Annotated in this window: 86 protein-coding genes, 1 rRNA gene, 1 other RNA gene and 6 pseudogenes (2 of these 94 running past the window's edge); 53 read left to right on the forward strand and 41 right to left on the reverse strand. The window is 65.5% G+C overall.

The features are described from left to right. A 16S ribosomal RNA gene (locus FLG15_RS20645) occupies positions 1–212 on the reverse strand (it extends 1,335 nt beyond the left edge of the window). A 746-nt stretch (positions 213–958) separates the two neighbouring features. On the opposite strand from FLG15_RS20645, the gene FLG15_RS20650 reads away from it, so the two are divergent. Next, complete coding sequence (locus tag FLG15_RS20650; protein ID WP_057678980.1) at positions 959–2,140, forward strand: benzoate/H(+) symporter BenE family transporter; 1,182 nt, start codon at positions 959–961, stop codon at positions 2,138–2,140. Between the two features lie 74 nt (positions 2,141–2,214). Here the strand turns inward: FLG15_RS20650 and bphP are convergent, their stop codons facing one another. The 6 genes and pseudogenes from bphP to FLG15_RS20690 all read right to left on the reverse strand — a co-directional run bounded on the left by bphP (position 2,215) and on the right by FLG15_RS20690 (position 9,634). Then, a complete protein-coding gene (gene bphP, locus FLG15_RS20655; RefSeq protein ID WP_057678979.1) occupies positions 2,215–4,119 on the reverse strand; it encodes a bacteriophytochrome BphP in 1,905 nt (634 codons plus the stop codon). Then, positions 4,116–4,709 carry a biliverdin-producing heme oxygenase gene (locus FLG15_RS20660; RefSeq protein ID WP_057678978.1) on the reverse strand — a complete coding sequence of 198 codons (594 nt, stop codon included), beginning with the start codon at positions 4,707–4,709 and terminating at the stop codon, positions 4,116–4,118. Before FLG15_RS20660 ends, bphP begins: the two co-directional genes overlap by 4 nt. Positions 4,710–4,808: 99 nt before the next feature. Beyond that, positions 4,809–6,075 (reverse strand): annotated as a pseudogene (locus FLG15_RS20665) (TCR/Tet family MFS transporter). Positions 6,076–6,481: 406 nt separating this feature from the next. After that, positions 6,482–8,644 (reverse strand): lytic murein transglycosylase, encoded by a 2,163-nt coding sequence (locus FLG15_RS20680; protein ID WP_150147253.1) that lies wholly within the window; start codon positions 8,642–8,644, stop codon positions 6,482–6,484. A gap of 176 nt (positions 8,645–8,820) precedes the next feature. After that, positions 8,821–9,027 carry a hypothetical protein gene (locus tag FLG15_RS20685; RefSeq protein ID WP_057680167.1) on the reverse strand — a complete coding sequence of 69 codons (207 nt, stop codon included), beginning with the start codon at positions 9,025–9,027 and terminating at the stop codon, positions 8,821–8,823. A gap of 216 nt (positions 9,028–9,243) precedes the next feature. Beyond that, positions 9,244–9,634 (reverse strand): annotated as a pseudogene (locus FLG15_RS20690) (YchJ family protein). A 307-nt stretch (positions 9,635–9,941) separates the two neighbouring features. Between FLG15_RS20690 and FLG15_RS20695 the strand changes: the two are divergent. Next, positions 9,942–10,724 (forward strand): sulfite exporter TauE/SafE family protein, encoded by a 783-nt coding sequence (locus tag FLG15_RS20695; RefSeq protein WP_204243825.1) that lies wholly within the window; start codon positions 9,942–9,944, stop codon positions 10,722–10,724. 74 nt (positions 10,725–10,798) lie between these two features. On the opposite strand, the gene FLG15_RS20700 is transcribed toward FLG15_RS20695, so the two are convergent. From FLG15_RS20700 to folE, 5 genes are all read right to left on the reverse strand, one after another. Beyond that, complete coding sequence (locus FLG15_RS20700) at positions 10,799–14,830, reverse strand: SbcC/MukB-like Walker B domain-containing protein (RefSeq protein ID WP_150147256.1); 4,032 nt, start codon at positions 14,828–14,830, stop codon at positions 10,799–10,801. A gap of 294 nt (positions 14,831–15,124) precedes the next feature. Continuing rightward, entirely contained in the window at positions 15,125–15,556 is a 432-nt protein-coding gene (locus tag FLG15_RS23635; protein WP_209228203.1) for a hypothetical protein, read from the reverse strand. Positions 15,557–15,660: 104 nt separating this feature from the next. Continuing rightward, on the reverse strand, positions 15,661–16,362 hold the full coding sequence (locus FLG15_RS20705) for a DUF4194 domain-containing protein (RefSeq protein WP_057687132.1): 702 nt from the start codon (positions 16,360–16,362) through the stop codon (positions 15,661–15,663). Beyond that, on the reverse strand, positions 16,349–17,818 hold the full coding sequence (locus FLG15_RS20710; RefSeq protein WP_057678992.1) for a DUF3375 domain-containing protein: 1,470 nt from the start codon (positions 17,816–17,818) through the stop codon (positions 16,349–16,351). Before FLG15_RS20710 ends, FLG15_RS20705 begins: the two co-directional genes overlap by 14 nt. Before the next feature lie 19 nt (positions 17,819–17,837). Beyond that, positions 17,838–18,440 carry a GTP cyclohydrolase I FolE gene (gene folE / locus FLG15_RS20715; RefSeq protein ID WP_017158364.1) on the reverse strand — a complete coding sequence of 201 codons (603 nt, stop codon included), beginning with the start codon at positions 18,438–18,440 and terminating at the stop codon, positions 17,838–17,840. Between the two features lie 130 nt (positions 18,441–18,570). Here folE and FLG15_RS20720 point away from each other — a divergent pair, with 130 nt between their 5' ends. The 5 genes from FLG15_RS20720 to FLG15_RS20740 all read left to right on the forward strand — a co-directional run bounded on the left by FLG15_RS20720 (position 18,571) and on the right by FLG15_RS20740 (position 24,015). After that, positions 18,571–19,023: a MarR family winged helix-turn-helix transcriptional regulator gene (locus tag FLG15_RS20720; RefSeq protein ID WP_039574946.1), complete on the forward strand. Its 453-nt coding sequence runs from the start codon at positions 18,571–18,573 to the stop codon at positions 19,021–19,023. 87 nt (positions 19,024–19,110) lie between these two features. Next, a complete protein-coding gene (locus FLG15_RS20725) occupies positions 19,111–19,329 on the forward strand; it encodes a DUF1656 domain-containing protein (protein ID WP_016850515.1) in 219 nt (72 codons plus the stop codon). Then, complete coding sequence (locus tag FLG15_RS20730) at positions 19,326–20,249, forward strand: efflux RND transporter periplasmic adaptor subunit (protein ID WP_057678991.1); 924 nt, start codon at positions 19,326–19,328, stop codon at positions 20,247–20,249. Before FLG15_RS20725 ends, FLG15_RS20730 begins: the two co-directional genes overlap by 4 nt. Continuing rightward, positions 20,246–21,706 (forward strand): efflux transporter outer membrane subunit, encoded by a 1,461-nt coding sequence (locus FLG15_RS20735; protein WP_057678990.1) that lies wholly within the window; start codon positions 20,246–20,248, stop codon positions 21,704–21,706. Before FLG15_RS20730 ends, FLG15_RS20735 begins: the two co-directional genes overlap by 4 nt. Continuing rightward, on the forward strand, positions 21,703–24,015 hold the full coding sequence (locus FLG15_RS20740; protein ID WP_150147259.1) for an FUSC family protein: 2,313 nt from the start codon (positions 21,703–21,705) through the stop codon (positions 24,013–24,015). Before FLG15_RS20735 ends, FLG15_RS20740 begins: the two co-directional genes overlap by 4 nt. Positions 24,016–24,292: 277 nt before the next feature. Here FLG15_RS20740 and FLG15_RS20745 read toward each other — a convergent pair whose 3' ends face one another. The 3 genes from FLG15_RS20745 to FLG15_RS20755 form a co-directional block, all read right to left on the reverse strand. Beyond that, the gene (locus FLG15_RS20745; RefSeq protein WP_150147262.1) at positions 24,293–25,654 is read right to left on the reverse strand and encodes an MFS transporter; all 1,362 of its coding nucleotides are present in this window, start codon (positions 25,652–25,654) and stop codon (positions 24,293–24,295) included. Between the two features lie 113 nt (positions 25,655–25,767). Then, on the reverse strand, positions 25,768–26,316 hold the full coding sequence (locus FLG15_RS20750) for a YdeI/OmpD-associated family protein (protein WP_057678995.1): 549 nt from the start codon (positions 26,314–26,316) through the stop codon (positions 25,768–25,770). 117 nt (positions 26,317–26,433) lie between these two features. Further along, positions 26,434–27,336 carry a LysR family transcriptional regulator gene (locus FLG15_RS20755; RefSeq protein ID WP_057678988.1) on the reverse strand — a complete coding sequence of 301 codons (903 nt, stop codon included), beginning with the start codon at positions 27,334–27,336 and terminating at the stop codon, positions 26,434–26,436. Between the two features lie 100 nt (positions 27,337–27,436). On the opposite strand from FLG15_RS20755, the gene FLG15_RS20760 reads away from it, so the two are divergent. The 3 genes from FLG15_RS20760 (at position 27,437) to FLG15_RS20770 (ending at position 30,372) form a co-directional block, all read left to right on the forward strand. After that, entirely contained in the window at positions 27,437–28,270 is an 834-nt protein-coding gene (locus FLG15_RS20760) for an SDR family oxidoreductase (protein ID WP_057678987.1), read from the forward strand. 164 nt (positions 28,271–28,434) lie between these two features. Beyond that, positions 28,435–28,983, forward strand: coding sequence for an RNA 2'-phosphotransferase (locus FLG15_RS20765; protein ID WP_057678986.1), 549 nt, complete (start codon positions 28,435–28,437; stop codon positions 28,981–28,983). A gap of 123 nt (positions 28,984–29,106) precedes the next feature. Beyond that, the gene (locus FLG15_RS20770) at positions 29,107–30,372 is read left to right on the forward strand and encodes a phospholipase D-like domain-containing protein (protein ID WP_057678985.1); all 1,266 of its coding nucleotides are present in this window, start codon (positions 29,107–29,109) and stop codon (positions 30,370–30,372) included. 22 nt (positions 30,373–30,394) lie between these two features. Here FLG15_RS20770 and FLG15_RS20775 read toward each other — a convergent pair whose 3' ends face one another. Then, complete coding sequence (locus FLG15_RS20775; RefSeq protein ID WP_041019583.1) at positions 30,395–30,922, reverse strand: CcdC protein domain-containing protein; 528 nt, start codon at positions 30,920–30,922, stop codon at positions 30,395–30,397. Positions 30,923–31,192: 270 nt separating this feature from the next. Between FLG15_RS20775 and FLG15_RS20780 the strand changes: the two genes are divergently transcribed. Continuing rightward, a complete protein-coding gene (locus tag FLG15_RS20780) occupies positions 31,193–31,399 on the forward strand; it encodes a hypothetical protein (protein WP_029820588.1) in 207 nt (68 codons plus the stop codon). Further along, positions 31,386–32,492: a type II toxin-antitoxin system RelE/ParE family toxin gene (locus FLG15_RS20785; protein ID WP_017159727.1), complete on the forward strand. Its 1,107-nt coding sequence runs from the start codon at positions 31,386–31,388 to the stop codon at positions 32,490–32,492. Before FLG15_RS20780 ends, FLG15_RS20785 begins: the two co-directional genes overlap by 14 nt. A gap of 160 nt (positions 32,493–32,652) precedes the next feature. Here FLG15_RS20785 and FLG15_RS20790 read toward each other — a convergent pair whose 3' ends face one another. After that, positions 32,653–33,213 carry a hypothetical protein gene (locus FLG15_RS20790; protein WP_237377040.1) on the reverse strand — a complete coding sequence of 187 codons (561 nt, stop codon included), beginning with the start codon at positions 33,211–33,213 and terminating at the stop codon, positions 32,653–32,655. A gap of 571 nt (positions 33,214–33,784) precedes the next feature. On the opposite strand from FLG15_RS20790, the gene FLG15_RS23640 reads away from it, so the two are divergent. Both FLG15_RS23640 and FLG15_RS20795 read left to right on the forward strand, forming a co-directional pair. Continuing rightward, positions 33,785–34,306: an XVIPCD domain-containing protein gene (locus FLG15_RS23640; protein WP_342343586.1), complete on the forward strand. Its 522-nt coding sequence runs from the start codon at positions 33,785–33,787 to the stop codon at positions 34,304–34,306. Positions 34,307–34,474: 168 nt separating this feature from the next. Continuing rightward, positions 34,475–36,082, forward strand: a complete 1,608-nt coding sequence (locus FLG15_RS20795; RefSeq protein ID WP_057678984.1) for an alpha/beta hydrolase — start codon at positions 34,475–34,477, stop codon at positions 36,080–36,082. A gap of 103 nt (positions 36,083–36,185) precedes the next feature. Here FLG15_RS20795 and FLG15_RS20800 read toward each other — a convergent pair whose 3' ends face one another. After that, entirely contained in the window at positions 36,186–36,584 is a 399-nt protein-coding gene (locus FLG15_RS20800) for an antitoxin Xre/MbcA/ParS toxin-binding domain-containing protein (protein WP_017154772.1), read from the reverse strand. A 317-nt stretch (positions 36,585–36,901) separates the two neighbouring features. Between FLG15_RS20800 and FLG15_RS20805 the strand changes: the two genes are divergently transcribed. After that, positions 36,902–37,333, forward strand: coding sequence for a hypothetical protein (locus FLG15_RS20805; RefSeq protein WP_170922289.1), 432 nt, complete (start codon positions 36,902–36,904; stop codon positions 37,331–37,333). 17 nt (positions 37,334–37,350) lie between these two features. On the opposite strand, the gene FLG15_RS20810 is transcribed toward FLG15_RS20805, so the two are convergent. Further along, entirely contained in the window at positions 37,351–38,043 is a 693-nt protein-coding gene (locus FLG15_RS20810) for a DUF2306 domain-containing protein (protein ID WP_057678993.1), read from the reverse strand. Between the two features lie 30 nt (positions 38,044–38,073). Beyond that, positions 38,074–39,150: an RluA family pseudouridine synthase gene (locus FLG15_RS20815; RefSeq protein ID WP_209228200.1), complete on the reverse strand. Its 1,077-nt coding sequence runs from the start codon at positions 39,148–39,150 to the stop codon at positions 38,074–38,076. 204 nt (positions 39,151–39,354) lie between these two features. On the opposite strand from FLG15_RS20815, the gene FLG15_RS20820 reads away from it, so the two are divergent. The 5 genes from FLG15_RS20820 (at position 39,355) to FLG15_RS20840 (ending at position 46,721) form a co-directional block, all read left to right on the forward strand. Then, positions 39,355–40,905, forward strand: coding sequence for a choice-of-anchor Q domain-containing protein (locus tag FLG15_RS20820; RefSeq protein WP_209228201.1), 1,551 nt, complete (start codon positions 39,355–39,357; stop codon positions 40,903–40,905). 491 nt (positions 40,906–41,396) lie between these two features. Beyond that, positions 41,397–42,233, forward strand: a complete 837-nt coding sequence (locus FLG15_RS20825) for a restriction endonuclease (protein WP_150147271.1) — start codon at positions 41,397–41,399, stop codon at positions 42,231–42,233. A gap of 243 nt (positions 42,234–42,476) precedes the next feature. Then, positions 42,477–43,564 (forward strand): IS3-like element ISXcd1 family transposase gene (locus FLG15_RS20830; RefSeq protein WP_223842567.1). Its coding sequence is split into 2 segments (ribosomal slippage): positions 42,477–42,729 and positions 42,729–43,564, totalling 1,089 coding nucleotides; the frame shifts between segments, so codons are not numbered across the junction. 509 nt (positions 43,565–44,073) lie between these two features. Next, positions 44,074–45,051 (forward strand): DUF4380 domain-containing protein, encoded by a 978-nt coding sequence (locus FLG15_RS20835; RefSeq protein WP_057679971.1) that lies wholly within the window; start codon positions 44,074–44,076, stop codon positions 45,049–45,051. 68 nt (positions 45,052–45,119) lie between these two features. Further along, positions 45,120–46,721, forward strand: coding sequence for an OpgD/OpgG family glucan biosynthesis protein (locus tag FLG15_RS20840; RefSeq protein WP_150147274.1), 1,602 nt, complete (start codon positions 45,120–45,122; stop codon positions 46,719–46,721). A gap of 162 nt (positions 46,722–46,883) precedes the next feature. Here FLG15_RS20840 and FLG15_RS20845 read toward each other — a convergent pair whose 3' ends face one another. Further along, positions 46,884–48,128 carry a GAF domain-containing sensor histidine kinase gene (locus FLG15_RS20845; RefSeq protein WP_057679972.1) on the reverse strand — a complete coding sequence of 415 codons (1,245 nt, stop codon included), beginning with the start codon at positions 48,126–48,128 and terminating at the stop codon, positions 46,884–46,886. Positions 48,129–48,554: 426 nt separating this feature from the next. Next, positions 48,555–49,184, reverse strand: coding sequence for a thymidine kinase (locus FLG15_RS20850; RefSeq protein ID WP_017155167.1), 630 nt, complete (start codon positions 49,182–49,184; stop codon positions 48,555–48,557). A 208-nt stretch (positions 49,185–49,392) separates the two neighbouring features. On the opposite strand from FLG15_RS20850, the gene rep reads away from it, so the two are divergent. From rep to FLG15_RS20865, 3 genes are all read left to right on the forward strand, one after another. After that, complete coding sequence (gene rep / locus FLG15_RS20855) at positions 49,393–51,369, forward strand: DNA helicase Rep (RefSeq protein WP_007971162.1); 1,977 nt, start codon at positions 49,393–49,395, stop codon at positions 51,367–51,369. A gap of 562 nt (positions 51,370–51,931) precedes the next feature. Next, on the forward strand, positions 51,932–52,468 hold the full coding sequence (locus FLG15_RS20860) for a GNAT family N-acetyltransferase (RefSeq protein ID WP_150147277.1): 537 nt from the start codon (positions 51,932–51,934) through the stop codon (positions 52,466–52,468). A gap of 51 nt (positions 52,469–52,519) precedes the next feature. After that, positions 52,520–53,554, forward strand: coding sequence for a DUF4272 domain-containing protein (locus tag FLG15_RS20865; RefSeq protein WP_057679973.1), 1,035 nt, complete (start codon positions 52,520–52,522; stop codon positions 53,552–53,554). A gap of 106 nt (positions 53,555–53,660) precedes the next feature. On the opposite strand, the gene FLG15_RS20870 is transcribed toward FLG15_RS20865, so the two are convergent. The 4 genes from FLG15_RS20870 to FLG15_RS20885 are packed head-to-tail and all read right to left on the reverse strand — an operon-like array spanning position 53,661 to position 59,584. Continuing rightward, positions 53,661–56,216, reverse strand: coding sequence for a bpX6 domain-containing protein (locus tag FLG15_RS20870; RefSeq protein WP_150147280.1), 2,556 nt, complete (start codon positions 56,214–56,216; stop codon positions 53,661–53,663). Beyond that, positions 56,209–58,056, reverse strand: coding sequence for a hypothetical protein (locus FLG15_RS20875; RefSeq protein ID WP_057687122.1), 1,848 nt, complete (start codon positions 58,054–58,056; stop codon positions 56,209–56,211). Before FLG15_RS20875 ends, FLG15_RS20870 begins: the two co-directional genes overlap by 8 nt. Further along, positions 58,053–58,466: a bpX5 domain-containing protein gene (locus FLG15_RS20880; protein ID WP_039569919.1), complete on the reverse strand. Its 414-nt coding sequence runs from the start codon at positions 58,464–58,466 to the stop codon at positions 58,053–58,055. The genes FLG15_RS20875 and FLG15_RS20880 overlap by 4 nt, the downstream gene beginning before the upstream one ends. Further along, positions 58,463–59,584, reverse strand: a complete 1,122-nt coding sequence (locus tag FLG15_RS20885) for an AAA family ATPase (RefSeq protein WP_150147283.1) — start codon at positions 59,582–59,584, stop codon at positions 58,463–58,465. Before FLG15_RS20885 ends, FLG15_RS20880 begins: the two co-directional genes overlap by 4 nt. Before the next feature lie 142 nt (positions 59,585–59,726). On the opposite strand from FLG15_RS20885, the gene FLG15_RS20890 reads away from it, so the two are divergent. Genes FLG15_RS20890 through FLG15_RS20910 form a run of 5 tightly spaced genes read left to right on the forward strand, consistent with a single transcriptional unit; the run spans position 59,727 to position 64,804 of the window. Then, positions 59,727–60,638, forward strand: coding sequence for an STM4015 family protein (locus FLG15_RS20890; RefSeq protein ID WP_057679830.1), 912 nt, complete (start codon positions 59,727–59,729; stop codon positions 60,636–60,638). A gap of 19 nt (positions 60,639–60,657) precedes the next feature. Continuing rightward, entirely contained in the window at positions 60,658–61,776 is a 1,119-nt protein-coding gene (locus tag FLG15_RS20895; RefSeq protein WP_057679833.1) for an STM4014 family protein, read from the forward strand. Next, positions 61,769–62,587: an STM4013/SEN3800 family hydrolase gene (locus FLG15_RS20900; RefSeq protein WP_204243824.1), complete on the forward strand. Its 819-nt coding sequence runs from the start codon at positions 61,769–61,771 to the stop codon at positions 62,585–62,587. The genes FLG15_RS20895 and FLG15_RS20900 overlap by 8 nt, the downstream gene beginning before the upstream one ends. After that, positions 62,584–63,945 (forward strand): STM4012 family radical SAM protein, encoded by a 1,362-nt coding sequence (locus FLG15_RS20905; RefSeq protein WP_057679828.1) that lies wholly within the window; start codon positions 62,584–62,586, stop codon positions 63,943–63,945. The genes FLG15_RS20900 and FLG15_RS20905 overlap by 4 nt, the downstream gene beginning before the upstream one ends. A 7-nt stretch (positions 63,946–63,952) precedes the next feature. Then, positions 63,953–64,804 carry an STM4011 family radical SAM protein gene (locus tag FLG15_RS20910; RefSeq protein WP_150147286.1) on the forward strand — a complete coding sequence of 284 codons (852 nt, stop codon included), beginning with the start codon at positions 63,953–63,955 and terminating at the stop codon, positions 64,802–64,804. Between the two features lie 163 nt (positions 64,805–64,967). Here the strand turns inward: FLG15_RS20910 and FLG15_RS20915 are convergent, their stop codons facing one another. Beyond that, positions 64,968–65,624, reverse strand: a complete 657-nt coding sequence (locus tag FLG15_RS20915) for a YceH family protein (protein ID WP_057679826.1) — start codon at positions 65,622–65,624, stop codon at positions 64,968–64,970. Between the two features lie 349 nt (positions 65,625–65,973). On the opposite strand from FLG15_RS20915, the gene FLG15_RS20920 reads away from it, so the two are divergent. Together FLG15_RS20920 and pyrF are read left to right on the forward strand one after the other, a co-directional pair. Then, positions 65,974–66,939: a 5'-nucleotidase, lipoprotein e(P4) family gene (locus FLG15_RS20920; RefSeq protein WP_057679825.1), complete on the forward strand. Its 966-nt coding sequence runs from the start codon at positions 65,974–65,976 to the stop codon at positions 66,937–66,939. Beyond that, on the forward strand, positions 66,936–67,685 hold the full coding sequence (gene pyrF, locus FLG15_RS20925) for an orotidine-5'-phosphate decarboxylase (protein WP_057679824.1): 750 nt from the start codon (positions 66,936–66,938) through the stop codon (positions 67,683–67,685). The genes FLG15_RS20920 and pyrF overlap by 4 nt, the downstream gene beginning before the upstream one ends. 41 nt (positions 67,686–67,726) lie before the next feature. On the opposite strand, the gene FLG15_RS20930 is transcribed toward pyrF, so the two are convergent. Continuing rightward, a complete protein-coding gene (locus FLG15_RS20930) occupies positions 67,727–67,927 on the reverse strand; it encodes a hypothetical protein (protein ID WP_139790920.1) in 201 nt (66 codons plus the stop codon). Here FLG15_RS20930 and FLG15_RS20935 point away from each other — a divergent pair. Beyond that, complete coding sequence (locus FLG15_RS20935) at positions 67,926–68,522, forward strand: hypothetical protein (RefSeq protein ID WP_150147288.1); 597 nt, start codon at positions 67,926–67,928, stop codon at positions 68,520–68,522. The genes FLG15_RS20930 and FLG15_RS20935 overlap by 2 nt on opposite strands. 559 nt (positions 68,523–69,081) lie before the next feature. Here the strand turns inward: FLG15_RS20935 and FLG15_RS20940 are convergent. The 4 genes from FLG15_RS20940 to FLG15_RS20955 all read right to left on the reverse strand — a co-directional run bounded on the left by FLG15_RS20940 (position 69,082) and on the right by FLG15_RS20955 (position 78,326). Continuing rightward, on the reverse strand, positions 69,082–70,683 hold the full coding sequence (locus FLG15_RS20940; protein WP_057679780.1) for a tryptophan halogenase family protein: 1,602 nt from the start codon (positions 70,681–70,683) through the stop codon (positions 69,082–69,084). Between the two features lie 23 nt (positions 70,684–70,706). After that, positions 70,707–73,742, reverse strand: coding sequence for a TonB-dependent receptor domain-containing protein (locus FLG15_RS20945; RefSeq protein ID WP_150147290.1), 3,036 nt, complete (start codon positions 73,740–73,742; stop codon positions 70,707–70,709). 325 nt (positions 73,743–74,067) lie between these two features. After that, the gene (locus FLG15_RS20950) at positions 74,068–77,106 is read right to left on the reverse strand and encodes a TonB-dependent receptor (RefSeq protein WP_057679778.1); all 3,039 of its coding nucleotides are present in this window, start codon (positions 77,104–77,106) and stop codon (positions 74,068–74,070) included. 167 nt (positions 77,107–77,273) lie between these two features. Continuing rightward, positions 77,274–78,326: a LacI family DNA-binding transcriptional regulator gene (locus FLG15_RS20955; protein ID WP_057679777.1), complete on the reverse strand. Its 1,053-nt coding sequence runs from the start codon at positions 78,324–78,326 to the stop codon at positions 77,274–77,276. Between the two features lie 410 nt (positions 78,327–78,736). Between FLG15_RS20955 and FLG15_RS20965 the strand changes: the two genes are divergently transcribed. Together FLG15_RS20965 and plsB are read left to right on the forward strand one after the other, a co-directional pair. Next, entirely contained in the window at positions 78,737–79,708 is a 972-nt protein-coding gene (locus tag FLG15_RS20965) for a hypothetical protein (RefSeq protein WP_057687072.1), read from the forward strand. Beyond that, on the forward strand, positions 79,708–82,377 hold the full coding sequence (plsB, locus tag FLG15_RS20970) for a glycerol-3-phosphate 1-O-acyltransferase PlsB (RefSeq protein WP_150147292.1): 2,670 nt from the start codon (positions 79,708–79,710) through the stop codon (positions 82,375–82,377). Before FLG15_RS20965 ends, plsB begins: the two co-directional genes overlap by 1 nt. 4 nt (positions 82,378–82,381) lie before the next feature. Here the strand turns inward: plsB and FLG15_RS20975 are convergent. Continuing rightward, positions 82,382–82,455, reverse strand: a non-coding RNA gene (locus FLG15_RS20975) — sX9 sRNA. Positions 82,456–82,714: 259 nt separating this feature from the next. Between FLG15_RS20975 and FLG15_RS20980 the strand changes: the two genes are divergently transcribed. Further along, the gene (locus tag FLG15_RS20980) at positions 82,715–83,695 is read left to right on the forward strand and encodes a zinc-binding dehydrogenase (RefSeq protein WP_150147295.1); all 981 of its coding nucleotides are present in this window, start codon (positions 82,715–82,717) and stop codon (positions 83,693–83,695) included. Between the two features lie 408 nt (positions 83,696–84,103). Here the strand turns inward: FLG15_RS20980 and FLG15_RS20985 are convergent, their stop codons facing one another. Further along, entirely contained in the window at positions 84,104–84,307 is a 204-nt protein-coding gene (locus FLG15_RS20985) for a YdcH family protein (protein WP_019300484.1), read from the reverse strand. Between the two features lie 152 nt (positions 84,308–84,459). Here FLG15_RS20985 and FLG15_RS20990 point away from each other — a divergent pair, with 152 nt between their 5' ends. The 3 genes from FLG15_RS20990 (at position 84,460) to FLG15_RS21000 (ending at position 86,799) form a co-directional block, all read left to right on the forward strand. Beyond that, positions 84,460–85,032, forward strand: coding sequence for a hypothetical protein (locus tag FLG15_RS20990; protein ID WP_057678857.1), 573 nt, complete (start codon positions 84,460–84,462; stop codon positions 85,030–85,032). A 73-nt stretch (positions 85,033–85,105) separates the two neighbouring features. Further along, positions 85,106–86,179 carry a DUF262 domain-containing protein gene (locus FLG15_RS23645; RefSeq protein WP_240476557.1) on the forward strand — a complete coding sequence of 358 codons (1,074 nt, stop codon included), beginning with the start codon at positions 85,106–85,108 and terminating at the stop codon, positions 86,177–86,179. A gap of 56 nt (positions 86,180–86,235) precedes the next feature. Continuing rightward, the gene (locus FLG15_RS21000; protein ID WP_244665544.1) at positions 86,236–86,799 is read left to right on the forward strand and encodes an MAE_28990/MAE_18760 family HEPN-like nuclease; all 564 of its coding nucleotides are present in this window, start codon (positions 86,236–86,238) and stop codon (positions 86,797–86,799) included. 133 nt (positions 86,800–86,932) lie between these two features. Here FLG15_RS21000 and FLG15_RS23650 read toward each other — a convergent pair whose 3' ends face one another. The 3 genes from FLG15_RS23650 to FLG15_RS21020 all read right to left on the reverse strand — a co-directional run bounded on the left by FLG15_RS23650 (position 86,933) and on the right by FLG15_RS21020 (position 89,791). After that, positions 86,933–88,744, reverse strand: coding sequence for an XVIPCD domain-containing protein (locus FLG15_RS23650; protein WP_244665543.1), 1,812 nt, complete (start codon positions 88,742–88,744; stop codon positions 86,933–86,935). A gap of 5 nt (positions 88,745–88,749) precedes the next feature. Beyond that, the gene (locus tag FLG15_RS21015) at positions 88,750–89,370 is read right to left on the reverse strand and encodes a hypothetical protein (RefSeq protein WP_342343704.1); all 621 of its coding nucleotides are present in this window, start codon (positions 89,368–89,370) and stop codon (positions 88,750–88,752) included. Positions 89,371–89,548: 178 nt separating this feature from the next. Beyond that, positions 89,549–89,791: an XAC0095 family protein gene (locus FLG15_RS21020; RefSeq protein WP_057678619.1), complete on the reverse strand. Its 243-nt coding sequence runs from the start codon at positions 89,789–89,791 to the stop codon at positions 89,549–89,551. A gap of 519 nt (positions 89,792–90,310) precedes the next feature. Between FLG15_RS21020 and FLG15_RS21025 the strand changes: the two genes are divergently transcribed. Then, on the forward strand, positions 90,311–90,664 hold the full coding sequence (locus FLG15_RS21025) for a ribonuclease E inhibitor RraB (protein ID WP_150147301.1): 354 nt from the start codon (positions 90,311–90,313) through the stop codon (positions 90,662–90,664). A gap of 58 nt (positions 90,665–90,722) precedes the next feature. Here FLG15_RS21025 and FLG15_RS21030 read toward each other — a convergent pair. The 4 genes and pseudogenes from FLG15_RS21030 to FLG15_RS21045 form a co-directional block, all read right to left on the reverse strand. Continuing rightward, positions 90,723–91,256: pseudogene (locus tag FLG15_RS21030) on the reverse strand (lipocalin family protein). 347 nt (positions 91,257–91,603) lie between these two features. Next, the gene (locus FLG15_RS21035) at positions 91,604–92,638 is read right to left on the reverse strand and encodes a glycoside hydrolase family 43 protein (protein WP_022560408.1); all 1,035 of its coding nucleotides are present in this window, start codon (positions 92,636–92,638) and stop codon (positions 91,604–91,606) included. 32 nt (positions 92,639–92,670) lie between these two features. Beyond that, positions 92,671–94,158 (reverse strand): MFS transporter, encoded by a 1,488-nt coding sequence (locus FLG15_RS21040; protein WP_022560407.1) that lies wholly within the window; start codon positions 94,156–94,158, stop codon positions 92,671–92,673. 98 nt (positions 94,159–94,256) lie between these two features. Further along, positions 94,257–97,190: a TonB-dependent receptor gene (locus FLG15_RS21045; protein ID WP_150147304.1), complete on the reverse strand. Its 2,934-nt coding sequence runs from the start codon at positions 97,188–97,190 to the stop codon at positions 94,257–94,259. Positions 97,191–97,654: 464 nt separating this feature from the next. On the opposite strand from FLG15_RS21045, the gene FLG15_RS21050 reads away from it, so the two are divergent. The 15 genes and pseudogenes from FLG15_RS21050 to FLG15_RS21115 form a co-directional block, all read left to right on the forward strand. Continuing rightward, positions 97,655–98,968, forward strand: coding sequence for an MFS transporter (locus FLG15_RS21050; RefSeq protein WP_017155201.1), 1,314 nt, complete (start codon positions 97,655–97,657; stop codon positions 98,966–98,968). A gap of 9 nt (positions 98,969–98,977) precedes the next feature. Beyond that, on the forward strand, positions 98,978–99,970 hold the full coding sequence (locus FLG15_RS21055) for an endo-1,4-beta-xylanase (RefSeq protein ID WP_150147310.1): 993 nt from the start codon (positions 98,978–98,980) through the stop codon (positions 99,968–99,970). A gap of 62 nt (positions 99,971–100,032) precedes the next feature. Then, a pseudogene (locus FLG15_RS21060) lies at positions 100,033–100,315 on the forward strand (MFS transporter); the annotation flags it as partial. Between the two features lie 133 nt (positions 100,316–100,448). Next, a complete protein-coding gene (locus FLG15_RS21065; protein WP_080949008.1) occupies positions 100,449–101,429 on the forward strand; it encodes an endo-1,4-beta-xylanase in 981 nt (326 codons plus the stop codon). Between the two features lie 40 nt (positions 101,430–101,469). After that, complete coding sequence (gene uxaC, locus FLG15_RS21070; RefSeq protein ID WP_150147313.1) at positions 101,470–102,888, forward strand: glucuronate isomerase; 1,419 nt, start codon at positions 101,470–101,472, stop codon at positions 102,886–102,888. An 84-nt stretch (positions 102,889–102,972) separates the two neighbouring features. Next, on the forward strand, positions 102,973–105,744 hold the full coding sequence (gene galB, locus FLG15_RS21075) for a beta-galactosidase GalB (protein WP_209034376.1): 2,772 nt from the start codon (positions 102,973–102,975) through the stop codon (positions 105,742–105,744). A 47-nt stretch (positions 105,745–105,791) separates the two neighbouring features. Further along, positions 105,792–106,976 carry an endo-1,4-beta-xylanase gene (locus FLG15_RS21080; protein WP_057678611.1) on the forward strand — a complete coding sequence of 395 codons (1,185 nt, stop codon included), beginning with the start codon at positions 105,792–105,794 and terminating at the stop codon, positions 106,974–106,976. Positions 106,977–107,187: 211 nt separating this feature from the next. Next, on the forward strand, positions 107,188–108,225 hold the full coding sequence (locus FLG15_RS21085) for an SMP-30/gluconolactonase/LRE family protein (protein ID WP_057678610.1): 1,038 nt from the start codon (positions 107,188–107,190) through the stop codon (positions 108,223–108,225). 524 nt (positions 108,226–108,749) lie between these two features. After that, complete coding sequence (locus FLG15_RS21090) at positions 108,750–109,196, forward strand: DUF2147 domain-containing protein (RefSeq protein WP_057678609.1); 447 nt, start codon at positions 108,750–108,752, stop codon at positions 109,194–109,196. Between the two features lie 80 nt (positions 109,197–109,276). Continuing rightward, positions 109,277–109,900, forward strand: a pseudogene (locus FLG15_RS23655) (TorF family putative porin); the annotation flags it as partial. Beyond that, positions 109,889–111,373 (forward strand): annotated as a pseudogene (locus FLG15_RS21095) (xylulokinase); the annotation flags it as partial. The pseudogenes FLG15_RS23655 and FLG15_RS21095, both read left to right, overlap by 12 nt. Next, positions 111,360–112,040, forward strand: coding sequence for a class II aldolase/adducin family protein (locus FLG15_RS21100; RefSeq protein WP_057678608.1), 681 nt, complete (start codon positions 111,360–111,362; stop codon positions 112,038–112,040). The pseudogene FLG15_RS21095 and the gene FLG15_RS21100, both read left to right, overlap by 14 nt. Before the next feature lie 11 nt (positions 112,041–112,051). Then, entirely contained in the window at positions 112,052–113,509 is a 1,458-nt protein-coding gene (locus FLG15_RS21105; protein WP_017159660.1) for an aspartate aminotransferase family protein, read from the forward strand. Positions 113,510–113,513: 4 nt separating this feature from the next. Continuing rightward, positions 113,514–114,155, forward strand: a complete 642-nt coding sequence (locus FLG15_RS21110) for a hypothetical protein (RefSeq protein ID WP_057678607.1) — start codon at positions 113,514–113,516, stop codon at positions 114,153–114,155. 78 nt (positions 114,156–114,233) lie between these two features. Continuing rightward, on the forward strand, positions 114,234–115,343 hold the 5' portion of the coding sequence (locus FLG15_RS21115) for an MFS transporter (RefSeq protein ID WP_057687108.1). The gene runs 33 nt beyond the window's last position; 1,110 of the gene's 1,143 nt are visible here — the first part of the coding sequence; the start codon lies at positions 114,234–114,236; its stop codon lies beyond the right edge, outside the window.

The raw sequence follows: 115,343 nt of genomic DNA on the forward strand, positions 1-115,343 counted from the left end.
GAAGGTCCTCCGCTTTCACCCGTAGGTCGTATGCGGTATTAGCGTAAGTTTCCCTACGTTATCCCCCACGAAAGAGTAGATTCCGATGTATTCCTCACCCGTCCGCCACTCGCCACCCATAAGAGCAAGCTCTTACTGTGCTGCCGTTCGACTTGCATGTGTTAGGCCTGCCGCCAGCGTTCACTCTGAGCCAGGATCAAACTCTTCACTTAAAATTACATGCCCGAAGGCAAATACTTTAGCTGCAGAAGTCCAACCACTGGCAACTTATCGCTTGCAAAGCAATTAATATGTTGCTTGATTAAACGTCTGCAAGATGGACAATCATCCTTCCTGCAGGCGTCCGCACAAATTACCTGCGCACACTGTCAAAGAACTTGGGGAGTGGCCTCAGCGCCGTTCCCGTCAGCTTCGTCGTTTCCGTCGAAGCGAGCCGCCCATTATAGCGGACTTTTTCTTGCCGTCAACACCTCATTTCGAGGTGGCTGACGCTGCTTCGCTTCGACCCGAAGGTTTTCTGCGAAGCGAGCCGGCCATATTAGCAGGCTTTTCATCCTCGTCAACCCCTCGTGAAGAGGAAGTTGCCGCCGCTGCACTTCAATCTGCCGAAGCGTCTTTCCGTATAGCGAGCCGCCCATCATAGCCGGCTTTTTCGTTTCGTCAACACCTTGTGATGTTTCCGATTCGCCTCGTTCTTAGTGCGATGCTTCGAGAAGCGCCGCCGTCCTGAGCGAGGCCGCGCAGTTTATCGAGACCACGCAGAAGTGCAAGCACTTTTTGACACTGGCATGACATCGACTCCGATCCACGCAGATACCGCGCGCGATTGCGCACTCCAGCCGCATCCCCCACGCACGCGGGCTGCAAGCTCACTGATCGACACCCAAAGGCGTAACGCTGCGGTATCGATCGCGGGTTGGCTCGATGAAAATGCATGTACCAGACACAGAGCGCCCTCATGCCCGCTTCCCGCAATCTGCTTCGCGATCTCTCCCTGCCTGCAATTGCTGCCGGTTTTGTCACCGTGCTGGTGGGGTTCGCTAGTTCTGCGGTGATCGTGTTCGAGGCGGCACGCCACCTGGGCGCCGACCAGGCGCAGATGGCGTCGTGGATGTGGGCGCTGGGCATCGGCATGGGGGTGACGTGTATCGGCTTGTCGCTGCGCTACCGCGTGCCGGTGGTCACGGCCTGGTCCACGCCGGGCGCGGCGATGCTGATCGGCAGTGCGGCCGGAGTGCCGTTAGGCGAGGCGGTCGGTGCGTTCGTGGTGGCCGCGGTATTGGGGATGGTGGCCGGGTTTTCGGGATTATTCGAACGGGCGATCCGGCGGATTCCGATTTCGCTTGCTTCCGGGATGCTGGCCGGCGTGCTGTTGCGCTTCGGCCTGGACCTCTTTGTGGCGATGCAGAGCCAGGTGCTGCTGGCGCTGGCGATGTTGGCGACCTATCTGGGCGGGCGGCGCTGGTTTGCGCGCTATGCGGTGATTGCGACCTTGTTGGTGGGTATTGCGATCGCTGCCGGCGGGGGGCTCCTGCGGTTGCAGGCCGTGCAGCTGCAACTGGCCCATCCGGTGCTGGTGATGCCGTCGCTATCGTGGGCGGCGCTGTTCGGCCTGGCGATTCCATTGTTCGTGGTGACCATGGCCTCGCAAAACGTGCCGGGCGTGGCGGTGATCCGGGCGTCCGGCTATGCAGTGCCGATCTCACCGACGGTCGGCTGGATCGGTGCGGTCAATACGGTGCTGGCGCCGTTCGGCGGCTTTGCGTTGAATCTGGCGGCGATTACTGCGGCGATCTGCATGGGTCGCGAAGCGCATGAAGATCCGGCGCGGCGCTACACCGCTGCGGTCAGCGCGGGTGTGTTCTACGTGGTGGTCGGGTTGTTCGGTGCGACCGTGGCCGCGGTGTTCGCGGCCTTCCCGCGTGAACTGGTGATGGCCATTGCCGGGATCGCGCTGCTAGGTACGATCGGCAATAGCCTGGCGGCGGCATTGCGCGAGGACAGCGAACACGAAGCGGCGTTGATCACCTTCCTGGTCACCGCCTCCGGGCTGACGCTGGGCGGGATCGGCGCGGCGTTCTGGGGCCTGGTGGCCGGAACGGTCACATTGCTGGCCTTGCGGACGACAGCAGCGCCCTAGCACGCCTGCACGCGGATGGAGCAAGCGGTGCGGCAGGCGCATGGGCTGGCCGCATGCCGGTGATCGCAGCGTTCTTACTCCGGGTCGCGCAACTGCAGCAGCCAGTGCGCAGTGACGCCGCTGGGGCTGGGCAAGGGTTCGAGATGGAACTGGCGATACACCGGTGCACCATCGCGGGTGCGCAGCGGCAAGGTGACGTAGGCGGCGCGCCCCAGGCGCAGCGCCTCTTCGAGCAGTTCGACCTTGCTGCGGGCGGCATCGTCGGCCAGCAGGGCGAGGATGTCGCAACCGATCAAGTCGGCCACTTCGGTCTGGCTGAGTTCGGCGAACGCCGGGTTGACGAACATCAGCCGGTGCGCAGCGGTGTTGGCGCCACGCTCGATGATGGCCACTCCGTCGCGCAGCCGTGACAGCGAGGCTTCGAGCAGGGTGAAATCCTGCTGGAAGCGCTTGCGTTCCATCAGTTCGATCAGCACGCGCAGGCTGCGCGCCGATTCCAGATGCAGCGCCGACCAGCGCCGTGCGCGACCGCGCACGGTCTGCTGCCACAGATCGAAACTCTTGCGTGGCGACAGCCGCGAATTGGGGATGTCCTGCAGCTTGGCCAGCTGCGGGTTGCCGGCCCATTTGACTTGCTGCACCTGCTCGCGGCGCGTCCACAACAGGGCGCTGCGCGATTGCGGCATCAGCGGCACGAAGATGAAACCGGCTGCCAGCGGCGCGAGGTCGGCCAGCTCGGGAAACACCTCGCCGATGGCGTCCACATGCAGGGCGCCGACCGCATCCTCGCGCAGGGCGTCGTGGTGCTCGGATTCGATGTGTTCGCGGATGCGGCGCAACGCCTCTGCATCCGGCACGCTGCCATGACGGCTGATTTCGTTGCCGTGGAAGATTGCCACGCCATCGGCATCGACCACGTCCATCAGGTCCGGGGCCATGTCGGCGAGCATGTCGACGGTCAGGTGCTCGGCGTCGTTGAAGTCGGTGATCAGTTTTTCGCGGATGGTGAGCAGCACCGACTCCAGCCGCGCCCGCCCCACTGCCTGCAGCGCGCCGATGCGCCCGGCCAGCGCGCGGGTGACCGCATCGGTGGCATCGCGCATGGCATGGCTGGTGAAGTGCGGGCTGTAGTGGTGACAGGAAATCAGCCCCCATAGCGCATCGTTGACCACGATCGAGGACACCAGGGTGGCGCTGACGCCCATGTTGGCCAGGTATTCCAGATGCACCGGCGAGACGCTGCGCAGGCTGACATCGCTCAGATCCACCGGCGTGCCCAGGCGCGGATGCAAGGTGGGCTGAATCGGCGACGGCTGGTAGCGCACATCGGCGATCTGGCGTACGCGGTTGCGCAGGTACAGCGCGCGTGCCTGCGCGGGGATGTCGCTGGCCGGGTAATGCAGGCCCAGATAGGCCTCCAGTTCGGGCTGGCGCGCTTCGGCGATGACATCGCCATTCCACTCTTCGTCGAAGCGATACACCATCACCCGGTCGAAGCCGATCATGCTGCGCAGGCCCTTGGCCGCGCGCACGGCCGCTTCGTCGATGCCCGCATCGCGCTCGATGCTGCGCAACAGCGGCAGCGCTTCGCGCAGGGTGACATCCATCAGGCGCGCGTCGCGCGGCTCGATTTCGATCAGCCACTGCTCCGGATACAGATGCCAGGCGGCGACCCAGGGATGATCGGTCGGCGCGCTGCGCTGCGGGAAGCGCACATCGGCGTGCAGCAGGTGCTGCGGTTGATCGTCTACTGCAAATGGTTGCGCGTCGGGCAGTTCCAGCACCTGGGTGTACGGCATGCCCAGCAAGGCATCCATCGGCACGCCGAGCAGGTCGGCGGCGGTGCTGCTGGCCTGCACGATGCGGCCATCGGCCGGTTCGATCACCAGCAACACGCCGTAGGGCTGGATCAGGCCGGGAATATGGATCGGTTCCCGCGCGCAGACATCCATATCCAGAGGTTGAGTGGGCTGATTCACGGCTGTGGCTCCGCTGCGAGGCAAGCATGGAAGTGGGCGAACATGGCCTGCGCGCCGTCGATGGCGGCGTCGCGTGCGGATGGGGTGGCCAGGCGTCGGTCCAGCGCTGCCTGGAAGCGGCGCCAGCCGGCCGGGTCGTCGTCGGCCATCTCGAAATAGCGCAGGGCGCCGGCCAGCGCGGGCTGCTGTTTGCGCAAGCTGCGAGCGATCACCCGTCCACCGAGCTGCGAGCCTTCGATGACGTACAACATGCCCCAGCGCGCGGCATCCTCGGCACTGGCGGGCAGTGCGACCGGCAGATCCGGTTGCTGGCCAAGCGCGTGCAGGTCATCGCGCAGTGCCGGCACGCGACGGCGGTACTGCCAGCCGTTGCCGACCAGGGTGGTCAGCCAGTTGCCGTACTGTGTTTCGAAGCCGGCCAGCAAGGCGTGGTGGCGGCGCAGGATCTGCGCATAGGCCGCCGAATCGACCTGCCCCTGCGCTAACGCCTGCATCAGCGGCACCGCTTCGACCAGGCGATGGGCATCCTGGGTGGCATGGCGCAGCGCGAGCGCAGCCGATGGCGGAACTGCCAGGACGTCGGAAACCATAGGGGCTCAAGGCGGTGCCGCGGCACGAAGGACACCAGCCTAGCAGTGCCTGCGCAAATCGGAAAAAGCAGACGCGAGCGCAAGCTGAATAGGTTGGCTTCACGGCTGCGCCGCGGGTGCGGTGCCGGCGCCGCGCGCCGCCCGTTTCCAGGCCATGCCCCAGCCTGCGGCCAGCAGCACAGCGGCCAGCAACCACGGCGCGCCCGGCAGATGCAGCGGCGCACCGCTGCCGATGAACCAGGCGAAGACATTGGCGAACAGCAATGGGCCGGCGATGCCGGCCAGGCTGACCAGACCGGTGAGCGCGCCCTGCACGCGACCTTGCGCGTCGGCGCCGACCTCACGGGTGATCAGGGCCTGCGCGGACGGGGCGGCGATGGCCCACAACGCACTGATCGGCACACCGACCAGGAAGGCAGTGCCGCTGTCGGCCAGCCCATAGATGATGAAGCCGATCACCCCGCAGCCCAGCCCCAGCAACAACGCGCGGCGTTCGCCGAGCCGGCGCACCAGGCGGCCGACCAGCAACGCGTTGACGATGATGTTGCAGACACCGACACCGGCCAGTACCCAGCTCACTTCGCGCGGGCCCCAGTGGTACTGGTAGCCGGCGAACAGTACGAAAGTGCTGGGATAGACGTAGTGCGCCAGGTTGGCCAGGAACACCACCGACGCCAGGCCGAACACCTGTGGGTAGCGGCGCAGCAGTTTGAGCGCGCCCAGCGGATTGGCGTGCGACCAGTCCAGCCGCGCGGTGCGGCGTTCGGCGGGCAGCGATTCGGGCAGCACGAACCAGCCATACAGCACGTTCAACAGGGCAAGCCCGGCGGCAAACCAGAACGGCCAACGCAACCCGATGCTGCCCAGCCAACCGCCGATCAACGGGCCGGCAACAAAGCCGATGCCGAAGGCAGCACCAAGCATCCCGAATGCGCCGGCGCGTTTGTCCGGTGGGGTGACATCGGCGATGTAGGCATTGGCGGTGGAGAAGCTGGCCGAGCACACGCCGGAGATGATCCGCGCCAGCAGCAGCATCGGCAGGCTGTGGGCCGATCGCCATCAGGACGAAGTCCAGGCCCAGGCCCAGGCACGAGAGCAGGATCACCGGGCGGCGACCGAAGCGGTCGGAGAGCGCGCCCTGCAACGGCGAGCAGACGAACTGGATGGCAGCGAACAGGAAGCCGAACCAGCCGATCCAGCCGGCAGCCACCACGTAGTCGCCACCGGTGAAGTGGCGCACCAGATCCGGAAGTACCGGAATGATCACCCCGAAGGACAGCACGTCGATCAGGACGGTGATGAAGATGAAGATCAGCGCGGCGCGGCGGCGCCCCGGGACGGGAGCGGAATCGGGAGAGAGGGACATCGCGCGGCCCGGGGTGGTGAGGCCGGCAGTGTAGCGGCACAGGGAGGGCAGCTACCGGCGGTGCATTGGTTGCGCTGCGTGGCCCCGCGCAGCCTGGCCTCTGGTTCGCAGTGCCTGGCATGGCTGCCGGCCCTCATCCGCCCTTCGGGCACCTTCTCCCGCAGGCGGGAGAAGGCAGCGCGGTGGCGTGGGTGGCGTGGCTGGTGCCGGTGATCGGTTACTCGACGCTGATGGTCTGGGTCAGGGTGTGACTGGCGCCGGGAGCGACCTCGGTGACGTTCGGGTACGCAGTGCCTGGCCTGGTCGCCGGCCCTCATCCGCCCTTCGGGCACCTTCTCCCGCAGGCGGGAGAAGGCAGCGCGGTGGCGTGGCTGGCGTGGGTGGCGTGGCTGGTGCCGGCGATCGGTTACTCGACGCTGATGGTCTGGGTCAGGGTGTGGCTGGCGCCGGGAGCCAGTTCGATGACGTCCGGGCCGGCGTTGGCCGCTTCCAGGCAGACATAGTCGCGCCAGCCCTCGCCCACGTCGGCCATCTTCTTGCCGGCCTCTTCGCCCGGGTTCCAGGCCACCAGCGAGCGGCTGCCTTCGGTGGCGATGACGATGCGGCGGCCGAGCACCGGGTCGGTGAGCGTGTAGCGGCCACCGGCGTCGATGTAGATGCGGTCGCTACGGCCAGGATCGCGTGGGTCGCGCAGGCTCCAGTCGCCTTGCTGGCGGTGGGCGGTGGCGTAGTTCTCGTATTTATCCAGATAGTCCAGGCCGTCCAGGCCCTGCACGCTGACCTTGAGCGCGTCGCCGACGCGGAAGTAGTTATGCAGCGCCTGGGTGAAGCGCACCGGAGCGGCACTGGTGTTTTCGGTGATCAGGCGTTGCTCCAGCGTGCGGCCGATGCGCAGCGTCATGCGCAGGCGCAGCGCCAGGTCGTCGAAACGCGGCGGAGTGAGCGTGAGTACCACGGTGCCGTCGTCTTCGCGGCGGCTTTCGGTGAGTTGCCAGGCCACCGTGCGCACGAAGCCGTGGGCGGGGACGTCGCCGGTCTGGTCCTGGCGGCCGAAATACGGCCAGCACACCGGCGCGCCGCCGCGGATCGGGGTGGGCGGCTGCTTGGCGATGGGCGAGAGCCACATCACGTCCTGTCCGCCCTTGGGCACGAACGAGAGCAGCTGGCCACCGAACAGGCTGATGGCGGCGGTGGAGAACGGCGTTTCGATCAGCAGCGACGGAAACCCGTGGAAATCGCCTGTGGTCAGGCCGGTGGTGTCGGACATGGGGGATGCCTTGTGGACGCTGGGGGATTGGGCGAAGGCCGGGTATGCGGCCGGCAGCTTGAACGCGGTGGCGCGGATGGCGGCGGCGCCGGCCACCGGCGGGGCGGCGCGCAGCGCGGTGAGGATGCGTTGGCCGGGGCGGCCGTCGGCCGGTTGCAGGCCCAGGCGGGTCTGCTCGACCTGGATGGCGCGGCGAGTGGCGCTGCCGACCATGCCGTCGGCCTCGCCGATCGGGTAGCCACGGGCGAGCAGCAACTGCTGCAGCTCGCGCCGTTCGGGCCGGCCCAGGCCGGGGTCGTCGGTAGGCCAGGCCGCGATCAGGCCGGGGCCGCCACTTAGGCGGTCGGCGAGCAGGGCAATGGACAGCGCGTAACTTTCGGCGGCGTTGTAGGCGTAGATCGCGTCGTAATTGCGGAACACCAGGAACGCCGGGCCGGTGGCACCGGCCGGCAGCAGCAAGGCGGCCGGCGTTTCTGCCGGCAGTCCGGTCGGTGCCAGCGGTTTGCCGTCGGTGCCGAGCAGGCCGGCGCGTTGCCAGGCCTGTAGCGGTTGGCGGCGGGTGCGCCCGGCCTTGCTGGCGTCGAAGCCGCGCGGCAGGGTGACTTCCATGCCCCACGGACGGGCACGTTCCCAGCCGGCCTTGACCAGATAGTTGGCGGTGGAGGCCAGTGCATCGGGGATGCTGGTCACCAGATCGCGGCGGCCGTCGCCGTCGCCATCCACGGCGATGCGGGCGTAGGTCGAAGGCATGAACTGGGTTTGCCCGAACGCGCCGGCCCAGGAGCCGGTGAGTCCGTCCGCGGACAGATCGCCTTGCTGCAGCAGGCTGAGCAAGGCGAGCAATTCGCCGCGAAAGAACGGCTGGCGGCGGCCGGCGCACGACAGCGTGGCCAGCGACACCAGCAGCGGGCGCTTGCCGGTGACGCGGCCGTAATCGCTCTCCACGCCCCACACCGCCACGATGGTGGCCGGGTCCACGCCGGTTTGTTCGGACAGGCGGCCGAGCAGTTCGCGGTGGGTGACCAGCATGGCCTGGCCATCGGTGACGCGCTGGCTGTCGACCAGGCTGGCCAGGTAATCCCAGATGGGCGTGGTGAATTCGGGCTGCGCGTCCAGCAGTGGCAGGACGCTGGGATCGGGCGCCAGCCCGGCGGTGAAGCGCTGAAAGCTGGCAGCGTCCACGCCCTTGGCAGCGGCCTGGGTCTGCAGGCCGGCCAGGCAACGGTCGAAGGCCGGATCGGCACAGGCTGCCAGCGGCAGCAGCCCCAACACGAGCGGCAATGCGCGCCGGGACAGCGTCATGGCGCGATGGCCGGCGGGTGGGCAGAGGTCATGCAGTGGGATGCTCCTGCGCGGCAAGTCGAGCCGCCGAGCATAGCCAACCTGGATGGTGGCAGGCGTGCAGGATGGCGATAGGTGAGGCGTTCCGGGGTGGTCGGCGGCTCGATGCGAGCGATGGTGCCGCCGGCCCGACTGGCTCAGCTGCCCTCGCCGGTAATTCCGGTCAACATCGACAGGGTCGGCGCGGAGGGGGCGTTTTCGGTCACTCGGCGGGTGCGCGCGTGGCGCGGCGCGTCGTGGCGCGGGCCGAAGCGAATCAGTGCGGTCGCCACGCACGCCGGCAGCACGACCGCGAACACGACCGCCGCCAGAATCGCCCATTGCCAGAGATTGAAGGTTGCCATGATCCAAGTCCCCCGCGGCGGAGTTCGCCTGCGCGGCAAGCTTCGGCGATCGGCTGCGAACGCGGCGTCGACAAATGGCGGGTCTGGATGCCGTTCGTCGGGCTGAACCGGGCTTCAGGGCTGCGCGTTGGGATGCGGACGAGTCGGTTGGCTGCGCGGGTGTGAAGACGTGGTTGGGGTTGCTTGGGCTGCGGTAGCGACTGGCCCGGGTCGTGCTCAGCGCGCGTCGAGGTAGTACCAGTGGCCGGCTTCGCGCACGAAACGGCTGTGTTCGGTCATGCGCACCGCGCTGCCGCCACCGATGCGATAGCGCGCCAGGAAGACCACCTCGGCCGTCTCGGGGCCGGTCTCGAGGGTGCGCTGCACAGTTCAGGCCAAGCCAGGTGGTGCGCCCGCCTTCGTCCAGCGACAGCGCGGCCGGGCGCGTGGACGGGTGCCAGCTGGCCAGCAGGTACGCAGCATCGCGGCGCACGTAGGCGCTGTAGCGGGCGCGCATCAGGGTCTCAGCGTCAGGCGCGGCGGCGCCGGCGTGGTAAGGGCCACAGCACTGCGCGTAGTTGGCGGGGCGGCCGCAGGGACAGGGGTCGGTGGGTGTGGAGGTTGGCATGCGGGGATTGTGGGGGATGGGATTGGGGATTGGGGCGTTGTTTAGCAGCCTCTTATCGAACAACACGAGGCTTCGCCCCCTACCCTCACCCATCTCCCGCACGGAGAGGGGCTTTGGATGCCGTGACCTGATGTTGCACGGTCTCCATTGCGTATGCGTGGGTGACACGGGGCAGGCATCGGCTCGCTACTGCTGATGCTGATACTGCAACTGCCGACGCGGCTACACCTGCCGCGATTCCGTTGGCTTTTACTGCGGCGCGCGACCTCGGTGCACTCGCTATGCTGTGGCCCCTATTGTGCGGAGCGTGGCCTTGCTGGAATTGATTCCCACCGAATTGCCGTGGCTGCTGTGCATTGCCTTCGTGGCCGGGTTGGTGGATGCGGCGGTCGGTGGTGGCGGATTGATCCAGCTGCCTGGCCTGTTTGCGACACTGCCGCAGCAGGCGCCATCGCTGATTCTGGGCACCAACAAGTTCAGCGCAATGTTCGGCACCGCTGCGTCGGCGTGGCGATACGCGCGCACGGTGCGCTTTCCGTGGCGGCCGGTGCTGTATGCCACCGCGGCGGCGTTTACGTTTTCGTTCCTGGGCGCGACCGCCGTCAGCCTGATGCCCAGGCAGGCGGTGCGGCCGCTGATTCTGGTGCTGCTGATCGCGATGCTGATCTACACGCTGATCAAGAAGGACTTCGGCGCGCTGCATCGGCCACGTCGGATCGGCCGGCGCGAACTGGCCACCGCGTTGGCGATGGGAGCGGCGATCGGCTTCTACGACGGGTTCTTCGGCCCGGGGACGGGCAGCTTTCTGATCTTCCTGTTCATTCGCTTTTTCGGGCTGGATTTCCTGCGCGCCTCGGCGGCGGCAAAAGTCGTCAACCTGGCCACCAACCTTGCGGCGTTGTCGTTCTTCTTGCCCAGTGGACAGGTGATGCTGGCGATCGGCCTGCCGATGGCGGCGGCAAACGTGGCCGGCGCGGTGGCCGGCACAAGGATGGCGTTACGCGGCGGCACGCCATTGATCCGCAAATTGTTCCTGGTGCTGGTGATCGTGCTGATCGGCAAGATGGGCTGGGATCTGCTGCAGCAGTAATCGCAACGTGCTGGCGATGCGAGATGCTCGATGGGCGACGCCACCGCGCAGATGGCGTCGCCCGTGCCCGATGGTCAGCGCTTGCCGCGCGACTGCGCCGTGCCTGGCTTGGCGCCGCGCGTTTTGGCCGGTGAAGCAGTCGTCGCCGCGCGCTTGGAGCTTGTCTTGCCGGCACCGCGTACTGGCTGCCCGGTCGATGCAGCTGTTGCACGTGGCTTGGCTGCGGCAGTTTTCACCGCCGCAGAGGCGGTGGCGCCCTTCCCGGATGTGGCGCTGGATGCGTTTGTGGCCGCAATCGGCTTGCCCGGTGTTTTCGAAGACCGAGTGGTCTTGCCGACGCTGGACCTGGATGCAGCTGCCGAAGGCACCGCCGACGCACCCGATGCGCGTTTGTCGGATGCCGCCTTGCTAGCCAAAGCTGGAGTGCGCAAAGTCGATTTCTTGGTCTGCATTGCTTGCGACTGTGCCGCAGCGCGCGTGGAAGATGCGGTCTTGGCGGTCTTGGCGTTCCTGTTCTGCTTGTTCGCCGTCGCGACTGCCGGCGTGCGCTGACCGGTCTGCGTTTCCGGCGCCGCGGACAAGGTCTCATCGGTGGCAGGCGATGCCGTGGGCACTGCGGCGCCGTCAATTGCCATGCCATCTGCGCTGACAGCGCCCTGCACTCCTGCAGGCTCGCCCGCAGCCTCGATCGACGGCGCAGCATCAACGGCATCGGCAACTGCCGGCTCATCGCCACGCGCGCGCTCGGGCAGCTTCAATCGCTGTGCCTGCTCGTCGTATTCGATCAGCAACACGCCGGAGTTGTGGCGGCCGCTGATTTCGACAAAGCACGCGCCGCCGATGAAGGGCTCCAAGGTCATCACCGACTTCAACGGCGTGGCCACCACCATCTGGAAGCCGAAGTTCTCGAAGATATTCATCGCAAGCGCAGTGAATTCGTTGTCGGCCTTGTCGAAGGCTTCATCCAGCACCACCGCGCAGTAGCGCGGCAGTTCGCCGTCTTCGCCGCCGAGCTGGTAACGCAACGCGGCCGCCAGGCAGGTGGTTGCCAGCTTCTGGCGCTGACCGCCGGATTTGCCGGCGCCGCTGCGGTAGATCTCCACCTGCGCACGGGTCTGGGCGTCCAGCTCCACACCGATGAACTCCACATGCAGGCGCACGTCCAGCACCTGCTCGCGCCAGCGGCGTGCCTCCGGTTCCTGCGCGCCCAGGCGCGCCACCAGCGCGCGCAAGGTGGAAAACTGCGCTTCGGCCAGGGCCCGGTCTTCGGTCTGTTGATGCGACAGCACTGCGCGCAACTGCTGCTGGAATTCCTGCACTTCGGCCAGGCGGCGGTCGCCGACCTCGATGGTCAGGATGGTGTCGCGGTTGAACGGCACCTGCTCCAGGCTGGCGTTGACCTCGTCCATGCGCTGCTTGATGCCCTTGTGGGCCTCGGCGGTGTGGCGCTGCAAGGCCAGCAGGTTGTTCTTGCTCTGGGTCTGCAACAAATCGAAGAAACGATGCTCGTGCCGCGGCAGGCCATCGCTTTCCAGCCGGTCCAGGCGCGCGAGGAAATCGTCGGCGCTGGCAAGGCTCACGGTGAAATCGCCGCTGTCTTCGGGCCACTGCTGGCAATACTTGCGGAAGCATTCCAGCAACTGCGCGCTGAGCCGGCTGTCGCGGCCCTGGCTGTCGGCCAGCTGCTCGGCCAGGCCACGTTCGACCACGCGAAAATGCGCTTCCAGATTGTCCAGCGACAGCGGCGTCAAGGCGGCGAGCCGTTCCCGCAGGCCCTGCAACTGGGTGGGCGTGAGCGTAGCGCTGCCGGCGCGGCCCGCACATGCGGCATGCTGCTGTTCGAGCCGCACGCGCTCGCGCGCCAGTTGCGCGCGCTCCAGCCGCACATCTTCATAAGTGCGCTTGGCCTGGTCGCGCAAGGTGCGTGCGGTGTCGATGGCCTGGCCGAGCGCGCGCAGGCCACTGTTGCCTTCGCGCAGCTGCACTAACTGTTCATCGATATCGCTCAGGCGCTGCAGCTTGGGACCGACGTCGATCTCGTCCCAGTCGCGCTCCACCAGGGTGTGGGCAGCCAGTTGGCGCTCCTGGTCCTGCTCACGCTGCTTGCGCAGCGCTGCGACATCGGCATCGCAGCTGGCGATGCGCTGGGCCAGCGCCTGCGCTTCGCGCTCGAACACCTTGAGCTTGTCGCGGTTGTCGTGACCGAGCAGCCAACGCTTGCGGTCGTTGACGGCGTGGCGGTCGTCCTTTTCGTAACGATCGCCCGGGTGCTTGACCTGGCCCTCGCGGGTGATCGCGCGGTCGGCGTTGCGCAGTGCGGCGGCGTTGTCCACGCAGGCGTAGTCGAAACGGCGGGTGAGCTCGTTGCGCAACCATTCGGTAAAGGCGTGCTCGCGCAATTGCAGCTTGCCGGGCAGCGCGCCGGGATCGACCCGCCGCGAGTGCAGCTCGTCGTTACGGCGCACACGGAAGTACACCAGGCGCGTACCGATATGGGTGCGGTTGACCCATTCACTGACCTGCGCGTAATGCCGCTCGTCCACCAGCAGCGACTGCGCGAAGCCGTGCAGCACACGCTCGATGGCGCCGCGCCAGGCCGATTGGTCTTCGCGCACCTGCACCAGCTCGCCCACGAACGGCAGCGCAGCCTCGGCAATGCCGGTGTCTTCGCACAAGCGCGCGCGCAGCGCCTGCATCGGTGCGGGCATGCTCGATGGCGCGCGCTTCAGCGCATCCAGTTCGGCGCGGATCTCGGCAAAGCGGCGTTCGTCGTCGCGCCGCGCGCCCATGCGCTCGGCGATCGCCTCGTCCAGCGCGCTGGCGTCGTGCTTGCCGTTATCCAGCACGGTTTGCGCATGCGCGACCTGTGCGGCAAAGCCGCTGGCGCCGGCCGCCAGGGCGGTACCGAGCTGGCGGCAGGCCTGTTCGATCTGCGCACGGCGACGCAGGCGTTCGTCGCGCTCGCGCTCCACACGCGCACGCTCGCGTTCCAGTTCCTCGATCTGCTCGCCACCGGCAGCACGCTGCTCGCGCTCCAAGCCAACCAGTTTTTGTTCGTGGTTATCCAGCGATTCGCGGCGCTGGCCTTCTTCGCCGGCCAGTCCACGGTCCTGGTTATCGAGCTCCTGCAAGCGCTCATCCAGCAGGGCCAGCCGCTGCTGCTCGCGGTAGCTGTCCACGCCCAACTGCAGCTCGCGCAACTCGCCAACGCTGTGGCGCAACGCCATCAGCGCCGCATGGTGCTCGCGCGCGGGGGTCAGCGTTTCCACCTGGCGCCGCGCGGTGACCACCGCATGGTGGGCGCCATCGAGTTCGGCAAAATCCTCCACCAGCCGATCGGCCGCTTCGAAAGTGCGCGGCTCATCCAGCATGAAGCCGCGCAGGAACGCATTGAGATCGCCCAGGTTCTTGGCCGACTGGGTCTTGTGCAGCAGCCGCAGCGCCATCTCGTTGCCGATGCCCAGCGCATGCCGGAAGCGTTCGGCATAGCCGGCGAAGCCGTCGAAATGCGCCACTTCCTCACCCAATCGCGCCTTGAGCTTGCGCAGGTCCAGATCGAAGCCATCCAGCTCGGTCGCCACGTCGAAACGGCGTGGCGCGACCATGTAGTGCCGCCGCACATCGGCTGCCGCGTTACCGCTGCCGGCGATCCAGAACAAGCGGATCAGGCTCACCGCCTCGCCGTGCGCATTTGCGTATTCCAGCACCAGCGCGGTCCAGGTCGCGCCCTTGCGCAGGTATTGGGTGGCGATTTCGCCGGACGCGCTGTCCTGCTGATCGGCCCACGCACCGCGTACATACGACACCAGACTCCGATCGCGCCCGCTGCGCTCGGCTTCGCGCGCGGCGGCGTTGAAGTCGACGATGCTCGGCGGCGTCAGCAGTGCCGACATCGCATCCAGCAAGGTGGACTTGCCCGAACCCGAACGCCCAACGAACAGGAAGCCCTTTTCCGCAATCGGCACTTCGGTCAGCCCGTTGAAGGTGCCCCAGTTGTGCACCTGCAAGCGGCGCATGCGGAACTGCTGCGCACGTTGCTCGGCAAGCGTCTCGGCAAACAAGGAAGCACCCGGCGACGCCGGCGACAGGTTGGACTGGGAATTCATTGCTCACTCACCAAAACAGAACGACAGAGACGCCAAGGACAGACCATTACGAACGGTGAAGCTTTCTTTGGGGTGCGGTGATGCGGTGATGCGGTGATGCGGTGATGCGGTGATGCGGGTCAAGTTTGAGCAACGGATGGAATGCGTGGACGGCTTCGCGACCGGGGTCGCTCCTACAGAGAAGCAGGTTCTTTGCACCGGCTGGCGTGGAGGTCGCACCAGTGCGACGAAAGCTACGGGTTTTCGAGCACCTGCAGCACTAACCCTGTCCACATCGGCCGATCACGACCACCATCACTCCTTCCTAGTCACTGCATCACGACATCCCTGCTTTGCTGCTTTGCTGCTTTGCTGCTTTGCTGCTTTCAACATCGTGTTGCTGATGCAGACCCTTGCTGTTGCTGTTGCTGTTGCTGTTGCTGTTGCTGTTGCTGTTGCGTAAGCAGTTTGCACTTCGCGGCCCCATACCGCAGCGGCAAGGCCGGCAGATACAACCCGCAGGGCGGCGCGCATGGATGCGCGACGTTTTTGTAAGGGACAGGGATGTCCCTTACAAAAATTTCTGCCGGACTTGCGCACCCGCAGCGCCGAAGGCGCGTAGGGCGCGAGGACGGGGTGTGCTTTCTTTTGGTTACTTTTCTTTGCACAAGCAAAGAAAAGTGACTCGCGCCCGACAGGGCGTGAAAGCTCTACCCCGCGACCAAGCAAACCCAGATCACTCAGCACGCACCACACACCGCCTGACACCGCACCCTCATCCGCCCTTCGGGCACCTTCTCCCCCATGAAGGAGGACAATGTCCCGAGGGGAGAAGGGAGATGCAAGAGACATCAATCCAACGCAACCTCCCCCTCACGCAGCTCCCGATACGCCACCACCAACGCCTGCACATCCTCTGCCGAGAACAACAGCTTCAACACCGGCGACACTTCATAGCGCTCCTCGCTGCCGCGCAAGCGCGACAGCAACTGGTTGTCGCGCATCTTGCCGATGGCCGTCATCACCCGCCGCGCGAAGCCCGCCCGATCGGTGGACACGTTCTTCTCGTAGACCGACAACGCCTCCACCAACTGCGCCTCGTCCACCACCGCGCGCTCGCCGCGCGTATCGGCCTCGGCCAGTTGCTGGCGCAGGAACAGCAGCAACACCGACTCGATAAACGTCAGCGGCGCGCTGCGTAGCAAGGTGGGCGATTCCAGCTCGGCGGTGTCGGCCTGGCGGGTGAAGGCCACCCCGCCCTCGCGGTCGAGCACCAACTCCAGAAACAGCTCGCACAGCACCTGGCGGATCGCCACCTCGTTGCGCAATAACGCCGGCCACAGCGCGCCGTGCCGTTGCGCGTCGATGCTGGGCCCTGCCAGCAACTGGCACAGTGCGCGCCGCGCGTCGAACGGCAGCGTGCCGGTATCGCCCAAGAACAGTTCGCCGCGCGGCTCGGCACTGGAGATGTGGGTCATCGGCATGCGCTCGTCGATGGACGCCGCCCCGGTGCTCTCGTCGGCGTCCAGGCCGGTGTCCTCAGACCAGTTCATTGCGTTTCTCCCGGGTAAACCACACCAAGGGAATGCGCGCGCGCCGCACGGCGCCGTCGCTGCCTTCCCATTGCACCGTTTCCATCTGTCCTTCGATCACCATGCCGTGGCGCGTGCCCAGCGACAGGTAGCCGATCACGCTGCCCAGGCCCTGCACGGCCGGGCGTTGTTGCAGGGCGTCGCCGATCGTCAGCCGCGGGCGTTGGCCGAGCAGATCATGCAGGTCGCGGCGCAGGCTGCGCACATCGATCTCCGACTGCGCGACCAGGTCGCCCACGCTGTCCAGCGAGATCTCGGCCGCATCGGCGGCCTGTACGCGTCCATCGACCTGGGTAAGCCGCGGGTCGTGCAGCCGCCATTGCGACAACGAACGCAGACGGCTGCTGCTGAGCGCCTGCGTATAGCCGGTGGCGGTGGTGGCGTGCAGGCTCTCGCGCAATTGCAGGGCTTCGCCCTGCGCCTGCTTGAGCAATTGATTGAGCCGGCGCTGTTCCAGATACCCACGGCTTTGCACGAAACCGCGCAGGCTGCGCGCGAAATGCTGCATCACCGTGTGCACCTCGCCGCCGCGCTCCAGCAGCGTGCCGGTCAGCCCGCGCAGGAAGGCGCGTTCGCGGCGATCGAGCTTGCGGGCAAAGCCACGGGCAAGCAGCGCATCCAGCGCCTGGTCGAGCTGGCTGCTTTGCTGGGTGTCGTTGAGCAGACTCCAGAACGCCTCGAAGGTGCGCCCGGCCTCGCTGTCTGCAATCACATCCACGCCGTCGAACAATTGTTCGAGCACGTCGCCGCGCGCGCCTTCGTCGTCGATGATGCGCTCGCGGAATTGGCGGTTGAGCTGCTCGAAGTCGTCGCGCACGCGATGGAAATCTTCGGCCAGCTCGTCGGAGAGATGGATCAGGTCGCGCGCGCGTTCCAGCGCGCGTTTGCCGTCCAGCGCGGCCACGCGGCCGGAAGCCACGCGTTCGATCTCGGCATCGATGCGCGCGCGTTCGTCGCGCAGCGCGGCCAGCCGGAGCTCCGGATCGGCTTCGGTCTGCCCGGCCAGCTGCACCAGTTGCTGGATCACTAACGACAGGCGGCTTTCGGTGGCGCTGCTGCTGCTTTCGCGCAGGCCGGCGATGAAGCGGATGGCCTGGGTCGTGGCACGCGAGAGTTCGTATTCTTCTTCGGTTGCGCCTTCGGGCAGGCGGCGTTCCAGCCAGCCCTGTGCCAGCCAATGCGCCAGATACGCCTGTGCGGTGCGCGGCAGTTCGCGCGACAGCTCGTCGGCGCGCAAGGCGTCGAGCTGGCGCTGCAAACGCTCGTGCAACACGGCCGACGGCAGGCGGCGTTCGCCATCCATCAGCACCGTCTGCAGCAGGCCGATCAGTTCGGGGGCGTGGTCGGCGGCGAGCAGTTTCCATACCGGCTGCTCGCGCAGTTGCCGGTAGCCGGAGATACGTGCCTGGTGCTTCATGGGCGCTGCCGCGACTGCCTCAACGCTTGCCGCCCACGGCGATGAACTGCAGGAATTCGGCGCGGGTGCGCGCGTCTTCGCGGAAGCTGCCCAGCATCTTGGAGGTCACCATGCTGACGCCGCGCTTGTGGATGCCGCGGGTTGTCATGCACTCGTGCGCGCCTTCCACCACCACGCCCACGCCAAGCGGCTGCAGCACGTCCTGGATGCATTGGGCGATCTGCGCGGTCATCTTTTCCTGCACCTGGAAGCGGCGCGCGTAGCTTTCCACCACGCGCGCCAGCTTGCTGATGCCGACGACCTTGCCACGCGGCAGATAGCCCACGTGCACCTTGCCGATGATCGGCGCCATGTGGTGCTCGCAATGGCTTTCATAGGAAATGTCGCGCAGCACGATCAACTCATCGTAGCCGGCCACTTCCTCGAAGGTGCGTTCCAGGTATTCGCGCGGTTCTTCGCGATAGCCGCTGAACCAGTCGCCGTAGGCTTCGGCCACCCGGCGCGGGGTGTCCAGCAGACCCTCACGCGTGGGATCTTCGCCCGCCCAGCGCAACAGGGTGCGCACGGCCTCTTCGGCCTGGGTCTGGGTGACGGAGGAATCGGGCTGGTTGGACTGGCTCATGCGCGGATGCACCCAAAAGGGGCGAGCATGGTACCTGAGGACGGCCCGGCCGCCCCAGTGGCGGTTGCGCCAGCTTGCAAATATTCAGTGACTATTGATTCATTTATGAATTGATAGCATCCTATCTATTATGAAGCCTGTTCTTTCTCCACGCGCCCGGCTCAGTTCCGGCCTGTTGGTGGCTGCCCGTCAGTGGCAACGCCTGGCCGATCAGGCGTTCGCCGAGTTCGACCTGTCCAGCGCCTGCACCGGACCATTGCTGATGATCGGGCGCTCCGGCGGCGGCATCCGCCAGGTGGCGCTGGCCCAGCAACTGGGCATGGAAGGCCCCTCGCTGGTGCGCTTGCTGGACAAGTTGGCCGCGCAGGGCCTGCTGCGCCGCCAGGCGGACAGCAGCGACCGCCGCGCCAACCAGCTCTGGCTCACCGATGCAGGCCAGGCGCTGGTCGGCCAGATCGAGATCCGCCTGGATGCACTGCGTGCGCAGGTATTCGGCGCACTCAGCGACGCCGACGTGCAGGTGGTGCTGACCTTGTGGGAGCAGATCGCGCAGGCGCATGCGCGGCTGAGCCAGGCCGACTGAGTCGGCTGCCGGCGTCGCGCGCGACGCCCGTTGTGCCTTTTCCGATGCTCTGCGCGCTGCGCCGGGCGTTGTGGTTCCTTCTCCAGGATGTGCCCGATGTACGGCGAATTCAGTCTCTACGGTGTGTTCGTACCCACCTTGCTGGCGTTGATGACGCTGGCCTACCTGCTCAACAGCGGCATCGCCGCGCTGCTGACCCGCGCCGGCGCCTACCGCTACATCTGGCACCCGGCGCTGTTCAACCTGGCGCTGTACATCGCACTGCTGGGCGGCCTGTTCTTCCTTACCCGTTGGATGCAATCGTGAAAAAGCTAATCAAGACCGCGGGGCCGGCACTGCTGACCCTGGCGATGGTGATGGTGGCCGCGTTGGTGTTGCAGCACCTGTGGCGTTATTACATGCAGGCGCCGTGGACGCGCGATGCGCACGTGGGCGCCGATGTGGTGCAGGTGGCGCCGGATGTCTCCGGGCTGGTGGAATCGGTGGCCGTGGCAGACAACCAGCCGGTCAGGCGCGGGCAATTGCTGTTGGTGGTGGACCGCGCGCGCTACGAAATCGCCCTGGAACAGGCGCGCGCCGCACTGGCCGAACGCCAGGCCACGCTGACCCAGCTGCGCCGCGAGATCGCGCGTGACCGCAGCCTGCAGGATCTGGTCGCCGCCGAAGATGCCGAAGTGCGCCGCTCCAACGTACAAAAGGCGCAGGCCGCAGTGGCCACCGCGCAATCGGCGGTTGATCTGGCCCAGCTCAACCTGGACCGCACCCAGGTGCGCAGCCCGGCCGAGGGCCGCGTCAGCGACCGCACCGTGCGCGTGGGCGACTACGTCACCGCCGGGTGCCCGGTGGTGGCGGTGCTGGACACCGGCTCGTTCCGTGTCGATGGCTACTTCGAAGAAACCCGCCTGCAGGGCGTGCACCCCGGCCAGCGCGTGGACGTGCAGCTGATGGGCGAGCCGCTCACGCTGCATGGGCATGTGCAGAGCATCGCCGCCGGTATCGAAGACCGTTACCGCAGCGGCAGCGCCGGCGCATTGCCCAATGTCACGCCTGCGTTCGACTGGGTGCGGCTGGCGCAGCGCATTCCGGTGCGCATCGTGCTGGACCACGTGCCTGCGCATGTGCAGTTGATCGCAGGGCGCACTGCCACGGTGAGCATCCTGCCCGACACAACGCACGCAACCCCGGTGACCGCGCCTGCCCGTGTGCAGGCCAAGGCGGCGCCATGAACCGCGCGATGTTGCGTCCGCTGGGATTGGCCGCACTGCTGAGCATGCTCGGTGCCTGCAGCACGGTCGGCCCGAACTACGCCGTGCCCGACGATGCGGCGTACCGGCGGCCGGCCGCCAATGCCGCATTTCTCGATACCGGCAACGACCAGGTACGACCCGGCGCCGCGTTGCCGGCGCGCTGGTGGGCGCTGTATCAGGACCCGGTGCTGGATGGCCTGATCGAGCAGGCCCTGCGCGACAACATCGAGCTCAAGGTCGCCGGTGCCAATCTGCGCCGCGCCGCTGCGCTCTACGAACAGGCCATGGATGCCGGCGGTTTCGATTACGAGGTGGAAGCCGGCGTCAGCCGCGCGCAGGTGTCGGCTGAGGCGTTTTTGCAGGAAGAAAAGCTGCCGGTGTTCAACCTGGCCGATGGCAAGTTCGGCGTGTCGTACCAGTTCGATCTGTTCGGCAAGCTGCAACGCGGCGCCGAAGCCGCACATGCCGATACCCAAGTGGCGCAAGCGGCGATCGATCTGGCGCGCGTCAGCGTGGCCGCGCAGGTGGCCGGCAGCTACGTGGAGATTTGCCACGCCAACCATGAGCTGCAGGTGGCCGAGCATTCGCTGCAGTTGCAGCAACACAGCCGCCAGATCACCCAGCGCCTGATCGCGGCCGGTCGCGGTACGCCACCGGACCTGGCGCGCGCCACCGCACAGGTCGCGATGCTGGAAGCGGCGCTGCCGCCGCTACGCGCGCGCCGCCAGGCCGCCGGTTACCAACTGGCCGCGCTGCTCGGCAAGACGCCCGGCCAGGTGCCGGCCGGCGTGGACAGCTGCGCGCACGCGCCGGCAGTGCAGCAGCCGATCCCGATCGGCGATGGCCGCGCGCTGCTGGCGCGCCGTCCGGATGTGCGCCAGGCCGAGCGCCGGCTCGCCGCTGCCACCGCACGCATCGGCGTGGCCACTGCCGAGTTGTACCCGGACATCCGCCTGGGTGGTTCGATCGGCGCCACCGGCCTGCTGGCGGATTTCGGCGAGCCGGCCACGCACGCGTGGTCGTTGGGTCCGCTGATTTCCTGGACGCTGCCCTCCAGCGGTGCGCGTGCGCGGGTGCGCGCCACCGAAGCCGGTGCCGACGCGGCGCTGGCGCAGTTCGACAACACCGTGCTGCAGGCCCTGCGCGAAGTGCAGACCACCTTGTCGCGCTATGCGCAGGATCTGGACCGCCTGCATCTGCTGGAACAGGCGCAGCAACAGGCCGAGCTGGCGTCCTCGCAAAACCGGCGCCTGTATCAGGGCGGACGCACGCCGTACCTGTCCAGCCTGGACGCCGAGCGCACCCTGGCCAGCGCCGACATGACCCTGGCCAACGCACAGGCCCAGGTGTCGCAGGACCAGATCCAGCTGTTTCTGGCGCTGGGCGGCGGTTGGGAGGCCGACGCCGGGCGCACCGACGCGACCGCTGCACGATGAGCCCGTTGTTGCGCGATCGCCAGGCCTGGCTGTTTTCGGCCAAGACCTTTGCCGCCTCGATCGCGGCGCTGTATGTCGCGCTTGCCGGCAATCTGTCGCGACCGTACTGGGCAATGGCCACGGTCTACATCGTTTCGCAACCGCTGCTCGGCCCCACCCGTGCCAAGGGCGTGTACCGCGTGCTCGGCACCTTGCTGGCCGGTGTGGCCACCTTGGTGATGCTGCCGAATCTGGTGGAAACGCCGTTGCTGCTGAGCGCGGCGATGGCACTGTGGCTCTCGGCCTGCCTGTTCCTGGCGCTGCTCAATCGCGGCCCGCGCGGCTATGCATTCCTGCTGGCCGGCTACACCACCGCCTTCATCGGCTTCCCGGCGGTCACCTCGCCGGAAGGCATCTTCGACACCGTGGTGGCCCGCAGCGAAGAGATCATCCTGGGCACGGTGATGGCGGTGCTGTTCGCGTCGCTGCTGTTCCCGGCCTCGGTCAAACCGATGGTGACCGCGCGGATCGGCAACTGGATGCAGGATGCGGCCCAGTGGTGCCGCCAGGTGCTGCAGCGCGGCCCGTCGCAGGCGCCGCGCAATCGGCTGGCGGCCGATCTGGTGCAGTTCGAGGCCTTGATTGCCTTCGTGCGCCACGACGACCCACGCCATGCCGGCGCCGCGCCTGCGCTGGAACAGTTGCGCGCACGCATGCTGATGCTGTTGCCGGTGCTGTCGTCGATTGCCGACCGCCTGGACGCCCTGCGGCGCGGCGATGCTGCGCCCGGCTCGGAGGTAGCGACATTGCTGGAGGATGTCGCTGCGTGGGTGGATCATGTCGCTGGCACCGGCAGTGCCGATGCCGATGCCGCCCGTCAGGCTGAGGCACTGCGTGCGCGCATCGAGGCAGTGCGCCCAGTGGTGGATCAGGACATCGATCGCCTGCTGCTGGACAGCCTGCTGCTGCGCCTCAAGGAGCTGCTCGACCTGTGGCAGGACTGCCGCGCGTTGCAGCAGGCGCTGGTGCAAGGCACCGCGCCCGGCGCGCTGCGTACGCTGTCTGCTGCGGCGCCTGCTGCATCCATGCCAACCGACGCTGCAGCGCGTGATGCCACGGCGCACTCGGCAACGCCCGGCGCGTTGCTGCAGCGCCTGGGCTTCTCGCGCCGTCGCGCTGCGCAGCAGGCCTTGCCCGCGCGGGACGACGCGGCGCCGCACGCCGGCGCGTTGCCCTCGTCAACGCCTGGGGCATCGACGCAACCATCGGGCCAGCCGTCTGCAGAGATTGCTGACACTCCGGTTGCGGCACACGCCACGCGCCACATCGATTTCGGCATGGCCGCGTTTTCCGCGCTGAGCGCCGGCTTCGCGCTGATGGCGTATTGCGTGCTGTGGATCGGCATCGGCTGGGAAGGTGGCGGCAACGGCGCGATGATGGCCGCAGTCACTGCTGCGTTTTTCGCCGCGCAAGACGACCCCGCGCCGAGCATGCTGTCGTTCCTGACCTGGGCGGTGGTGGCCAGCGTGGTTGCCGGCATCTATCAGTTCGGCATCTTCCCGGCCATCCACGATTTTTCGATGCTGGTGTTGGTGCTGGCGGCGGTGTTCCTGCCATTGGGGGCGCTGCTGCATCGCCCCAGGAGCATGCTGATCGCCTTGCCGCTGGTGGTGAACCTCACCGCGCTGCTGAGCCTGCAGAACACCTACAGCGCCAACCTGCAGAGCTTCGTCAATGCGGCAGTGGCGATGGTGCTGGGGATCGGGTTTGCCGTGGTGCTCACGCGTCTGTTTCGTTCGGTCGGTGCCGAATGGAGCGCGCGCCGGCTGGTGCGCCAGGGCTGGCGCACGCTGGCCGATGCCGCCGACGGACACGGTGCGCAGGATCGCCAGCACTTTGCCGCACGCATGCTGGATCTGCTTGGTCTGCTTGCGCCACGGCTGGCGTTGACGCCGGAAGGTAGCGACCTGGCTTCGGTGGATATGCTCAACGAAGTGCGCGTGGGCTTGAACATCCTGCAGCTGCGCCGTGCACGGCATGGCTTGCCGGCGTCCAGTCGCGATGCGGTGGACGCGATTTTGCGCGATGTGGCCGCGTACTACCGGCAGCAGGTTGCACGGAAGCGTCCGTTGCCGGGTCCCGACTCTTTGCGTGACCGTCTGGATGCATCACTGACGCGCGTGGGCAAGGTGCCGGCAGGCGCGCATCGCGATGAAGCGTTGTTGGGGTTGGTTGGGCTGCGTTACAGCATGTTTGCGAAGACAACAGCGCAGCATCAGGACGGCGCAGAACAGCCGCCCGCGTTAGCCCCTCTCCCGCCGGGACGATAAGGCACTGCTTGCGCGCCATTGGCGCGCGTGTCTTGCAGCGCCCGCGCTGCTAGTGCGGACCGGGGCGCGGAGCGGGGGTTGAGCTGAGGGTTTGGCTACCAATGCACGACCGCAGCATCGATGCTTCACTTTGGCGGCGCGTGGCGACGCGTTTACCACGCTCGGTATGCCAATCACCTGAGGCGCCCCTCATCCGCCCCTTCGGGGCACCTTCTCCCCCATGAAGGGGGACAATGTCCCGCAGGGAGAAGGGAAGGGCTCTGCCCGCGCGCACGCATCACCGCTTGCGCTGATGCATCGCTGCTTCGTTGTCCAGCCAGTTGCTGCCCTTGTTGGTCAGGAAGAACATGTAGACCACCAACGACACCGCGATCACCGCCGTCGCATAGATCACGAACTCGGTCACATGGTTGGTCTTCAACGAGGCCTGGTACAGCAACGGCGCGGTTCCGCCGAAGGCCGAATTGGCCAACGCGTAGCCAAGGCCGACACCCAGCGCGCGCACGTGGGTGGGGAACAATTCCGCCTTCACCACTGCATTGATCGAGGTGTAGCCGGTCAGGATCACAAAGCCCACGGTGAGGATCGCGAACGCGGTCAGCCAATCGGTCTGCTTGGGCAGTTCCATCACCAGGAACCAGGTGTAGAGCACGCCGCCGATGCCGAAGAACACCAGCAAGGTCTTGCGCCCGACGATGTCCGACAACCAGCCGCCGACCGGCTGCATCAGCATCAGCACGGTCAGGGCCACCAGGTTGATGATGGTGCCGGCCATCACGTCGCCACCGGCGAACGCGGTCTGGATCATCTTCGGCCCGGTGACCGAATAGGTGTAGAACGCGATCGTACCGCCGGCGGTGATCAGGAAGCACAACAGCAGCGGGCGCCACTGATTGACGAACAATTCGCGCATCGAACCGGAAGCCTTGGCCTTGCCGGTCCGCGAATCGGCGATGGATTCGGAGCTCAGCGACTCGTCCATCGTGCGGCGCAGCCAGAACACCACCAACGCGCCGATGCCACCCAGCCCGAACGCCACGCGCCAGCCCCATTCGGAGACCTGCGAGGCATCGAAGAAATGCAACATGATCAGCAAGGTGGTCTGTGCCAGCACGTGCCCGCCCACCAGCGTCACGTAATGGAACGACGACAGGAAGCCGCGCCGGCCGGGAATCGCCGCCTCGGACATGTACGTGGCGCTGGTGCCGTATTCGCCACCGGTCGCAAAGCCCTGCAGCAGGCGCGCCACCAACAAGATGATCGGCGCAGCGATGCCGATCGTGGCCACCGTGGGCGTGATCGCAATGACGAACGAGCACAGCGCCATCACCGACACCGAAATGGTCAATGCCAGCCGGCGGCCATAACGGTCGGCGAAGCGGCCGAAATACCAGGCGCCAATCGGGCGCATCAAGAACGTCATCGCAAAGATCGCCCACACGAACATGGTGGCGTTCTTGTCTTCCTTGGAAAAGAACTGCGACTCGAAGTAGGTGGCGAACACCGAATAGACGTAGACGTCGTACCACTCGACGAGGTTGCCGGCCGAGCCCTTGAGCGTGTTGGACACCGAGCGGCGAAGGCTGACGGCAGCCGTGCCAGAACCGGCAGCGATCGGAGACGATGGGGGTGCGCTCATGCGGTCAGAACCTCTTCGGTGGGACAGCCCCGGAGTATAGGTGCGCGCTTGTGTGACGCATGTAAGCATTTTGGCTTATGGGTGGCGGCAAATCGCCCACCTGACCGCCTGCTTCAGCCCGCTTTTGGCGTGGGTGCCGCCAGCGCGTGGCTGTACTTGCCGGAGCGATCGAAACAGCACGCACGTCGCTTGCCCGAAGCCAGCATGGCGCAAGCGGTGGCGATGCGCTTGCCCCGCGTCTGGGCCTGTTTGCCGGACACGACCCAGAAGATCCAATCGCGCCGCGCCACCGCGGTGATGTCGTTCCAGGTCGCACGCGCGGCCGGATGCGCGGCTAGCGCTGCGTGCAGATCGTCCGGCACGACCGGCTCGGGCTCTTCGGCAACCGGCGTCAACACGAGCGCCACCGTCTGGCCGGCGGCAACACCGGCTGCCTGCTGCAGGGCACGTTCGATCGTCAGCCAGTGCCCGCCCCGCCCGTCCGGCTGCAGCGTCGCCTGCAGTGGGTGCCCGGCCAGCGTGCCGGTGACGCTCGCCATGCTGCGCGTGGGCAACGCGTCGCTCGCTGCTGCAGGCAGTAGCAGAAACAGCCAGGTGGCATCGGCCGGGGTTGCCGGTTGCAGCAAGGTGGCAGTGAACCGGATGGCGGCGGCCGCACGCATGCGCGAACCATAGCACTGCACACACCCGCGCTCTGCCGTTGGCTGCCGCGCGTTGGCGCACGCGTGATCGCGCAGGTAGCGCAGGCAGCGCCATGGTCGTAAGCCGTGCCGTGCGCTTCAGCCGTGCTGCGGCAGCAGCTCCTTGAGCGTCTCGATAAAGGCGCGCAGACCCGGCGGAAGATGCCGATGCCCCGGGTAGTACAGCACCAGCCCCGGAATGGTCGGACACCATGCTTCCAGCACAGGCACCAACGTGCCGCGTTGCAGGGCCACGCTGACCGCATACTCGGGCACGTAGGCGATGCCCAGACCGGCTTCGGCCGCCTCGCGCATCGGCGCGATCTGGTCCAGGGTGAGCCGCCCGGGCACATCGATCACCACTTCCTCGCCACGGCGCTCGAACTCCCAGTGGTACAGCCTGCCGCTGGGCATGCGATGGCGGATACAGGCATGCCGGTGCAAGGCATCGGGCGTTGGTGGAATCCCGGCGCGCGCGAGATAGGCCGGCGCCGCGACGGCGAGGAAACGCGTGGGCCCACCGAACGGTACCGCCACCATGTCCTGCGGCACCGACTCGCTGAAGCGAATGCCGGCATCGCATCCTGCAGCCACGATATCCACCAGCCGGCCTTCGCTCACCAGATCCACCGATAGCGCCGGGTGGCGCGCCAGCACGTGCGGCACCACCTGCTGCAGCAATACCTGCACCACCACTTCCGGTGCGTTGATGCGTACCGTGCCGGTGGGCCCGCCACGGAAATCGTCCAGCGCCAGCAACGCGTGGTCCATCTCCTGCAGCGCCGGCACCAGCCTTGCGTACAGGCGCTCGCCGGCTTCGGTCAACGACACGCTGCGGGTGGTTCGGTGCAACAGGCGCACGCCGAGATTGCGCTCCAGTGCGCTGATCACATGGCTGAGCGAGGACGGCGCCAAGCCCACCTCGGCGGCGGCGCGCCGAAAGCTGCGGTGCGTGGCCACCGCAGTGAAGGCGACCAGATCGTTGAAGCTGGGCTTGGACATTGGTGGCAAAACCGCATCAAGTCATTCGAATTTTATGGCATAGACCCAGCAATGCCCGTTTCCTAGAGTGCGCCTTCCTTCAGCGAACAAGGCCACTCCCATGTCCAAGACCTGGCTCATCACCGGCGCATCGTCCGGCTTCGGCCGCCTGCTGGCAGAGACCGTGCTGGCGCGCGGCGATCGGATCGTTGCCACCGTCCGCACACCACAGGCGCTGGCCGATCTGCAGGCCCGGTATGGCGATGCAGCGACGGTGCTGCAGCTGGACGTACGCGACTTTGCAGCCGTGCACGCAGCGGTGGCGCAGGCATTCGCAGCACTGGGCCGCATCGATGTGGTGGTCAGCAATGCAGGATACGGCACGTTGGGCGCGGCCGAGGCCGCCACCGAGGCGCAGGTCCGCGCGATCATCGACACCAACCTCATCGGCTCCATCGCATTGATCCAGGCAGTGTTGCCGCGGCTGCGCCAGCAGGGCGGCGGGCACGTGGTGCAGGTGTCATCGGAAGGTGGGCAGATCGCCTATCCCGGCTTCAGCCTGTACCACGCCAGCAAGTGGGGCATCGAAGGCTTCGTCGAGGCTGTGCAGCAGGAAGTGGCCGGCTTCGGTATCCACTTCACCCTGGCCGAACCCGGCCCGGCCCGCACCAATTTCGGTGCCGCCTTGGTGCGTACCGACATCCCTGCCAACTACGCCGACACGCCGGTCGGGGCGCTCAGCCGCGCACTGGACGATGGCAGCTGGGTCATTGCGGGCGACCCGCAACGCATGGTCGACGCGATGATCGCCAGCACCGAACACGCCCCGCCACCGCGGCGCCTGGTGATGGGTGCCAGCGCCTACCATTCCATCCGGCAGGCCCTGGGCGCCCGCTTGGCCGAACTCGAGGCGCAACGCGGCATTGCCCTGTCGACCGACAGCCCGCCACCGTGATGCGGCAGACGCGGAAGTGGATGAGGATGTGCGCCTGCGCGGGCGCCGCCCGCAGCCACGTGTCGCATGTCGCATGTCGCATGTCGCGCATCGTGCAGCGAGTGCGCCCTGCCGCAGCGCGCGGCAGTAGACTCGCATCCACGCACCATACCCCAGCACTGCATATGCGTTCGCTGCACACCGAAACCAGCAAGTTCCTCAGCTATGTCCTTCGCCATGCGCCGCAGTCCATCGGGCTGGCACTGGATCGCGAAGGATGGGCCGACATCGATGCCCTGATCACTGCCGCCACTGCCGCTGGGACGGCGCTGGATGCAGGCCTGATCCGTGCAGTGGTCTCCAGCAGCGACAAGCAGCGCTTTGCGCTGTCTGCCGATGGTCGGCAAATCCGCGCAGTCCAAGGCCACTCCACTGCGGCCGTCGCCCTGACGCATGTGGCGCGCACACCGCCGTCAATGCTGTACCACGGCACCGCGACCCGCTTTCTCGAGGCGATCCTTGCCCAAGGCCTGCAGCCCGGGCAACGCCATCATGTGCATCTGTCCGCTGATCCCAAGACCGCCACCACGGTCGGCGCACGTCATGGCGTACCCACTGTGCTGTGTGTGCACAGCCTGCAGATGCACGAAGACGGCTGGGTGTTTTACCAGGCCGACAACGGCGTCTGGCTGACGCCGCATGTACCGCCTACCTATTTGCATGTGGTGGAGTGACAAGCAGCAGATCGCGTACACGCCAGCTGCTGCACTGCTGCCCCTTCACAAACCCCATGCCACCGGCCTTGCCAAAATGCCGGCCGCTTGCGCCCGCAGTGGCGGGACTTCGGAGTGGGATGCATGACATGGATCATCGTGGCCGCCGTGGCGGTCACCTTGCTGGTAGGGCTGCTGCTGCTCAACTTCGCCACGCCGGAGAAAAAGCTCGAGCACATCCCCAAGCACCTGTACGACGTTGCCGATCCGCAGTTCAAACGCGAGATGTCGGTGTTGCTGGGACCGGCCATCCTGCCCGGCAACAGGATCGACGTGCTCAATAACGGCCGCGAGATCTTTCCGGCCATGCTCGAGGCCATCCGCAGCGCGCAGCACACCATCACCTTCGAAACCTATATCTATTGGTCGGGCGAGATCGGCCGCGAGTTCAGCGACGCCTTGTCCGAGCGCGCGCGTGCGGGCGTGGAGGTGCGGGTCACCATCGACTGGGGCGGCAGCCTGAAGATGGACCATGCGTTGGTGGACACCATGACCGAGGCCGGTGTGGAGGTGCATCGCTACCGCCCCCTGGCCTGGTACAACCTGCACCGCGTCAATAACCGCACCCACCGCAAGTTGCTGGTGATCGATGGCCGCATCGGCTTCACCGGCGGGGTCGGCGTGGCCGACCAGTGGATGGGCGATGCGCAGGACCCGGACCATTGGCGCGACACCCATTACCGCATTGAGGGCCCGGTGGTGGCGCAGGTGCAGACCGCCTTCAACGACAACTGGATCAAGACCACCGGCCGTGTGGTCAACGGCGCGCAGTATTACCCGGCGCTGGAGTCTGCCGGCGACAGCGATGCGCAATTGTTCGTGGCCTCGCCGGCCGGCGGCAGCGAAAGCATGCACCTGATGTATCTGATCGCCATCGCCGCCGCACGCAGCACCATCGACCTGGCGGCAGCGTATTTCGTACCCGACGCCCTGATCACCCGCTCGCTGCTCCAAGCACGCACACGCGGCGTGCACATTCGCGTGCTGCTGCCCGGCAAGCATATCGATGCGGTGTCGGTGCGGTTGGCATCCAAGGCCAGCTGGGAGCCGCTGCTGCAGGCCGGCATCGAAATCCACGAATACCAGCCCACCATGCTGCACACCAAGCTGTTGATCATCGACGGCCTGCTGGTGTCGGTGGGCTCGACCAACTTCGACATCCGCTCGTTCCGCCTCAACGACGAGGCCAGCCTGAACGTCTACGACCGCACGCTGGCCGCACGCATGACCGAGGTGTTCGAACGCGATCTGCAACGTGCCGAGCAGTATTCGCTGGAGCGCTGGCGCGCGCGGCCGTTGCGGCAGAAGCTTGGCGAGAAACTGGTATTCCCGTTCCGCTCGCAGGTGTGAGCGCGCGTGCCGGTGGCCGCGCCTAGAGCGCCGGCCTTGCCAGGACTGCACGAGTGCGCAGCTGCCGCAGCCGCCACCACAGCCCGCTGACGTGCACCAGCGAATACAGCACCAGTGCGGCGGCAATTCCCAGGGTCAGCGGGCTGGCCTGCGAACCGGCCGCCGCCGCACCGGCAGTGAACGCGCCATCGGCCCAGCGCCAGGCCAGGCGCCCCAGCAGCACCAGCGTCAAACCGCCGCCGATCCAGGGATTGGGCGTGTACCAGCCTTGGCCTTCCACCCATTCGGCATGCGTGTAGCGCAGCGACAGCGCACCCAGGCCGATGCCCACCAGCGCGCCTGCGGCAATGCCGAGCCGCACCTGCGGCAACCCGTACACCGCGAACGCCAGTGCTGCCAGTGCGATCAGCAGCACCGCGCTGCGCACCGCCGTGGCCACCGGCTTCCATTGCTGCCGGCCGAAGCTGCGCCGGATGCGGCGGTAGTAGAGGTAGCCGATGGCGGCCATCGAGAGATACGGCGTCAGGGGTGCGATGGCAGCGGCGGGCATGGCGAGTCCTTTGCGGATGAGTGAAGCGACCCACGCAGAATGAAACCCGCCGCGGGCACGAACAAGGTGCCAAGTGTCACTTTCTGCAGGCGGCGGCCCCGCCGGTCGCCTGGCACCGAGCCTGCGGTAACGGCTGTACGTCACCCAGGCCGCTGCCGCGCAGGCGCTTGCCGCCTGGCCGGTGAACGCCGCACGCCGGCGCCTGCGCCTGCCACACGCGAACAGGAGCGGCCCGGGTAGACTTGCGCAGTGCTCCCCCATCGCCGTGCCATGTCCGCCATCAAGCAAGACGCCCACATGCTGATCGACACGCTGCCCGAGACGGCTGGATGGAGTGACGTGGTCCGCGTCGTGGCCGATGCCAGCTTCCAGGCCGCGGTGCAGGACGGCATTGCCGCTGCAGATCAGGGCGCGTTGACGGCTCCGGCACAGGTGAGCGCACTGTTCGCCAGATGGGGCGTTGATGTTACGGCGTGACTGGACCGTCCCGGCCGCCACGCAGCTTGCACACGCCCAGGATCACTACCACGCGCTCAACCCGACCGCCGCTGCCGCAATGGCGCGACAGGTGCTGGACGCCACGCGCACCCTGGCCGAGCAACCGGGCCGTGGTCGCGCTGGCCGCGTGCCCGGCACCCGCGAATGGGTGGTCAAGCAAACCCCGTACGTGCTGGTCTACCGCGTACGCGACGGCGCCCTGCAGGTGCTGCACGTCCATCTGGATGCCAGCGACTGGCTGCCCCGCACCGAACCGCTGATCGAACGCATCGAACCGTGGATTGCCGCGCTGATCAGCGCGCTGCTGCACGTGCTGATGTTGCTGATCCTGCTGTCGGCCTCCACCCCCACCATGACGCCACCGCAGGGCTCGGCCAGCGGCGGACGCATCAAGGTGGATTTTGTCGGCGACACCTCCCAGCCCGATCAGCCGGTGCCCTCGCCCACCCCGGTCCCTCCGACAGCCACGCCCGTGCAGCCGCCACCGGCGGCCTCGCCGGTGCAGTCCACGCTGGTGCAGCAAGCCAAAAATCCGGTGCCGCCGCAGGGCGATACCGCACAGGGCAGCCTGGCCGAACGCCGCCAGCCGCGTCGCCAGCAACGGCCCACCCCGCCGCAACCGCCCGCACCGCCGGCGGCATCTGCCCAGCGCCGCCCGGACACCTGGACCGGCCGCCCGCCAGGCATGCTCGACGAACCCGCCGACGGCGCCGAAGACGGCATGGCCAATACCCCCACCATCAGCCAGGGCCGCCGCAACGACCGCAACAACGCCCAGCCCAGCCTGGACATCGGCGGATTCCAGGTCTATTACGACGTGCGCAGCGAAACCCAGCTGCGCGCCTGGAAAGAACAAGGCATGCAGGAGATCGCCATCATCCTGCCCGGCACCCAGCAACGCATGATCTGCCCGCTGGATGTCGCGCTCAAACGCGGCTCCAGCAAATGCCGCCTGCTGCCCCCGGATTCGCCGGAACTGAAGTCCATCGGCGACGCGCGCGAAGTCATCAACATGATGGAGGTCTACCGCCAGGGCGAACCGGTCTGGCGTGGGCCGGGGCCGTATCGCTGATGCGTGGATCTGTGTCTGCCACACAGCACTGCAAGTAATCCGGCTGTCCTGCAGAAACCATTACCGAAAATCGCTGTCACCTTGCCCATCGCGCGCACCGCCACCGAACGCGTCGACTATTTAACCAGCGCGTTCGGCGGCAATCGGCATCTGGCAGAGATCAGCGCCCTTGGTCTTTGCCTAGCTGCGTGCTCAGTGTTCCATTGAAAGGTGCCGGATCGCTGGTGACCAGGCAGTTATAGGGTTTGTCGCTGTTGAGGACGAGCACCGAAGACTTGGGGCCCTTGAAATTCAGCCCGACCGAAAACAGCACATACGTATTCGGCAAAACGCTCGGTCGAAATGCACCGAAGGCATACTCGCCAGACAAACCCAACGGGGACAGCGGCACCGTCAACATCAGCGGCTGTGTCGCGACGGGTGAGGGAAGCGACGACGAGGCGCTCATGATCAGCGTTTGTGCGTCGATGGAGTATTTGCTGGTGACCGCGATTCCCAGATATCTGGAACTGGCTGCCGCAACCTGCTTGCGACACGCCGCAATGTCTTCGGGTTTCCTGTCTTCCTGGCCGGTCTGCAAGGTGGCAAAGACATGGTTCAGCGTGACCGTTTCCTTCCCGATGACCGGTGCTGCGATGGCAGCATCCATACACAACGCGGCCACCACGAGGGAGAGGCCGCCTGCCGCAAAGGCACCGCGAGAGTTGGTTTTGTGTGTCATTTCGATCGCTCCTTCATGTGTGATGCAAGGGACCGACAGCGGCCGTTCGCCGGCTGCCGCTTGCGCCTTGGATGGACAGTCGCAACGGCACCTGTGCATAACGCCACGCGGCAGATGATCGATTGCGTTCGATGACGACATGCGTGTGTGCGGGAACACCACACTTACGCCACCAGCTCGCCACGTCGCTGGTGTAGTCATCGTTGAAGACCATCCCATCGCAAACCCGGCAAATCGTCTCAACGACGTCGTTGCGTGATGCAGTGTGGAGTTTGGACGCGAATACGGCGATGCTCACATCGAACCTCAGTCGACGCACTACTTGAAGCGCTTGGGGGCCTGCAATTGCCGGTGATTCCAGTGAAGTTTGATGGCCCATTGGAGAAGCTTGGATTGCAGGAATATCCCGATGCGCGTATTTGAATGTGGCGAAGAATCAATCTCGCCAGGGCAGCCCTGACGATCCAGCTCAGCTATTGATCACCCATCAGGAGTTGTAGAGCGCAGGTGGAATCCCCTTGATCCGCAGCAGGAAGCGCGGCTGCGCGATGACCCATTGTTCAAGCACGCATTGGCGGGGCTCGACAAGCTCGGCCCGGAGGCGGGCGTCTACACCAACCAGCAAGACAAGCAACGCATTGCCGGTGCCCTCGCGGTCCAGGCCAAATTCAATCGCCCACTTCTACCCGAGATCCAGGACATCATTCCCAGTCAAACGAACGGCAATGTTTTTGCGGCGTACAAAAACCCCGGGAACGACCTGGATGTATTGCGCACACATGTGACAAAGCCGAGGCCGTCGAGCACCCCTTGGCCGAAAACCTGCAGAAACCCGACGTTGCAAATCAGCGGGTCGTGCAGGCCTCTACGCAAGAGGCATCGCGCGCAGTGGATCAACCAAGTCATGGCGCGCTTGGAATGCGGTGAGCAGCAGGTGGGGGAGCAATTGTATGGCCTTGCTCCCGTAGCTCACAGACGCCGTACGCGTCCAGCCATAGGTCCAGGCTGTTTGGCGCGTCGGCGTTGCTCATTTGGGCTGCGTGGCGGCCGGTGTCGGCAGCTCTGGATGCCCACCCCGCACCGGACTTGCTGATTCGCGACCACTCCCGTTGCTCGCTCCGCCTGAGGAGCCCTCCACGCCATGCAGGTCGGATACGGAGACCAGACCTCGCGATTGCAGTACGCGTCCAGCCTGGAACTGGCTACAGTTTGCGCAGGGCCATTGCGCCCACTCCATCCATCTGCGTCTCAAAGGATCTGCATGTCCCTGCATCGTCTTGCCCCACGCCTGGGCCTGGCCGTCGGCCTGTTGTGTGCCTATGCCGTACACGCCGCCGAGCCGCTGGCGGCGCATCGCCTGCTGCGCGTCACCCTGGGCGGGGCGACCGACCAGGCCACGTCCGGGCGCCTGCTGGTGTTCGCCACCCTGGCCAAGGACGCGCAGGCGCAGGCCAAGGACGGCAAGGTCGAAGACGTGGATACCAACCCGTTCCGTCCCACCGCCACCGCGGTGGCCGCGCAGGATGTCACCGCGCTTGCGCCGGGCGGCAGCGTGCAGATCGATCTGGACAACATCGCCTTCCCGCGTGGCTTTTCTGCGCTGCCGGCCGGCGATTATCTGTTCCAGGCCGTGCTGGACCCGGACCACAGCTACGGCTACAGCGGCCGCGATGGCGGCGACCTGCTGAGCGAGGTCACCGCCGTGACCCTTGCCCAGGGCAAGCCGCTGCCGGCGCTGACCTTGAGCAAGCAGGTGCCGGTTTCGGACGATCCGTGGCAGGTCTCGCCGCGCGCGCCGCAGGCGGTACGCGACGCCGTGCCCGAAGCCAGGCTGCATAGCGCCGATGCCTCGATGGTGAGCCCATCGCTCAGCGCGTTCTGGGGCCGGCCGGTGTCGCTGCGCGCCCGTGTGCTGACGCCGCCCGGCTACAACGCCAAGGCCGCCACGCGCTATCCCACCGTGTATGTCACGCATGGCTTCGGCGGTAACTACAACCGCTTCGCCGGCAGCATTGCCTCCACCTGGCGCCTGATGGCGGCCAATCAGATACCGCCGATGATCTGGGTCTTCCTGGATCAGTCCACGCCCACCGGCACCCACGAGTTCGCCGATTCGGTCAACAACGGCCCGTGGGGCACCGCGCTCACCGAAGAGTTGATTCCCGCGCTCGAGCGCCAGTACAAGATGGACGGCAAGGCCAGTGGCCGCTTCTTGAACGGGCATTCGTCCGGCGGCTGGGCCACGCTGTGGTTGCAGACGCGCTACCCCAAACTCTTCGGCGGCACCTGGTCCACCTCGCCGGATTCCAGCGATTTCCGCGACTTCACCGGTCCGGATTTGTACGCGCCCAACGCCAACGTCTACCGCCGCGCCGATGGCAGCCAGTTCCCGCTGATCCGCGATCACGGCAAGGTGCTGGCCGATCTGGAAACCTTCGCCAAGCTCGAACGCGTGCTCGGTCCGTACGGCGGCCAGCTCACCTCGTTCGAGTGGGTCTTTTCGCCGCGCGGCGCCGACGGCCGGCCGCTGCCGATGTTCGACCGCGACACCGGCAAGGTGGACCCGGCCGTGGTGGCCTATTGGCGTACCCACTACGACATTTCCGCGCGCGTGGCCGCGCAGTGGCCCACGCTCAAGCCCGACCTGGACGGCAAGATTCACCTGATCGTCGGCACCGCCGACACGTTCTATCTGGATGGCGCGGCGCGTAAATTCCAGGCGGTGCTGGATGGCCTGGGCGCCAAGAGCGATTTCCGCTATCTGGAAGGCCGCACCCACTTCGATCTCTACGCCGAGGGCGACGACAACGACGCGCTGATGAAGAAGATCGCCGCAGAAATGTACGCAGTGGCGCGACCAAGGCGGTGAGCGGCTGAGATCACTGCGGTGCACGCAGCGCTGCGCGCGTGCACCGCCTGATGCAACCGCACCGCGCCTGCCACATCGCATGCGCGGTGGTGTCCATCGGGCATCAGGCTGAGCGCGGCAATTCCCATTCCACCTGCTGGCGCAGCACCAGCAACAGCACCTGGATGCGCCCGTCGCGCACCATTGCCGCAGGCGTCTGGCCATCGAGGGCATTCACGGGCTGGCGAAACCAGCGGATCAGCGCCTCGTTGTTGCCACCGTTCAAGGCCCATGCGTGGCAGACGATTTCGCCCAGGTTTTCGATGCCGGCGGTGCCAAGCAACTTCAGGTGTTCGGGGGTGAACGCAAACATCGACAGCACCAGCTCGGCGTCGGCCGCCTTGCCGTGGTCCACCTGCATCTGCTCACTGTGCGCGGTGCTGTAGAGCGCGCCCTGCGCGCGAAAATCTTCGGCGCGCCGCATGCCGGTCAGCACTGCTGCGATAAGGTCGGCGCGTTCCATGGGGTGTCCGTCTGAGTACGTGCGCGCACGCTACCCGGGCCGCTGCTGCCGCTCAATCGGGAGACTCCTGACAGCCGCCAGGCGCGTCAGCGGCCGTTGCGTTCTGCAGCGCGGCGCGGCCGCCCGGCATGGAACACGCGCAGGGCCAGCGTATTGCCTGCACGGCGTCGCCCCCGCTGCCTGCCTTCGCAGTGCTTAACGCAGCGGTTGCTAGCATCCGGGCGTGTCATTGGCAGCAGCCCGCGCGTGCATGGGCTGCCGTGTTGGAGTCTCATCTCATGAGGAGTTGTCAGATGCCCTGGAAATCCGCCCTTGCCATGCTTGCCTTGTCCACCGCTGCGCTGCCGGCGCTGGCGCAGTCCGACCGTCAGGTGGTCGAAGACATGCTCACCCGCTCGGCCAATGTCTGCCCCGGCCACAGCACCGAACGCACCACGCCCACCGTCAAGGCCGTCCCGGTCGGCGCGCTGCGCGTGATGCTGGAACGCGGCCTGGTGATGTGCCCCGACCGTCGCCTGGACGCCGCAGCACCGGCCGTGTTCTACGGCCGCCTGGGCGTGTTCGCCTGGAACCCGGAAGTGAAAGCCGGATCCACCGTCATCGCCAAACAGATCGACAGCATGACCCGCAAGGACGAATACCCCACCGAGACCCTGGTGTGGGACGCCAAGGGCACCGCGCTCAAGCAGCAGACCGTGCCGATGTTCGAGCCCCGGCCGGGTGCGGCGGTGTTGTACAAGGTGCGTTGAGGCATACCGAGCGCGTTTCAGCCGCGCGTCGATGACGAGCGCGGCACCTGGCGGGGCGCAGCGATGCGCCTGCGCCAGGGCCTGGTCCGTGCCACGCTGGTGGCGGCCACGTGGATCAGCACCGGCACTGCCCAGCTCGCCCAGAGCAGCGCGGCGATCGTGCCGGGCGAAGGCACGACCCCAGCCCCAACCGCTGCGTAGAGCGCGATGCGGAACACCACCGGCGCCAGGGTCACCAAGTAGGCCCGCACCATCCAGCGCCTATGCCGGTCGAGCTGCCCGCGGCCGATGGCCAGCAGGCCGGCACATGCCACCCCCACCCATGCCACTTCCGTCGCCGCGAAGGCAACGCGAATCACCGTCGGCGCGGGCGAAGTGGCAATCAGTACGGTTGCGCCGATCATTGCCACCAGCATGCCGGCGACATACGCCCGCCCAACCCAGCGATGCACCCATAGCTGATTGCGCAAGCGTTGCGTGGCGAACTGCAACGTGCCAAGCGCAATGCCCACCGCACCGCCGCCGAGGTGACACCACAACCAACCGCGGCGTGTCAGGAACATGCCATATGCCGGCGAATCCAGCGCGGCATATTTCAGATACACATGGTGCACGAACTCACCGGCGAATACGGCCAGCGCAAGCCAGAGCAGGGCCCGCAGCACGCTGACCGACCGCCGGTCACGAGAGACCGCAACACCATCGCGCATCGGATCAACTTGCATGCCCGGCTCCTTCGGTCAGCCGGCCTTAGAGTGCATCGGCCCCACCGTGGCGGTGAAGTGCCTTGGCTCACCGGTCATCGGATCATCGAATGCCAGCGTATGGGCGAACAGCTGCAGCGGCCGCTCCGGATCATCGGGCCGCTGCGCTTCCAGCTCGGGATAAAACCGGTCGTGCAGGATCGGCGCGCCCAGCGCGGCCATGTGCACACGCAGCTGATGCTTGCGCCCGGTCACCGGCTCCAGCCGATACGTCCAGGTGTCTGCGTTGCGTGCGACCACTTCGATCACCGTCTCGCTGTTCGGCTCGCCCACGCTCTCGCGCATGCGGAAGAACGGCTCGCCCGGCTCCAGCCGGCTGCGATGCACATACGGAAACGTCAGCCCAGGCAGCGGTGGTGCCACCGCCAGATAATGCTTGCGGATGCGTCGCTCACGAAACAGCGCCTGGTAGACCCCGCGCGTGGCAGGGTTGGCCGAGAACAGCACCAGCCCCGCGGTCTCGCGATCGATGCGGTGCAACGGCACCAGCGCCGGATTGTCCAGCCGCTGCACCAGTCGCGTCAGCAACGTCTCGCGCACGTAAGCGCCGGCCGGTGCGACCGGCAAGAAGTGCGGCTTGCAGGCCACCACCAACTGCGCGTCGGCGTGCACCACTGTCTCGACGTACGGAATCACCGGCTCATCGGCGACCTCACGGAAATAGCGGATCTCCGCACCCAGGCGATACGGCGCTGACAGCGCCAAGGCCTGGTCATTGGCATCGCGCACCAGGCCGCGTGCGAAGCGATCGCGCCAACGCTCGGCCGTAATCGACGGAAAACACGCGCACAGCGCCTCGAAGACCGACTCCCACGGGCCGGCAGGCAGCTGGAAGCGGCTGGCCGGCGTGCCGTTGTGGGTGCGGGGTGCATCGGGCATTGCCGAGATACCAGCAGGATCGAGAGTGCAGCATGGTAACGCGCGATGCGGCGGCGCACTGCATGCAGCGATTGCATGTAGCGATTGCATGCAGCGCTGCAACATCGGTCGATCGCTGCAGTCGCCAGCTTCCGCATGCGCGAAGCGATGTGCGCCCGCGCGATGGCGCCGCATCGACGCGTGGCGCTCTGGAACTTAGGTTGGAATCACGATGCGTGTGATCGCACCCATGCCACGCCTCGATCGCGACGCTGCGGCTTGCAATACACCTGTCATCGATTCCGTTGACGTTGCGTACGTGCAACTGGCTCTGCGCTTCCTTCGACCCCTTTCTCAAGCAGGAACATCACCATGCGTTCAACACCTCACGCCACCGTCGTGACGGCGGGGCTTCTTGCGCTGGTCACCGCCAGTGGCGCTATCGCCGCCGTGCCATCGGTGGCGCAATGCACCACGCCGCAGCCGTGGGCGCACGCCAATGTCGGCGCGGTGGTCGGCAACGGCACGGCCGCCAGTTGTACCGCCAGCGCACTCGCTACCGCCGTGGCGCAAGGTGGCTATGTCACCTTCAACTGCGGCACGCGTGCGGCCAGCATCGCCATCAACCAGACCATCAACATCACTGCCAGCACGCCCACGGTGATCGACGGCCAGGGCAAGATCACCCTGGATGGCCGACAGGCCGCGCGCATCTTCCAGGTACAGAACGGCAATGCGCTGTCGGTGCGCAATCTCAAACTGCAGAACGGCAGCTCCGTGCAGCCGGCATCCAACACCCAGTACGCGCCCGGCACCTGGGGCGGCGGCGCCATCAAGGTCAGCTACCGCGGCAAGCTGGAAGTGATCAACAGCCAGTTCCTGAGCAACCGCAGCAGCATCGGCGGTGGTGCCATTTTCGCCGGCAGCGATACCGACGTGACCATCGTCAAGAGCGCGTTCTCCAAGAACACCTCCTGGCTGGGTGGCGCGCTCTACACGCAGCTCAGCCGTCTGACCATCGTCAATTCCGAGTTTGTCGGCAACCAGGCCATCAATGCGCCGGCCGGCTTCCCGGATGCCGACCAGTTCGGCAACAGCGGCGCGATCGACACCGACGGCGCCTCGCTTGCCGGCTACCTCAATGCCGCTGCCGGTGGCGCCACGCTTTCGGTGTGCGGCACGGTGGTGCGCAACAACACCGCGGCCAATAGCGGCGGCGGCGCCACGTTGTGGGCGTATGCGCCCGACACCATCGACGTGCGCTACTCCACCTTCGCCAACAACATCGCCTATGGCGGCCCGGCCGGCGGTGCGCGCATCAGCCTGGGCTTCGGCGATACCACCCATTCCGGCACCACCATCACCACGCCGGGCATCATCAACGTCGAAGAGACCAGCTTCATCTCCAACCGCGCCGAAAAGAGCAATGCCGGCGCCTTGTACATGGACTGCTACGGCCCGTCCTGCAATGTCAGCAACAGCACCTTCTACGGCAACTACGCCAAGGGCGTGGGCGCGGCGATCCAGCATGTGGGCTGGCAGCCGTCCAATGGCGACCAGGGCAAGACCACGGTGCGCTTCAACAACGTCACCTTTGCCGAGAACACGCCAGGGTCGACGTTGTTCGGCAGCGGCTTCGACATCCGCAACAGCATCTTCTACTCCAAAACCGAGCGCACTTTCTGCAGCGACCAGAGCAGCACCGGCAACAACCTGATCGAGTACTCCGCTGCGGGCGGCCTGTTCTACAGCTGCCTCACCGCCGGCCTGGCACGCGCCGCCGACCCGCTGCTGGGCGCACCGGCCGCCAACGGCGGCCCCACGCTGACCCAATTGCCGGCGGCCAACAGCCCGGTACGCAATCTCGGCAGCAACTGCCGCACTATCGACCAGCGTGGTGTTGCGCGTGATACCGCGGTGTGCGATGCGGGGGCGGTGGAAATCAAGTAAGCCTTGCTCGCGCGTCCTTGCCCTCTGACGAGGACGCGCCGCGTGACCGGGCGGGCGATGTCGCTCGGTCGCGCGATCAAAGGCTCGTCGCATCACGGTGCAGGGCCGGCGTCGATCGTCGTCCGCTGAGCCAGGAATCTCTCGGGCACAGGATGCCGGTTAGATGGCGCGCTAGGCTGCGCTCTTTTCGTGCGGCACATGCCGAGCATCGCGACGATCGCGACACCATCCGAAGACCGGGTGCCAACCAGACGGTGCAGCCTCTCCACGGCGATGCCCGCTAGATCGAAACGGATTGATGCCCGTCGATCCCATCGCAGTCCCACGCACGTGCACTCTGCGCGGGGCAAGCGAACTCAATCTTTCGACACTGACCTATTGCATAGCAGTGAAGGACGCACGCGATGCGACCTGGTTCGCAAGCGCGCGCATGTGCTGCTGACAAACCCGCTGCCAGCGGCTATGGTCGGGACTGGAACGGGGGTTCTTGCATGGGACGCAGACACAGAGGCAGCACATTCGACGCACTGGCCGCATTGCCGTGGCCACTGGCGCTCGTCGTCGGCCTCGTTGGCTATCTCACGGTGCGCTATGGCATCGCCTGGTGGCTATCGCAGCATGGCGGACTACTCGCGCAGGGCTTCGCCCAGCAATCAGACGCGCTGTTCGCCCCGCTGGCCTGTATGTTGCTCGGCGTTTGCTGGCTCGCCGCGCTGGTCTCCTACCTCGGCGCTCGCCGCCGCCGCCGCTTCCTCGACACCCGTACCACTCTGGAAAGCCTGGCAGCACGCGGCTGGCGCCAGTTCGAACAATTGGTCGCCGACGCCTTCCGCCGCCAGGGCTACCACGTCGAAGAAACCGGCCTGGGCGGCCCAGACGGCGGCATCGACCTGATCCTGCGCAAGGACGGCCGCCGCACGCTGGTGCAATGCAAGCAATGGAAGCGCCAGCAGGTCGGCGTCAGTGTCGTGCGCGAAATGTATGGCCTGCTCGCTCATCACCAGGCCCACGCGGTGAAGATCGCTTGCATCGGTAGTTATACGAAAGACGCTGAGCGCTTTGCCGAAGGCAAGCCGATCGAATTGATCGGCGGCGAACAGTTGTTGGACATGATCCAAGCGGTGCAGCAGCAAGCCACAGCGCAGCCGGCGGTGACACCCGCGCGCATCGAGCCTGTCTTTACTCCAGCTGATTCCACTGCCCCCGCGGCCGTTGTCGTTCCAAGCTGCCCACGTTGCGGCAGCACGCTTGTGCAGAGAAGAAACCGGCGCACCGGCGAGAACTTTCTAGGTTGCAGCCAGTTTCCGAAGTGCAGAGGAACCTCGTAAGTGAACCTGCCCCCCGTCTTCGACCCGTTTTCTTCAACCTGACCCCGTTTTCTTCGCTGTGCCTCTGTGCCGAATTTCATAGAGGTCGTCCCGTGGAAGAATGCCTGCAATTTCTAGCAAGAGCCGATATGAGCCGTCGCACATCACTCGTACGTTCCCGCCGTCCACTGGAATGGTAATCCCCCCACAGGTTAGCTGACGCCAGAAGTGGAATTTTCTCGTACCCTTTTCCGAGGAGGTTCCATGAAGACATCCCGCTTCACCGACAGCCAGATCATTGCCGTCCTCAAGCAGGCCGAGGCCGGCACGCCCGTGCCGGAGTTGTGCCGGGAACACGGCATCAGCTCGGCGACGTTCTACAAGTGGCGCAGCAAGTTCGGCGGCATGGACGCATCGCTGATGTCCCAGCTCAGGGAGCTGCAGGACGAGAACCGGCGCCTGAAGAAGATGTACGCCGATGCCCAGCTCAGCGCCGACCTGCTGAAGGAGGCGATGGCAAAAAAATGGTGAGGCCATCTCAACGCCGGGAGATGGCCCGATGGGCCGTAGATGGTGGCCACACGAACATCCGGCATGCCTGCCGGACCTTTGCGGTGAGCGAGACCTGCTTTCGCTATCAAGCCAAGGCCAGCGAGGAGAACGCCCGGATTGCCGATTGGCTGGTGCGGTTGACCACAACCTATCGTGATTGGGGGTTCGGCCTGTGCTTTCTGCACCTGCGCAACGTGAAGGGCTTTGGCTGGAATCACAAGCGGGTGTACCGCATCTATCGGGAGCTGGAGTTGAACCTGCGGATCAAGCCGAAGAAGCGGCTGGTGCGCGAGCGGCCAGAGCCGTTGGCGGTGCCGGAGACGATCAACCAGGTCTGGTCGATGGATTTCATGCACGACCAGCTGGCCGACGGCCGCAGCTTCCGGTTGTTCAATGTGCTCGATGACTTCAACCGTGAGGGTCTGGGCATCGAGGTCGACTTATCGCTGCCATCGGCCCGGGTGATCCGCTCGTTGGAACAGATCATTGACTGGCGCGGCAAGCCAAACGCCATTCGCTGCGACAACGGCCCGGAGTACATCAGCGGCGCGCTGCTAGCTTGGGCACAGCAGCGCGGGATTCGGATCGAGCACATCCAGCCAGGCAAGCCGCAGCAGAATGCCTATGTCGAACGTTACAACCGCACCGTCCGCTACGCCTGGCTGGCCACAACGTTGTTCGACACCATCGAGCAGGTTCAGGACAAGGCCACGCGCTGGCTATGGACGTACAACCATGAGCGCCCCAACATGGCGCTCGGCGGTATCACGCCAGCAATGAAATTGGCGATGGCCGCCTAGCTCCACTTTTGGCGAACGCTCAAAGCGGGGGGATTACCGGGGCGCCCGCGACGAATGAATCGATCGCTGTGCCGCACCCGTAAAGCAGCCACCCAGCTGCAGGAATCTTCGCGTTCGTTACGCTCGCTCCGATGCCGGCATCGGACCTGCGCTCCATCCTGCATGCATGTCCGAGCGCATGTTCCGACCAAACGGAAACCCGCTTCTGCTCGAGTCCGTCGAGAAGTGCTCGGCGTGCTGCGTGGCCAGGTCTCCAGGCAGGCATCGCCTGAAGTCGCACGCAGCTTGCAGCGGAGTTGCAGCAAACAGCCGCAAGCAGCGGTGTTCTGGCGTCGACGCAGGCGGCGGGCCACAATCGCAAGGTCCTCCTATGGAAGCGCTGTATGTCCAGCTCGCGACAACTTGTCATTGCCCTGGTGCTTATCGGTGCAAGTGCGCTGGTAGCGATGCCGTCGACTGGCGCGGTGACGCCTCCTGCGAGCGATGCGGCTGCCGTAGAGCGCCTCCAGTTGAAGACCAGCGCGATAGAGCTGAGTGTCACGCCGGCATTTGGCGGGCGCGTGCTGTCGTTCAATCTGCGCGGCCAGCCCAACGTGTTGAAGGTCGGTGCGGCGGTGGAGCAACAGCCTGCCCCCGAGGTGTCGGCCACTGCGGGAGATATTCCCTATTTTGGTCATGATGTATGGGTCGGGCCGCAGAGTCAGTGGTGGCTGCATCAGCAGCTCAATGCCGAGCGTCAGGCGGCGGCCGCGGTGTGGCCGCCGGATCCGTATCTGTCGCTGGCGCAGACGCGCGTCAGCGTGCGTCGTCATGACGCGGTGGAACTTGAAGGCGTGCCCAGCCCGCTGACCGGGGTGCAATTGCGCAAGCAGATCAAACGTTCTGCAGCGCGTGCGGACACTGTCGACATCCAGGCCAGCGCGCGCAATATCCGCGCGCAGCCAATTGCCTGGGACCTTTGGTTCAATACGCGGGTTGCGGCGACGACGCGGGTGTTTGTGCCCGTTGCCGCTGCTGCGGATATTCGGCTGCAGCCACCGCGCGAGCCTGGCACGGTGGCGCCGCGTTATCAGCAGGAGCGTGGCCTGCTTGCGCTGCGCGCCGATGCGCGCCCAGATGGATTGATCCAGCGCGGCAAGCTATTGCTGCAGCCGTCGGCAGGATGGATGGCCGGTTTCGCAGGCGGGCAGGTCCTGGTGATTCGCTTCGCGCATCAACCGCTGTCGGCGATCCATCCCGAGCAAGGCCAGGTGGAGTTGTATCTGGATGCGCCAGCCCAGCATCCGGAACAGGGATTGCTGGAAATGGAGGTGCACGCGCCGTATCGGCAGCTTGCGCCAGGTGCGCACATGCAGGCACAGGAGCAGTGGACGCTGCTGCGCTACACCGGGCCGGATGAGGAACAAGCGCAGCGGCGGTTCCTTTGCAGCAACGCCAACGCGCTCGCGCTGGCCAATGCGTGCGATGCGCCGCCTGCACCTGGCTGAGATGCGCATTCACGTCGATGCCGGGCTGTGGCTATGATGTCGCCCATTCCCTGACCAGATCGATGCGCATGCAACGACGCCACTTCCTGAAGAATGCTGCTGCCGCATTGGCCGCGCTCGGTTTGCCGACGTTGCCGCAGTGGGCGCTGGCGGCCAAGGCCGTTGGTCTGCGTCGACTCGGGCAGCCGCAGCCGTTCGACTATGCCTGGTTGAAGGGACAGGCGCGCGCGCTGGCGAAGGCGCCTTACAAGACTCACAAGCAGCTGCTGCCGGGGCCGCTTGAGGCGCTGAACTGGGATCAGTACCAGTCCATCCGCTACCGCCAGGACCACGCGCTGTGGGCCGATGGCAATGGCAAATTCCAGGCGAAGTTCTTCCACCTGGGGCTGTATTTCCATACCCCGGTGCACATCTACGACATCGTCGATGGCAAGGCGCAACAACTGGCCTACGATCCGGCGGCCTTCGATTACGGCAGCAGCGGGCTGGGCGGCAAGCAATTGCCAAAGGACCTGGGCTTTGCCGGTTTCCGGCTCAACACACGCAAGGACACCGAGCGCGACTTTTCGGCATTCCTGGGCGCAAGCTATTTCCGTGCGGTCGGCAAGGAAGGCCAGTATGGGCAATCGGCACGTGGGCTGGCCATCGATACCGGTACTGGCGGGCCGGAAGAGTTTCCGGATTTCATCGCCTATTACCTGGAGCAGCCGTCGGATGATTCGGACACGGTGGTGGTGTACGGCTTGCTGGATTCGCCCAGCGTTGCCGGCGCCTACCGTTTCGCCATCACCAATGGCGATGTGTTGCTGATGGATATCGACAGCGCGCTGTACCCACGCAAGGCGATCGAGCGGCTGGGTATCGGCCCGTGCACCAGCATGTACCAGGTCGGCGAAAACGATAACCGGATGGACTGGGATTGGCGTCCGGAAATCCACGACACCGATGGCCTGGCGATGTGGACCGGCGGCGGCGAATGGATCTGGCGCCCGCTATGCAACCCGCCGCATCTGCGTTTCAACATGTTCGTCGACGAGAACCCGCGCGGTTTCGGGCTGCTGCAGCGCGACCGCAACTTCGACCATTACCAGGACGATGGCGTGTTCTACGAAAAGCGCCCGTGCCTGTGGGTGGAACCCAAGAGTGGTTGGGGCAAGGGCTCGGTGCAGTTGGTCGAGATTCCGACCGTCGACGAGACCTTCGACAACATCGTGGCGTTCTGGAACCCGCAATCCAAGCCGCAGCCGGGGCAGGAATTGCTGATGGGTTACCGGCTGTATTGGGGCGCGCAGCCGCCGGCCAGCTCACCGTTGGCGCATTGCGTGGCCACCCGAACCGGCCTCGGCGGCATCGTCGGGCAAAAACGCAGCCATTTCTCCTGGCGCTTTGCGGTGGACTTTGCCGGTGGCGAACTGGCCGCGCTGGCGAAGGATGCAAAGGCCAAGGTGGAGGCGGTGTTGCAGGTGTCGCGTGGCACCACTGAAATCGTGTCGGCGCGTCCGCTGCACGAGCTCAAGGGTTACCGGGCGATGTTCGACCTGGTGCCGCCGGACGAGGGCACCCAGCAGATCGATATCCGCCTGTACCTGCGCGCCAACGGCAAGCCGCTCACCGAAACCTGGCTGTACCAGTGGACGCCGCCGCCGCCGAGCGAGCGCAAGATCTACTGAGAAGCGCCGAACCAGGCGGCCGGGCGACGCTTGTTGCGGGCATCCGGTTGCCCGCGCTGTCGCGTGCGGCGCCAGGGGACGTGTGGCCGGCATGCAGCATGCGGCTGGAGCACTACCTGTTGGTGGACTTGTCTGCGGGACGATCGTCGCTGCGTCGCGCACTCAGGCCGGCGCCGAGGTGCCGACCAGGTGCAGTCGTCCGCGCGGACGTGTGCAGACCAGCTCCACGCGGAAGCAGGTGCCGTCCTTGCCGCTGATGATGCGTAATTCGCCTTGATGGGCCTTTGCGATCTGCGCCGCCATATGCAGGCCCAGATCGACATCCGGTAGCGCACGTCCGCCGGTATGCACATGGGTGGAAGCATGCAGCACATCCAGCCGACGCGGATCGATCCCATCCAGATTGCAGACTTCGATGCGTAGCCGGCCATGTTCGGTGACCGCGACGGCCTTGATCAGCGAACTTTGCGGCCCTTGCACGACGGCGTTGATCATTAGGCTGCCGAACATCTGCGCCAGCCGGATCGCATCGCCGTGCACGGGCTCGTCGATGGCCACGTGCGTGGACAGCACCTGGTTGGGGTAGGCGGCGCGGGTTTCGTCCACGACCTGGGAAAGTGCATCGAGCAGGTCGCTCCCGTCGCCATAGTCCAGCTGCAACCAATCGAGTTCGATGCCGCGAGCGAAATCGCAGGCGAAATCAATCAGTTCTTCCATGCGCCGCAGGCTACGCTGCAGCGAGCGGATGGAGCTGCCGTAGCGATGGTTGAGTTGGTCGATGGACAGCGTATCCACCACCGCATGCATGGACTGCAACGGGTTGCGCAGGTCGTGCCCGAGAATGCCGATGAATTCTTCGCGCAAGCGCGCCGAGGCGCCAACGCGACCCAGTTCGCTGCGGGCGCGCCGCGATTCCTGCGCGCTTTCTTCGGCGCGTTGCTCGGCCTGGATCTGTGCGGCCAGCAACTGTGCGAGCAGTTCGACCTTTTCCACCAACGGTGCGTCCATGACGCGCGGCTGCGGGTCCAGCGCGCACAAGGTGCCGAATACGCTGCCGTCGTCGAACTTGATCGGCACCGAGACGTAGCTCTCGAAGCCGTAGAGTCGCGGGGAGGGGTGATCGCGATAGACCGGGTCATCCGACGCATGGCCGAACCACACGGCATTGCCTTTCACCCGCACGCTGTCGCAGAACGTGGTGGCCAGCGGCAGCTCGTCGCCGGGCTGCAGGCCAAAGGACAACGCATCGTGCACCTGGCAGGTGATCCAGCGCGTCTCGGTGACGCGGGCGACGGCGGCAAATCCCATCCCGGTCAGGCGGGTGAGGACGCTCAACACGTCGGCGACCGAGGAGAGCCGGCCAACACGTGCGATATCGGCGCGTAATGCGGGAGGCAGTGGATCCATGAGTGCCTCCAAAGAGTAGACGATTGCCAGTTTACAGGACCGCGGTTGCGCCCGGTTGTGCGCCGCGCCGCTGTCTGCCAGACGCCACGATACGCCTGTCTGACGGCGTCCGCGACGCTTGCGTGAGCGCATCCCGCACGGGTTTAGCAGCGCCTGCAAAGCGTATAGAGCGTGGCCGTTGGTCGCGCGCGGCTGTCGACGAAGCGGTGCCGCACTGTGTGCTGACGTAGGTTCTAGCGGCTGGCGTCAGCGCGACGGTGACGCGCTTGGTGCTGTCGAATGGCCAACTGCGATGTGCAAGCCCCCGCTCTCCAGCGCGATACCGCAGCGCGAACGAGGATGTGCGCGAATGCTGCTCCGGGGCACTGCTGTGCTGGATGCACACCGGCAGCGCGGATGGCTGCGGGTGCATGACCAGCCCCGGCGCTAGGCGACGGGCAGCGGCAAGGCGATCTGCAGCGGATCGATGCGGCCTTCGCCACGCATGATCTTCTTGAACTCGGCCCGGCTGACCGACACATAGCGCTCGTTGCCGCCGATCTCCACCTGCGGGCCATCCTGCACCGCGTGCCCGTGCACATCGACGCGCACGGTCATGGTTGCCTTGCTGCCGCTGTGGCAGATGGTCTTGATCTCTTCCAGCTCGTCGGCCCAGGCCAGCAGGAACTGGCTGCCTTCGAACAACTCGCCGCGAAAATCGGTACGCAAGCCGTAACACAGCACCGGAATCCGCAGACGGTCGACCACCTCGCTCAACTGCCAGACCTGGGCGCGGCTGAGGAATTGCGCTTCGTCCACCAGCACGCAGTGCAACGCGCCGTCGTTGTGGATGTCGCGTTCGACTAGTTGTTGCAATTCGGTGCCGCGCTCGAAGATACGCCCGTCCGCGCGCAGGCCGATGCGCGAGGCGACCACGCCGCTGCCGGCGCGGTGATCGAGTTTGGGCGTGAGGATCAGCGTGCGCATGCCGCGCTCGCGGTAATTGTGCGCCGATTGCAGCAAGGTGGTGGTCTTGCCGGCATTCATCGCCGAATAGTAGAAATAGAGCTTGGCCATCGGGCGATTTTACCGGGCCGGGCGGCAGGATGCGGCGCCTGTGTGTGCGGCGCTGGCGTGGCTGGGCCGGGGCAATGCCTGCCATCGAGCGGGTGGGAGCGCAGCCCCCGGTGATGGGCAAGGGCCAGCGGCACTGGAGACATGAATCCGTCGCGTCGGCCAGCCGCAAGCAGCCCCGGTACAATGGCGCGCTCTGTCGGAAGCCACTATGTACGGTCTCAATCCCCCGCAAAGCGCCGCGGTGCTGCACTGCGAAGGTCCCTTGTTGGTGCTGGCCGGTGCCGGCAGCGGCAAGACGCGCGTGATCGTGGAAAAGATCGCGCATCTGATCGCCATCGGCCGCTATCCGGCCAAGCGGATCGCCGCGATCACCTTCACCAACAAATCGGCCAAGGAAATGCGCGAGCGTGTGGCCAAGCGCATCCGTGGCGACGGCGCCGACGGCCTGACCATCTGCACCTTCCATGCGCTGGGCTTGAAGTTCCTGCAGATCGAACATGCCGCCGCCGGACTGAAGCGCGGGTTCTCGATCTTCGACTCCGATGACGCGGCTGCGCAGATCAAGGACCTGATGCACGGCGCCAAGCCCGATGCGATCGAAGATGCCAAGAACCTGATCTCGCGTGCCAAGAATGCCGGCCTGTCGCCGGAGCAGGCGATGGCGGCCGCACGCAGCACCCGCGAGAAGGAAGCGGCCAGCTTGTACGAGCGCTACCAGGCGCGGCTGACCACCTTCAATGCGGTCGACTTCGACGACCTGATCCGTCTGCCGGTGCAGATCCTGGAAGCCAATGAAGACATCGTGATGGGCTGGCGCGAGCGCATCGGCTACCTGCTGGTGGACGAGTGCCAGGACACCAATGATGCGCAGTACCGATTATTGAAGATGCTGGCCGGGCCGCGCGGCAACTTCACCTGCGTGGGCGACGACGACCAGAGCATCTATGCCTGGCGCGGTGCCAATCCGGAAAACCTGCAGCAGATGGCGCGCGATTATCCGGCGCTGGAAATCATCAAGCTGGAACAGAACTACCGCTGCTCCAATCGTGTGCTGCGTGCGGCCAACGCGTTGATCGCGCATAACCCGCACGAGCATTTGAAGACCTTGTGGAGCGACCAGGCCGACGGCGAGCGCATCCGCGTGTGGGAATGCCGTGACAGCGAGCACGAGGCCGAAAAGGTCGCTGCGGAGATCTCGTTCCTGGGCACCGCCAAGCAGGTGCCGTGGAGCGATTTCTGCATCCTGTTCCGGGGCAATTTCCAGTCGCGGCCGCTGGAAAAAGCGCTGCAGCTGTTGCGCGTGCCGTATCACCTCACCGGCGGCACCGCGTTCCTGGAGCGGCAGGAGGTCAAGGATCTGCTGTCGTGGTTGCGGTTGATCGTCAATCCGGACGACGACGCGGCGTTCCTGCGTGCCGTGCAATCGCCCAAGCGCGAAGTGGGTGCGACCTCGCTGGCGCGTCTGGCCGAGCTGGCCAGCGCCAAGTCGGTACCGATGTCGCGCGCAGCCGAGTCGATGGGCGCCTTGCAGCATTTGCCGCCGCGCGCGGCCAACGGTTTGAGTGCGTTTACCGACATCCTGCGCGACATGCGCGAGCACTCGTCCAGCATGCCGGCCGGCGAGCTGGTGCGCCTGCTCGCCGACAAGTCCGGTCTGCTCAACGACCTGCGCAATCAGTCCAAGGACGAAACCGGCTTCCAGCGGCGCAAGCGCAATCTGGACGAGCTGGCCGAGTGGTTCGAAGGTGGTCCGCGCGGCGCCAGCGCCAGCGATCTGGCTGCGCAGTTGGCGTTGCTGTCGCGCAACGACAAGGACGATGGCGGCAACCAGGTGCGCATGATGACCATGCATGCGTCCAAGGGATTGGAATTTCGCTATGTCTTCATCGTCGGCTGCGAGGACGGCGTGCTGCCGCACGAAGTGAGCCTGGAAGAAGGCAATTTGCAGGAAGAGCGCCGCCTGCTGTACGTGGGCATCACCCGCGCCAAGGAGCAGTTGTGGATGAGTCACAGCAAGCTGACGCGCAAGTTCGGCGAGCATGTGCGACTGAAGCCGAGCCGGTTTTTCGATGAGATTCCGGCCGAAGAACTGCAGCGCGATGGCGCCGACCCGGTGGCCGATGCCGAGCGCAAGAAAGAACGCGCCAGTGCGGGATTGGCGGCGATCCAGGCATTGTTCGATTGAGTTCCACTGAGTCGCGCGGGCAGCGTGGTGCCACCTGCATGAAGGGGTGAGCCTGGCACGCAACACGGTGCTGGGCGTGGGCCGGATGCGCTGCTGGTGCGTGCGTAGCACACATCGGTTGCGAAGCGTGCCTGGCGCTTAGCCTTCTGAGCCGGCTCCACTGCACGGCATCGCCTGTGAAAGGACAGAGCGCATCGTGCAATGACCTGCCATGCGGTGGCAGAAGAAGTACATCAGGGCTCAGCGTTGCAGCTCGACATGCGCACTACGCGCTGAGGCACGCGACCTGCCACAGAAGCGGAGCAGCCTGGTATGCAGGCCCGGCATGATGGCTCGCGCTGTCGTTCGCCGGCCCAAGCCCGAAGCGCCGCCGGCCAACGATGCAAGCCGGCAACGCGCCGATGGCCGCAAGACGCACCGGTGGTGCGTGACGATTGCACCGCCCAACCTGCGTGACATCACCGACCTTGCGCGCCATGCAGCGTGGCCATGCGTGCTGTGGTCAGGCTTGTCAGTGCCATTGCCGCACGGCAGTCTGAGGCTCCCGCCAACGGAGTGCACCGTGACCGTCATCCTCGAAACCGCTCGCGTGCGCTTGCGTCTGCTTGACCCCGAGCGTGATGCAGAGGCGATGCTGGCACTGGTCAACGATCCTGCCTTCATCGCCGGCATCAACGACCGCGGCATCCGCACCCGCGAGCAGGCGCGCGAGCATGTGCGCGAATGGGCGCAGGCCCATCAGCAACAACACGGCTTCGCGCACTGGGCGCTGGAAACGCGCGAGGCAAGCGCCTTCATGGGCACCTTGGGTCTGTTGTGCCGCGAGACCTTGCCGGTGCCGCATATCGGGTTCGCGCTGTTGCCCGCGTATCGCGGCAAGGGCTATGTGACCGAAGCCGGGCGCGCGGTGCTGGAGCATGCACGCCAGCGACTGGGATTGACGCAAGTGTGCGCGATCGTTTCGCCAGGCAATGCGGAGTCGATCCGCGCGCTGGAAGCGCTGGGGCTGCGCTACGACAGCTTGCGGGTGCTGAGTCTCGGCACCGAGGCCGTGGCGTACTACACGATCGACCTCCGCCCCGGTGGCGTGGACAGCTGAGCGGCGCTGCGTCACCCTGCCGGCTGTTTTCCACCGCACAGGGATGCCTGCATGGCACTGTTGGTCAACGCCTATTCCACGCTGCGCGCGCCGCTGTGGCCGGACTTTCTGCCAACCACTGCCGTGCAGCATCGCGACCACGCCGACCCGGAACTGGCCGCGCATCTGCATGGGTTTGTCGGCTACGTGAATCAGGCCGGCGATGGGCAGATGACGCAATCGCGCTATCACCTGATGCGGCATGTGCAGCGGGTGCGCCAGCACTTCAGCTTCGAGGTGGACGATGCGGCATTCGGCGCGCTGGCGCAGTGGGCCGAGCAGGCCAATGCCGTGTGTTTCCTGGCCGATGGCAGCGTGCGCGACCCGCAGGGCCGGGTGCTGATCAGCCAGGGCGAGCCGCTACTGGATGCGCAGGCGCAGCTGCCCTATCCACCGGACGCGCTGGAGCGCCGCGCGCGGCAGCACGACCAGCTGGCAGCGCTGGGCATCCGCGTGCCACCGAGCCTGCCACCGGTGCCGGGGGAGGCCGAGGCCCGCCTGCGGACGCCGGACAGCATTGCCGCGCGCATGCTGGGGTTGTTTGCGGTGGCGCTGCGGGCGGAAATCCTGGCCGCCGGCGATACGCCGCCGTCGCTGACCGACATGGCCGAACGCCTGCCGGGACTGCAGGCCGCCGTGTCACCGCAGGAACAGGCATTTTTCGAACACGCGCAGCCGGATGCGCAGCAACTGGCCAACTTCGGCTGGCGCTACGAAAGCCTGGCGCTGCTGCAATGGGCAGTGGGCATGACCGACACCCTGCCGCTGCCCACCGCTCTATGCGATGTGCCCGGCGTGGCGCAGCGCGCGCTGGAGCGGGCCGAGACTCCCACAGCACCGCCGCCAACGCTGCGCCCGGTGCCGGAGCTGCTGGATGCGCTGGACCGCCACCTGCGCCTGCACTGGGCAGTGCGCCAGGCCGGGCAAACCGGTCAGACGGTCCCCGCCGGCATCGTGCCCGGCGTGGTGTACGAGCGGCATTACGCGCTCAACTGGCTGCTGCACTTCGAAGACGCCGACTGGGACGAGGTGGATACACCGACCTGAGCGTCGCGAGCGCCGCTGCGACCTCGGCGCTGCATGGGGCTTGGCGCAATGCATCCGCCTGGCGTTGCGTCTTCGCGCCTGCCCCAGCGTGTGATTCTCACATGCGCTAGCCGAGGAAGGACATGGCATGGGTCAGCGAGCGATCGGTCTGCAGATCCAGTAAACGGCCGTGCGCGTCGTGGAACAGCAGATGGCCGGACTGCTCGCGCACCTTGACCGCGATGCCCGCAGGCCAGTCCAGCGACGCAACGATGCCGCCGTCCTGGTGGCGCACCACCAGATAGCGCGAGCCATGCGGCCAATGCAGGCCAACCAGGAATCCCGCTTCAAGCGCCACCACGTTTGAGCCATCCGGCGTGCCGGATGCGGCGCTGCGTTCGTGCAAACGGCGCTGACGGGCGCTGCCGGAGTGCTGGTAGTGCAGCCAAATGTCGCCATCGGGATCGGCGCGCACATCCGCTTGCTGCACGCTGCCCAGCCGATGCGCGAGCAGCGGCGTTTGCGGCTCAACGCGCAGGGACTCGCGCGCCTTGAGGCGTCGCGCAGGCAGGCTGTAGGTCCAGTCTTCCAGGTGCTCGCGGGCCTGCACGAGATACACCTCGCAATCGCTGAAGAATCCCGCCGCAATCACCGGGCCGGGCAGGTCACCGACGTGCCACAGCACGCGGTGCAGATCCTTGTCGGTATCGACGACCAGCAGCCGGTTGTCGACCACGATGCTCCAGCCGATTCCGCTGTAGCTGGGCGCGGCGTACTGCAGCGCGATCTGGCCAAGGTCGCGCACCGCATGGGTGATCAAATCCAGCCGATGGACGGTGGACACGCGCTCACGCGGTGCGATTGCCAGGGCGACCTGCCCACTGTCGGCGATGACCACACCGAATGCAGGCGCCGGGTAGCGCCGCAGCAGGCGCCCGTGCGCGTCCACCACCGCCGCACCGGCTTCGCCCAGGGCCAGAAGATAACGGCGACCCGGGAGTGCAGCCACATCGTGGATGGCCGCCAGACCGGCCTGCGGTGCCTGCAGTCGCAGGGTGGTGGCGCCGTCCCATAGTTTGGATTGGCTGGCCGTGACGTGTGGTTTGAAGGCGGGAATATCGGCGCTGAGCAGTGGGTCGTTGGCCAGTTTCAGCAGCGTGGTCAGATCGCCGACCGACAAGCTGTTGCGTGCGAGGGCATGATCGGCGGCAATCGCCGGCAGCAACTGCCGTGTCAGCTGTTGCAGCCAGCGGTTGGGGGACGCATCCACCAGCAGCGCTGCTGCCATTTCGCTGCGCGGTGCCGGATCGGCGGTGGGGTCCGCAAGCGCGGCGATGCGGTCGGCGTACTGTTCCAGCGTGTCTGGCAACAGCTGCGCGCGCTTGACCAGGGCGCGTGCGCGCAGCGTGCTGCCGGCCTGTTCCGCGGCCAACAGCCACTGCGCGGCCCGGTTGCGCGCAGTGTGCAGCGGCCACACCGCGTCCACGGCGGCCAGCCAGTCGCCGGCCTGCACCAGTGCCTGGCCCCATTCCAGCCGCAGCGCGTCGGCCAGCGCGCGCTCGGTGCCGTGCAGCAGCTGGATGGCGGCGGCAAAGGCGCCATCGCGGCGCGCCACCTGCACCGCACGCGCGTGGTCGCCGGACAGCATCAGCAGCCGGATGATCATCGCCGCCGACATGTCCCAGCCCAGCGCCAGCTCCGCGGCCTGTTTGTAGCGAGCGTGCTTGACCAGATAGTCCAGCGCCTCCTGGCGCGCATTGAGCAATTCGGCCAGCACGAACACCGCACGATCGATCTGCCCCTCTCGGTCCAGGCGCGCGAAGGCGCTGCGATAGGTCGCGCGCAGATGCGCCTGCAGCTCTTCGCCCAGGCCGATGCTGGTGCCGGCGCCGCGCGTGCGTGACAGACTCAGGTCGCTGCGCCGCTGGGGCACCCCGAACGCCTGCCCCAACGACTCGCCCACGCCATCGAGCGGCAGCGCGTTGCGCAAGGCTTCGTCCAGATCGCCAGTGTCGAACTGGCGCAGCATCCGGCGCATGTAGGCGCCCTGGTGACGTCCGACCAGGGTGCGCTGAGCGCGCGCCAGCAGGCGTTGCCACAGCGTGTTGTTCTCAACGCCGGGGCGCTGCGTCTTCAGCGCGTGCAGAAACGCATCGCGCTCGGCGCTGGCTGGTGGGACGGCATTGCCCAGCAGTTGCCGCAGCGGTTTGCCGCGCAGCCGGTCCACCTCCAGCGGTGGCTCGCCCGGGCTGCAGTCGTAGGGCATGTGCAGCGGGTAGCCGGACACGTCGATCGCCTCGGATGGATCCAGCGCCACCGCGTGTTGCCACTGCAAGGCGATCACCTGGGCGCCATGGACCAGGCCGATATCGGCGGAGGGTAACTGCGCCGCCTCGGCGGCGGTCAGCGCGCCGGAGAACAGGCCGCCATGCACCTGGCACAGCACCAGGCCGGGCGCCTGCTCGCAAACCAGCGCACGCGGCGCAGCGAAGCACAGCACATCGCCGTCGGCAAAGCGCAGCGCCCGGCTACCGGGTTGCCAGGCGCGTACTAGCCTGGCCAGGCGTTGGTCCGGGCTGAGCCACGCTGCCGAGAACCACAGCGCCGATACCATCTGGCTGCCATGCCACAGCGGGTACCGCACGCTGGCGCCCGCGTTGTCCGTGCGTGCGGAACTACTCATGGCCGGGTTGCTCGGCCTGGCCCTGCACGACCATCAGCGGGGTCAGCCCGCCATCGCCCAGGATCCACGCCTGCCCCTGCAGGGTGACCAGTGCAACCCGCGCGCCATCGCTGGACACCGCCGCGGCGCTGATCTCGCTGGCGGCACGATGCAGTGTCCGCCGGCCGCTGGCCCCGATGGCGAGCAGCGCGCGACGATCGGCGCGCAGTACCAGCAGCAGGCTGTGCTGCGGTGCGTCCGGGTCGCCGATCAGGCCAATCGGTCTGTCGCCGGATGCCACGATCGCCTCGAATTCCTGAAAGCCATCGGCCGGCCCCCCGTGCAGCACCCGGTACGCCAGCGAGCGGTCGCCACCGGCCTGACGGCTTGCCAGTTCCAGGGCAATGGCGCCACGCCATTGACCCTCCTGGGGCAGGCTGCGCAGCAACACGACCGGCGGACGCGACCCCAGCGCCAGCTGCAGGACCAGGTCCTGCTTGCCAGCGCGGTGCAGGCGTAGCAGCCGCAATTCGCCAGCGGCATGAGTGGCGTAGACCGCGTGTTCGGCATCGCTTTGCGCCAACGCCACCACCTGCCCGGCGATCTCGCTGCCTTGCGCAACCCGCTGCCGCCGGTTGGTATCGCGCGTCCACGTCATCAGCCGGCTGTGCTGGTCCCACAACAGGAACCGCTGCGGCATGCCGCCGCTGTTGAGCCACACGCACGGACGCAGCCGCACCTGGCCGGGCGCGGGGCAGATGCTCTGCCCGCCGGCCTCGATGGAGCCGCGCATGCCCTCGAGATTCCAGAACCCGGCCTGCTCCCGTATAGCGACGATGCCGCCCACGTGCCTGTTCTGCGCCGCGAGGCACAGCGGCTGACCGCCCTGCGCCCATTGGTGGTAGCGCGGCGCCACCCGTTTGGCGATGTCGGCGGGCTGCACCTTCACCATCGCGCTGCGGCAGCCGTCTGCCAGCAGCAGCGCGACATGGCTGCCGTCCGGGCTGAACAGCGGCGCATGGCGCAGCGAAAACTTGCCCCTGACCACGTGTTTCGCGGTGTCTGCCTCGGCAGGGCGTTGCATGTCGATGAAATGCCCGCGCAGCAGCTGCCTGGCGGCCATGCTCGCAGGCACCGGCAACAGGCTGCTGCGGGTGCCGTGGCGCGTCTGCAGCATCACCTGCAGATGCGCATCGGCCGCAGGCGCGATGCCGGCCTGGTGGTGGAACGGTGCCGCATGCACCGGCTGCGCGCCGATCCACCAGCACTCGCTGGTGGTGGGCGTCGCGCTTGCCAACTGCGTGGCCCAGGCCAGCGCATGCTGCAGGCCGGTCGCCTCGAACGTGCGGCCCTGCAGCAGCTGTTGCAGCCGGGCGGGGCTGTCGGCGTCGTGCAGGTCGCCGGGCAGATGCGCCAGGCCCCAGACAAAGCGCGCATTGGCGGACTGCGCACGGCGTGCCAGCAGGATCCACAACGCAATCTGCGCCAGACGCGGCGCCCCCCATTGCGCCGGACCGGCATCGAAGATCGCCACCAGACGGGCATCGCGCGCGCGCGCCTGCATGCGGGGCACCAGGAACAGGTGTTCGGCGTGTGCGGCACGGCGCAGGAATTCCTCCGGCAATGCGTCGGCAAGTGCCCACTCGCTCAGCAGCAGATGCGTGTAGCTGCCGCGTCGGCGCAGGTCGTCGATGCCGTCCGGCTCGGCGTCTCCGTCGGCGCGGCGCAGGCTGTCGCGGCCGAGCAAGGGGTCAAGACGCAGCAGCCAGGTGCCGAGCTGGGAGGCGATTTCCGGGTCGAACCAGTCCAGCCACAGCCGCCAGGCCTGTAGCGGGGCGGGTAGCTGCAGCGCGGCACTCACGCGGCCTCCCAGTGCTGACGGATCTGCGCCACGACCTCGGGACGCGCCGGCAGCAACCGATGCAGTGGCAGCACCAGCGCAGGTGAGCGCAGCAGCAACAACGGCTGCAGCCCGTACTGGCGGCGCAGCGCACGCTCCAGCAGTTCCAGCGCAAGGTCGGGGCGTTCGGCGGTGGGCAACCACAGGCCGGCGGCGTCCGCGCGCGGTGCCACGTATTGCACACCGTTGGCCCAGGGCAGCTGCGTTGCAGGGCCGGTCAGCAGCACGGCGTGCGCCGTGGCGCTAACCAGCAAGCCCGCGCCGTCGGGCACGCGCTCCCATGCCGCCAGCAACGCGCGTGCGGCATCGCCCACGCCGATCACCCCCTGCGGGGCGACCGGCACCGGCTCGTCCTGCCACGACCAGTTCACGCGCCGCTGCCGATCTGCTCGATCAGGCGCGTGCGTTCGTGGGCCAGCTCGGCCGGCAGCGAGGCGGCCGTGAAGTTGGCATCGATCTCGCGCAGCAAGGCTTCGGCCATGGTGCGCAGGGCCGGAGTGTGCGGATCCTGCAGACAGCACTGGGCGGCCTCGACCAGCCGCGCAGTGCGCGAGAGCGGTTGCAGGGCGGCCTGTTCGACGGCCGCGCGCAGGGTGGGATTGGCAGCAGCGGCCAGGGTGCCGCGCAGCAGGTCCTGTGCGCTGGTTTGCTGCTCGCGTGTCGGCAGCACATAGAACAGCGGCCACAGATCGGCCTCGCTGGCCTGGGTGCGTCCGGCCAGCACGCAGGCGGCGGCGATCAGCCGCTGGGTCTTGACCAGGCGGCGGTCCGAGAGCTGCATGCCGGCGCCGCGCAATGTCCGGATCGCCGCGGCCACCGCCGTGCGTGCGCCATCCATGTCCACCATGCGTGCCTGCGCGCACAACAGGTCCAGGTCGGCCAGCCCGGCGGTGTGTTGCAGCGGTGCGCGCTCGGACTGCCAGCCGCCGGCGAGCAAGGCCTCCAGCTGGTGATCGGCCACCGGGTCGACGAACAGATGCAGCAGGAAGCGGTCGCTGAAGGCCGCCAGCGCATCGTCTTCCGGCAGCGCGTTGGCCGCGCCCACGCACAGGCGCAACGGGCAGTGCAGGTCGGTCTGGCCACGCCGGAAGCGGCGCTCGTTGAGTAGCCCGAGCAAGGTATTGAGGATGGCGGTGGAACCTAGGAAGACTTCGTCGAGGAAGGCGATGTCCGCTTCCGGCAACATCCCGGTGACATCGATCTGCATGCTGCCCTCGCGCAATTTGCGCAGGTCCACCGGGCCGAACAGCTCGGCCGGTTCGGTGAAGCGACCCAGCAGATATTCGAAATAACGCCCGCCCAGCGCGGCGGCGACGCGGCGCACCACCGCGCTCTTGGCGGTGCCCGGCGGGCCGATGATCAGCAGGTGTTCCTGGGCCACCGCTGCCAGCACGATCAGTTCGGCCAGTTGATCGCGTTCGATCAACCCGCTGGTGGCGGAGTGGACGGTGGCGCGAACACGCGCGGCGGCATCAGACGGGGCTTGCATGCGGTCGATCCTTCGAGAGAACGCGCGACCGGCCGCTGCGCGGACGATCGGTGGTGGGCAATGGAACGGGCAGCCCCGCTTAACGAGGCTGCCATGGATGTGCGGGTATCCTGCCCGCTCACCGAGCCAGGGAGGCAATGCAATGACGATTGGTCAGTATTCGGAATTCTATCGTGGCAAGCGGGTGGTGGACTTCAGCGTCGATCAGCCGGCCAGCGGCGGCGATGTGGTGTACCGGCTGCGGCAGGAGTACGAAGGTGAGGACACCCAGGCGGCGCTGCTCGACAGCCTGCTGGCGCAGGTCGATCCGGCCAGCATCCAGGCGTTGATCATCGGCTCGTGGCGCGAATCGCATGATGAAGGCCCCAGCGGCTATCTGCAGCGCTTGATCGAACGCCGTGACGAATTGCCTGCGCTGCGCGCGCTGTTCGTCGGCGACATGACCTACGAAGACTGCGAGATCTCCTGGATCATCCAGACCGACTACACGCCTCTGCTGGCCGCGTTTCCGGCGCTGCAGTCGCTGCGCGTGCGCGGCTCCTCGCAATTGAAGCTGACGCCGTTTGCGCATGCGCAGCTGCAGGAACTGGCGATCGAATGCGGCGGTCTGCCATCGGCGATCGTGCAGGCGATCGCCGCCTCCACGCTGCCGGCCCTGCAGCGCCTGGAGCTGTGGCTGGGCGTGGAGGATTACGGCTTCGATGGCGACCTGGGCACCTACCAGCGGTTGCTGGCGGCGATCGGCCCCGAACGGCTGCGCTATCTGGGCCTGCGCAACGCCGCCAACACTGATGAACTGGCCAGCTGGCTGGCGACCCAGCCATGGCTCGGTGGCCTGGAGACCTTGGACCTGTCGCTGGGCACCATTGGTGATGCCGGTGCGCGCGCGCTGGTCGAAAGCACCCAACTGGGCCAGCTGCAGCGGATCGATCTGAGCCATCACTACATTTCTGCCGACTGGCAGGCCCGGCTGGCAGCGCTGCCGGTGACGGTGATCCTGGAGGATCCCGAAGAGGAAGACGAGGACGAGCGCTACGTCGCCGTCTCCGAATGAGGTGAGCGTGCCTTGGGTCGTGGTGGGGCCGCGGGACAGCCGCAGGGTCGCGGCCCTGCAGCAGGCATTGCAGGCGCAGGGACATCCTGCGGCGGCGGTGTTCGACTATCTGCAGCTGCTGCAGACGCCAGCGCCGCTGCAGGACTGGCTGGCACGCCACCCGGCCGCGCGGGTCAAGCTCGAATCGCCCGGGGAGGCGCCTGAGGTGCATCAGGCGCTGGTGCTGCGCGGCTGGCGTCGGCTGGGAGCGCAGGGCGCGGCGCCGGCACCGCTGGCGCATGGCGAGCTGGCCCATCAGCAGCTGTGGTACGCCGGGTTTGCGGACCTGCTCGCGTCGCTGCCGGCCGCGCAGTATCTGAACCCGCCGGCCGGCCTGCTGGCGATGACGGACAAACTCGCCTGCCAGCAGCGCCTGGCTGCCGCAGGCGTGGCTGTGCCTACGCTGCTGGGCAGCGTGAGCAGCTATGCCGAGATGCGCGCTTGCCTGCAGGCCAGCGGCTGCAGCCAGGCGTTTCTCAAGCCGCGCTATGGATCGTCCGGCGCCGGCGTGCTGGCGTATCGCTGGCACCGCGACGGGCGTGAGATCGCCAGCGGCTCGGCCGAGCTGGTCGTGGAGCAGGGCCGCGTGCGGGTGTTCAATGCGTTGCGCCAGCGCCACTACACCCAACGCACCGAGATTGCGCCGCTGGTGGATGCGATCGCCGCGCAGGGCGCTTATCTGGAGCGGTGGATTCCCAAGCCGCGCGCGCCCGGCTTGCCGGGCCATCACTACGACCTGCGGGTCGTCGCGCTGGATGGCGTGGCGCGGCAACGCGTGGCACGCGCCAGCCGCGGCGCGCTGACCAATCTGCATCTGGGCAATACGCGTCTGCCAGCGCAGGCGTGGCAGGGCGCGGACGTGGACGCGCTGGTGTCGGCCACGGTGGCGCAGGCCGCGCGCGTGTTTGCCGACTGCCGCATGATCGGCTTCGACCTGATCCAGCGCGACGGGCGCTGCCACGTGCTGGAAGCCAATGGGTTCGGTGACCTGCTGCCGGAGCTGCGCTGGCAGGGGCGAACGACCTACGAAGATCAGGCGGCACTCGGCACGGTTGCTACCCATGCCGATGCCGGCGACGGGAGACGACGGCATGGCTGAGCAATTGCCGGACATGCACGCCATCGTCGGTGCGCGCGATATCGTGTTCATCACCCTGGATACGCTGCGTTACGACGCCGCGCAGCGCTGCTTTGCGCGCGGCGAACTGCCGGTGCTGGCGCCGTATCTGCCGGCCGATGGCTGGGAACGGCGGCATACCCCGGGCAGCTTCACCTACGCCGCCCACATGGCCTTCTTCGCCGGCTTCCTGCCCACGCCTGCCCGCCAGGGCCCGCATCCGCGCCTGTTCGCGCTGGCCTTCGATGGCAGCGAGACCATCGTGGCGCAGACCCAGGTGTTTGCCGACAGCGGCGACATCGTCGATGGCCTGGCGCGGTGCGGCTATCGCACGCTGTGCATCGGCGGCACCGGATTTTTCAACAAGCGCAACGCACTCGGTCGGCAGTTGCCCGGCCTGTTCCAGGAGAGCCACTGGACGCCGGACTTCGGCGTGACCGCGATCGACTCCACCGAGCATCAAGTGGCATTGGCCTGCGCGCGCCTGGGCGACCCGGCGCTGCGCGACACGCGCTGCTTCCTGTTCGTCAACGTCTCGGCCCTGCACCAGCCCAACCGGCACTATGTCCCCGGTGCGGCCAGCGACGATTTCGAAAGCCATTGCGCCGCGCTGCGCTATGTCGATGCGGCATTGGCGCCGTTGTTTGCGGCGCTGCGCGCGCGCGGCGGTGCGTTTGCCATTATCTGTTCCGATCACGGCACCGCCTACGGCGAGGATGGTTACCATGGCCATCGTCTGGCCCACGAGGTGGTGATGACCGTGCCTTATGCCCATTTCCTGGTCACCCCATGAGCTTGCCGTCGTTGGCCGATCTGCTGCGCTTGCCGCCGTATCAGGCGTATTCGTATTCGTACCCGCATAAAACCAGTTATCGGCCGTTGCAGCCGGCGGTGCCGTTGTCGCAGGTGTGGGCCGACGAGCGCCGGCAGGCGCTGTTCCTGTATCTGCACATCCCGTTCTGTTCCTATCGTTGCGGGTTCTGCAACCTGTTCGCGCTGGCACGGCCAGCGCCGGCGCAGGTGGAGGCCTACCTGGCGCAGATGGAACGGCAACTGCAGGCCACCGTGCAGGCGCTGGGCGCGCACCGTTTCGTGCGCTTTGCGATGGGCGGGGGCACGCCGAGCTATCTGGACGCGGCGCAATTGCGGCGCGTGTTCGACATGGTGGCGCGCCACGCGACGATCGCGCTGGATACCATCCCGGCCGGGATCGAGGTCTCGCCGGAAACCGTCGATGCCGAGAAGCTGCAGGTGTTGCGGCAGGCCGGGATCGACCGCGTCAGCATGGGCATCCAGAGTTTCAGTGCCGCCGAGGTGAGCGCGCTGGTGCGGCCGCAGCAGCGCGAGACGGTGGAACGTGCGATCGACATCATTCGCGCGCAGGGCATTACCACGCTGAACCTGGATCTGATCTACGGCATCGCCGGGCAGACCGTGGAAAGCTTCCTGGCCTCCATCGACAGCGCGCTCCAGCATGCGCCCGAGGAGCTGTATCTGTATCCGTTGTACGTGCGGCCGATGACCGGGTTGGGCCGGATCGAGGCCAAGGCCGGCGGGCGACGCAGCTTCGTGCTGCAGCCCGAACCACTGGACGAACGCCTGGCGTTGTACCGGGCCGGGCGCGACCGGCTGCTGGCAGCCGGCTACACCCAGATCTCGATGCGCATGTTCCGCGCCCCGCATGCACCCGATGGCGACGCGCCTGTGTACTGCTGCCAGAGCGATGGCATGGTCGGCATCGGCTGCGGTGCGCGCTCGTATACCGCCGGGCTGCATTACTCCAGCGAATACGGGGTGAGCCGGCGCTCGGTGGCGGATATACTCGAACACTATCTGCAGCGCGACCCGGCCAGCTTTGCACGCGCCGACTACGGCATTGCGCTGGACGCCGACGATGCGCGGCGGCGGCATGCGATCCAGTCGCTGCTGGTGGTGCCAGGGCTGGATCGCGATGACTTCCGCCAGCGTTTCGGCATGGACTGCCTGGATGCCTTGCCGCAGCTGCAGGAGTTGCTGGCGCTGGGGCTGGCGCAGTGGCAGGGCAGCCTGCTGTCGCTCACCGCCGCCGGCATGGAGCGCGCCGATACCATTGGCCCGTGGCTGACCTCGGCGCCGATCGTCGAGCGCATGCAGCAGTACCAGGTCGGGTAGGCGGCCGATGCATCTGTCGTTGCTCTATCGCGGCCGGCTCAGCAGCTGCAATTACAGCTGCGATTACTGCCCGTTCGCCAAGACCTACGACAGCGCCGCCGCACTGCGTCGCGACGCGCAGGAGTTGGCGCGGTTCGTCGCCTGGGCGCAGGCGCAGACGCGGCCGTTGTCGATCCTGTTCACGCCCTGGGGCGAAGGCCTGGTGCGGCGGCATTACCGCGAGGCGATGGTGCAGCTGAGCCAGCTGCCGCAGCTGCGCCGCGTGGCGATCCAGACCAATCTGTGCGTGGGCCTGCGCTGGCTCGACGCGGCCAATCTCGACCGCCTGGCATTATGGTGCACCTACCACCCCAGCCAGGTGACGCGCGCGGCCTTCCTGCAACGCTGTCAGGCGTTGCGCGAACGCGGCGTGCGGCACAGCGTGGGCATGGTGGCCGCGCACGCGCACATGGACGAGATCGAGGCGCTACGCGCAGCTTTGCCCGACACCACGCCGATGTGGCTCAACGCTTTCGATCCGCGGCCGCCCGACTACTACACGCCCGAGCAGGTGCAGCGTTTGAGCCGGATCGATCCGCACTTCGGCTACAACCTCACTCCGCCACCCAGCTTCGGTGCGCCCTGCCTGACCGGTGAATCGGTGCTGTCGGTGGATGGCGACGGCACCGTGCGGCGCTGTCATTTCGTCGATGCGCCGCTGGGCAATCTGTACGACGGCAGTTTCGCGGCGCAGTTGCGTACCCGCAGCTGCCCCAACACGCGGTGCGACTGCTTCATCGGCTACGCGCATCGGCCTGACCTGCCGTTCCAGGCCGACTACGCGGGCGGCGTGCTGGAACGGGTGCCGGCGACGGCGTGATCCGGCCAGTACCGACCGCCGGGGCACCCCGACATGGCTCACAGCCTGGCAGGCGGTGAGCCAAGGACCTGCGCACAGTCACCGCAGTACGCGCGTGGTCGGTGCTGCAGCAGGCATCGGTCGCGCGCGGTTGGCGGCTGCGCGGGCCGCTCGCTCCTCTCGCTTACTCGCCCACGCGGGCGCGCAGTTCGCTGACTTGCTCGCGCAGTTCCTGCAGCTGCTCTTCCAGGCTCTGCACCCGCGCTTCCAGGGCAGCGGTGTCGGCGCCGCGCGGCGCGCTCTCGCGCGTTGCAGCTGCGGCCTGCAGCGCGTCGAGATCCAGCGCGCCGCTGAGCAGATGCATGTAACGATCTTCGCGCTGGCCGCTGGCACGCGGCAATTGCACCGCCAGGTCACGCTGGATCAGCCGCTCCAGGTGATGGCGCACATCGTCGGCATCGTTGAAGCGCGCCAGCCGCTCGCTGCGTGCGTACAGCTCGCCCAACGTCTGCGGCCCGCGCAGCAGTAGCAGTCCGATCAACGCCACCTGCTGGCGGGTCAGGTCCAGCACGCTGCTCAGCTTGTGCTCGTAACGTTCGGCGCGCGAGGAAAACTGCTGGCGCACCAGTCCCAGCGTTTCCAGCTGGCGCAACGCGTGATGCACCACGCCGGTTTGCAGACTCAGCACCGGCTCGCGCGCGGTCTTCTGGTTGGCGGCTACCTGCGCGGCGTTGACGGTGAGCGGGTAGGCGTCCGGGGTGGTGGCCTCTTTTTCGATCAGGCAGCCAAGCACGCGGGCCTGGGCGGTATCGAGCACGGGGATGGACGATGTCTCTGTCATGCGGCAGCTCCTGGGCAATCAGCAGGGAAGGATATGCCGATCCCGTGCCTGGCGGTCTGCGCGTCGTTGGCCGTGCAACGCCGCGCTCGGGCCGTGTGGTGATGGTGCTGCGGCCATCCCCCGCTGCGTGTGTCCCGGCGTCATCGACCAGCGTGTTGCTGGCCGGAGGGCGCCAGGTCCGCGTGCCCCGCAGCGGGCGAGCCAACCGTGCAGGCAATGGAGCGATGTCGCATGCCGCAAGCCCCGCAACGCGCCAGGTCGGCCGGCGCGCGCGTCGGCGGCGAAAACGAGCAGGGCAGCACCACGCGAACCCGCTAAAATCGCGGGCTTCATTGCCGCTCCTGCTCTGGTGGATGCCATGCGCCCCTCGCTTTACGCACCGTTATCCCTGCTCGCCTGCACCGCGCTGGCCTTGAGCGCCTGCAAGCCCGGCCAAGAGGAGACGGGCCAGCGTGCGCAAGCCGCTGCCGTGTCCGCCAACGCGGCAGCCAGTGCCACTTCGGCGAAACAGGCCTCCCCGGCCGCTGCTGCAGCCATCCCGGCCGGCGACGAAAACCTCAACGCGGTGCTGTGGATGCAGCGCTCGGAGGAATACCGCGCCGTGGCCGAGCAGACCTACCGCGCCGCTGCCGACAAGCTGGATGCCGCGCTCAAGCAGCCCAACTGGGACGCGCTGGTGCCGGAAGAGCGCGGCAACGCCGCCACCGGCCTGAAGCCGGCGGTGGTGCTGGACGTGGACGAGACCGTGCTGGACAACTCGCCCTATCAGGCGCGCCTGCTGCGCGATGGCAAGGAATACGACGAGCTGAGCTGGGACCAGTGGGTGGCCGAGAAGAAGGCCACCGCCATCCCCGGCGTGGTGGATTTCGCCAAGGCCGCCAACGCCCGCGGCATCACCCTGATCTACATTTCCAACCGCGCGGTGCACCTGAAGGACGCCACCTTGGCCAATCTGCGCAGCGTGGGCCTGCCGGTGGCCGACGACAGCGTCTTTCTCGGCCTGGGCACGGTGGTGCCCGGCTGCGAGCAGAACGGCAGCGAAAAGAACTGCCGCCGCCAGCTGGCCGGACAGAAGTACCGCGTGCTGATGCAGTTCGGCGACCAGTTGGGCGACTTCGTGCAGGTCACCGCCAACACCGGCCAGGCGCGTGGCGCGTTGTTGCAGCAGTACCACGACTGGTTCGGCGAACGCTGGTGGATGCTGCCCAACCCCAGCTACGGCGGCTGGGAGCCGGCGCAGTTCAATAACGACTATGCGCAGCCCTGGCAAAAGCGCCACGACGCCAAGCGCGCTGCGCTGGAGGTGGCCCGATGAGCCGCGCGCGCTTGCCGCTGGCCGCGCATGAGCGGCTGATCTTCGCGCTGGATGTGCCCAGCCACGACGAGGCGATCGCCTGGGTGGACCGGCTCGGCGATTCGGTGTCCTTCTACAAGATCGGCATGGAGTTGCTGGCATCGGGCGAGTACTTCCACGTGCTCGATGCGCTGGCCAAGCGCGACAAGCGCGTGTTCGTGGACCTCAAGTTCTTCGACATTCCCGCCACCGTGGCCGGCACGATTCGCCGCCTGGCGCAGTGGCCGGTGAGCTATTGCACCGTGCACGGCTGGCACGCCGGCATGCTGCAGGCGGCCGCCGACGCCAACCATGGCGACATGCGCCTGCTGGCGGTCACCGTGCTGACGTCGATGGGCCGCCCAGACCTGGCGGCAATGGGCATCGACCGCGAACCGGTGGACGTGGTGGTGGAGCGCGCGCTGGCCGCACAGGCCGCCGGGATCGATGGCGTGATCGCTTCCGGCCAGGAAGCCGGCCCGATCCGCCGTGCCACCGGTCCGGACTTTTCGATCGTGTGCCCGGGTATCCGCCCCGGCGGCCCGGTCGGCGACGACCAGCAGCGCACCGTGGGCGTGGCCCAGGCCTTTACCGACGGCGCCGACGCGATCGTCGTTGGCCGCCCGATCCGCCTGGCAAGCGACCCGGCAGCGGCGGCGAACGCCATCCAGGACGAGATCCGCGCGGCGGTGACGCAGCACCGGGACCGAGTTGAGCCGCTTGGTTGAACCCCTCGTCACGGCGTGGCGGCTGATGGTGGGGGAATCACCTACAGCGGGTAGGAGACGATCTGCTGTTGCAACGCAGGTGAAATCGCGAAGCTGGAATGGCGGGCGACCTTGGCGGTGACCATCTCCTGCAAGCGTTCAGACGCGGTGTCTCTGCACAACGTCGACCAGGAACGGTATTGAGCGGCGTTTCTTTCGTCGCTCACTGTCAGCACGGGCACCGATTTTGCATACTGCGTCATGCGGGTTTTGTTGCGTCGAGTGAGTACTGTCGTCGGTGTGTGCATCACGCTCGGTGCCTGTTCTCTGGTGGCCAATGTTCCAGAGTTGTTCCGCTACGACGAGCCGACCGATGGCGCGATAACGCGCCTGCGGATCGTCGGTGACGATGGCAACACGGTGATCTATCCAGGCACGACCTGCGACCAAACTAATGTTCCCGGCTTCGGTCGGGCAGCGCGCGCACTGGTACTTGGCGGCCAGGATTTGGGCATGCCGCGACTGAGCGATACGCCCAAGCATCCACTGGAACTGGCGGTGCGCGCGGGTCAGCCCATGGTCGTGGGCTTCAAGGCAGGCGCTGTCACCAATCCACCATGTCCCAAGGCGCCTCCGGGCTATCGTGCGATATGTTCGCCACCGCCCGGCCATGGCCCGACGTGTGTGAGCACGCGGACCTTCGTCCCGGAATCAGGCGTCGACTATGAGGCGCATCTGGACTTCGGCTCCGGGCGCTGCCGTCTGGACGTCTATGCGTTGACCAAGGACGCACGCGGTGCGGTTGAGCGTCACGCCATTGATGCGCCGCCGCCCAGCTGTCCGTCGTCGAAAGAATGACTGCTTGGCAAACAGTGTGCGTCCGGCGTTTGCTGGCGTGCCCAATCAAGCGTCCGTCAGTGCGTCACAGACCAATGCCAGCGCAGCGGGATGAGACCCCATCCGCCTGAGCCGCTTCGGTCAACGAGCCAACTACCATATCTTCCAAAATCAATAAGTTGCATCCGCTTACTTAAAGCATTGCTTTAACGTGAAAGTCTCGTTAACATGCCGGCGTCCGATGTCAGTCGGAAGCTGTGCCACTCATTGTCCACCGGGCTTGTCCCGGTTTTCGAAGGGATCGGGCCTTATGCCCGATCCTTTTTTTTGCACGGCGTTTGCGCGCCGCCAATGGCCGCTTTCTCGATGAGTGCGTGGCATCGGCACGCAGCGGGCCCGTGCGGCTTGCCGTGGCGCCCGCCAAGCCGGCTCCGCATCGCCGACAACCAGCGCCTCTCATCGGATGTTCTGAGAACAGCGGCGAGGGCAGGTGGAACATTATCGGCAGTCCACCGAGCGCACGCGGTGCCCGGGACTGAAGGTGCCGACTTCAGATGCCGGTGGCCCGACCGCCGGCCCGTTACGGCACTGCCGCTGCCTTGCAATAGCGGTCGATGAAGTGCTGGTGGCTCGGCATCACATCCACGCAGTGCGAAATGGTCTGCGCCACGCTGGCCAGGAAGCCTTCGGCGTCGCGGTCGGGCACCTGGTCCACCAAGGGGTGATACCCCTGCGGCAGGATGCCCTGGCCCACCAATACCTGCACCCAGCTGATCTCGGCGAACATTTCTTCGGCATTGCGATAGAAGCGCCCGCTGTCGCGGAACAGGTCCAGCGTGGCCTGCAACTCGGGGGTGATCGGCATCTGGCGGCAGTGCCGCCAGAACGCGCTGTCGTCGCGTTCGGTGGCGTGGTAGTGCAGCAGCAGAAAATCGCGGATGCGGTCGAACTCGAACGCCAGCCGGTCGTTGTAGCGCTGCACCAGCACCGGGCTGATGCCCTCGCGCGGAAACAGCTCCAGCAACTTGGAAATGCCGGACTGGATCAGATGGATGCTGGTCGATTCCAATGGCTCCAGAAATCCGCTGGCCAGGCCCAGCGCGACGACATTGCGGTTCCAGCACTGCTTGCGCCGGCCGGTGGTTAAGCGCAGCGGGCGCGGGTCGGCCAGCGGCTTGCCATCCAGATTGGCCAGCAGCGTGGCGGCGGCTTCGTCGTCGCTGATATGCGCGCTGCAATACACATAGCCGTTGCCGGTGCGGTGTTGCAGCGGAATGCGCCACTGCCAGCCGGCTGCGTGCGCGGTGGAGCGCGTGTACGGCGTGGGCGGGCCCACCTTTTCGCAGGGCACTGCCAGCGCGCGATCGCACGGCAGCCAATGGGTGAAGTCGTGGTAGCCGGTGTGCAGCGCTTGCTCGATCAGCAGCCCACCGAAGCCGGAGCAATCGATGAACAAGTCGCCATGCACCGTCTGCCCGGACGCCAGCTGCAGCGACTGCACATGGCCGCTTTCCGGATGCAGTTGCACCTGCTCGACCAGCCCTTCGATGCGGGTGACGCCGCGCTGCTGCGAATACCGGCGCAGAAAGTGCGCGTACTGGGTGGCATCGAAGTGGTAGGCGTAGGCGATGTTGGCCAGTGGCGAATTGGCCGGCACATCGCCGGCCGAGGTCATGAACTTGCCGCGCGCAGCCGCCACGGTATTGAGCGTGTACGCACCCAGCGGTTGCGCTTTGCCGCGCGCGTGTTGCTTGATCCAGTATTGGTGAAACGGCAATAGCCCCAGCGGGTGCCCGATCTGGCTGCCGAAGCCATGCATGTACGTACTGCCGGGGCGTTGCCAGTCGACGAACTCGATACCGAGCTTGAAGCTGCCCTGGGTCTGGCGCACGAACTCGGCCTCATCGATGCCGAGCAGGTTATTGAAGGCCTTGATATGCGGCACGGTCGCTTCGCCCACACCGACGGTGCCCAGCTGTTCGGACTCGATCAGCTGCACCTTGAAGGTGGGTCCGAGCACGCGCGCAAACGCGGCGGCCGCCATCCAGCCGGCGGTACCGCCGCCGACAATGACGATGTTGCGAAGTGGAGCGGGAATCATGCCGATGCATTCCTGAGCAAGAACAGCGGACGAATACGCGAACGGGGCCAGTTGGCCCCGTTCGACAGGCCACATGCCCATCCCGGCGCATGTGGCAAGGTACGTCAGAACTTGGCGCCGATCTCCAGCACGACACTGCGTGGCACGTAGTTGATCTCGCCACTGGTATTGATGGCGATGTCCGGATCGAACTGCCCGTTGCTGCCGAAGCCGTTGTAGGCGTACGCGCTGTAGTTCTTGAAGTTGAACGCATTGAGCAGGTTCACGCGCGCGTTGAGCTTGAAGTCGCCGACCACGGTGAATTCCTTGGTGGCCTGGAAGTCCACCGTGCGGTAGCCCCAGATATCGCCACCCACCAGAAACTTGCCGCTGCCCGGCGGGGTGACGCCGACCTGCTGGCAGGTGGCGCCATCGGGATCGGTGAAGCCGAAGCAGGCGATCGTGTTGATCGGCTCGGGCGTGGCCAACACCAGCTTCGCACCGAAGGTCACGCCCCACGGGCCGTCGATCGAGCCGGAGGCGACGAAGCGATGCGCGGCCACCGCGTCGGATTTGACGAACGGGTAGTCGTGGATCGTGGCCTTGTCGAAGCCGTAGGGCTCATCGATATTGCGGTTCTGGCGCGCGCTGGTGTGGGTGTAGGACAAGGTCAGGCCCCAGCCGGATTCCTTGGTGTACGGCTTGTCGGCCGACAACAGCACCTGGCTGTTGCGCTGCTCCAGGCCGTTGCTGCCCAGGATGGTGTTCTGGTAGCCCGGCACCGGCTCGCCCCACGGCACGTTGCCGTTCTGGAAGTAGGAGCCATCCGGATAGCGGTTGATCAGGCCCATCGCAAAACCGTCGTAGCTCAGGATGCGCTGGAAGGTCACATCGGTCAGCCAGTCGCCCACCTGGTTGGTGATGCCGATGCTGTACTGGTCGCTGTACGGCGTCTTGAGCTTGTTGTTGAACATGAAAAGCTCGGCGCTGCCGGACACACCGGGAATGGTGTTGAGCTGGTCGATGCCGTTGAGGTAGCGCGGGTCGAACGCCACGCAGGTGCGGTCGGCGCGATAGCATTGCTGGGTTGCCGGATTTTCGAAATACACCGCTACCGGCGACAACGCCGCCTTGCTGGTTTCCAGCGCCAATTGTTCGAACAGGTTGCGATCGTACGAGCGCGCCGCACCACCATGCACGATGGCCGCTTCGTCGCCGAAGATGTCATACGAGAAGCCGAAGCGCGGCGCCCAGGCATCCTTGAAGTTCTTGCGGTTGTTGCCGGTGCTGATGTAGTCGGCCACGTTGATGCCGCTGGGCAGCAGGCGATTGGCCCACGGCTGGCCGGGATTTTCCGCGTCGTTGGCGTACAGCGCGTCGACGAAGGCCTGCGAGGTGACGAAGTTGGTGTAGGCCGGGGTGTCTTCGTAATCCCAGCGCACGCCGATGTTGATCATCAACTTGTCGGTGGCGGCCCAGTCGTCCTGCAGATAGATGCCGTACTGCTTGGACGGCGAGACCACCGTGGCGCGCTGGCCGGGCGTGGTGTACGGCGCAATGAAGTCAACGCGATACGGCGTGGATTCCACGCTGCCACCATTGACGCGATAGCTGAACTGCGGATTCAACGCCGCCGAATCCTGCGAGGTGAGCTCGATGTCCTTGTAGTTCACACCCATCTTGATGGTGTGTTCGCCATGCCACTGGAAACTGGTGAAGGTCAGATCGTTCTGGATGAACCAGCCCTTCTGGCTCTTGCGCTGCGCGTTCTTGCCGCCAGCCGAACCGGTGGTGAGGAACGTGCGCTCATCGATATCGGTGGAACCGGCACGTGGCTGGAAATAGGTGTAGACGATGCCGTTGCCCAGGGTGCGCGGGGTTGGGTTGTTCTCCGAGTTTTCGGTGCCGACGATGACCTCGTTGAACCAGTTGTCGGCACTGTGCTGCCAACGCAGGTTGGTGCGCTTGTCCTTGTTGATCTTGTCGGTGGCTTGGGCGAGCGTGTTGGTACCGCCGACGTTGGCGGTCTGCGTCTCGTCGCGGTAGATCGTGCTCAGTTCGATGCGATCGCGATCGGTGGGCTCGAAGTCGATCTTGCCGAACAACAGGTCTTCCTCGAACGGCATGTTGGCCGGGCCATATTGGCTGGCCAGGTTGGCCGGCAACTGGCTGACGAAGGCCGCCGCCTCGGAGCTGGGCTGCACGCTCTTGGGCGCCACGTTTTCCTTGCCTTCGTAGGCAACGAAGAAATGCATGCGGTCCTGGATGATCGGCCCGCCCAGTGCGAAGCCGTATTCCTTGGTCTGCGAATCGATCTTGCCGTTGGCTTCTTCGTCGGGCCGCTTGTCGCGCAGGTCCTGATCGGTATAGCGATAGAACGCTTCGCCGTGGAATTCGTTGGTGCCCGACTTGGTGGCTGCGGTAATCGCCGCGCCACTGATCTGGCCGTACTCGGCCTTGTAGTTGGAGGTAATGACCTTGTATTCGCCGATCGCCAGCTGCGGGAATGGATTGCCCTGCGTATCGCTTTGACCGGCGACGCCGCCGCTACGCACGTAGCTCTTCTGGCCCACGCCGTCGATATACAGATTGCCGGCGCTGGCATTGGATGCACCGCCGCGCAGCTTGGTGTTGCCGTTGCCGTCGACCTGAAACACCATGCCCGGCACGGTATCGGCAAACTCCAGGAAGTTACGCGTGGCCTGCGGCAACTGCTGGATCTGGCGCGCGCTGATGGTGTTGCCCACCTCGGAGGTCTTGACGTCGCGGATCATCGGCGCGCTGACCGTCACCGTATCCAGCGTGGTCGCATCGCCGGCCGGCGCGGCGGCCGTCTCGGTGCCCAGATCGACGATGGCGCTGGAGGCCACCGACAGGGTCACCGTGCGGCTGATGCCGTTGGATTCGACCTTGTAGGTGCCCGGCTGCAGCCCGACGATGGTGTAGTTGCCGTTCGCATTGACCGGCGCGCGTCGCACCGAGCCGGTGGCGATGTTGGTGACGACGACTTCGCTGCCGCTCTGCGCGGAAGCGACCTGGCCGCGCAACGTGGCGTTGCTGGACTGGGCCATGGCCGGTGTGGTTGCGAACAACGAGGCGGCCAGGGCGCAGCACAACAGGCTGCGCGCCGGCAGGGTGGAGACGGTGCGGTGATTCTTCATGACTTTCCCCCTCCCAGGGGTAAAGCGCGACGCAGTGCAGTGACTGGCGCGTTGGGTTGGTGCTTTGGTGTGAAACACAGGGACAACAGGCAACAACAGCCGCAAGGGCTGCAAGAACAACAAGGGTCTGCGGGGACGGGTGCTTGCTCCTTCAGGCACGGGTCGAGACGGGTGAGGCAATGGCGGCGCGTGGCCGATGCAGCGCATCGGCAATCACCGGGCCATGCAAAACCAACGATGCACCAGGATTGGTGCCGTGCACGATGGCCAGCACAGGCGGCGTCCCTGTGCTGGCATCGCTGGCGACGCTGGCGCTGCTAGCGACTTACCAGATGATGCGTGCGCTCAGGAACAGCGTCCGCGGCGAGGTGGACAGCGCACCGTACTGGTTGATGCTGGCACGCGGGTTGTAGACGCCGTCCTGGCCCCAGTCGATGGCGTACTGGTCGTAGTTGCGGAAGTTGAGCGCATTGATCAGATCCCCGCGCACCTGCACGGTCAACGCTTCGGTGACATGCATGTCCTTGGACAGCGACAGATCCAGCTGCCGCGTGCCGAAGATGTCGCCGCCGGCGATGAACTTGCCGCCCGGTGCATCCACCGAGACGATGCGGATGTTCTCCGACGGCTGGCCGCCGTACTGGTCGTAGGACACCGCCTCATTGCGCGGCGGCACCGTGGCCAGGGTCAGCTTGGCCGAGGCGCTGATGCCCCAGAACAAATCGTAGATGCCGGTCAGCACCAGGCGGTGGCGCGGCACTGCGTTCAGATCCAGGAACGGGTAGTCGGCGATGGTGGCCGCATCGAACCCGTAGCGATCGTCGTTGCCGCGGTTGCCGCGCGCGCGAGAGAACGTGTAGGCCGCCGTCAGCCCCCAGCCGCTTTCCTGGGTATAGGGCTTGTCTGCCGACAGCAGCAACTGGCCGGTCTTGGTTTCCACGCCGTTGTTGCCGATCAGCAGCGAACCGAAGCCCGGCGGATTCTCGTTCCACGGCTGGCCGCCATTCTGGAAGAAATCGCCATTGGGATAGCGGTTACCCAAGGTGAGGATCAGACCGTCCTTGCTATGGATGTAGGACAGCGTGGCCGAGGTGTTCCACTCGCCCAGCCGCGTGCGCAGGCCCAGCGAATACTGGTCGGAATAAGGCGTTTTCAGATCGTTGTTGAGCAGGTCGATCTCGCCGTTGCGCACGCCCGAGTTGACCAGGCTGCCGAGGCTTGCCGGATCGCTGAGGTAGGCCGGGTTCCAGTTGACGCAGGTGCCCGGCGCCGGCGTGCAACCTGGCGCGGCTTCGGCAAAGCGCAGCGTGTACTGCGCCAGTGCCGACTTGACCTGCTCCAGCCCCAGGATGTCGAACAGGTTGCGGTCGTAGCTGCGCCCGGCACCGCCGAACAACACCAGCGATTCGTCGCCGCGGAAATCGTAGGAGAAGCCCAGGCGTGGCGCGAAGTTGTTGTTGTCTTGCTTACGGTTATGGCCGTTGCTGATGTAGTCGTTGATGTTGACGCCGCCCTTGGCCAGCTGCTCGGCGTAGGTGGCGCTCACCGTCGGGTCGGTGCCGGGACCGTTCAAGGCCGCCACCACTTCCGGCGGGGTCACGTTGTCCAGGTAGGATGGAATCTTCTCGCCATCCCAGCGCACGCCCAGGTTCAACTGCAGCTTGTCGTTGACGTCCCAATCGTCCTGGATGTACAGGCCCAGCTGCTTGCTCTTGGTCGTCACCGACGGCGCCGCACCGGCAAACGGCAGATTGAACTTCACCTGGTACGGAATCGCCGAGGTTCCCAGGCCATCGGCCACCGCGTAGTAGAACGACGGATTGACCGCCGAGTTTTCGCTCTGGGTCAGCTCCACTTCCTTGTACTTCACGCCCATCTTGATGACGTGGCTGCCGTGCCAGTCGATGCTGTTGAAGGTCAGGTCGTTCTGGAAGCTCGGGCCTTTCTGTCCCTTGCGCTGGATCGCCAGGCCGCTGGTGGCGTTGTCGCGGATCAGCACATCGTCTTCGGCCACGCCGCGGGTATAGATATTCTGGTTGCCCAGGGTGAAGGCATTGGGGTTGAACAGCACGTCTTCGTAGGAGACACGCGCCTCGTTGACGTAACGTTCGCCGAAATGCTGCCAGCGCAGGTCGTAGCGTTCTTCGGTGTTGAGGTTGTTCTTGCCGGCGATGGCGGTGTTGCGGTCGCCCACGTCGTCGCGGCTCTTCTCGTCGCGGTACTTGGCGGTCAATTCCAGGCGATCGTTCTCGCCCACGTCCCAGTCGATCTTGCCGAAGTACAGGTCTTCCTTGAACGGACGGGTGACCGAACCCAGGCGGCTCTGCACGCCGGCCGGCAGGTCGTCGCTCAGCGCGCTGAAGCTGTCCGGCACCGAGACCGGGTTGGCCGACACCTCGAAGCCCTTGCCTTCGTAGCTGACGAAGAAATGCGCCTTGTCCTTGACGATCGGCCCGCTGAAGGCCATGCCGTATTCGTCCTGGTGGGTCTGGCGCTTGCTGCCGTCGGCATTGGGCGCACCGGCGCGCTCGTCGGCCTGACGCGCGCGGAAATCGGTATTGGTGGTGCGCCCGAAGATCTCGCCGTGGAACTCGTTGCCGCCGGACTTGGTGGAGGCCACGATCGCCGCCGACCCCACCTGGTCGAACTCGGCCTTGTAGTTGGAGGTAATGACCTTGTATTCGCCGATCGCCAGCTGCGGGAACGGGTTGCCCGCGCTCTGCTCCTGGCCGGAGACGCCGCCGAACAGATAGCTCTTCTGGCCCACGCCGTCGATGTAGACGTTGACCGCCGAACTGGCCTGCGCGCCACCGCGGATGCGGCTGTTGCCGTTGGGGTCGGTCTCGAACTGCATGCCGGGCACGGTGTCGGCGAACTCCAGGAAGTTGCGCGTCAGCTGCGGCACCGTGTTGATCTGCTTGAGCGACACATTGGTGCCCACTTCGGAGGTCTTGACCTCCTGCAGCGAGGTGGCGGTGACCTTGACCGTGTCCAGGGTGGTGGCGGTGCTATCGGCGGGCGTTGTCGCCTCGCCACCACCGCCCAGATTCAGGCTCACCGACGAGGCCACCGACAAGGTCACCGTCTTCTCCGTGCCCGGGCCGGCATCCACCTTGTAGGTGCCCGGCGGCAGGCCAACCAGGGCATAGCTGCCGTCCGGCCCGGTCGCCACGCGTCGCGTGGTGCCCGTGGCGACATTGGTGGCGGTCACCGTGGTGCCTGCCTGGGACGCGGCGACTTGCCCGCGCAAGGTGGCATTACTGGACTGGGCCATGGCCGGACTGGCGGCCAGCAACGAAGCGGCAAGGGCGCAGCACAGCAGGCTGCGCGCCGGCAGGGTGGAGACGGTACGGTAGGTCTTCATGACTTCCCCCTCCCAGGGGTCAGGCGCGTACCGGCAGCGTGGTCGGCGTGGCGCAGGGTGACGCGTTATTTCAAGGACGAACGAGCAGCGGTAGCGGCAACGCTAGAGTTATAAAAAACATAAGAAACCGTAAAGAATTCGTGAAGATGCGACGTAGTGCATAGACGTCAATGGCCTGGCGTGCCGCGGGCGGCGCTGGAGGCACGCACGATCAGCTCCGGAACCATCTGCGAAAACGCCGGCGGCGCAGCGTCTGCAGGCGGTGCAGGCGCATCGACCAACTGTTGGCCCAGCAACAACTGCAACGCGCGCGCGCCCAGGCCGGCGATATCCACCCGCATCGTGGTGAGCGCAGGCAGCACGTAGCGCGCCATCGGCACATCGTCGAATCCGGCCAGCGCAATGTCCTGCGGCACCTTGAGCCCGGCATGGCCGAGCGCGAACAGGCAGCCCAAGGCCATCATGTCGTTGGCGGCGAACACGGCGTCGGGCCGCGTGTCCCGGGCCAGCGCCTGGCCGGCGCGGTAACCGGATTCTTCGTCGAAATTGCCAGGCAAGACCCAGGGCTGCGCGGCCGGGTCCAGCGCCAGTTCGTCGCGATACCCGCGCAGGCGCTCATGCGCATCGAAGTTGTCGTCCGGCCCGGCGATGAAGGCGATGCGGCGGTGGCCACTGTCGCGCAGATGCCGGGTCATGACCCGCGCGCCGCCGTAGTTGTCCACATTGAGCACGGGCCGCTCGCTGGCGCTGCCGGCGCAGTTGAGCAGCACTGCCGGCAGGCCGCCGGGCAGCGCGTCTTCATGCACGCCCGAATCGCCCAGCGACGGCGACATCACCACCACCCCGTCCACGCGCCCGGGCAGGCGCTCCAGTGCCCGGCGCTGCGCCTGCGGGTCGCCGTGCGAGCTGGACACCAGCAGGTGGTAGCCCTGCTCGCGCGCCACCTGGTCGATGCCGCGGATCAATTCGGAAAAGAATTCGCCATGCAGGTCCGGCAGCACCACCCCGATGGTGTGGGTGCGCCGGCTGCTGAGGCTGCGCGCGGCGTGGTGCGGGATGTAATTGAGCGCACGCGCCACCTGCAAGACCCGCTCGCGCACCGATTCGGCCACGTGCTGATGCCCGTTCATGGTGCGCGAGACCGTCGCCACCGACACCTGCGCTTCGCGCGCAACGTCCTTGATGGTGACGCTGCCGCCTTCGGACCGTGGCCGACTCATGCTGTGGCGTTCTCCAGGTCAACGCGCGTGGCGCCGCGCGCCGGGGTGAGGCGCGCAGAGTGCTGGCACCAAGCGGCCGTGTCACGCAGGCACATGAATGACATCAGCGCCATCTGATGAAGACCCCCAAGCGAGATGCAGCGCACGCTAGCAGGAACTGCAAGCGCTTACATGATGCGCCGCAGCATTGGGCCAAACGCAAGCGGCGCAAGGGTTGACGTCCGCTCGCTGGACAAGTTTGTCCGAATAAGACATCAGCAGCCAATGTCGGACACTGGTCGACAACGTGCCAGGAACTACGAAAACGTAACATCTGCACACCATACCGCGGCGCACGGTTCGCGCCCGCCTTGCCGCCAATGCCTCCAGACAGCAAGATGCGCCGATCGATCAGGGGGAACATCGTGCGCATGTCGCTACCTACCGTCCGTGCAGGGCGGTTCCACTTCGCCGCGTGGCTGCTGCTGGCCGCGCTGTGCGTGAGCGGCTGCCAGCGCAACCAGACCGCGCCAGCACTGCCCGGCGCCAAGGCCGAGCCGGCCGCGGCGATGCAGGCGATGACCCTGCCGCTGCGGCGCAATGATCTGGTGGCGTATGCCCGTATCCGGGTGACGCCTGCGCAATACACCCAGCTGGAAGCGGCCTGGCGCAGCGGTGCCAGCCGTTGGCCGCTGACCGAACTGCCGCTGCCCAATGAAGTCGGCGCGCTGCTCGGGTCGTTGTCGGCGCCCGATGCCGAACGCCGCCTGCAGCAGGCCTTCGATGCGCAGCTGGCCGGCCAGGCCCAGGGCATCGCGCAGGCGGCGCAATCGCTGGGCCAGTTCGGCGTGCAATACTTACGTAGCCGCAACGACTACCAGCCCGAGCAGCGCGCCCATTACGTGCAGTTGGTCGACGCCTTGAGCGCGTGGGCCGCCACCGCGCCACTGGCCGATCGCCCCCGCGCCAAGGCCAGCATCGCCGACCTGGCGACCGCCGCGCGCGCCACCGGCATCACTTCCGATGCCGACCTGCAGCGGCTGGGCATGGAAGAAAGCCTGCGCCGGCTTGGGCCGTTCTGGGAAACCTGCAAGAAGGTGCTGGAGCGCTACGACCTGTCGATCGACAGCAGCCTGGACGCGCTGCGGACCGGCTTGATCAAGCAGGATGCGGATACCGCCCAGGTCCGGCTGCGCTATCCGCTGGCCGCCCACGATATCGATCTGAGCGTCGCGCTGATCAAGCGCGAGGGCCACTGGTACCAGCTGCAGACCCAGAACGAAGTGCAGGCGTTGCTCGATGCCCAGGCCGCGCCCTTACCTAGCGCCGCTGCAGTGCCCGACACCGCAGCGGCCGCGCCGGCGAAGCCTGCCGACCCCGGGCAACGCCCGGCTGGGCGATAATGACCGTGATGCCAGAACAGAATCCCCTGCCGTTCCCGGACGGCCAGCCCAGCCCGCCCGGCACTGCCGCAGCCGACACCACCGGCGCCACGACGGCGGCATTGCCGCTCGCCGAGCCGGTACCGCCAGCAGTTGCGCCCTCGATCGCCCCCGGCGTTGCCGCTGCGCGCAGCGCCAAGCGCCCTTGGTGGGCGCGCCTGCTCGGCCGCCTGGCAGACCCCTGGCTGAGCCTGACCATCGAGCCGGACCAGCCCGGTCGCTACGACGACGGCCGCCCGGTGGTATACGTGCTGGAAGACTACGGCATGTCCAATGCGCTGATTCTGGACAAGGCCTGTCGCGAAGTCGGCCTGCCGTCGCCGCTGGTGCCGTTGCCGGGCGACCCGCTGGAACGCAAGCGTGCCTACCTGGCGCTCTCACGGCGCAGCAGCAGCAATTCGCTGATTCCCGAGCAGCGTGGCGGCAAGACCCATTCCGATTCGCTGGCCAAGTTGCTGCAGGCCCACCGCGTGCGCGCCGACCTGGACGTGCATCTGGTGCCGGTGTCGATCTTCGTCGGCCGCGCGCCGGACAAGCAGAGCGGCTGGTTCGCGGTGCTGTTCTCGGAAAACTGGGCGCTGGTCGGACGCTTCCGCCGCCTGCTGTCGGTCTTGCTCAACGGCCGCACCACCATCGTGCGCTTCGCCCCGCCGATTTCGCTGCGCCAGACCATGGCCGAAGGACTGCCGCCCGAGCGCACCTTGCGCAAGTTGCAGCGCGTGTTGCGCACGCACTTCCGGCGCATCCGCGAAGCGGTGATCGGCCCGGACCTGTCTACCCGCCGCTTGCTGGTGGACCAGGTGCTGGCCGCCGAGTCGGTACGCGAAGCCATCGCCATCCAGGCCAAGCGCGACAACTCCAAGCCGGTCGATGCCTGGCGCAAGGCGCATGCCTATGCGTGGGAAATCGCCGCCGACTATTCCAGCCCGGTGGTGCGCTCGGCCAGCTTCCTGCTGACCCACGTGTGGAACCGCATCTACGCCGGCGTGCTGGTGCATCACCTGGACAAGCTCAAACAGGCCGCGCCCGGGCACGAAGTGGTGTACGTGCCCAGCCACCGCAGCCACATGGACTACCTGCTGCTGAGCTATCTGCTGTACGAACGCGGCATCGTGCCGCCGCACATTGTGGCCGGCATCAACCTCAACCTGCCGGTGGTGGGCACGTTGTTGCGCAAGGGCGGCGCGTTCTTCATCCGCCGCTCGATCAAGGGCAACGCGCTGTATTCGGCCGTGCTCAGCGAATACGTCGCCCAGTTGGTGGCCGGCGGCTATTCCATCGAATACTTCGTCGAAGGCGGGCGTTCGCGCACCGGGCGTTTGCTGCAGCCCAAGGGCGGCATGATCGCGATGACGCTGCGCGCGTATCTGCGCCAGCCGCGCAAGCCGGTGCTATTCCAGCCGGTGTACATCGGCTACGAAAAGTTGATGGAAGGCAACAGCTACCTGGACGAGCTCACCGGCCGGCCGAAGGAAAAGGAATCCATCTGGGGCCTGCTGTGGTCCATTCCCAAGGTGCTCAAGCAGAACTACGGCCAGGTGGTGGTGAATTTCGGCGAGCCGATTGCGCTCAACGACGTGCTGGCCAAGCACGCGCCCGATTGGGACGGCCAGCCGCTGCCGGAAGACGAAAAACCCACCTGGCTGGCACCGGCGGTGGACATGCTGTCCACGCAGATCCAGACCCGCATCAACTGCGCCGCCGACGTCAATCCGATCAACCTGCTGGCGCTGGCTTTGCTGTCCACGCCCAAGCACGCGATGGGCGAAGCCGACCTGATCGCGCAGATCGAGCTTTGCAAGAAGCTGCTGGCCGAAATGCCGTACTCGGACCGCGTCACCGTCACCCCGCATACGCCGGCGCGCATCATCACCCACGCCGAAGAGATCAACGTGCTCACGCGCGTGTCGCATCCGCTGGGCGACGTGCTCAGCGTCAGCGGCGACACCGCGGTGTTGCTGAGCTACTTCCGCAACAACGTGCTGCACCTGTTCACCGCCTCCTCGTGGGTGGCGTGCTGCTTCCAGAACAACCGCCGCATGAGCCGCGCCGGTCTGTTGCGCCTGGGCCGCACGGTATACCCGTTCCTGCAGGCCGAGCTGTTCCTGCCGTGGAGCGAAGACCGCTTTGCCGAGCGCATCGAACAGACCATCGACATGTTCGTGCGCGAAGGCCTGCTGCACAACGTCACCGACGACGACGGCGGCATCCTGGCACGCAACACCGGGCAGACCGACGAAGTGTTCCGCCTGCGTGCGATCGGCCATTCGCTGCAACAGGCCTTCGAGCGCTATTACATCGCCATTTCGGTGCTGGTGAAGAACGGCCCTGGCGTGCTCGGCGCCGGAGAACTGGAAAGCCTGTGCCAGCAGGCCGCACAGCGATTGAGCCTGTTGTATGCACCGGCCGCGCCGGAGTTCTTCGACAAGACCCTGTTCCGCGGCTTCATCCAGAAATTGCGCGAGTTGCGCCTGGTGTGGCCGGACGAAAACAGCAAGCTGATGTTCGACGAGCGCCTGGATGCCTGGGCCAAGGACGCCAAGTTCATCCTGGGCCGCGAACTGCGCCACACCATCGAACGCGTCAGCCCGGCGGCGGCCAAGCCGGACGTGGTGGTGCCGCCGCAGTAAGAGCGACTGACAAGACGTAGCGAGCAGTCGTCGGGTGGGTGTGGACGGCGCGCAGGAACCAGAGCGCACGTGGTACATGCCGTACCGGGCACCGGCCGCGCCCGCCTGGCGGCTGCACAGTCGTTTTGCTGGATGCTCTAAGCCGTTGGCGAATGCCTTCACGTCTTGCAGGGCGCGTGGGTCGCGTGGCGAGGCGTCTGTGGACGAGGCGCCGGCTGCCTTCACATAACGGTTCCGTTCGCTTCATCGGGCGCTTGCAGCGCTCCCGTTAGCATCGCGGTTTCTTTCATTGTGATCGGCTGCGTTGCACCACCGGCGTGGCCGACAGGAGACTTGCATGCGCGCAGCCATCCACACCCAGTTCGGCGACCCGGCCAAGGTGCTCGAACTTGGCGAACGTCCCACACCGCAACCCGGCAAGGGTCAGGTCCGCATCGCGATGCGGCGTTCGCCCATCCATAACCATGACCTGTGGACGGTGCGCGGCAACTACGGCTACAAGCCCACATTGCCGGCGATCGGCGGCAGCGAAGGGTCGGGCGTGATCGATGCGCTGGGCGAAGGCGTCCAGGGTCTGCAGGTCGGCCAGCGTGTGGCTGCTGCCGGCGTGCACGAGAGCTGGGCCGAGTACTTTCTGGCCGAGGCAACCGGTGTCGTTCCGCTGCCCGATGCACTGGACGACGACCGCGGCTGCCAGCTCATCGCCATGCCGTTGAGTGCATTGATGCTGATCGAATTCCTGCAGGTCAACAAGGGCGATTGGATCGTGCAGAACACGGCCAACGGCGCGGTAGGCAAGACCGTCGCCATGCTGGCGGCGGCACGCGGCATCAACGTGATCAATCTGGTGCGTCGCGATGCCGGCGTGGACGAACTCAAGGCATTGGGCATCGGCAATGCGGTGTCGACCGCGCAAGACGGTTGGCAAGCCAACGTGCGCGCGCTGGCCGGCGATGCGCCGATCGTGCGCGCGGTCGACTCGGTCGCCGGCAAGGCGTCAGGCGAGCTGATGGGGCTGCTTGCCGAGGGCGGCGAGTTGATCTCGTTCGGCTCGATGACCGGCGACCCGCTGGAGATTGCCAGTGGCGATGTGATCTTCAAGCAGGCGACCGTGCGCGGCTTCTGGGGCAGCAAGGTCATGGCCGCCACCAAGTCCGAGGACAAGCGCCGCATGATCGGCGAGCTGTTGAAGGCCGCGCTCGACGGCAGCCTGGCACTGCCGGTGGAAGAGGTGTTCGATCTGGCCGATGCCGCCAAGGCGGCGGCCGCCAGTGCCGAGGCCGGACGCAGCGGCAAGATCCTGTTGCGCGCCGGCTGAGCGCTGCACGCAGGAGTCTGATTGGCTCGCCTTGGCGCTTCCTTCTCCCGCTCGCGGGGGAAGGTGCCCGAAGGGCGGATGGGGGCAAACGCAGTGAGAGTTGGTCAACGTCTGCGGGCGCCCAGTCAGGCGCTCACGTGCGCGCAGCGCCACGCCAACGCCACGCTTGGCTCAACCAGCGATGGCCTGCCCCGCACCCCATCGCCACTCGCATGTCACGCGGTCTCCGTCCCACCAGTCAATCTGTTCACCGCCAATGCAGGAGCGCGCCGTAGCGTGCCTGGCCGTGCGGGTAACGCCTCATCGCGCCCAGGTGCGCTCCTACGCAGGGGTGTTGGCGCGCGCAGCAGGCAGACGCGGCGATCAGTGCACGGCCTTAACCAAGCGAACGCAACCGCAGGCATGGCCTCACGCCGGCTCGTCGGGCACCAGTTCCATTTCCAATCGCGTAATGCAGTCCTTGAGGTGCAGCTTGCGCTTCTTCAACCGCTTCATCTGCAGCTCGTCGTCCAGGTTCGCGGGCACGCGCTGAATCTCCTCGTCCAACGCGCGGTGGGCGCGTCGCAACTCGGCGATCTGCTCGACGATCTCGGCGGTTGACAGGGTTTCCACCCTCCGAGCATACACAACCCCGGGCTGCGCGCGTCACCCACGCTTGCCAAGCGGCCCGGGGCTGCCACAATGCCCGCGCGCCGCGGGGAAACGGCGGCGCGCCCCGTCCATCATTGCCGCGCGGCTACGGCCGTCGAGAAAGGAGTCTTTCGATGCGTCTGCATTCTTCCCTGCTGGCCCTGGGCCTGTTCACCGCCGCCAACCTGGCCAGCGCCGCCGATGTCGCCAAGTACGACGGCTTTTTGTGCTGCAACCTGCGCACCGACGGTAGCTGGATCAGCGACAGCAACTACGCCGAAGATGGCAAGCGCATGCTCCCGGTCGGCACCCCGGTCAGCGTCACCGGCTTCGGCCGTAACCGCGTCAACCTCAAGATCGCCGGCGAAAAGCAGTCCATCGGCAACGATTACAGCCGCGACCTGGACAACACCACCTTCGCCGCCCGCTATGTGGTCACCGCCGACCCCAAGCTCAAGCTCGCCACCTTTCCGCCCAAGATTCGCCAGGCCATCGCCGATGGCAAGCTCACCGGCGGCATGACCCGCGAACAGGTGCTGATGGCGGTCGGCTATCCGATCAGCAGCGAAAACCCCAACCTGGACGCCTCGCTGTGGCGCTACTGGCGCGACAGCTTCTCCGAGTACCAGGTGCAGTTCGGCCCCAGCGGCAAGCTGGTCAAGGTGACCGCCGATCCGCAGGTGATGAATTTGATCTGGGTACATTGAATGGTCTAAATTTTTGTTGCACTCTGCATGAAAATTTATAGAACCTATAGTTTAAACTAAAAAAAGAGGCTTGATGCAGATGGCAGATACTGACTTTTTGGATAGAGAAATCAGAACAACGGCAGTAGACTTCTCTTTCGGAGAGCTGCTCAATCTGCATAATACTAAAGAAATAGTTATTCGCCCAGAATATCAGCGATTGTTCCGTTGGACGATTGAGCAGCGTTCTCGTCTTATAGAATCGATAGTGCTAGGGCTGCCCATTCCTCCGATCTTCTTAATAGAGGGTCAGTCTGGGATTCTTGAGTTGATTGATGGACTGCAGAGAACAAGTTCCGTCCTGCAGTTTTTGGATCACGCCGCTATTAACGAGCCAGAACTTAGGCTTGCAGGTTGCGACATAGTTAATGAGCTTAATTCAAAGGTATTCTCGGATCTGCCATTAACTGTGCGGTTGAAGATAAAAAGGTCTCCAATTAGGGCGACAATCATTAATAAGTCGGGCGACGCTTTTGTAAAATATGAAATGTTCAAACGACTTAATACCGGCGGCTCTTTGCTATCGTCTCAGGAGATTCGGAATTGTAGCTCCCGCATGGTCGAGGGCGGAGATCTATTTTATGATGCTATACAAGAGATGGCCAAGTACCCATCTTTTGTGAAAACCATACAGCGTCTTCCTGACACTTTTAGAGAGAAGCGCGCTGATGAGGAGCTTGTCCTTAGGTTCTTCGCCGTTACGCTATTCCGCGACCACTACCATGGAAACATTGAGGAGTGGCTCGATTCGATTATGGAATCGATATTGTTCAGAAAAGTCAAATTCGATCTGCCAAATCAAAAGTCCTCGTTTGAGAAAGTGTTCGATCTTATCGCAGAGAAGCTTGGAGATAGCGCATTTACGAGATTCACAGAAGACGGTTTGCCAACTGGCCGGCTTGCTCCCGCTTATTATGAAGCGACTGCCTGTACTTTCTCGGATTGTTACAGTGCAATTAAACCCATGAGTGGAGGAGAGGTTAAGAAAAGGCTGATTGCTGCATATACAGATCAACTATTCCTGGACTCAACTGGCCCTGGCGCTAACACGATTCCAAAACTGGAGCAGAGAATTAGGGTGGTTTCTAAACACTTTCTCGATCAATGAGCGTTTTAAGCGCGCTCACTAATGATCTAGACTGGCGAGAGACTGAGATTGCGTCTATGCGAATCCTTCTCTCGTCGGGATCAGCGACGCCATCGCAGCAAACCATTCTACTGAGAGCGGCTTGGGCATTGCTTTACGCTCACTACGAGGGATTTTGTAAGAACGCATTAGTTATATTTTTTGACGCAGCATGCAAATCAGGGGTGCTGGGTGAAAATCTTCCAAAACCTACGAGGTTATTTGCATTAGCTTCTACACTTAGAAAGCTAAGAAGTCTGCCTGATCACAAAGTTCTGGAAGAGCTAGAAAATTTTGTCCCTTTATACCTCAGAAAAACACCTGTTTTTCCGGATGTAGACACCAAGTCGAATTTATGGCCAAATGTGTTAATAGAGTTAATGGAATCTGCAGACCTATGTGCCGACAAAGTTATAGAAAATAGATCCAAGCTTCATACTCTTGTGGCTAGGCGAAACAAAATTGCCCACGGTGAGAATAGCATCATCCCGGAATTATCATATTATAAATCTTATGAGGATGCGGTTTACGAAGTTATCTACGACCTCGCTTATCAAATTGAAGCTAGATTGCAGGGAGCACCCTATGTTTCATTCATCTGAATTTATTGAAGTATGTAGCCTTATTAAAAGGTGCGCCTAAATAACAAAGTGGTTGTTGTCTTCGAGTTGACGAGATTGTCAATTTTTATAAATGCAGGATGGCTGGCAATTCAATTCATGGCCGATCGCATAATCACATCGACCGAGCTTGTGTTGATTGTGTTTGCATGGTCTCTTGCTGTTGAGTCTGCATGATCTCCTGTGCTTTTGTTTGCTGCATCACTTCCACTTGCGCGAGGCGCTGATCCGCAGGAACAGAAAGCGCTTCTTGTGTCGTCATGTGCGCTCGATGCGCGGCGGGATCGGGGGAGTGATGGCCTTCCCGCCAAATATGCATGATTTCTCCACCAGCAAGTTTTTCGGTTGGCGTATTGAACGCAAACTTCAGATCGTCTTTTGCTGTAAAGCCCTTTTCTGCGGCCATGAGCAGCAAGCTTGCGCTTAGCCGTTCGCTGCTCTCGTCCCACACCTTGCCGGCTTGTTGATCAAGGCTGCGAACACCACTACGGATTTTCTCCAGCAGCTCATTGTCTGGTTGCTCTTTCTTGCCGGGCGGCATGAGCCCCGGTAGCCGAGGATCGATGTCGGGAATCGGGCTGATGTGCTGGTGAGTGCCCTGCGTATGCTGCAACAGCCCGCGGGTTGGTGGATTTGTACTGGTGTCCCAATACACCTGTGGCGTGGCGGTGGTGCCTGGGGGCAGGGTGATGCCGTTGTGTTCCAATAGATCTTCTCTGAAGCGTAGGCGCTGCATATCAAGCTGCATCTGCGGGGCAATTCCGCCGACCGGATGTGCATACGCCCTGTCGAACGCAATGGCACGGCTGACAGCACCGGCTCCGTAATAGTTGGGGTAGTCCGAGTCACCGTGGAATCCGATGCCTGTTGTTTGGCGTGTCGAAAGTCCCGGCGCGCCTTGGGGCGGTTTGTCGAAGTAGTAAGTTGCCTGCGCAGAAATATTCTGCGGCGTCATGGGAAGCGAACCGTCTTGGTTGAACGTGATTCCCGGCCGTGCCTGGGTCTGCTTTGCGTTGGTCGGACTAGCCTCGATAAAGTCATCCAGGCGAGCGTTTCCGAGGTTTCTCATTGTGTTCAGATCGACAGCCGGATTGGTTTGCCGTTCCCGGTCAATCAAGGCATTCCATCCTGCAATCTGAGCTTTAGCCTCATCTTCCCTGGCGCTGTTGATCAGGTTTTCAACTGGAGACGTGTAATCGTTGACTGGATTGTTGTCTTTCGCAATCGTTGTCACCGCTGCATCGAATTTTCTGTACGAGGAGGCCATGCTCACTTGATTGAAAGCATGTTGTGTCTCATGGCCTAGAACAAATGTTAGGTCATTGGCATTTAGCTGATTAAATTGCCCTTTGGACTTCCCAACCGTGATTGGTGGAATGCTCATGGTCTTGTTTGTTGGATTGAAGGTTCCGCCTGCCACAGTGCCGCTGAGAGGTGAAAAATTCTCAAGCAAAATCGGGCTTTTCGGGTCCTTGCTGTCAATGGCGGTCGTGACGGCGCGCTTCATCTCGCTGGCCAACGTCGGCGAACTATTGATCGTCGCCTGCAGATTGGTAACCATATCTTGCGTTACAGGCTGGCTTTGCTGGTTTGCATCCATGTACAAACTATTTGCAAAACGCATACCCATCTCTTGCAGCCGGAGCGAACCACGCAAGTTCGTTGTCGGCGCAGATCCTGGCTCAAAAGCCGGTAGGGTGACAATTCCGGATGCCTTGTCGTAGGAGCCTGTTAACGGTTCGGAGCCGCCAACGCCTGGCACAAATGCTTTCAGATGACCGCTGGCTGCTTCCTGATTGAGTCTCTGTGTGAGGTCCGGATCAGAAGCAATAGTCGCGCGTAACTGCGATTCTTGGTCGGGACTGACATCTGACCGACCCGCGAATTGCGTCAAGATGGACTGCAACTGAGTGTTGGCGTTTGCCATTATCGTTAATCCTCAAACTTGTACAGACGTATCGACCTGACGCAGTTCTCTCCTGATTTTCTGTTAGGGTCTACGGAGACAGGGTGCCACGGATTGATCTGGGCGCGTATGTTGTCGCGTAAATATTGAAAAGAAATGACCCGTCCAAACTCATTATAAGACCAGTATCCCATTTCAGTTTTGAATCCTGCGTCCTTCAAGGCCTGGTCGTATTTCTCAAAGACGAGCTCGCAAGGGGGGACGGTTGAAGCGGGGATACTACTCGGCGGGATAAGTTCCAAGGTGACATTGGAGTACCTTGGAAATTTCTCGTCGAAGTTGTAAGTGGTGGCATATGTTGAATAAGGGGATGGTTGATCAAGCATATGGAATCCAGAGTTTTCACCTGAATTTTTGGTGAAGGGCACCTCTAGATACCTTTCAAGAACCAACGGCGACAGCTCGTCGAAATCTTTGACGTCTCTTATCAAGGAGAGCAAGCGGTCCACCAGGACTTGGGGGAGGAGCTCAGTGCGCGTTGTCATCTTTGTTCCTTGAGGTTCTTCAGTCGTCGGTCTGGCAGTTGCACACGACGTTGCCAAGCAGATGAGTGCGATGCCTAACAATGGATTTGCTTTGGATTTCACTGCGCATGCTCCCTTCGTTTGCCAAGTGTATTGCTGGAATTCTGGTGCCTGCCAGTGTTCGGTAAATTTGCTTTCTCTGTCACAAGAGTTATAGCTTGTAAAAGCAGGAAAAAGTAACCGAGATAACGGTGTAGCGATTGCTGTTGCTTGCGTCACAGGCATGCTATGACGAAGGACATCACTCTGTCATGTCGCCAGGCACTGTGGTCTGCAGCAGTACATTGCTCAATTGCTCAGCCACCATGTCGAAGCAAAACGCCAACGCATCCATTTGTATGGAAGGCCCATTGCTGCCTGAGGTATTCGACATGCAGCGAGGACGCGCCAGCGCGGCCAGAAAGCGTAGATGATCACGCGTCTGCAGTAATCGAAGCTGCGCATCTTCCGGCAGCAGGTAATACCCGAACAGAGACTGCTCCATGCTCGACTCTCCGGAGAGGCTCCCGCCGCACGATGCGGCGGGATGCCGGGAGGTTAGCAACCGCAGATAGCCGGCGGGCTTATTTCCCTTGCGGGTGTTGTATTCGCCGCCCTCCCGACGCGGAAACGCCGAGTATGTGCCCAGACATTCAGGCACAAAAAACCACCGCTTTACGGGGGTGGGCACCGCTATCTGTGGAGTTGCTACGCTCCGTGCAAGAGTGTGCTACCGATGCATGCGGGCAGTCAAGACGCAGGCCTGGAATTCTCGCGCTCCATGGGTCATCAATGGCATGCCTCAAAAGTTTATGTCACGAATTGCATAAATTCCGGATCTCCGGAAAGCAGCGAGAATTAATATCTCAGTCAGGTCGTCGATGAGTATCGATGGCGCAAAAAATAGGTCGCTAAAGCTACCGTCTGTAGTTGACTTTATGGCCGCGACTTAGTTGGGGCACCATACAAGCCGAGGCGGTAAACTTCTTCACCCGCCCACAAAGCGTCGCGGAGCGAATCAACTATGCAGCGAAATCTGGACCTGTATCCCAAAGACGACAACGGCGACACGCTCTGGCATATCGCACAGCAAGGTGTCGACCTTTCAAAGCCGCGGGAAATCGCTTTTTCAGCGGTCTTCCCCAGCAAGGAATCGGCGCTTGAGTTCTCGGTGAAGATGCTTCGCTTCGAGCAGAAAGTTCGCTGCTGTCATTACCCGGAAAATACGGCGTTTCCCATGGATGTGACGGTCTATCCGACCATGGCGCCGTCGTACAAGGCGATTTCGGCATTCGAGGACGACTTGGCAACCGAGGCCAAGCCCTTGGGCGGCTTGAACGATGGATGGGAACTTTCTGTGGACGCGAACGACGCCTGAGGCGCTCGGCCGGCTCGAGGACTGCACGGCGTGCAGATTCCCCATGGGCGCTTTTGCATCAGCGCGCCGACTGCGGCACACGTCGTAGCTGTGAGACGTCGTAGCCCATTGCGGCAATGCGTTGAACGGCCTGCTGATAGTCGGCATCGGAGACCTATGGGGTACGCGCCATGTACCAGACGTAATCGCGCTTGCTGCGCGCCACGATGGTCTGCGCATACTCCGCATCCCGCCAGGCGATCACGTACTCGGCCTTGAACGGCCAGAAGAACTGCATGCGCCAGAGCGCGCCATTGCCCTGCTTCGCCACCTGGCCGATCGGATGCATCGACTTGAGCGGCGCCTGGAAGCTGCCTTTGCGATACGTGAAGGTGGTCTGGATGCGACCATCCGGTCGCAGCGCGTAGCTCTCCACCGCGTCGTAGGCGTTGCGTTCCGGGCGGGTCGGAATATGCGCGATGACGTACCAGTCGCCCATGAAGCGCGGTACATCGACGCTATCTGCACGGGGCAGGGCGGCACGCGACTCGCTCCCACTCGCACTCCCATAGACCGCTAAGGTCAGCAACAACAGCATCGAACCACCTCGCATGGCAACCTCCACCTGAAGAATCCGTAGACAGGCCTACGGCATTGCAGTGCGTCCGGATGCGACCCCATGCGATGCAGTTCCGGACTGGGCGCACGCTGGCCCTCTCGCCAGTGGGACGACGGTAACGCTCGGTACGTCATGGCGGCGTTCAAGAGCCGCGCCGACGCCTTGCGCATGCCAGCAAACGCGCGCTCACCGCGCGGTGAGCGCCGGGTCGACGATCATCAGCCGCAAGGAGGCTCACGACGCGCCCTGGAAGCGCAGCGGTGACGGGACGTGTCGTTCAGCCACGGCGGTCGAGTCATGACGACTGGTTGGAGTCGCGGCAGCCGGTTACCCAACAGTACTCACCAAGGCGACACCGCATCTTCCCCATACGGATAAATCGTCGCGATCGTTCCATCTGCAGCATGCGCCAGCGGCGCCATCTTGATGCTGCGCAGATGCGTCTGACCGCCCGAGAGCACGCTGTCGTGATAGAACAGATACCACTGCTCCTGGAACAGACAGATGGAGTGATGCGTGGTCCAGCCGACCACCGGTGCGAGCAGCACGCCTCGATAGATAAACGGGCCGTAGGGTGAGTCGCTGGTGGCGTAGCAGATCTGGTGGGTGTCGCCGGTGGAATACGACAGGTAGTACCGGCCGGCGTGTTGGTGGACCCAGGGGCCTTCGAAGAAACGGCGGGCGTGGTCGTCTGCGCGCAGTGGGGTGCCGTGTTCGTCGAGGATGACGACTTCGCGGCTGGGTTCGGCCAGTTCGGTCATGTGCTCGTGCAGGCGCGCCACGCGTGGGCCGAGTGCGGGTGCGTCGCCCACCGGTTCCTGATGCGTTTGCGCATAGGCATTGTCGCGGTAGTGCTGCAGCTGGCCGCCCCAGATGCCGCCGAAGTAGAGGTAATGCGCGCCGTCGTCGGCGGCAAGCACGGCCGGGTCGATCGAGTACGTCCCGGCGATGGGCTGCGGCTCGGCGACGAACGGGCCTTCGGGGCGATCGCCCACCGCCACGCCGATCTGGAACATGCCATCGGCGCGTTTTGCGGGAAAGTACAGATAGGTCTTGCCGTTGCGTTGTGCCGCATCCGGTGCCCACATCTGCCGCTGCGCCCAGGGCACATCGCGCACGTGCAGCACTTGCCCGAGGTCTTCCACCGCTGCACCCGGGTGCGCCATGCGCAGCACGTGGTAGTCCGCCATGTCGAAATGCGAGCCGTCGTCGCTGAAGGCCACGCCGGCATCGAGGTCGTGCGAGGGATAGATATACAACGCACCGTCGAATACATGTGCGGACGGGTCGGCGGTGTAGAGATGGGTCACCAGCGGTGCGGAAATGGCGGTGCGCGCCAGCGCCTGCAGATTAGCGGCTTGCAGTTCATCGGACATGCGCGTACCTGTGCATGAAGTGGGAGGGGAGGTCAGACGGTGGCGAGCGGGACGGTGTGTCGGCGCACGCCCAGTTCGTGTTCGATGCGGGCTTCCAACGCTTTGTCGATCTCGTACAGCGCCAGCAGTGCGGTGCCGAGCAGGAACGGGAGCGAGGCGTATACGCTGATGGCCAGGCGGATGCCGTTGGTGACGGCCGCGCTTTGCTGCGGCAATGCTGCGTCATAGCCATACAACGCCAGGATGCCGGCGACCAATGCACCGCCTACGCTCAGGCCGATCTTCAGGCCGCACAACATCGCCGAGAAGATGATCGCGGTGGCGCGGCGGTGGTTCTTCCACTCCGAGTAATCGGCCACATCGGCGATCATCGCCCACAGCAACGGAATGGTGATGCCGTAGAAGTACCCATGCAGGACGTAGGAGGCGAACACCCAACCGATCGCATTGGGTGGGTACAGATAGAACGCCAGCAGGAACAGCGTGGAGATCAGCAGCGCGCCGCCGAACACATTGCGCTTGCCATGGCGGTCGGCCAGGCGTTTGGAAAAGCCGATGCCCACGATCATCGCCAGGATGCCGCCGGCGCTGAAGACGCTAAATGCGGAAGTCGGTGCATCTTGTGGCCACTGCAACGCGCTCATGCCGGCGCCAGTCAGTACGCTGTTGATGCCGGCGATGAAGCGGTTGAAGCCGGCGTGATCGAGAAACTGCGTCAACGCATTCGCGTCGAGGTAGTACTTGAAGTAGTAGATGTACATCCCACCCTTCATCGCCAGATTGATGAAGACCAGGATGGTGAGCGCCAGCATCACCAGCCAGGGTTTATTGCGGACCAGATCGGTCAGGTCCTGGCGCACGCTGTTGCGTTGTTCGCTGATCGGCAGCACCCGCTCGCGCGTGGTGAAAAAGGTGATCAAAAAGCACAGCGTGCCGATCGCAGCGAACAGCGCCATGGTGTTGCGAAAGCCCTGCGCCTTGTCGCCATTGCCCAGGATCAAGACCAACGGCAGCAATAGCACCTGGATGATGAACTGCGCAAAGGTCACCGCCAGGAAGCGATACGCCGACAAGCTGTTGCGCTGCTCCATGCTGCCGGTGAGCACGCCGCTCAAGGCCGAATACGGCAGGTTGTTGGCCACGTACACCAGCATCAGCAAGGTGTAGGTGGCAAACGCGTAGGCGATCTTGCCTTGCTCGCCGAGCGTGGGCGTATTGAAGGCGGCCAGCGACAGCGCCCCGAAGGGCAGCGCCGTCCACAGGATCCACGGGCGGAACTTGCCCCAGCGGGTGCGGGTGCGATCGGCCAGGATACCGATGACCGGCGTAAACACGAATGCGCCCAGCATGCCGACCACAAAGATCAGCGTCGCTGCCACGCTTGCAGGAATGCGGAACACATCGGTGTAGAAGAACGCCAGGAAAGTGACCAGCGTCTGGAAGATCAGATTGGCGGCCAGGTCGCCCAGGCTGTAGCCGATCTTTTCGCGCAAGGAGAGCTGCTGTGACCGATCGTTCATGAGGTGGGGCGGACTCGAAGGATGCTGCGGAAAACGCCGCGGCGCGCATTGCGCCACCGGTCGCCGCTGGGAGGAACGGCGACCGATGACGACAACACTCAAAAGGTACCGCGGATGCCGAGCATGACGGTGCGCCCGGGCTCATACAGGTCGTAGGTGGCGTTGGGCCAGGCGAAGGTCGTGCGCAACGGTTCGTTGGTGATATTGGTGACGTTGAGCGTGATCTGCGGCTTGGACGGCAGCCAATCCAGTGCGTAGCTCGCCGACATATCGAGCTGGCCGCGCGCGTCGGCATTGAGGCGGGCATAGGGAATGCCGTTCTGGTTGGCGCCGGAGATCACCATGTCGTCGTTCCAGGTGTAGGACAGGCGGATCGAAGCTGCATCCTTTTCCCAGTAGACGGTGCCGTTCCAGAGGTTGGGCGCGACACCGACGGCCACCGCCGGCACGCCTTCGCCTTCGGACTGCTGGTTGACGTGGGTGTAGTTGAGGCTGAAGCCCAGGCCATCGAACAGCTTGTCCAGCGGCTGGACCCAGATGGCCTCGGTGCCGCGGATATTGAGCACACCATCGGCATTGACCTGCGTCTGCACATCCACGGTGGCCGCATTGGGGCCGCCGCGCTGGGCCAGGCCGGCCTGCTGGATCGGCAACAGGGTGTCGTAGTTCACGCCCAGGTCGTTGAACGGGATGCGGCGTATGCCGTTGACGGTGAAGCCGGTGATGCGCTTGTTGAACAGGGTCAGGCCCACATAGCCTTCGCCGCCGGTGTACCACTCGCCGCCGAAGTCCACATTGGTCGACAGATACGGCTTGAGGTTCGGATTGCCCTGCGTGGCGGTCTGCGCGGAAGGGTCGCTGAAATTGGTGTTGGGCAGCATCGCGCTGGGATCGGGGCGGGTCAGCGTGCGCGAGCTGGACAGGCGCACGACCACCTTGTCGGCCACGTCCCACGCCACGTTGAACGAGGGCAGGGTTTCCTTGTAATCCGAATCCAGCACCTGCACGCTGCGGACACCGTTGATGGTGACCGGGCCGGTAATGGTCTGGTCGGTGGTCACATAGCGCACACCGGCGTTGAAGCGCATGGTGCGGTTCCAGACGTCGGCTTCGGCATTGGTCTCGATGTAGAAGCCCAGGTTTTTTTCGCGGATGCCGCCGGTCGAAGCGCCGGTGTTGGCCGAGTTGCTCTCCGGTGCGGCATCGCGCAGAGCGTAGTAGTTGGTGTCGGCCAGGAAGCGGGAGAAGTCGGCCGTGATGAAGCCGTCTGGGCCGGGTTTCAGATAACTGGCCAGGGCCGAGTTCGGGATTGCCGAGCCGGCGCCGCCATTGCACACGTTGCCGCCGTTGCCGCGGCACACCACCTGTTCCCAGGCGGTGCTGTTGTCGAAACCGCGGATGGTGCGCTCGGCCATGTCGTAGGACGCGCCGATCTTGACGTTGCGCTTGTCCTCGTCGAACTGCAGATCGGCGCGCGCGCCGCGCGTTTCGGTCTGGCGCTTTTCGTTCTGGATATTGACCCGGCCGCCCGTCCAGCCCCAGCCCAGATTGGGGTCGTTGAGATCGAGCGGGCTGGTGATGCTGGGGCGGTCGCCGCCTTCGTTGCGGTAATCCACGGTGGTGAACGGCGAGGTGACCAGGATGCTGGGCGATTCGCGCGCTAGCCAGCTACGGGTGGCATTGGCCTGCACATTGAGCTTGATGTCCTGCTCGGCGCCAAACAGCAGTTCCGCACCGGGATTGACGCTCCAGAACTTGACGTTTTCATGGTACGGGCGCGCTTCCAAGAAATATTGCGCATTGGCGAAGGTGGCGCTGGTCACCACGTTGTTCTGATCCACCTGCATGCCGAGCGGGATCATGTTGCCGTTGCGGCCGATCAGATTCATGCTGATCCGCTCGGTGGTGCGCTCGGCTTCGGAGTACAGCGTGTCCAGGTAAAAATGCATGTTGTCGGACGGGCGCCATTCCAGCGACATCACCGACGCATCGCGGTCGCGATCACCACTCATGTAGACGCGGCGGCCCAGACGCGGGATCAGCGCATCGCTGATCTGGTCGATGTTCAGGCCCGGGTTGCGCGCCAGCAGCCAGGCGGCGTCGATGGTTTCGCCGGTGGTGAGGCCGCTGCCGGCAGTGGCGGGCACCGTGTCGGGAATGCGCCAGTTGCCGCCGCCATTGACGTTGCACGCCGCCGGTTGGTTGGCGGCTGGCGTGCCTGCCGGCGGCGCGAGGCCGCACTGGGTGTAGGTGAGGCCGGGGTTGGTCCAGCCCACGCTTTCGAAACCGCGCACGCCGAGTTTGCTGCGCACCGACGCCACGCCGAACAATGCGCCGAAGGTGCCGGCTTCATTGGTCCAGCTGCCCATGAAGGCGCCGCGTGGGGTGGTTTTTTCGCTGGTGCTGTTCCAGTCGGCCTGCGCCTGATAGGTGAAGTGCACACCGGGGCGATCGAACGGGCGCGCGCTGCGCATGTCCACGACGCCGGAAACGCCACCTTCGAGCATGCTCGCAGTGGGTGTCTTGCTCACCGTGAGCTGGGTGAAGAATTCGGTGGGGAACAGATTCAGATCGACTTCACGGTTCTGGTTCTGCGCATTCAGGCCGATCGAGGCGGTGGCGATGCTGGCGCCGTTGAGCGTGGTCTTGGTGAAGCTGGTGCCCAGGCCGCGGATGGCGATATTGAGACCTTCGCCATTGACGTCGCGCGCCAGCTGCACGCCGGGAATGCGGTTGAGCGACTCGGCGATATTCATGTCCGGAAACTTGCCGATGTCTTCGGCAAACACCGTGTCGGCAAAGCCGACCGAATCGCGCTTGGCGTCGGTGGAGAACTGGATGCTGCGTCGGTAGCCGGACACGGTGACGGTATCCAGCTGGGTCACCGCATCATTATTGCCGGCAGTGGTGGGTGGGGTTTGCGCCGTGCCCTGGGCATCGGCGGACTGTGCCCAGGCGGCAGTGCCGGACATGCCCAGCAGGATGGATCCCAACGCGCAGGACAACGCGGTTCGTGCGTAGCTGTTCTTCACCGTAATCCCTTCCCTAACAGGTAGCAGATGTCCCACGCATCGCCCCTGCGCAGGGAGTGTCGCTGCCGCTGCGCGGCGATGGTGCGATGGGGGAGACGGACGATCAGTGCATTTGATGTTAGCGCTAACAAATTCGGAACATCACGCTGCAGGGCAGCATAGAAGCGTGGACGTGTCGGCAAGCCGCCGGCCAACCCACGCCGTCGCGCCAGAGGCGCTTGCGTACGGGAGCGCAGTGCTGCACTGCGCGATGGATTTATCGCGATGCCGTGGTAATGGTAGCGCTATCATCCGTGGCGCAAGGCCACCTTCGTGCAGGTGCAGTGGTCGATGAATCGAACCGAAGAACACGCCAGCGACGGGCCCGGCCGGCACCTGACGGGTGCACGCACGCACCACATCGGCCAAATCGGCCAACCCGTGCAACACGCCGGCGCGCTGGCGCGCCTGCACAGGCTACGCGCATGAGCGAGCTGCCCGCCGCGGCGCCGGAGGCTGCATCGGCAAGACTCGGTCGGGTGCGCTGGCGGGTCTGCGCCTTGCTGTTGGCCGCCACCACCATCAACTACGTGGACCGCCAGGTATTGGGCGTGCTGGCGCCGTTCCTGCAGACCCAGATCGGTTGGAACGAAATCCAGTACGGCTATATCGTCACCGCATTCCAGGCGGCGTATGCGCTGGGCTTGCTGTGCAGCGGTGCCGTGATCGACCGCTTCGGCACTCGGCTCGGCTATGCGCTGGCGATCGGCCTCTGGAGCCTGGCGGCGATGGGGCACGCCCTGGCCACCAGCGTGGTGGGGTTTGCGATTGCGCGGTTTTTCCTGGGCCTGGGCGAATCGGGCAACTTTCCTGCAGCGCTCAAGACGGTGGCCGAATGGTTCCCGCGCCGTGAGCGCGCGCTGGCCACCGGCATCTTCAATTCCGGCTCCAATATCGGTGCCATCGTCGCCCCATTGCTGGTGCCGTTGATTGCCACCGCCTGGGGCTGGCAGGCGGCGTTCCTGTTCACCGGCGTGCTCAGTGCCACCTGGTTGGCGGTGTGGTGGTTCAGCTATCACCCGCCGGAGCAGCAACCCCGGTTGTCTGCCGCAGAACTGGCGCATATCCGCAGCGATGCGCATGAGCCGGTGCAGCGCCGGCTGTCCTGGTTACAGGTGCTGCGGCATCGGCAAGCCTGGGCGTTTGTGCTGGGCAAGTTCATCACCGACCCGATCTGGTGGTTCTTCCTGTTCTGGCTGCCGAAGTTCCTGCATGCCGAATATGGCTTGAGCCTGCTGCAGTTGGGCGTGCCCCTGATCGTGATCTTCGTGCTGGCCGATATCGGCAGCATTGCCGGTGGTTGGGTGGCCGGGCGTTTCATCGCGCGTGGCTGGAGCGTCAATCGCGCACGCAAGAGCGCGATGCTGATCTGCGCGGTTTCGGTGGTACCCATCGTCTTTGCCGCACGCGCCGACAACCTGTGGCTGGCGGTTGCGCTGATCGGGTTGGCGACCGCCGCGCATCAGGGCTGGTCGGCGAACCTGTTTACGCTGCCTTCGGACATGTTTCCGCGCCACGCGGTCGCCACCGTGGTGGGCATCGGCGGCTTTGCCGGTGCGGTGGGCGGCATGTTGATCGCCACCTTCATCGGCTTCCTGTTGCAAGCCACCGGCAGCTATGTGCCGGTGTTCCTGATGGCAGGCTCTGCCTACCTGCTGGCATTGGCCGTCGTGCACACGCTGGTGCCGCGGCTGGAGCCGGCGCAGTTGCCTGCCGATCCAGCGCCGACATCATCCTGAGGTGAGCTTATGCACATGCGCGCAGTAACACTGGGGCTGTTGATGGCGGCGGGCATGGCTGCGCCAGCACACGCGGCACCGCTGGCAGCGACCGCGTCCAAGTTCCTCGGAAGTGCGTACGGCGCGCAGCAGGCACCGGGGTTTGCGCAGTACTGGAACAAGCTCACCCCGGAAAACGGCGGCAAATGGGGCAGTGTGGAGGTCGTGCGCGACCAGATGGACTGGAGCACGCTGGATGCGGCATACCGGTTCGCGCAGGCCAATCAGATGCCATTCCAGATGCATGTCATGGTGTGGGGCAACCAGCAGCCGGAGTGGATCAAGACCTTGCCGCCGGCCGAGCAGCGCCGCGAGATCGAGCAATGGTTTGCCGCCGTTGCGCAGCGCTACCCGGATATCGCGCTGCTGGAGGTGGTGAACGAGCCCCTCAACGATCCGCCCAGCAAGGCCGATACCGGCGGCGGCAATTATCTGCAGGCGTTGGGAGGCAGTGGCGACAGCGGCTGGGAATGGGTGCTGCAATCGTTTCGGCTTGCGCGCCAGCATTTTCCGCACACCAAGTTGATGATCAACGACTACAGCATCACCAATAGCGCGCAGGCGACGCAGAAGTATTTGCAGATCGTGCGGCTGCTGCAGGGTGAAAACCTGGTCGATGCCATCGGCGTGCAGGAGCATGCCTTCGAGACCACGCCGGAGGTGGCGATGTCGGTGCATCGCGACAATCTGGATGCATTGGCCGCCACCGGCCTGCCGATCTACATCACCGAGTTCGATCTGGACGGGCCGACCGATGCGCAGCAGCTGGCCGACTACAAGCGGGTGTTCCCGCTGTTCTGGGAACACCCGGCAGTGCATGGCATCACCTTGTGGGGCTTTCGGCCCGGCTTGTGGCGCAGCAAGGAAGCGGCGTATCTGATCCGCGCCGACGGCACCGAACGTCCCGCGCTCACGTGGCTGCGCGATTACGTTGCGGCCCATCCCGGGACACCTGCACCATGACAATGGCCGATGCGCGCCGCGCCCACAGAGGTCTGCGTGGTGTCCCGGCCTCGTGCCGATGGCCTCACGTTGGCGCGCGGGCTGCATGCACTACGTGGCTGGTCGTCGTGCTGATCGGGCTGACCACCGCCGCGCGACAAGGCTGTTGGGCGTGTCTTTTGACGCCGCTGTCCGACTCGCCTGCCTGTCATGCAGGTGCAACAGTCGCCGGCCTCGGCGGCATGGCGATCGCCCTTTTCATTGGTTTCGTTTTGCAGGCCATCGGCAGCGACATTCCGATATTTTTTTGCGGCGGGTGCGGCCTACTTCCTGGCGCTGGCGGTGGTGCACCGCCTGGTGCCACGGGGCAGCCGGCGCGAGTGGAGCAACCGGCCTAGACGCGGTTCACAGGTGTCTGCGCACGTTGGCGTCGATCCGGCGCACGTCAGCGTACCTGGCCTTTCCGTGACTGCCTTGCTCACTTATCGAGGATGCAAACATGTTGAAACTCCGTTACCCACTCACGCTTGTGCTGTTGCTGGGCGCTTGTGCGTCCGCTGTTGCCGGGCCGATCGCTGCCGGCAAGCAGCGCGCCCTGGGCAGCGCCTACAGCCCACAGCAAGCGCAGGGCTTCACCAACTACTGGAATGCCGCTGTTCCCGAAAATGCGGGCAAATGGGGCAGCGTCGAAGCGGTGCGCGGCCAGATGAATTGGGGCCCGCTCGACGAGGCCTATCAGCTGGCCAAGCGCAACCATATGCAGTTCCAGTTCCACGTGGGTCTTTGGGGTGCACAGCAGCCGACGTGGGTGCGCACCCTGCCGCCAAACGAGCAGCTTGCTGCGATCGAGCACTGGTTTGCCGCCATTGCGCAGCGCTACCCCGACATCGATCTGATGCAGGTGGCCAATGAGACGCTGCCGAACCACAATCAGCCCGACAACCGTAACGCCAATTCGGGCAATTATCTGCAGGCGCTGGGCGGTACCGGGGCGACCGGCGTGGACTGGGTGCTTGAGGAATTCCGCCTGGGACGCAAGTATTTCCCGCATACCAAGCTGATGATCAACGACTACGGCATCACCGGCGATACGGCCGCTGCCAAGCAGTATCTGCGGACCATCCAGCTGTTGCAGCAAGAACACCTGATCGATGCGATCGGCATCCAGGGACACTCCTTCGAGACGTCCTATGCATCGGTGTCGGTGCAGCGCGGCAACCTGGACCTGCTGGCCACCACCGGGCTGCCGATCTACATCACCGAGTTCGACCTGGACGGGCGTACCGATGCAGAGCAGTTGGCCGCTTACCAGCGCATCTTCCCGCTGTTCTGGGAGCACCCGGCCGTGCGTGGGGTGAACCTGTGGGGCTTCCGTCACGGTCTGTGGCGCGACAGCGAAGGTGCGTATCTGATTAATTACGATGGGAGCGAGCGCCCGGCATTGACCTGGCTACGCAGCTACGTTGCCAGCAAGCCCTGAACAGGCTTCCTCCTCACTGTCCATAGGGCTGATATCGATCATGCGTTCTTCCGTGTTGTCCTTGCATCCCGATCGTTTGCTGCCGGCCGATCCCGGCACGCGCGCGATCGCCCGCCGCCTGTACGCACAGGTGGCAACGCTGCCGATCATCAGCCCGCATGGCCACACCGACCCCGCCTGGTTCGCCACCAATGCAGCGTTCGCCAACGCGACCGAACTGTTGTTGGTGCCAGACCACTATGTATTCCGCATGTTGTACAGCCAGGGCATCGACCTCGATGCCCTGGGCATCCCGCGCGCAGATGGAACCCGCGCAGCAGTCGACCCGCGGGCGGCATGGCGCGTGTTTGCCGAGCACTACGCGTTGTTGCGCGGCACGCCGTCGGCGCTGTGGCTCAATCATGTGTTCCACGACGTTTTCGATTTGCGTGTCCGCCTCGATGCCGGCACCGCCGATCACTATTACGACCACATCACCGCCGCGCTGCAAACGTCGGCATTCCTGCCGCGTGCGCTGTTCGAGCGCTTCAATATCGAGGTGATCGCCACCACCGAATCGCCGCTGGATCGGCTGCAGCACCACGCGGCCATTGCCGCCAGCGGTTGGCAGGGGCGGGTAGTGACGGCGTATCGCCCTGACCCGGTCGTGGACCCGGAGCACGAGCAGTTTTCCGGCGCGCTGGAGCAGTTTGGCGCGCTCACCGGTGAGGACGTGCTGACCTGGGATGGCTACCTGCGTGCGCATCGGCAACGGCGCGCGTTCTTTGCCGCGCATGGCGCCACCTCGACCGATCACGGGCACCCCAGCGCCGCGACCGCCGATCTGTCGCGGGCCGAGGCGCAGCGCCTGTTCGATACGGTGGTGCGCGGTGCGGCCACGCCGGAGCAGGCGGAACTGTTTCGCGCGCAGGTGCTGACCGAAATGGCGGCGATGAGCCTGGACGACGGCCTGGTGATGCAGCTGCATCCGGGCTGCTTCCGCAATCACAACCGGCAGCTGTTCGAGCGGTACGGACGCGACAAGGGTGCCGATATTCCGATGCGCACCGACTATGTGCATGCGTTGAAGCCCTTGCTGGACCGGCATGGCAACGATGCACGCTTGCGCCTGATCGTGTTCACCCTGGACGAAACCAGCTACAGCCGCGAGCTGGCGCCATTGGCCGGGCACTATCCCTCGCTGCTGCTCGGCCCGGCGTGGTGGTTCCATGATGCGCCGGAAGGCATGTGGCGCTTTCGCGAGCAGACCCTGGCCAGCGCCGGCTTCTACAACACGGTGGGCTTCAACGACGATACCCGCGCATTCCTCTCGATTCCGGCGCGGCACGATGTGGCACGGCGCGTGGACAGCGCCTTCCTGGCCAAACTGGTTGCCGAGCATCGGCTGGACGAGGACGAGGCAACCGAGGTGGCGATCGACCTGGCCTACCGCCTACCCAAGCAAGCGTACAAGCTGTGAGGTGGCGCAAACGGAGGGCGGCAGCACCGACGTGTGCGCACGCCGCATGCCTACATCCTGCGCAGCGGCAGGGTCGGTGAACTGATGCGTGTACATGCGATGCACAACATCACGCGACTACGGCGCGTGGCTGACGCAGCCCGTGCCTGCACGGCCATTATCTTGCTCTGCAGCGCATTACCCATCATCGCAGCACCGCACGCTGCCAGCGACGCCTCGCGCGAACGTATTTCGCTCAATGCGCAGTGGCGCTTTCAGCGCGGCGACCCACCCGCAAACCATGAAATCCTGGACTACGATGTACGGCCACAGGTGGTGCGCAGCGGCGATGGCAAGGTGGCCGATGCGCAGCCGGAGCAAGCGCAGCTCACCGAAGCGTCGGCCGCGCGCGTGCTCAAGCCGTGGATCCTGCCGACCGCCAACGGCTTGATCGCAGACCCGGCCCAACGCCACACACGCCCCCCAGGCAATCCGGGCAGCACGGTGGCGTATGTGCAGCCGCACTTCGACGACAGCGCCTGGGAAACCGTGGACCTGCCGCACGACTGGGCCATTGCCGGGCCGTTCCTGGCAGACGGGCCCTACGGTGGCATGGGCCGGTTGCCGAGCTGGGGCATCGGCTGGTATCGCAAGAGCCTGGACATCCCGGCCAGCGATCGCGGCCGCGCGTTGTTTCTGGATCTCGATGGTGCGATGTCGTACGCCACGGTCTGGCTCAACGGCAACCTCGTCGGCGGCTGGCCTTACGGGTACAGCTCCTGGCGCGTGGACCTGACACCGTATGCGATTGCAGGCAAGCGCAACCAACTGGTCATTCGCCTGGATAACCCGCCCGAGTCGGCGCGTTGGTATCCGGGCGGCGGGCTGTATCGCAACGTGTGGCTGACCAAGACGGCGTCGTTGCATATCGCGCACTGGGGCACGCAGCTGACCACGCCGTACGTCTCGGCCGATGCAGCGCAGGTGCAGCTGACCATCACCTTGGACAACGCCGCCCGCAGCGCCGGCCAGGCGCAGGTGAGCACAGCGATCTATCTGCTCGACGATGCCAGCGACCAGCCCAGCGGCGAGGCGGTCGCACGCATTCCAGCGCAGCCGATCACCGTCGCTGCCGGCGGCACGGCGCAGCTGCAAGGCAGCACCCGGATCGACGCACCGCGGCTGTGGGGGCCTCCACCCACGCAGCAGCCGCATCGCTATGTGGCCATCACCGAAGTCGGTCAGCAGGGGCACGTGGTGGATCGCTACGAAACCCGCTTCGGCATTCGCAGCATCGTGTTCGACGCCGACAAGGGCCTATTGGTCAATGGCGAGCACGTGCCGATCCGCGGGGTGAACAATCATCATGACCTGGGCGCGCTCGGTGCGGCGTTCAACAGGCGCGCCGCCGAGCGGCAGTTGCAATTGCTGCAGCAGATGGGCGCCAACGCCATTCGCATGAGCCATAACCCGCCTGCGCCCGAATTGCTCGACCTGACCGACCGCATGGGTCTGCTGGTGGTGGACGAGGTGTTCGACAGTTGGGAGATGAAGAAGACCCCGCTGGATTTTCATCTGGTGTTTGGGCAGTGGCATGCCGCCGATCTGCGCGCGATGCTGCGCCGCGACCGCAATCATCCCTCGGTGATGTTGTGGAGCGTGGGCAACGAGGTTGGCGAGCAATACACCGGCGAACAGGGCGCGGCGATTGCGCGCACGCTGCGCGCGATCGTGCATGCAGAAGACCCGACGCGCCCGGCGACGGTGGCGATGAACTACGCCTCGCCTGAGATGCCGCTGCCCGCTGCGCTGGATGTCGTCAGTCTCAATTACCAGGGGGAAGGCATCCGTGATGCAGCCGAGTTCGAGGGCACCGAGCGCATCCGTAAACCGCCGCAATACCCCGGGTTTCATGCACGGTTTCCACACACGGCCATTGTCAGCAGCGAAACGGCCTCGGCACTGAGCAGCCGTGGCGTGTACCTGTTTCCGGTCACTGCCGACAACAGCGCACCGGTACGCGATGGCCGTGGCGGCGATTCTGTGGCGCATCAGGTCAGCGCGTACGAACTGCATGCGGTGGACTTCGGCTCCAGCGCGGACAAGGTGTTCGCTGCGTTGGATCGGCACCCGTACGTGGCCGGCGAGTTCGTCTGGACCGGTTTCGATTACCTGGGCGAGCCCACCCCGTATTACAGCTCGCGCAGTTCGTACTCGGGCATCTTCGATCTGGCCGGCTTCCCGAAGGACCGTTACTGGCTCTATCAATCGCGCTGGCGTCCGGAAGTGCCGGTGGCGCATCTGCTGCCGCATTGGAGCTGGCCAGGGCGCGAGGGACAGGTCACGCCCGTGCATGTGTTCACCTCCGGCGACGAGGCCGAGCTCTTCGTCAACGGCGTCTCGCAAGGGCGCAAGCGCAAGGCGCCACTGCAGTACCGGCTACGCTGGGACGCGGTGGTGTACCAACCGGGCGAATTGCGGGTGCAGGCCTACAAGGATGGCAAGCCGTGGGCCAGCGAGCGCGTGCAGACGGCAGGCCGCGCCGCGCGCATGCAGCTGACGCCGGATCGGGGCAGTATCCGCGGCGACGGACAAGACCTGAGCTTCATCACCGTGCGCCTGCTCGATCGCGACGGACGTCCCGCACCGACCGCGGGCGACCGCCTGCGCTTCCGCATCGAAGGCCCTGGCGAGTTGGTGGCCACCGACAACGGCGACCCTACCAATCTGGAAACGTTCGCCTCTTCGCAGCGTCATGCCTTTAATGGGCTGTGCCTGGCGATCGTGCGTGCCAAGGCCGGGGCGCGTGGCACGATCACCGTGCATGTGGAATCGGACACGTTGCAAGCCGCACAGACACAGGTGGCGGTGCAGTGATGCGATCCAGTGCAATCGAAACCTGTGGCCTCTCAACGGACCTGCACATGCACATCAACCGCGCCAACCTCACCAAACGCCTGGGATTGCTGATCGCCGGGCTGAGTGCAGTGTGCACACTGCAGGCCTTCGCCGCGTGCGGGACGCCCGGCAGCTCGCTCAAGCAGGCGTATGCGCAAGGGTTCCTGCTCGGGACTGCCGTCAATGCCGATATCGTCTCCGGCAAGGACGCAGCCGCTGCTGCGCTGGCGGCCTGTCACTTCAATGCGGTTACCGCGGAAAACGTGATGAAGGCCGAAGTGGTGGCGCCGCGTCGTGGCGTGCAGGATTTCAGTGCGGCCGATGCATTCGTGGCCTACGCACGGCGCAATCGGCAGTTCGTGGTCGGTCACACCCTGGTCTGGCATAACCAGACACCGGAGTGGTTCTTCACCACCGCCGATGGTCGGCCCAATACGCCGGCACAGCAATTGGAGCGCATGCGTGCGCATATCGCAGCGGTGGCCGGGCGCTACACGGGCAAGGTGCAGGCCTGGGATGTGGTCAACGAAATCATCGACGAAGACGGCAGTTACCGTTCGACCAACTGGGTGCAGCGCGTGGGCGACGGCGACACGGTGGTCCGCAATGCCTTCACCTTCGCGCAGCGCTATGCACCGGATGCGCAGCTCTACTACAACGATTTCAATGCATGGCGGCCGGCCAAGCGCGAGGGCATCGTGCGCATGGTCAAGATGTTGCAGCAGGCCGGTGTCCGCATCGATGGCGTGGGCATGCAAGGCCATTGGGGACTGAACTACCCCAGCCTGCGCGATATCGAAGACGCCATCGATGCGTACGCTGCGCTTGGCGTGAAGGTGATGATCACCGAGCTGGACATCGATGTGTTGCCGCTCACCAAGGAAGGCCAGATCATCGGCACCGGCATGGCGCACAAGCAGTTTCAACTGCCGGAATTCAAGCGCTTCCTCGACCCCTATCGGGATGGGTTGCCTGCCGACGTGCAGGCGCAATTGCGCGACCGGTATGCCGAATTGTTCGCGCTGTTCTGGCGCAAGCGCGACAAGATTGCGCGCGTCAGCGTGTGGGGCGTGAGCGATGACATGTCGTGGAAGAACGATTACCCGGTGCCTGGACGCACCAACTATCCGTTGCTGTTCGATCGCAATCATCAAGCCAAACCGGCGTTGGATGCGGTGTTGGCGGTGCCCACCGCGGCCGCTGCACGCTAGCGGCTGCCGGCAGACGCGCTGCCGACAACCACGCCCAGGTGGCAGGCGAGCACGGCCGATGTTCATGCGGCATGGATGGCTCGACACACCGCATTCCTGCGTGCCGTGCACGTCACAGCTGCATGCGCTCGAAGTGGTGTGGGCCGCGATCGGCAGTTGCCTGCACACGCATGATGGCATCATGCACCCAACCACGAGACAGGACTGACCGATGCGCTTGCCGCCTTATCTGCTGTTGGCCGTGCCGTTGCTGGCGGTGCTTGCTGCTTGCACCAAGCAGACGCCACCGGCGCCGCGTTTTGCCACCATCGGCCAGCTGCAGACATTGGACCGCCGCTTCAGCGATGTGGTGGCAAGCGATGCGCGCATCGAGAAGCTCACCGAGGGCTTCACCTGGTCCGAAGGCCCGGCATGGGTGCGCAACGGCGGCTATCTGCTGTTTACGGATGTGCCGGAAAACAAGCTGTATCGCTGGTCCGAACAGGACGGCCTGTCGGTCTTGCTGTCGCCCTCCGGCTACACCGGCCCGGAGCTGCCCACGCTGCGCGAAGCCGGCGCCAATGGCCTGTATGCCGAGCCCGACGGCACGGTGTTGCTGGCCGATTCCGGCACGCGCATCCTGGCCAGGCTCGATCCGGTCACGCGCAAGAAGACACCGCTTGCGACCACCTTCGAAGGCCACCGATTCAACAGCCCTAACGATGTCGTGCGGCGCAGCGATGGCGTGGTGTTCTTCACCGACCCGCCCTACGGGTTGAAGGACCTGGATCAATCGCCGGTCAAGGAGTTGCGCTTCAATGGCGTCTATCGCCTGGACACCGATAGCAGCGTGCATCTGCTGGACGATGGCCTGAGCTTTCCCAACGGCATTGCCCTGTCGCCGGATGCGCGCACCTTGTACGTCTCCAACTCCGATCCGCAACGGCCGATATGGATGGCGTATGCACTGGATGCGCAAGGCGCCGTCACCGGCAAGCGCGTATTCGCCGATGCGTCGGACCTGATTGCCAAGGATGTTCCCGGCCTGCCCGACGGCATGGCCGTGGCCGCCGACGGCACGCTGTTTGCCACCGGCCCTGGCGGCGTGATCGTCTTCGATCCCGCCGGCCAACGCCTGGGCCGCATCGCCACCGGCGAGGCCGTCTCCAACTGTGCCTTCGGCAACGATGGCCACACGCTGTACATGACCTCGCACGCGATGCTGGCGCGCGTGCGCGTGAAGTCGCTGGGCCTGCAGTTCGCGCGCTAGACGATCGCGGCGATGCCGCGGCATCGCTGCGTGCTGGACACGCACCCGTCTGGCCGCGTGCGTGTCTGACCGCAGCGCCGATCGCTTCGTGCGACCGCTGCATCGGTTGCGCTGCGTATTGCGTGGCCAGTCGTTGAGCCGCCACGCACCGCTCCGGCGCAGATAACCACAGCATCATGACGCGAGCCCGCACTGCGCCTACTCGCCCGTCGCGCCGCCCTCGCTGCGGCCTTGTAGGGGAGGAGCGCGTTGCCCGCGTGCCCGCAGCTCCGACCGCCGGCCGCAGCGCCCGCGAGCCAGGCCTTGCACCCGGCACGCCGCACCACCGTTAGCGACCGCAACCGTGGTGCGGCGCGTCAAAACAGGCATGCACCGAATCGATCCGACACCGCGCAGCGCCTGCTGCGCCAAGGCGTGCCGCTGTCCAGGCAATCGCCATGCTTGAGCCTGTTGCAAAAAGGTAATCATCGCTATACGGTAGTTTTCACTACTGTCATGTGCGGGTTGCCCGCGGGGTTGCGGCAATGAACGAAGCTTGCGTTTCCCGGTTGCTGCGCACACTGGCGTGCGTGGTCGTCGCGGCGCTGCCGCTGATGCCTGTGCTGGCGGCAGCGTCCTCGCCGGTACAGGGTCTATGGCTGACTGCGGCCAAGGACGCCGTCATCGCCTTTGCGCCATGTAGCAATGCCGCCGGCGCGATGTGCGGAAAGGTGGTGTGGGACAAGGACGCCGGCACGCCGAAGGACACCTGCGGTGTACAGATTGCGCGCCTGGAGCGCGACGACAACGGCACCTGGCGCGACGGCTGGGCATTCGATCCGCGCAGCGGCAAGCGCTACAAGGCCACGCTGCGCAGCAAGGGCGACAGCTTGACCCTGCGCGCGTTCATCGGCGCCGAAGTGCTCGGCGAAAACATGCTGTTCACCCGCGTGCAGGCCTTGCCGTCCACGCCGGTGTGCGCCAGCCACTAGTTGCGGTCAGCGCCACGAGCGCGCAGCACCGACCGCCGCGATCGCGGCGGTTCTCACTCACATCCACCGGGGGACTCCAGATGGCGAAGATCCATGTCGGCGCGGTTGTCGCGTGCGGGTTGCTGCAAGCTGCGGCCTGCCTAACGGCGCAGGCCCAGCAAGCCGAACCGGCCAGCGAGGGCAGCGTGGCGACCTATCAGTTCGACAACCAGATCAAGCTGATGAGCGAACAGCGCACGCGCGGCATCTCCGATTCGTTGCTGCGGCCCTCGGCCAAGTGGAGCACGCAGTTCGTGCATGCCAGCGGACTGGTCGCGTTGCTGGAAGTGGCCGGGGTCAGCAAGAAGCAGTTCGTCAATGGCGACGGCCTGGGCGTCACCTTGGCGGGTGGTTATCGCTTCGGCGATCCGGACCGCTGGCACGCCGGCGTGGGCTTGGCCACCGAGCGATTCCCGGGCGCGCGCTTCATGGCGCCGCATGGCATCGACCTGGAAACCGGCACGCCGACCGATGTGCGCACGACCAACTACAACAGCGATTTTGCCGTGATTGAGCTGGGCTACGGCATCGTCGAAGGGGGCGTGCTGTATGTGGTGTCCAAGACCTATCGCGGTGCCGATACCGGCGGCGTGTGCGGGCAGATCCTGCGCTTCTCGATCGATCCGACCGCCGCATTGCAGTGCTACGCGCGCGGCGAACAGGACCCGCACGCGTGGTGGGACGCGTTCTGCGCCACCGCCGCTGCCGTGGTGCAGGGCGATGCGGCGCTGCGCCGACGCGTGGTGGCCGTGTGTTGCTCGACCCAGGGCGAAGGCACCGTCTGCGTGGACCACAACGGCCAGGCGCTCGGGCGCGCCATGCTGTGGCTGGACATGCGCGGCCAGGCGGCCATCGCCCGGCGTCTGCAGGGGCGTTGGCTCACTGTGCGCGGCTACGACCCGTTGCGCCTGTGGCGATGGTTGCGCCTGAGCGGCGGTGCGCCTGCGCGCAGCGGCAAGGACTGCGCCGGCCACATCGCCTATCTGCGCGACCACCAGCCCGTGCGGTATCAGCGCACGCACAAGTTTCTCAACGTGCTCGATTACATGAACCTGCGCCTGACCGGCCGGTTCTGCGCCACGCCCGATTCGATGCTGACCACCTGGGTCACCGACAATCGCGACCCGCACCATATCCGCTACGACGCCGGCCTGCTGGACATGGTCGGGGTGGAGCGCGACAAGTTGCCGGACCTGGTGCCATCCACTGCGGTGCTGGGGCCGCTGCTGCCGCAGGTGGCCCAGGCCCTGGGCCTGTCGCCGCAGACTGTGGTGGTGGCCGGCGCGATCGACACCTCGGCAGTGGCGGTGGCCGCGGCGGTGGAGGATCACGCCGCGCACCTGTACCTGGGCACCTCGTCATGGCTGGGCGCGCATGTGCCGCGCATGAAAACCGACGTGCGCAGTACGATCGCCGCGGTGCCGTGCGCAGTGGAAGGGCGCTATCTGGCGATCGCCCTGCAGACCACCGCCGGTGCCAACCTGTCCTTCCTGCGCGACCGCATCCTGTTCCATGCCGACGAACTGCTCAGCGACGAGCAGCGCCCGGACGTCTATGAAGTGCTCAATCGCATCGCCGCACGCGTGCCCGCAGGGTCCAACGGGTTGATCTACATGCCCTGGCTGTTCGGCGAACGCACGCCGGTGGAAGACCCGAGCCTGCGTGCCGGCCTGATCAATCTCTCGCTGATGCATAGCCGCGAGGACATGATCCGCGCGGTGATGGAAGGGGTGGCGTTCAACACGCGCTGGATGATGGAGCCGTTCGCGCGCCTGCTTGGCTGCGACCCAGGCACGATCGCTGCGGTCGGCGGCGGCGCCCAGTCGGACCTGTGGTGCCAGATCATTGCCGATGTCAGCGGCCGGCCGATCCGGCAATTGCACAATCCGATCCAGGCCAATGCGGTCGGCGCGGCCTTCATCGCCGGGGTCGGCCTGGGCCGGCTCGGCTTCGGCGACCTGGCGGCATTGCAGCGCCCCCGGCGGGTCTACGAGCCGGATGCGGGCACGCGTGCGCTGTACGACGACCGCTACGCGGTATTCAAGGACCTGCAGCGCACCTTGGCGCCGATCTACCGACGGCTCAATCCCTCCACGCCTGCTCCCGCCCCGGAGGTCGCCGCGCATGTTTGCCCTTGAACAACGCCAGCGCGTGGTTGCGCTGTGCATCGAACTGTCGCGCCGCGGCTATCTGGCCGGCACCGGCGGCAATGTCGCCTTGCGTATCGATGCCGAGTGTTTCGCGGTCACTCCCTCGGCGATCGACTACCTGAGCATGCAGGCCGAGGATATCTGCATCGTCCGCACCAAGGACCTGCACCAGCTCGACGGCACGCGCGCGCCGTCGGTCGAAACCGGCCTGCATGCGCAGGTGATGCGGCGGCGCCCGGACGTGGGCTGCAGCATCCACACCCACCAGCCGGTCGCCAGCGCCTGCACCCTGCTGGGCGCGCCGTTGGAGGTGACGCAACCGGCGTTGCGCCGGCTGCTTGGTGCACGGATTCCGATCGCCGGCTACATGCCGTCGGGGACCGGCTTGCTGGCCCGCCTGTTGGCCCGGCAGCTGCGGCCCACCGTCAACGCCTATCTGCTGCGCAATCACGGCGTGGTCTGCTGCGGGACCAACCTGGAGGCGGCCGTCACCGTGGTCGAAGCATTGGAACTGGTCGCGCGCAGCCACCTGCAGGCGCAGATCCAGGCACGTGCGGCGCGCGAGCCCGACCTCGCTGCGGGCCTGCAGCGGGTGCTGACGGCGCTGGATTCCAGCCGGCACACGTCCGGCGCGTCCTCCCTTTCCCAGACATGATGGCACCGACAATGAGCGTGACTTCCGCGATTTCGCAATGGCCCGACGTGGACCAGCTGTATCGCCGCTTCGATGCGTTGGTCAAACAGCCGATGCGGCCGGTCCGGCGCGAGGGCATGGACAAGGTGATGCGCTACTTCGAGCAGCGTTGCCAGGGCTCCAAGCAGTTGGGCGACGCCGCGCAGCGGGTGATTCCCGGCGGCGTGCAGCACAACCTGGCGTTCAACTACCCGTTCTCGCTGGCGATGCGCAGCGCCGAGGGCGCCTACCTGACCGACGTCGACGACAACCGCTATATCGACTTCCTGCAGGCCGGCGGCCCGACCTTGCTCGGCTCCAACCCGCCGGCGTTGCGCGCACGCGTCAACCAGGTGCTGGACCAGTGCGGGCCGGTGACCGGACTGCTGCACGAATACGAGGTCAAGCTGGCCGAGCTGGTCTGCGCCAGCATGCCGGCGGTGGAGATGGTACGCCTGCTCGGTTCGGGAACCGAGGCGGTGATGGGCGCGGTGCGCCTGGCACGCGCGTATACCCGCAAGCGCTGGATCATCAAGATCGGCGGTGCGTATCACGGCTGGAGCGACCAGTTGGTATACGGCCTGCGCCTGCCCGGCACCGGCCGCATGGAAGCGATCGGCATTCCGCGCGGCGCCACCGCGCATACCCAGGAATGCCTGCCCAACGATCTGGACGCGTTGCGCCGCAAGCTGCAATTCAATCGCCTGCGTGGCGGGACCGCTGCGGTGCTGCTGGAGCCGCTGGGGCCGGAGAGCGGCACCCGCCCGGTGCATGCGGACTACAACCGGCAGGTGCGCGCGCTGTGCGACGAGTTCGGTGCGCTGTTGATCTTCGACGAAGTGGTGACCGGTTTCCGGTTGGGTCCCGGCGGTGCGCAAGGCTACTTCGGTGTTGCACCGGACATCACCGTGCTGGGCAAGTGCCTGGCCGGCGGCTACCCGATGGCCGGCGCGATCGGTGGCCGCCGCGAGGTGATGATGAGCCTGGTGGGCGGCATCGGCACGACCGCGCGGCGCGCCTTTGTCGGCGGCACGCTTTCGGCCAACCCGCTGTCTTGCGTTGCCGGCTATTACGCGTTGCTGGAAGCCCAGCAGCACGATGCCGCCGGCCGCGCCGGCCGCGCCGGCCGCGCCGGCGATCGCCTGCGCGCCGGACTGGAGGCGATCATCCAGCGCCGCGGATTGCCGTACGTGGTCTACAACATGGGCTCGATCGTGCATCTGCAGACCTCCGGCGTGCTGCTGCTGGACACCGGCAACCTCTACAAACTCTGGCGCGTGCGCAACGAAGCCAAGGCGCGCAAGCACATGATGGAAGAGATGGGCGCGGCGTATTCGGCGCACGGCCTGATCACCCTGGCCGGCAGCCGCATCTACACCAGCATGGCCGACACCGATGCGGTGATCGACGAGGCCCTGAACCGTTTCGACGATGTCTTCGCACTGGTCTGAGCCGATGAACGCCACCGATGCCCTGCGCGACACCTGGCTGCAGACCCGCGAACGGCTGCAGGCCTCCCACTTGCTCGGCGACGATGACGCGGCCTTGTCGGTGCGTTGCCCGGGCGCCACGCAGATGTGGATCGGCAGCGCCACCGCGTCGACGCCGCGGCTGCTGGACTGGCGCGAGGATGCCGCGCTGGACGCCGCGCAGCGCCTGCATGCACAGGTCTATGCGCAGCGTGGCGACGTGGGGGCGGTGGCGTGGTCGGCCGGTGCGTTCGGCCACTGCCTGGCGGAGGTCGGCGGCGTGTTGCCGCAGGTGTTCGACGAACAGGCGCGGCATCTGGGGCCGATGCCGCCGCCGGTGCGCGCGGCCGACGCGGCGGCGGTGCTGGCCAGCGGGATCGGCAACGCCGTGCTGGTGGCGCGGCGGCCGCTGTGCCTGGGCACCAGTGCGCGTCGCCTGGCGCTGAACCTCGGGTTGTTCGAAAAGTGCGCCAAGGCGTATGTGCTGGCGGCGGCCACCGGAGGACCGACCCGGCAGCTGCCGTGGTGGGTGCGTCGCATCGCCAACGGGCGTCTGCGCAAGGACCAGGTGCGTGCGGCGGCCGCATTCGCCGATGGCGCCCTGCCCACCGAAAGCACGGCTTACTGAAGGCATCGCATGCGCAGCCCTCATCCACCCGCAGTGTCCGCCGCGGCCGTTCCCGCCTCGAAGGGGTTGCCGTCCGGTTTGTCGATCGGTTCGATCGCCCTGCTCATCCTGGGCGTGCAGCCGATCCTGCTGGGAACATTGGTCGAGCAAAAGCTGATCACCCTCTCCGGCGTGGGCATCGTGGCGATGGGAGAGATCGTCGCGCTCGGCCTGGGCGTGGCGCTGGGCGATGCGCTGTTGCCGCACCGCTGGCAGCGTCAGGTCGCGGTGCTGGCGACGCTGGTGGCGGCGCTGCTGGATCTGGCCACCACGCAGGCGGTCGGCGACACCGCATTCGTGCTGGTACGCGCCGCTGCCGGCCTGGCGGAAGGGCTGCTGCTATGGGTGGCGACCCTGACCATCGTGCGTGCGGCCAAGCCGGATCGGGTCACCGCGGTGTTTATGCTGACCCAGGCGGTGGCGCAGATCGCACTGGCGAACCTGCTGGCGCTGTGGGTGCTGCCGTCCACCGGCTGGAAAGGCGGTTTCGTGGCGCTGGGCGCGGTGACGCTGTGCGCGGCGCTGCTGGCCCCGTTGCTGCCGGCAAGGTTGTCTGCCGTGAGCGCAACCGCGCCGGCGCGCCGCGTGCGCTGGTCGCCGACAACCCTGTTGCCCTTGCTGATTGCCTTCGCGCAAATGGCCGCGACCGGCGCGCTGTGGGCGTACCTGGAACCGTTGGGGCTGCGCGCCGGCCTGGATGCCAGGGCGGTGCAGGCGCACACCTCGCTGGTGCTGGCGATGCAGATCGTCGGCGCGCTGGCGGCGATCTGGTGGGTGCGCCGGCTCGGTCACGCACGTACCCTGGTGGTCGGCAGCCTGGTGCTGGCAGCGGTGGCGGCCAGCATGGCGCGTGCGGCGCCGGCCGGCACTGCCGCGTTCACGGTTGCCTGCGTGGGCTTGGGCCTGGTCTGGATGTTCCTGATGCCGTTCCACGTGGGTCTGGCGTTCGGTGCCGACGCGCATGGCCGGGTGGCGGTGCTGGTGCCGGCGGTGCAGTTGCTGGGATCGGCTGCCGGCCCCTTGCTCGCTTCGCTGTTGCTGCAGCACGATGATCCGGCTCCGGTACCGGTGTTCAGTCTGGCCGCCGCATTGCTGGCGGCGGTGCTGGCGGCGGCAGCCGGCCGCGACCAGCGCCGCCGGGCGCCGCCG

It is taken from the genome of Xanthomonas phaseoli pv. dieffenbachiae (assembly GCF_008639345.1).
GTDB lineage: Bacteria > Pseudomonadota > Gammaproteobacteria > Xanthomonadales > Xanthomonadaceae > Xanthomonas > Xanthomonas phaseoli.

What these genes read in the sequence shown, in the direction of transcription:
- plsB (WP_150147292.1), top strand. Translation starts at nt 79,708, where the DNA reads ATGACCGTGATGCCAGAACAGAATCCCCTGCCGTTCCCGGACGGCCAG.
- FLG15_RS20810 (WP_057678993.1), bottom strand. Translation starts at nt 38,043, where the DNA reads ATGCGCGATGGTGTTGCGGTCTCTCGTGACCGGCGGTCGGTCAGCGTG.
- FLG15_RS20750 (WP_057678995.1), bottom strand. Translation starts at nt 26,316, where the DNA reads ATGCGTGCGGCCGCCGCCATCCGGTTCACTGCCACCTTGCTGCAACCG.
- uxaC (WP_150147313.1), top strand. Translation starts at nt 101,470, where the DNA reads ATGCGTTCTTCCGTGTTGTCCTTGCATCCCGATCGTTTGCTGCCGGCC.
- FLG15_RS21100 (WP_057678608.1), top strand. Translation starts at nt 111,360, where the DNA reads ATGTTTGCCCTTGAACAACGCCAGCGCGTGGTTGCGCTGTGCATCGAA.
- FLG15_RS21090 (WP_057678609.1), top strand. Translation starts at nt 108,750, where the DNA reads ATGAACGAAGCTTGCGTTTCCCGGTTGCTGCGCACACTGGCGTGCGTG.
- FLG15_RS20745 (WP_150147262.1), bottom strand. Translation starts at nt 25,654, where the DNA reads ATGAGCGCACCCCCATCGTCTCCGATCGCTGCCGGTTCTGGCACGGCT.
- FLG15_RS21020 (WP_057678619.1), bottom strand. Translation starts at nt 89,791, where the DNA reads ATGGAGCAGTCTCTGTTCGGGTATTACCTGCTGCCGGAAGATGCGCAG.
- FLG15_RS20935 (WP_150147288.1), top strand. Translation starts at nt 67,926, where the DNA reads ATGCGGGTTTTGTTGCGTCGAGTGAGTACTGTCGTCGGTGTGTGCATC.
- FLG15_RS21035 (WP_022560408.1), bottom strand. Translation starts at nt 92,638, where the DNA reads ATGTCCGATGAACTGCAAGCCGCTAATCTGCAGGCGCTGGCGCGCACC.
- FLG15_RS20850 (WP_017155167.1), bottom strand. Translation starts at nt 49,184, where the DNA reads ATGGCCAAGCTCTATTTCTACTATTCGGCGATGAATGCCGGCAAGACC.
- FLG15_RS20805 (WP_170922289.1), top strand. Translation starts at nt 36,902, where the DNA reads ATGCTTGCCTTGTCCACCGCTGCGCTGCCGGCGCTGGCGCAGTCCGAC.
- galB (WP_209034376.1), top strand. Translation starts at nt 102,973, where the DNA reads ATGCGTGTACATGCGATGCACAACATCACGCGACTACGGCGCGTGGCT.
- FLG15_RS20905 (WP_057679828.1), top strand. Translation starts at nt 62,584, where the DNA reads ATGAGCTTGCCGTCGTTGGCCGATCTGCTGCGCTTGCCGCCGTATCAG.
- FLG15_RS20955 (WP_057679777.1), bottom strand. Translation starts at nt 78,326, where the DNA reads ATGAGTCGGCCACGGTCCGAAGGCGGCAGCGTCACCATCAAGGACGTT.
- FLG15_RS21085 (WP_057678610.1), top strand. Translation starts at nt 107,188, where the DNA reads ATGCGCTTGCCGCCTTATCTGCTGTTGGCCGTGCCGTTGCTGGCGGTG.
- FLG15_RS20990 (WP_057678857.1), top strand. Translation starts at nt 84,460, where the DNA reads ATGCGTCTGCATTCTTCCCTGCTGGCCCTGGGCCTGTTCACCGCCGCC.
- FLG15_RS20680 (WP_150147253.1), bottom strand. Translation starts at nt 8,644, where the DNA reads ATGACGCTGTCCCGGCGCGCATTGCCGCTCGTGTTGGGGCTGCTGCCG.
- FLG15_RS20705 (WP_057687132.1), bottom strand. Translation starts at nt 16,362, where the DNA reads ATGAACTGGTCTGAGGACACCGGCCTGGACGCCGACGAGAGCACCGGG.
- FLG15_RS20945 (WP_150147290.1), bottom strand. Translation starts at nt 73,742, where the DNA reads ATGAAGAATCACCGCACCGTCTCCACCCTGCCGGCGCGCAGCCTGTTG.
- FLG15_RS23645 (WP_240476557.1), top strand. Translation starts at nt 85,106, where the DNA reads ATGCAGATGGCAGATACTGACTTTTTGGATAGAGAAATCAGAACAACG.
- FLG15_RS20755 (WP_057678988.1), bottom strand. Translation starts at nt 27,336, where the DNA reads ATGTCCAAGCCCAGCTTCAACGATCTGGTCGCCTTCACTGCGGTGGCC.
- FLG15_RS20775 (WP_041019583.1), bottom strand. Translation starts at nt 30,922, where the DNA reads ATGCCCGCCGCTGCCATCGCACCCCTGACGCCGTATCTCTCGATGGCC.
- folE (WP_017158364.1), bottom strand. Translation starts at nt 18,440, where the DNA reads ATGAGCCAGTCCAACCAGCCCGATTCCTCCGTCACCCAGACCCAGGCC.
- FLG15_RS20740 (WP_150147259.1), top strand. Translation starts at nt 21,703, where the DNA reads ATGAGCCCGTTGTTGCGCGATCGCCAGGCCTGGCTGTTTTCGGCCAAG.
- FLG15_RS20720 (WP_039574946.1), top strand. Translation starts at nt 18,571, where the DNA reads ATGAAGCCTGTTCTTTCTCCACGCGCCCGGCTCAGTTCCGGCCTGTTG.
- FLG15_RS20885 (WP_150147283.1), bottom strand. Translation starts at nt 59,584, where the DNA reads ATGCAAGCCCCGTCTGATGCCGCCGCGCGTGTTCGCGCCACCGTCCAC.
- rep (WP_007971162.1), top strand. Translation starts at nt 49,393, where the DNA reads ATGTACGGTCTCAATCCCCCGCAAAGCGCCGCGGTGCTGCACTGCGAA.
- FLG15_RS20900 (WP_204243824.1), top strand. Translation starts at nt 61,769, where the DNA reads ATGGCTGAGCAATTGCCGGACATGCACGCCATCGTCGGTGCGCGCGAT.
- FLG15_RS20825 (WP_150147271.1), top strand. Translation starts at nt 41,397, where the DNA reads ATGGGACGCAGACACAGAGGCAGCACATTCGACGCACTGGCCGCATTG.
- FLG15_RS20685 (WP_057680167.1), bottom strand. Translation starts at nt 9,027, where the DNA reads ATGGCAACCTTCAATCTCTGGCAATGGGCGATTCTGGCGGCGGTCGTG.
- FLG15_RS20760 (WP_057678987.1), top strand. Translation starts at nt 27,437, where the DNA reads ATGTCCAAGACCTGGCTCATCACCGGCGCATCGTCCGGCTTCGGCCGC.
- FLG15_RS20800 (WP_017154772.1), bottom strand. Translation starts at nt 36,584, where the DNA reads ATGGAACGCGCCGACCTTATCGCAGCAGTGCTGACCGGCATGCGGCGC.
- FLG15_RS20725 (WP_016850515.1), top strand. Translation starts at nt 19,111, where the DNA reads ATGTGCCCGATGTACGGCGAATTCAGTCTCTACGGTGTGTTCGTACCC.
- FLG15_RS21105 (WP_017159660.1), top strand. Translation starts at nt 112,052, where the DNA reads ATGAGCGTGACTTCCGCGATTTCGCAATGGCCCGACGTGGACCAGCTG.
- FLG15_RS21065 (WP_080949008.1), top strand. Translation starts at nt 100,449, where the DNA reads ATGTTGAAACTCCGTTACCCACTCACGCTTGTGCTGTTGCTGGGCGCT.
- FLG15_RS20650 (WP_057678980.1), top strand. Translation starts at nt 959, where the DNA reads ATGCCCGCTTCCCGCAATCTGCTTCGCGATCTCTCCCTGCCTGCAATT.
- FLG15_RS20790 (WP_237377040.1), bottom strand. Translation starts at nt 33,213, where the DNA reads ATGACACACAAAACCAACTCTCGCGGTGCCTTTGCGGCAGGCGGCCTC.
- FLG15_RS21000 (WP_244665544.1), top strand. Translation starts at nt 86,236, where the DNA reads ATGCGAATCCTTCTCTCGTCGGGATCAGCGACGCCATCGCAGCAAACC.
- FLG15_RS21040 (WP_022560407.1), bottom strand. Translation starts at nt 94,158, where the DNA reads ATGAACGATCGGTCACAGCAGCTCTCCTTGCGCGAAAAGATCGGCTAC.
- FLG15_RS20910 (WP_150147286.1), top strand. Translation starts at nt 63,953, where the DNA reads ATGCATCTGTCGTTGCTCTATCGCGGCCGGCTCAGCAGCTGCAATTAC.
- pyrF (WP_057679824.1), top strand. Translation starts at nt 66,936, where the DNA reads ATGAGCCGCGCGCGCTTGCCGCTGGCCGCGCATGAGCGGCTGATCTTC.
- FLG15_RS20735 (WP_057678990.1), top strand. Translation starts at nt 20,246, where the DNA reads ATGAACCGCGCGATGTTGCGTCCGCTGGGATTGGCCGCACTGCTGAGC.
- FLG15_RS20865 (WP_057679973.1), top strand. Translation starts at nt 52,520, where the DNA reads ATGGCACTGTTGGTCAACGCCTATTCCACGCTGCGCGCGCCGCTGTGG.
- FLG15_RS20795 (WP_057678984.1), top strand. Translation starts at nt 34,475, where the DNA reads ATGTCCCTGCATCGTCTTGCCCCACGCCTGGGCCTGGCCGTCGGCCTG.
- FLG15_RS20950 (WP_057679778.1), bottom strand. Translation starts at nt 77,106, where the DNA reads ATGAAGACCTACCGTACCGTCTCCACCCTGCCGGCGCGCAGCCTGCTG.
- FLG15_RS21055 (WP_150147310.1), top strand. Translation starts at nt 98,978, where the DNA reads ATGCACATGCGCGCAGTAACACTGGGGCTGTTGATGGCGGCGGGCATG.
- FLG15_RS20870 (WP_150147280.1), bottom strand. Translation starts at nt 56,216, where the DNA reads ATGAGTAGTTCCGCACGCACGGACAACGCGGGCGCCAGCGTGCGGTAC.
- FLG15_RS21110 (WP_057678607.1), top strand. Translation starts at nt 113,514, where the DNA reads ATGAACGCCACCGATGCCCTGCGCGACACCTGGCTGCAGACCCGCGAA.
- FLG15_RS21050 (WP_017155201.1), top strand. Translation starts at nt 97,655, where the DNA reads ATGAGCGAGCTGCCCGCCGCGGCGCCGGAGGCTGCATCGGCAAGACTC.
- FLG15_RS20785 (WP_017159727.1), top strand. Translation starts at nt 31,386, where the DNA reads ATGTTACGGCGTGACTGGACCGTCCCGGCCGCCACGCAGCTTGCACAC.
- FLG15_RS20840 (WP_150147274.1), top strand. Translation starts at nt 45,120, where the DNA reads ATGCAACGACGCCACTTCCTGAAGAATGCTGCTGCCGCATTGGCCGCG.
- FLG15_RS20940 (WP_057679780.1), bottom strand. Translation starts at nt 70,683, where the DNA reads ATGGGCATGTGGCCTGTCGAACGGGGCCAACTGGCCCCGTTCGCGTAT.
- FLG15_RS20710 (WP_057678992.1), bottom strand. Translation starts at nt 17,818, where the DNA reads ATGAAGCACCAGGCACGTATCTCCGGCTACCGGCAACTGCGCGAGCAG.
- FLG15_RS20890 (WP_057679830.1), top strand. Translation starts at nt 59,727, where the DNA reads ATGACGATTGGTCAGTATTCGGAATTCTATCGTGGCAAGCGGGTGGTG.
- FLG15_RS20980 (WP_150147295.1), top strand. Translation starts at nt 82,715, where the DNA reads ATGCGCGCAGCCATCCACACCCAGTTCGGCGACCCGGCCAAGGTGCTC.
- FLG15_RS20770 (WP_057678985.1), top strand. Translation starts at nt 29,107, where the DNA reads ATGACATGGATCATCGTGGCCGCCGTGGCGGTCACCTTGCTGGTAGGG.
- FLG15_RS20845 (WP_057679972.1), bottom strand. Translation starts at nt 48,128, where the DNA reads ATGGATCCACTGCCTCCCGCATTACGCGCCGATATCGCACGTGTTGGC.
- FLG15_RS21080 (WP_057678611.1), top strand. Translation starts at nt 105,792, where the DNA reads ATGCACATCAACCGCGCCAACCTCACCAAACGCCTGGGATTGCTGATC.
- FLG15_RS23650 (WP_244665543.1), bottom strand. Translation starts at nt 88,744, where the DNA reads ATGGCAAACGCCAACACTCAGTTGCAGTCCATCTTGACGCAATTCGCG.
- FLG15_RS20915 (WP_057679826.1), bottom strand. Translation starts at nt 65,624, where the DNA reads ATGACAGAGACATCGTCCATCCCCGTGCTCGATACCGCCCAGGCCCGC.
- FLG15_RS20815 (WP_209228200.1), bottom strand. Translation starts at nt 39,150, where the DNA reads ATGCGGCGCCATCGCGCGGGCGCACATCGCTTCGCGCATGCGGAAGCT.
- FLG15_RS21025 (WP_150147301.1), top strand. Translation starts at nt 90,311, where the DNA reads ATGCAGCGAAATCTGGACCTGTATCCCAAAGACGACAACGGCGACACG.
- FLG15_RS20660 (WP_057678978.1), bottom strand. Translation starts at nt 4,709, where the DNA reads ATGGTTTCCGACGTCCTGGCAGTTCCGCCATCGGCTGCGCTCGCGCTG.
- FLG15_RS20965 (WP_057687072.1), top strand. Translation starts at nt 78,737, where the DNA reads ATGTCGCTACCTACCGTCCGTGCAGGGCGGTTCCACTTCGCCGCGTGG.
- FLG15_RS20700 (WP_150147256.1), bottom strand. Translation starts at nt 14,830, where the DNA reads ATGAATTCCCAGTCCAACCTGTCGCCGGCGTCGCCGGGTGCTTCCTTG.
- FLG15_RS20930 (WP_139790920.1), bottom strand. Translation starts at nt 67,927, where the DNA reads ATGACGCAGTATGCAAAATCGGTGCCCGTGCTGACAGTGAGCGACGAA.
- FLG15_RS20780 (WP_029820588.1), top strand. Translation starts at nt 31,193, where the DNA reads ATGTCCGCCATCAAGCAAGACGCCCACATGCTGATCGACACGCTGCCC.
- FLG15_RS20765 (WP_057678986.1), top strand. Translation starts at nt 28,435, where the DNA reads ATGCGTTCGCTGCACACCGAAACCAGCAAGTTCCTCAGCTATGTCCTT.